90 protein-coding genes, 2 tRNA genes, 2 pseudogenes and 2 riboswitches (1 of these 96 cut by a window edge) are annotated in these 85,838 nt (G+C 61.4%); of the genes and pseudogenes, 54 read left to right on the forward strand and 40 right to left on the reverse strand.

From position 1 onward, the window contains the following. From ACODSN_RS01130 to ACODSN_RS01155, 6 genes are all read right to left on the reverse strand, one after another. Nucleotides 1-153: the start of an adenosylcobinamide-GDP ribazoletransferase gene (locus ACODSN_RS01130; RefSeq protein ID WP_489052451.1), read on the reverse strand. Its footprint begins 579 nt before the window's first position; only the first 153 of its 732 coding nucleotides appear in the window; the start codon lies at nucleotides 151-153; its stop codon lies beyond the left edge, outside the window. After that, nucleotides 150-719, reverse strand: coding sequence for a histidine phosphatase family protein (locus ACODSN_RS01135; protein ID WP_489052452.1), 570 nt, complete (start codon nucleotides 717-719; stop codon nucleotides 150-152). The genes ACODSN_RS01130 and ACODSN_RS01135 overlap by 4 nt, the downstream gene beginning before the upstream one ends. After that, entirely contained in the window at nucleotides 720-1,730 is a 1,011-nt protein-coding gene (cobT, locus tag ACODSN_RS01140; protein WP_489052454.1) for a nicotinate-nucleotide--dimethylbenzimidazole phosphoribosyltransferase, read from the reverse strand. Beyond that, entirely contained in the window at nucleotides 1,727-2,134 is a 408-nt protein-coding gene (locus tag ACODSN_RS01145; RefSeq protein ID WP_489052456.1) for a DUF1636 domain-containing protein, read from the reverse strand. Before ACODSN_RS01145 ends, cobT begins: the two co-directional genes overlap by 4 nt. A 184-nt stretch (nucleotides 2,135-2,318) precedes the next feature. Next, a riboswitch (cobalamin riboswitch) is annotated at nucleotides 2,319-2,511 on the reverse strand. 20 nt (nucleotides 2,512-2,531) lie between these two features. Then, nucleotides 2,532-3,320 (reverse strand): ABC transporter ATP-binding protein, encoded by a 789-nt coding sequence (locus ACODSN_RS01150; RefSeq protein ID WP_489052457.1) that lies wholly within the window; start codon nucleotides 3,318-3,320, stop codon nucleotides 2,532-2,534. After that, nucleotides 3,314-4,336: a FecCD family ABC transporter permease gene (locus ACODSN_RS01155; RefSeq protein ID WP_489052459.1), complete on the reverse strand. Its 1,023-nt coding sequence runs from the start codon at nucleotides 4,334-4,336 to the stop codon at nucleotides 3,314-3,316. The genes ACODSN_RS01150 and ACODSN_RS01155 overlap by 7 nt, the downstream gene beginning before the upstream one ends. Before the next feature lie 61 nt (nucleotides 4,337-4,397). Here ACODSN_RS01155 and ACODSN_RS01160 point away from each other — a divergent pair, with 61 nt between their 5' ends. Further along, nucleotides 4,398-5,246: an ABC transporter substrate-binding protein gene (locus ACODSN_RS01160; RefSeq protein ID WP_489052461.1), complete on the forward strand. Its 849-nt coding sequence runs from the start codon at nucleotides 4,398-4,400 to the stop codon at nucleotides 5,244-5,246. Nucleotides 5,247-5,258: 12 nt separating this feature from the next. Here the strand turns inward: ACODSN_RS01160 and ACODSN_RS01165 are convergent, their stop codons facing one another. From ACODSN_RS01165 to zwf, 5 genes are read right to left on the reverse strand one after another with little or no spacing between them, the layout of a single operon-like run. Beyond that, nucleotides 5,259-5,771 (reverse strand): hypothetical protein, encoded by a 513-nt coding sequence (locus ACODSN_RS01165; RefSeq protein ID WP_489052462.1) that lies wholly within the window; start codon nucleotides 5,769-5,771, stop codon nucleotides 5,259-5,261. 57 nt (nucleotides 5,772-5,828) lie between these two features. Further along, complete coding sequence (gene eda, locus ACODSN_RS01170; protein ID WP_489052464.1) at nucleotides 5,829-6,446, reverse strand: bifunctional 4-hydroxy-2-oxoglutarate aldolase/2-dehydro-3-deoxy-phosphogluconate aldolase; 618 nt, start codon at nucleotides 6,444-6,446, stop codon at nucleotides 5,829-5,831. After that, on the reverse strand, nucleotides 6,446-7,411 hold the full coding sequence (gene glk / locus ACODSN_RS01175) for a glucokinase (RefSeq protein WP_489052465.1): 966 nt from the start codon (nucleotides 7,409-7,411) through the stop codon (nucleotides 6,446-6,448). The genes eda and glk overlap by 1 nt, the downstream gene beginning before the upstream one ends. Nucleotides 7,412-7,415: 4 nt before the next feature. After that, nucleotides 7,416-9,248, reverse strand: a complete 1,833-nt coding sequence (gene edd, locus ACODSN_RS01180) for a phosphogluconate dehydratase (RefSeq protein ID WP_489052466.1) — start codon at nucleotides 9,246-9,248, stop codon at nucleotides 7,416-7,418. Further along, nucleotides 9,241-10,695, reverse strand: a complete 1,455-nt coding sequence (zwf, locus tag ACODSN_RS01185; RefSeq protein ID WP_489052467.1) for a glucose-6-phosphate dehydrogenase — start codon at nucleotides 10,693-10,695, stop codon at nucleotides 9,241-9,243. Before zwf ends, edd begins: the two co-directional genes overlap by 8 nt. A gap of 430 nt (nucleotides 10,696-11,125) precedes the next feature. On the opposite strand from zwf, the gene ACODSN_RS01190 reads away from it, so the two are divergent. The 5 genes from ACODSN_RS01190 to ACODSN_RS01210 all read left to right on the forward strand — a co-directional run bounded on the left by ACODSN_RS01190 (nucleotide 11,126) and on the right by ACODSN_RS01210 (nucleotide 15,699). Then, a complete protein-coding gene (locus ACODSN_RS01190; RefSeq protein WP_489052469.1) occupies nucleotides 11,126-12,301 on the forward strand; it encodes a site-specific integrase in 1,176 nt (391 codons plus the stop codon). A 177-nt stretch (nucleotides 12,302-12,478) separates the two neighbouring features. Beyond that, nucleotides 12,479-12,563, forward strand: a tRNA-Leu gene (locus ACODSN_RS01195). A 348-nt stretch (nucleotides 12,564-12,911) separates the two neighbouring features. Next, nucleotides 12,912-13,679 carry a hypothetical protein gene (locus tag ACODSN_RS01200; RefSeq protein ID WP_489052471.1) on the forward strand — a complete coding sequence of 256 codons (768 nt, stop codon included), beginning with the start codon at nucleotides 12,912-12,914 and terminating at the stop codon, nucleotides 13,677-13,679. A 635-nt stretch (nucleotides 13,680-14,314) separates the two neighbouring features. Beyond that, the gene (locus ACODSN_RS01205) at nucleotides 14,315-14,518 is read left to right on the forward strand and encodes a hypothetical protein (protein ID WP_489052473.1); all 204 of its coding nucleotides are present in this window, start codon (nucleotides 14,315-14,317) and stop codon (nucleotides 14,516-14,518) included. A 164-nt stretch (nucleotides 14,519-14,682) separates the two neighbouring features. After that, nucleotides 14,683-15,699: a hypothetical protein gene (locus ACODSN_RS01210; RefSeq protein WP_489052475.1), complete on the forward strand. Its 1,017-nt coding sequence runs from the start codon at nucleotides 14,683-14,685 to the stop codon at nucleotides 15,697-15,699. Here ACODSN_RS01210 and ACODSN_RS01215 read toward each other — a convergent pair. Together ACODSN_RS01215 and ACODSN_RS01220 are read right to left on the reverse strand one after the other, a co-directional pair. Continuing rightward, nucleotides 15,696-16,187 carry a hypothetical protein gene (locus tag ACODSN_RS01215; protein WP_489052477.1) on the reverse strand — a complete coding sequence of 164 codons (492 nt, stop codon included), beginning with the start codon at nucleotides 16,185-16,187 and terminating at the stop codon, nucleotides 15,696-15,698. The genes ACODSN_RS01210 and ACODSN_RS01215 overlap by 4 nt on opposite strands. Then, on the reverse strand, nucleotides 16,184-16,819 hold the full coding sequence (locus tag ACODSN_RS01220) for a hypothetical protein (protein WP_489052479.1): 636 nt from the start codon (nucleotides 16,817-16,819) through the stop codon (nucleotides 16,184-16,186). Before ACODSN_RS01220 ends, ACODSN_RS01215 begins: the two co-directional genes overlap by 4 nt. Nucleotides 16,820-17,059: 240 nt before the next feature. Between ACODSN_RS01220 and ACODSN_RS01225 the strand changes: the two genes are divergently transcribed. After that, nucleotides 17,060-17,644 (forward strand): tyrosine-type recombinase/integrase, encoded by a 585-nt coding sequence (locus ACODSN_RS01225; RefSeq protein WP_489052481.1) that lies wholly within the window; start codon nucleotides 17,060-17,062, stop codon nucleotides 17,642-17,644. A 254-nt stretch (nucleotides 17,645-17,898) separates the two neighbouring features. Here ACODSN_RS01225 and ACODSN_RS01230 read toward each other — a convergent pair whose 3' ends face one another. Next, nucleotides 17,899-18,396 (reverse strand): helix-turn-helix domain-containing protein, encoded by a 498-nt coding sequence (locus ACODSN_RS01230; protein ID WP_489052483.1) that lies wholly within the window; start codon nucleotides 18,394-18,396, stop codon nucleotides 17,899-17,901. Between the two features lie 122 nt (nucleotides 18,397-18,518). On the opposite strand from ACODSN_RS01230, the gene ACODSN_RS01235 reads away from it, so the two are divergent. The 4 genes from ACODSN_RS01235 to ACODSN_RS01250 all read left to right on the forward strand — a co-directional run bounded on the left by ACODSN_RS01235 (nucleotide 18,519) and on the right by ACODSN_RS01250 (nucleotide 22,591). Next, nucleotides 18,519-19,787 carry a hypothetical protein gene (locus ACODSN_RS01235; protein ID WP_489052485.1) on the forward strand — a complete coding sequence of 423 codons (1,269 nt, stop codon included), beginning with the start codon at nucleotides 18,519-18,521 and terminating at the stop codon, nucleotides 19,785-19,787. Between the two features lie 49 nt (nucleotides 19,788-19,836). Beyond that, nucleotides 19,837-20,970, forward strand: a complete 1,134-nt coding sequence (locus tag ACODSN_RS01240; RefSeq protein WP_489052486.1) for a hypothetical protein — start codon at nucleotides 19,837-19,839, stop codon at nucleotides 20,968-20,970. A 170-nt stretch (nucleotides 20,971-21,140) separates the two neighbouring features. Next, nucleotides 21,141-21,755, forward strand: coding sequence for a hypothetical protein (locus ACODSN_RS01245; RefSeq protein ID WP_489052487.1), 615 nt, complete (start codon nucleotides 21,141-21,143; stop codon nucleotides 21,753-21,755). 230 nt (nucleotides 21,756-21,985) lie between these two features. After that, on the forward strand, nucleotides 21,986-22,591 hold the full coding sequence (locus ACODSN_RS01250; RefSeq protein ID WP_489052489.1) for a hypothetical protein: 606 nt from the start codon (nucleotides 21,986-21,988) through the stop codon (nucleotides 22,589-22,591). Nucleotides 22,592-22,664: 73 nt separating this feature from the next. Here ACODSN_RS01250 and ACODSN_RS01255 read toward each other — a convergent pair whose 3' ends face one another. From ACODSN_RS01255 to ACODSN_RS01280, 6 genes are all read right to left on the reverse strand, one after another. Further along, nucleotides 22,665-23,102, reverse strand: a complete 438-nt coding sequence (locus ACODSN_RS01255) for a hypothetical protein (RefSeq protein WP_489052490.1) — start codon at nucleotides 23,100-23,102, stop codon at nucleotides 22,665-22,667. A gap of 68 nt (nucleotides 23,103-23,170) precedes the next feature. Continuing rightward, entirely contained in the window at nucleotides 23,171-24,145 is a 975-nt protein-coding gene (mobQ, locus tag ACODSN_RS01260) for a MobQ family relaxase (protein WP_489052492.1), read from the reverse strand. A gap of 351 nt (nucleotides 24,146-24,496) precedes the next feature. Next, nucleotides 24,497-25,030 carry a hypothetical protein gene (locus tag ACODSN_RS01265; protein WP_489052494.1) on the reverse strand — a complete coding sequence of 178 codons (534 nt, stop codon included), beginning with the start codon at nucleotides 25,028-25,030 and terminating at the stop codon, nucleotides 24,497-24,499. Then, a complete protein-coding gene (locus ACODSN_RS01270) occupies nucleotides 25,027-26,637 on the reverse strand; it encodes a TraM recognition domain-containing protein (RefSeq protein WP_489052495.1) in 1,611 nt (536 codons plus the stop codon). Before ACODSN_RS01270 ends, ACODSN_RS01265 begins: the two co-directional genes overlap by 4 nt. Nucleotides 26,638-26,671: 34 nt before the next feature. Next, nucleotides 26,672-26,887 (reverse strand): hypothetical protein, encoded by a 216-nt coding sequence (locus ACODSN_RS01275; protein WP_489052496.1) that lies wholly within the window; start codon nucleotides 26,885-26,887, stop codon nucleotides 26,672-26,674. Beyond that, entirely contained in the window at nucleotides 26,880-27,098 is a 219-nt protein-coding gene (locus ACODSN_RS01280; RefSeq protein ID WP_489052498.1) for a hypothetical protein, read from the reverse strand. Before ACODSN_RS01280 ends, ACODSN_RS01275 begins: the two co-directional genes overlap by 8 nt. A 38-nt stretch (nucleotides 27,099-27,136) precedes the next feature. On the opposite strand from ACODSN_RS01280, the gene ACODSN_RS01285 reads away from it, so the two are divergent. The 3 genes from ACODSN_RS01285 (at nucleotide 27,137) to ACODSN_RS01295 (ending at nucleotide 29,206) form a co-directional block, all read left to right on the forward strand. Further along, on the forward strand, nucleotides 27,137-27,409 hold the full coding sequence (locus tag ACODSN_RS01285) for a hypothetical protein (protein WP_489052500.1): 273 nt from the start codon (nucleotides 27,137-27,139) through the stop codon (nucleotides 27,407-27,409). 188 nt (nucleotides 27,410-27,597) lie between these two features. Next, entirely contained in the window at nucleotides 27,598-28,143 is a 546-nt protein-coding gene (locus ACODSN_RS01290; protein WP_489052502.1) for a toxin-antitoxin system YwqK family antitoxin, read from the forward strand. Between the two features lie 46 nt (nucleotides 28,144-28,189). Continuing rightward, the gene (locus tag ACODSN_RS01295; protein WP_489052503.1) at nucleotides 28,190-29,206 is read left to right on the forward strand and encodes a hypothetical protein; all 1,017 of its coding nucleotides are present in this window, start codon (nucleotides 28,190-28,192) and stop codon (nucleotides 29,204-29,206) included. Between the two features lie 15 nt (nucleotides 29,207-29,221). Here ACODSN_RS01295 and ACODSN_RS01300 read toward each other — a convergent pair whose 3' ends face one another. Both ACODSN_RS01300 and hyoA read right to left on the reverse strand, forming a co-directional pair. Continuing rightward, nucleotides 29,222-29,923 carry a hypothetical protein gene (locus tag ACODSN_RS01300; protein ID WP_489052505.1) on the reverse strand — a complete coding sequence of 234 codons (702 nt, stop codon included), beginning with the start codon at nucleotides 29,921-29,923 and terminating at the stop codon, nucleotides 29,222-29,224. Between the two features lie 78 nt (nucleotides 29,924-30,001). Then, nucleotides 30,002-34,270: an NACHT domain-containing antiphage protein HyoA gene (gene hyoA / locus ACODSN_RS01305; protein WP_489052506.1), complete on the reverse strand. Its 4,269-nt coding sequence runs from the start codon at nucleotides 34,268-34,270 to the stop codon at nucleotides 30,002-30,004. 44 nt (nucleotides 34,271-34,314) lie between these two features. Here hyoA and ACODSN_RS01310 point away from each other — a divergent pair, with 44 nt between their 5' ends. The 7 genes from ACODSN_RS01310 to ACODSN_RS01340 all read left to right on the forward strand — a co-directional run bounded on the left by ACODSN_RS01310 (nucleotide 34,315) and on the right by ACODSN_RS01340 (nucleotide 42,027). Further along, nucleotides 34,315-35,481, forward strand: coding sequence for a cell envelope integrity TolA family protein (locus ACODSN_RS01310; protein WP_489052508.1), 1,167 nt, complete (start codon nucleotides 34,315-34,317; stop codon nucleotides 35,479-35,481). Between the two features lie 365 nt (nucleotides 35,482-35,846). After that, nucleotides 35,847-36,386: an antirestriction protein ArdA gene (locus tag ACODSN_RS01315; protein ID WP_489052509.1), complete on the forward strand. Its 540-nt coding sequence runs from the start codon at nucleotides 35,847-35,849 to the stop codon at nucleotides 36,384-36,386. A gap of 1 nt (nucleotide 36,387) precedes the next feature. Continuing rightward, entirely contained in the window at nucleotides 36,388-36,678 is a 291-nt protein-coding gene (locus ACODSN_RS01320; RefSeq protein WP_489052511.1) for a hypothetical protein, read from the forward strand. 216 nt (nucleotides 36,679-36,894) lie between these two features. Next, nucleotides 36,895-37,692, forward strand: coding sequence for a type IV toxin-antitoxin system AbiEi family antitoxin domain-containing protein (locus ACODSN_RS01325; RefSeq protein ID WP_489052513.1), 798 nt, complete (start codon nucleotides 36,895-36,897; stop codon nucleotides 37,690-37,692). After that, on the forward strand, nucleotides 37,679-38,590 hold the full coding sequence (locus tag ACODSN_RS01330; RefSeq protein WP_489052515.1) for a nucleotidyl transferase AbiEii/AbiGii toxin family protein: 912 nt from the start codon (nucleotides 37,679-37,681) through the stop codon (nucleotides 38,588-38,590). The genes ACODSN_RS01325 and ACODSN_RS01330 overlap by 14 nt, the downstream gene beginning before the upstream one ends. Before the next feature lie 306 nt (nucleotides 38,591-38,896). Then, nucleotides 38,897-39,496 (forward strand): nuclear transport factor 2 family protein, encoded by a 600-nt coding sequence (locus tag ACODSN_RS01335; protein WP_489052516.1) that lies wholly within the window; start codon nucleotides 38,897-38,899, stop codon nucleotides 39,494-39,496. A gap of 78 nt (nucleotides 39,497-39,574) precedes the next feature. After that, nucleotides 39,575-39,817: riboswitch (cobalamin riboswitch) on the forward strand. Between the two features lie 176 nt (nucleotides 39,818-39,993). Then, nucleotides 39,994-42,027, forward strand: a complete 2,034-nt coding sequence (locus tag ACODSN_RS01340) for a TonB-dependent receptor (protein WP_489052518.1) — start codon at nucleotides 39,994-39,996, stop codon at nucleotides 42,025-42,027. 55 nt (nucleotides 42,028-42,082) lie between these two features. Here ACODSN_RS01340 and ACODSN_RS01345 read toward each other — a convergent pair. Next, nucleotides 42,083-42,157: transfer RNA gene (locus tag ACODSN_RS01345), tRNA-Gln, on the reverse strand. 131 nt (nucleotides 42,158-42,288) lie between these two features. On the opposite strand from ACODSN_RS01345, the gene ACODSN_RS01350 reads away from it, so the two are divergent. The 6 genes from ACODSN_RS01350 to ACODSN_RS01375 all read left to right on the forward strand — a co-directional run bounded on the left by ACODSN_RS01350 (nucleotide 42,289) and on the right by ACODSN_RS01375 (nucleotide 46,621). After that, nucleotides 42,289-42,804, forward strand: a complete 516-nt coding sequence (locus ACODSN_RS01350; RefSeq protein ID WP_489052519.1) for a MarR family winged helix-turn-helix transcriptional regulator — start codon at nucleotides 42,289-42,291, stop codon at nucleotides 42,802-42,804. A 61-nt stretch (nucleotides 42,805-42,865) separates the two neighbouring features. Further along, entirely contained in the window at nucleotides 42,866-43,180 is a 315-nt protein-coding gene (locus ACODSN_RS01355; RefSeq protein WP_489052521.1) for a hypothetical protein, read from the forward strand. Between the two features lie 92 nt (nucleotides 43,181-43,272). Next, nucleotides 43,273-44,178 carry a DMT family transporter gene (locus ACODSN_RS01360; protein WP_489052522.1) on the forward strand — a complete coding sequence of 302 codons (906 nt, stop codon included), beginning with the start codon at nucleotides 43,273-43,275 and terminating at the stop codon, nucleotides 44,176-44,178. Nucleotides 44,179-44,246: 68 nt separating this feature from the next. Further along, nucleotides 44,247-45,236: a bile acid:sodium symporter family protein gene (locus ACODSN_RS01365; RefSeq protein WP_489052523.1), complete on the forward strand. Its 990-nt coding sequence runs from the start codon at nucleotides 44,247-44,249 to the stop codon at nucleotides 45,234-45,236. Nucleotide 45,237: 1 nt separating this feature from the next. Beyond that, nucleotides 45,238-45,753 (forward strand): phosphoribosyltransferase, encoded by a 516-nt coding sequence (locus ACODSN_RS01370; RefSeq protein ID WP_489052524.1) that lies wholly within the window; start codon nucleotides 45,238-45,240, stop codon nucleotides 45,751-45,753. 187 nt (nucleotides 45,754-45,940) lie between these two features. Continuing rightward, nucleotides 45,941-46,621, forward strand: coding sequence for a response regulator transcription factor (locus tag ACODSN_RS01375; RefSeq protein ID WP_489052525.1), 681 nt, complete (start codon nucleotides 45,941-45,943; stop codon nucleotides 46,619-46,621). Nucleotides 46,622-46,824: 203 nt separating this feature from the next. On the opposite strand, the gene ACODSN_RS01380 is transcribed toward ACODSN_RS01375, so the two are convergent. From ACODSN_RS01380 to ACODSN_RS01395, 4 genes are all read right to left on the reverse strand, one after another. Continuing rightward, the gene (locus ACODSN_RS01380) at nucleotides 46,825-47,589 is read right to left on the reverse strand and encodes a TIGR02186 family protein (protein WP_489052526.1); all 765 of its coding nucleotides are present in this window, start codon (nucleotides 47,587-47,589) and stop codon (nucleotides 46,825-46,827) included. Further along, nucleotides 47,586-48,500: a sulfite exporter TauE/SafE family protein gene (locus ACODSN_RS01385; protein WP_489052619.1), complete on the reverse strand. Its 915-nt coding sequence runs from the start codon at nucleotides 48,498-48,500 to the stop codon at nucleotides 47,586-47,588. Before ACODSN_RS01385 ends, ACODSN_RS01380 begins: the two co-directional genes overlap by 4 nt. Nucleotides 48,501-48,558: 58 nt before the next feature. Further along, a complete protein-coding gene (locus tag ACODSN_RS01390) occupies nucleotides 48,559-49,416 on the reverse strand; it encodes a hypothetical protein (protein ID WP_489052527.1) in 858 nt (285 codons plus the stop codon). A 206-nt stretch (nucleotides 49,417-49,622) separates the two neighbouring features. Further along, on the reverse strand, nucleotides 49,623-51,020 hold the full coding sequence (locus ACODSN_RS01395) for a glycosyl transferase family protein (RefSeq protein WP_489052528.1): 1,398 nt from the start codon (nucleotides 51,018-51,020) through the stop codon (nucleotides 49,623-49,625). Nucleotides 51,021-51,287: 267 nt separating this feature from the next. Between ACODSN_RS01395 and ACODSN_RS01400 the strand changes: the two genes are divergently transcribed. Next, complete coding sequence (locus ACODSN_RS01400; RefSeq protein ID WP_489052530.1) at nucleotides 51,288-51,467, forward strand: hypothetical protein; 180 nt, start codon at nucleotides 51,288-51,290, stop codon at nucleotides 51,465-51,467. A 9-nt stretch (nucleotides 51,468-51,476) separates the two neighbouring features. Here ACODSN_RS01400 and ACODSN_RS01405 read toward each other — a convergent pair whose 3' ends face one another. Then, the gene (locus ACODSN_RS01405; protein WP_489052532.1) at nucleotides 51,477-51,875 is read right to left on the reverse strand and encodes a low affinity iron permease family protein; all 399 of its coding nucleotides are present in this window, start codon (nucleotides 51,873-51,875) and stop codon (nucleotides 51,477-51,479) included. 71 nt (nucleotides 51,876-51,946) lie between these two features. On the opposite strand from ACODSN_RS01405, the gene ACODSN_RS01410 reads away from it, so the two are divergent. The 4 genes from ACODSN_RS01410 to ACODSN_RS01425 all read left to right on the forward strand — a co-directional run bounded on the left by ACODSN_RS01410 (nucleotide 51,947) and on the right by ACODSN_RS01425 (nucleotide 55,403). Beyond that, entirely contained in the window at nucleotides 51,947-52,270 is a 324-nt protein-coding gene (locus tag ACODSN_RS01410; protein WP_489052533.1) for a hypothetical protein, read from the forward strand. Between the two features lie 145 nt (nucleotides 52,271-52,415). Beyond that, a complete protein-coding gene (gene sucC, locus ACODSN_RS01415; RefSeq protein WP_489052535.1) occupies nucleotides 52,416-53,615 on the forward strand; it encodes an ADP-forming succinate--CoA ligase subunit beta in 1,200 nt (399 codons plus the stop codon). 112 nt (nucleotides 53,616-53,727) lie between these two features. Continuing rightward, the gene (locus ACODSN_RS01420) at nucleotides 53,728-54,477 is read left to right on the forward strand and encodes an electron transfer flavoprotein subunit beta/FixA family protein (RefSeq protein ID WP_489052536.1); all 750 of its coding nucleotides are present in this window, start codon (nucleotides 53,728-53,730) and stop codon (nucleotides 54,475-54,477) included. Continuing rightward, nucleotides 54,474-55,403: an electron transfer flavoprotein subunit alpha/FixB family protein gene (locus tag ACODSN_RS01425; RefSeq protein ID WP_489052537.1), complete on the forward strand. Its 930-nt coding sequence runs from the start codon at nucleotides 54,474-54,476 to the stop codon at nucleotides 55,401-55,403. Before ACODSN_RS01420 ends, ACODSN_RS01425 begins: the two co-directional genes overlap by 4 nt. A gap of 80 nt (nucleotides 55,404-55,483) precedes the next feature. On the opposite strand, the gene ACODSN_RS01430 is transcribed toward ACODSN_RS01425, so the two are convergent. The 6 genes from ACODSN_RS01430 to relB form a co-directional block, all read right to left on the reverse strand. Beyond that, nucleotides 55,484-55,690 (reverse strand): hypothetical protein, encoded by a 207-nt coding sequence (locus ACODSN_RS01430; protein ID WP_489052538.1) that lies wholly within the window; start codon nucleotides 55,688-55,690, stop codon nucleotides 55,484-55,486. Nucleotides 55,691-55,771: 81 nt separating this feature from the next. After that, nucleotides 55,772-55,987 (reverse strand): hypothetical protein, encoded by a 216-nt coding sequence (locus ACODSN_RS01435; protein ID WP_489052540.1) that lies wholly within the window; start codon nucleotides 55,985-55,987, stop codon nucleotides 55,772-55,774. 81 nt (nucleotides 55,988-56,068) lie between these two features. Further along, complete coding sequence (locus ACODSN_RS01440) at nucleotides 56,069-56,281, reverse strand: cold-shock protein (protein ID WP_489052542.1); 213 nt, start codon at nucleotides 56,279-56,281, stop codon at nucleotides 56,069-56,071. Nucleotides 56,282-56,463: 182 nt separating this feature from the next. Beyond that, nucleotides 56,464-57,486, reverse strand: coding sequence for a hypothetical protein (locus ACODSN_RS01445; RefSeq protein ID WP_489052543.1), 1,023 nt, complete (start codon nucleotides 57,484-57,486; stop codon nucleotides 56,464-56,466). A 74-nt stretch (nucleotides 57,487-57,560) separates the two neighbouring features. Continuing rightward, a complete protein-coding gene (locus tag ACODSN_RS01450; RefSeq protein WP_489052544.1) occupies nucleotides 57,561-57,836 on the reverse strand; it encodes a type II toxin-antitoxin system RelE/ParE family toxin in 276 nt (91 codons plus the stop codon). Beyond that, nucleotides 57,836-58,012, reverse strand: coding sequence for a type II toxin-antitoxin system RelB family antitoxin (relB, locus tag ACODSN_RS01455; protein WP_489052546.1), 177 nt, complete (start codon nucleotides 58,010-58,012; stop codon nucleotides 57,836-57,838). Before relB ends, ACODSN_RS01450 begins: the two co-directional genes overlap by 1 nt. 45 nt (nucleotides 58,013-58,057) lie before the next feature. On the opposite strand from relB, the pseudogene ACODSN_RS01460 reads away from it, so the two are divergent. Then, nucleotides 58,058-58,402, forward strand: a pseudogene (locus ACODSN_RS01460) (type II toxin-antitoxin system PemK/MazF family toxin); the annotation flags it as partial. An 84-nt stretch (nucleotides 58,403-58,486) separates the two neighbouring features. Here the strand turns inward: ACODSN_RS01460 and ACODSN_RS01465 are convergent. Together ACODSN_RS01465 and uvrA are read right to left on the reverse strand one after the other, a co-directional pair. Continuing rightward, entirely contained in the window at nucleotides 58,487-59,758 is a 1,272-nt protein-coding gene (locus tag ACODSN_RS01465) for a hypothetical protein (RefSeq protein WP_489052548.1), read from the reverse strand. 80 nt (nucleotides 59,759-59,838) lie between these two features. Continuing rightward, entirely contained in the window at nucleotides 59,839-62,751 is a 2,913-nt protein-coding gene (uvrA, locus tag ACODSN_RS01470) for an excinuclease ABC subunit UvrA (protein ID WP_489052549.1), read from the reverse strand. A 279-nt stretch (nucleotides 62,752-63,030) separates the two neighbouring features. On the opposite strand from uvrA, the pseudogene ACODSN_RS01475 reads away from it, so the two are divergent. The 4 genes and pseudogenes from ACODSN_RS01475 to ACODSN_RS01490 form a co-directional block, all read left to right on the forward strand. Further along, nucleotides 63,031-63,438 (forward strand): annotated as a pseudogene (locus ACODSN_RS01475) (hypothetical protein); the annotation flags it as partial. A 402-nt stretch (nucleotides 63,439-63,840) separates the two neighbouring features. Continuing rightward, nucleotides 63,841-65,277 carry a hypothetical protein gene (locus ACODSN_RS01480; RefSeq protein WP_489052620.1) on the forward strand — a complete coding sequence of 479 codons (1,437 nt, stop codon included), beginning with the start codon at nucleotides 63,841-63,843 and terminating at the stop codon, nucleotides 65,275-65,277. 97 nt (nucleotides 65,278-65,374) lie between these two features. Beyond that, a complete protein-coding gene (locus tag ACODSN_RS01485) occupies nucleotides 65,375-66,214 on the forward strand; it encodes a phosphotransferase family protein (RefSeq protein WP_489052551.1) in 840 nt (279 codons plus the stop codon). Between the two features lie 492 nt (nucleotides 66,215-66,706). Beyond that, complete coding sequence (locus ACODSN_RS01490; protein WP_489052552.1) at nucleotides 66,707-67,060, forward strand: UrcA family protein; 354 nt, start codon at nucleotides 66,707-66,709, stop codon at nucleotides 67,058-67,060. 75 nt (nucleotides 67,061-67,135) lie between these two features. On the opposite strand, the gene ACODSN_RS01495 is transcribed toward ACODSN_RS01490, so the two are convergent. Together ACODSN_RS01495 and ACODSN_RS01500 are read right to left on the reverse strand one after the other, a co-directional pair. Further along, the gene (locus tag ACODSN_RS01495; protein ID WP_489052553.1) at nucleotides 67,136-67,870 is read right to left on the reverse strand and encodes a LytR/AlgR family response regulator transcription factor; all 735 of its coding nucleotides are present in this window, start codon (nucleotides 67,868-67,870) and stop codon (nucleotides 67,136-67,138) included. Between the two features lie 2 nt (nucleotides 67,871-67,872). Beyond that, complete coding sequence (locus ACODSN_RS01500; protein WP_489052621.1) at nucleotides 67,873-68,988, reverse strand: sensor histidine kinase; 1,116 nt, start codon at nucleotides 68,986-68,988, stop codon at nucleotides 67,873-67,875. 145 nt (nucleotides 68,989-69,133) lie between these two features. Between ACODSN_RS01500 and ACODSN_RS01505 the strand changes: the two genes are divergently transcribed. The 5 genes from ACODSN_RS01505 to ACODSN_RS01525 all read left to right on the forward strand — a co-directional run bounded on the left by ACODSN_RS01505 (nucleotide 69,134) and on the right by ACODSN_RS01525 (nucleotide 73,502). Next, nucleotides 69,134-69,346 (forward strand): hypothetical protein, encoded by a 213-nt coding sequence (locus ACODSN_RS01505; RefSeq protein ID WP_489052555.1) that lies wholly within the window; start codon nucleotides 69,134-69,136, stop codon nucleotides 69,344-69,346. 78 nt (nucleotides 69,347-69,424) lie between these two features. Continuing rightward, entirely contained in the window at nucleotides 69,425-69,676 is a 252-nt protein-coding gene (locus tag ACODSN_RS01510; RefSeq protein ID WP_489052556.1) for a hypothetical protein, read from the forward strand. Between the two features lie 60 nt (nucleotides 69,677-69,736). Next, nucleotides 69,737-70,126 carry a winged helix-turn-helix domain-containing protein gene (locus ACODSN_RS01515; RefSeq protein ID WP_489052557.1) on the forward strand — a complete coding sequence of 130 codons (390 nt, stop codon included), beginning with the start codon at nucleotides 69,737-69,739 and terminating at the stop codon, nucleotides 70,124-70,126. Between the two features lie 113 nt (nucleotides 70,127-70,239). Next, nucleotides 70,240-72,615 (forward strand): TonB-dependent receptor, encoded by a 2,376-nt coding sequence (locus ACODSN_RS01520; RefSeq protein ID WP_489052558.1) that lies wholly within the window; start codon nucleotides 70,240-70,242, stop codon nucleotides 72,613-72,615. A gap of 338 nt (nucleotides 72,616-72,953) precedes the next feature. Further along, the gene (locus ACODSN_RS01525) at nucleotides 72,954-73,502 is read left to right on the forward strand and encodes a hypothetical protein (protein WP_489052559.1); all 549 of its coding nucleotides are present in this window, start codon (nucleotides 72,954-72,956) and stop codon (nucleotides 73,500-73,502) included. Nucleotides 73,503-73,648: 146 nt separating this feature from the next. Here ACODSN_RS01525 and ACODSN_RS01530 read toward each other — a convergent pair whose 3' ends face one another. Then, complete coding sequence (locus ACODSN_RS01530) at nucleotides 73,649-74,503, reverse strand: glucose 1-dehydrogenase (RefSeq protein WP_489052560.1); 855 nt, start codon at nucleotides 74,501-74,503, stop codon at nucleotides 73,649-73,651. Nucleotides 74,504-74,702: 199 nt separating this feature from the next. Between ACODSN_RS01530 and ACODSN_RS01535 the strand changes: the two genes are divergently transcribed. The 10 genes from ACODSN_RS01535 (at nucleotide 74,703) to rnhB (ending at nucleotide 82,798) form a co-directional block, all read left to right on the forward strand. Further along, entirely contained in the window at nucleotides 74,703-76,217 is a 1,515-nt protein-coding gene (locus ACODSN_RS01535; RefSeq protein WP_489052561.1) for a right-handed parallel beta-helix repeat-containing protein, read from the forward strand. After that, on the forward strand, nucleotides 76,214-76,999 hold the full coding sequence (locus ACODSN_RS01540; RefSeq protein ID WP_489052563.1) for an NUDIX hydrolase: 786 nt from the start codon (nucleotides 76,214-76,216) through the stop codon (nucleotides 76,997-76,999). The genes ACODSN_RS01535 and ACODSN_RS01540 overlap by 4 nt, the downstream gene beginning before the upstream one ends. 74 nt (nucleotides 77,000-77,073) lie before the next feature. After that, complete coding sequence (locus ACODSN_RS01545; RefSeq protein ID WP_489052564.1) at nucleotides 77,074-78,120, forward strand: COX15/CtaA family protein; 1,047 nt, start codon at nucleotides 77,074-77,076, stop codon at nucleotides 78,118-78,120. 130 nt (nucleotides 78,121-78,250) lie between these two features. Beyond that, complete coding sequence (gene rplM / locus ACODSN_RS01550; RefSeq protein WP_489052566.1) at nucleotides 78,251-78,730, forward strand: 50S ribosomal protein L13; 480 nt, start codon at nucleotides 78,251-78,253, stop codon at nucleotides 78,728-78,730. Next, the gene (rpsI, locus tag ACODSN_RS01555) at nucleotides 78,730-79,275 is read left to right on the forward strand and encodes a 30S ribosomal protein S9 (protein WP_489052567.1); all 546 of its coding nucleotides are present in this window, start codon (nucleotides 78,730-78,732) and stop codon (nucleotides 79,273-79,275) included. Before rplM ends, rpsI begins: the two co-directional genes overlap by 1 nt. Nucleotides 79,276-79,437: 162 nt before the next feature. Beyond that, nucleotides 79,438-79,620, forward strand: coding sequence for a CsbD family protein (locus ACODSN_RS01560; protein WP_489052569.1), 183 nt, complete (start codon nucleotides 79,438-79,440; stop codon nucleotides 79,618-79,620). A 155-nt stretch (nucleotides 79,621-79,775) separates the two neighbouring features. Continuing rightward, nucleotides 79,776-81,116 carry a phosphoglucosamine mutase gene (gene glmM, locus ACODSN_RS01565; protein ID WP_489052571.1) on the forward strand — a complete coding sequence of 447 codons (1,341 nt, stop codon included), beginning with the start codon at nucleotides 79,776-79,778 and terminating at the stop codon, nucleotides 81,114-81,116. After that, nucleotides 81,116-81,340 carry a DUF1272 domain-containing protein gene (locus ACODSN_RS01570; protein WP_489052573.1) on the forward strand — a complete coding sequence of 75 codons (225 nt, stop codon included), beginning with the start codon at nucleotides 81,116-81,118 and terminating at the stop codon, nucleotides 81,338-81,340. Before glmM ends, ACODSN_RS01570 begins: the two co-directional genes overlap by 1 nt. Then, nucleotides 81,337-82,206: a bifunctional hydroxymethylpyrimidine kinase/phosphomethylpyrimidine kinase gene (thiD, locus tag ACODSN_RS01575; protein ID WP_489052575.1), complete on the forward strand. Its 870-nt coding sequence runs from the start codon at nucleotides 81,337-81,339 to the stop codon at nucleotides 82,204-82,206. The genes ACODSN_RS01570 and thiD overlap by 4 nt, the downstream gene beginning before the upstream one ends. Then, nucleotides 82,199-82,798 carry a ribonuclease HII gene (rnhB, locus tag ACODSN_RS01580; protein WP_489052577.1) on the forward strand — a complete coding sequence of 200 codons (600 nt, stop codon included), beginning with the start codon at nucleotides 82,199-82,201 and terminating at the stop codon, nucleotides 82,796-82,798. Before thiD ends, rnhB begins: the two co-directional genes overlap by 8 nt. A 43-nt stretch (nucleotides 82,799-82,841) precedes the next feature. Here the strand turns inward: rnhB and ACODSN_RS01585 are convergent, their stop codons facing one another. After that, nucleotides 82,842-83,186, reverse strand: coding sequence for an ArsR/SmtB family transcription factor (locus ACODSN_RS01585; protein ID WP_489052579.1), 345 nt, complete (start codon nucleotides 83,184-83,186; stop codon nucleotides 82,842-82,844). A gap of 286 nt (nucleotides 83,187-83,472) precedes the next feature. Here ACODSN_RS01585 and ACODSN_RS01590 point away from each other — a divergent pair, with 286 nt between their 5' ends. Further along, on the forward strand, nucleotides 83,473-84,606 hold the full coding sequence (locus ACODSN_RS01590; protein WP_489052580.1) for a site-specific DNA-methyltransferase: 1,134 nt from the start codon (nucleotides 83,473-83,475) through the stop codon (nucleotides 84,604-84,606). Nucleotides 84,607-84,644: 38 nt separating this feature from the next. Then, nucleotides 84,645-85,772, forward strand: a complete 1,128-nt coding sequence (folP, locus tag ACODSN_RS01595; protein ID WP_489052581.1) for a dihydropteroate synthase — start codon at nucleotides 84,645-84,647, stop codon at nucleotides 85,770-85,772. Nucleotides 85,773-85,838 lie beyond the last annotated feature (66 nt).

An 85,838-nucleotide genomic window follows, 5' to 3' on the forward strand; every position in this document is an offset into this window, starting at 1 on the left:
GCCTGCCGCCACCAATGCGCCGACGATCAGCCCGATGAAGGGGAACCAGCGCATCGAGGCTGCAAATTCAGCATCCGTGGCCGCGACGGAAGGTGCAGGCAGCCGGGTCAGGAATTGCAGTGCGAGGATAAAGCTCTTGCCGGATGATTTCATGAGACCAGCGCCACGATCTGCGCCGTCGATGGCGCACCGGGCCACACCCGGAGGCTCAGAAGGGCGGCATAGGGCAGGTCGAACGCCCAGCATTGGCGCTGGCTCAGGCCGCAAAGGATGGCAAGGGTGGCGCGCATCGCCCCGCCATGGGTGACGACGAGCGTATTTTGCGGTTCGAGGTCGCCTAAAGCCGCCGCTACCCGGTTCACCAAATCCGACCAGCGTTCGCCCTGGGGGGGCGGATTGGCGTCGGGATCGTCCCAGAATGCGCCGATCGCCGCCTCGTCCAGATTCTGCGAGGATTGCCCCTCCCAGTCGCCGAAATGTAGTTCGCGCCAGCGCGGATCGATGGTGGCGGCAAGCGCGCGATCTCGCGCGATCGCTGAAGCGGCGTGTTCGGCACGACTGAGATCGGAACTAACGATATGGTCGATAGCGAGAGGACCCGCCCGAACACGACAGGCCTCGATCCCCGCCGGAGTCGATGCGACATCGGTGTGGCCGATCATGCGGCCGGGAATCTCGGGCGCGCCGTGCCGCAGGAGATGGAGGAGGAACGCCGACATTCAAGCTGCCGAAACGGCGGCCTCCGCAAAGGTCGCCATCTGTGCGTGCGTCGCCAGCGCCGCATGGACGATGTTGGCGGCGACGGCCGCGCCGCTGCCTTCACCCAGCCGCATGTCGAGCCGCAGCAGGGGATTGAGGCCCAAGGCTTTGAGCAATCCTTCGTGGCCCGGCTCCGCCGAACAATGACCGGCCAGGCAATGCGCCGTGATTTGTGGGGCGGCCGTTGCGAGCGGCGCGATGGCCGCGCAACTGATGAACCCGTCGAGCAGCACCGGCACGCGCAACTGGCGCGCGCGCAAAATCGCGCCCGCCATCGCAGCGATCTCGCGCCCGCCGACCCGGCGGAGCGTTTCGAATGCGGTGGCCGGGGCGTCACTGTGAAAGGCGAGGGCGCTGTCGACCACGGCGATTTTGCGGTCGATGCCGGCATCATCGACGCCGGTGCCCGGCCCGGCCCATAAAGCGCCATCGCCGCCCAGACTGCGCGCGCATAACGCTGCTGCCGCCGTCGAATTGCCGATACCCATTTCGCCGAGCACGAGCAGGTCGAGCGAGCTATCTACACTGTCCGCGCCCGCCGACAGCGCCGTCAGGCACTCCGCTTCCGTCATCGCGGGGGCAATCGTGAAGTCGGCGGTCGGCCGGTCGAGATCGAGCGCGACGATTCTGAGGTCGAGTCCGGCCGCGCCGGCCAGCGCGTTGATGGCGGCGCCGCCCGCCCTGAAATTGCCCACCATCTGCGCGGTCACTTCGGCGGGAAAGGCACTGACGCCCCGCGCGGTCACGCCATGATTGCCCGCGAAGATCACGGCGCGCGCCCGATCGATGCGGGGGATAGCACGACCCTGCCATCCGGCGAAGAAGATCGCGATATCCTCCAGTCGGCCGAGCGATCCGGCGGGCTTGGTGAGTTGCGCCTGCCGCTCGCGCGCCTGATCGATTGCGGCTTCGTCTGGTGCGATGCTTTCGTGGAGTGCGGCCTCGAAATCCGCGATATGGGAAAAGATCATTCCGCGACAAACCCCGGCGGCGGCGTGCGGGTGATGAAATGGCCCTTCACCCCCGATGGCCAGTTGGCGAAGGGCACGCGGCCATGATCGCTCGCCGCATAATGGACGGCATAATCCAGAATCGCGCGGGCGGCCTCGCCATCGGGCGTGAACCGCCCCAGCACATAGCCGACCTTGCCCGGCGCGCGCAGATGCACCGTGCAGAAATCGCTACAGGCGAACAGGCAGGGCATTTCCTGCACGGCGATGTCGGCATAGCGCGGGTCAGACGCCTTGGCGTCGCGGAGCGCCGCGACGAGGCGGGCACCGCCACGCGAGCCGTCATCATCTTCTCTCGCCTCCGCCGAATGGCGGCAGGTGTTGCAGGCGACGATGGCGGGGCCGTCTTCGACTGGTTTCAGCATCCTCGCGCCTTCGCGACGATGAATGGACAGGAAATGAGGATCATCAAACAGGCACCCTACGACATCGGGGCCGTCGATGCGGGACGTGCCCGGCGCTTGGACGCGCCAGACAGACCCGCAAAGCGCGGCCGGCCATGTCGTCTCTCGGGTTCACCCCCGTCCGCCCGGAACACCCTGTCCGCACGAAGGACGACCGCGACCGGCAGGTCTCCTGGCTCGCGGGTCCATGCCGGTTCGCGCCGCCTTCTCAAGATCGATCGACCTCAATGGCATGATGCGCGATGGCTCGCCGCTTACAGTTGCAGGGGCAGCCGGGGATTATCACCCCGTTCCCATTTTCATCCCCGTAAAGGGGAACCTGTCGCGCCGTGGGCCATAAGTCGAGCATCGCGCCGCGTCAATCGGGACGCGGGGCGATCCTTTCGAGCGGCACGACCAGCGGCGCGGCATGAGCGAGGTCGATATGCGCCCTGATGCCATAAACCGCCGCCAGATTTTCGGGCGTCAGTACTTCTGCGGGCGCGCCATCCGCTATAAGGCGGCCTTCCCGCATCAACAGCAGGCGGTCGCAATAACGAGCCGCCATCATGAGGTCGTGCAGCACGGCGATCACCAGCCCCCCGGCCCGCGCCTCGCGCGCGAGCAATTCCATGACGTCGAGCTGATGCCCCGGATCGAGCGCGGCGAGTGGCTCGTCGGCGACCAGACCCGGCGCGCCGACGGCGAGCGCCCGCGCCAGCATGACCCGCGCCCGCTCGCCACCGGACAATTCGGTGGCGATCCGGTCGCGCAGATGGCCGACATCGGCACGGTCGAGCGCTTGCGCCACCTGCTCCCGGTCCGTGTCGGAGATATGCGACATCGGACCTAAATGCGGCAGACGGCCAAGTGCGACGAGCCGCTCGACCGAGAGCGGCCAGTGCAGCGTCTGGCCCTGCGGGAGATAGGCGATCGATCGTGCGACGACGCGGCGGCCGATGCTGGTCACGGGCTGGCCATCGATCAGGGCCGATCCTTCGCTTGGAGGGACGAGGCCCAGCATGGCCCGCACCAGCATCGATTTGCCCGCGCCGTTCGGGCCGATGATGCCGACCAGCGATCCGGGCGCGAGGGTCGCGCTGACTTGATCCACCACCGCCCGCTGCCCCAGCCGGACGGAGAGGCGGTCGAATGTCACGCTCACCATAGCCGCCGCTCCCGCAACAGATGGACGAGAAAGACCGGCACGCCGAGAAAAGCGGTCAGCACGCCGAGCTTTAGCTCATTCTGCGTGGAGATGAGCCGCACCGCTATGTCGGCGAGTGTCAGCAGCACCGCGCCCGCAAGCATCGAGGGAAGGAGAACGGCCGAGGGACTCCGGTCCGTCCACGGCCGCACCAGATGCGGCACGATCAGCCCGACGAACCCGATCGATCCCGACACCGCGACTGCGCCGCCCACGCCGATGCCGACGCCGAGCAGCAGGCGCAGCCGCGTCCGCCGCAGATCGACACCCAGCGCTTGCGCGCCATCCTCGCCTAGCGACAATGCATCGAGTGCGCGCCCGTCGAACAGCAGCAGCGCGGCGCCAATGACGATACAGGGCAGGGCGATCCAGACATGATCGACCGATCGATTTTCGATCGAGCCGAGCAGCCAGGTGGTGATTTCCATCGCCGCGAAGGGATTGGAGGAGAGGTTGAGCGCAAGGCTGATCCCGGCGCCCGCCATGGTCGATACCGCGATGCCCGCGAGGATCAGCGTCAGCGGGCTTTCCGAATGGCCCGACAGAGTGAATAGCAGGACGAGCGCGAGCAGGCCTGCGCCGATTGCGAGCGCGGGTAGCATCAGCGGATTCCATTGGGCAAGGCCGAAATAGATCGCGCCCACCGCACCCAGAGCCGCCGCGTTGGACGCGCCGATCACCGACGGTTCGGCCAGCGGATTGCGCAGATAGCCTTGCAGGGCCGCACCAGCGAGACCCAGCATCGCTCCGACCATCAGGCCCACCAGCACACGCGGCAGGCGCAGGTCGAGGAGGATCGCCGTCGCGAGCGGATCGCCATGACCGGCCAGCACCGCCATCAGGCGCGTGGGCGCAATCGTGGCCGCGCCGATCGAGAGCGAGGCGACGGCCGCGAGCAGAATCAGCAGGATCAGACCGGGGATCAGCGCGCGATGGCGAAGGACGGGATGTTGGGCGGTCGGCACGGCGTCTCGCATGTGGATCGATCGCCCCGGCTGCGCTTGTCTCGCGCTTGTGGGGCGTTATGGATGGCGCTCTATGCCATGGTTCAAATCCCCGCGCACGGCCTATCTGGCCCTGATCGCTGTCATGCTGCCGGTCGGAGCGGGGGTGATGGCGTCGGCGGCCCGGCCCGTGGCACGGCCCCAGCGCATCGTGTCGTTCAACATGTGCGCGGACCAGTATCTGCTTGCGCTTGCCGACCCTGCGCAGATTGCAGGGCTGACCCGGAACGCGACAAATCGGGAATTGTCGGCGGCGGCGGACAAGGTTGGCCGCATCCACATCTTGTCGAGCGCCGCCGAGGAAGTGATGGCGATCAGCCCCGATCTGGTGGTGGGCGCGCCCGCGCGGCGCGGCCTGATGATGGAGGCACTGGCGGGACAGAATTATCGCACCGTCCCGCTCGAAAGCGCCGAAAGCTATGCCGATATCGTCGCGCAGATCCGCACGGTCGCGGCGGCGGTCGGCCATGTCGCGCGAGGCGAGGCGCTGGTCGCGCGGATGGACAGGGCGCTGACGGCGCTGCCAAAGGCGGGGGAAGGCAAGGTCGCGGCCTATTACCAGCGGCGCGGATTCCTGACCGGGACGGGGACACTGATCGATGAATTGATGAGGCGTGTGGGCCTCGTCAATCTGGCGGGTAGGCTCGGCAAGCCGGTGCTGTCGCAGATGAGCCTGGAGGAATTGATGGTCGCGCGGCCCGATTATCTCATCGTGGAAAGCGCGACCGACCGGGTGACCGATCAGGGCACGGAAATGCTGCACCATCCGCTGCTGCGCCATATCCCGCGTCTGCGCATTCCGCAGGCGTGGACGGTATGCGGCGGCCCCGCCTATGTGCTGGCGGCGGAATCACTGGTACGCCAGTTACGGGCGCGCCGCTAAGTTTCGGAATCTTCAGGCAGGAGTCAGGCGGCCCTTGAGCGCGTCGATCCGGTCATTCTGCGCATCCACCGTCGCGAGCGCCCCGGCGCGGGCGGCGTCGATGGCGTCCGCTCCGCCCTGTGCCTTGCCGTCCGCAATGGCGTTGTTACGCTCGACATAGAGGACATCGAGGCTGGCAAGAGCGGATACGCTGTCGTTGCGCGCGGCTTCGAGGGCGCTGATTGCCGTCTGGGCTGCGACCCACGCATCGCTCGACACGGGTGCGCCGCTGGCCGTCCGCACCGCGCGTTCGGCGGCGGGATAGGCTTTGTCGAAGGCGTTGCGACCGGCATCGGCCTGCGTCGCGAGACGGGCGATGTCCGCCGCGAGCGAAGGGTCGGCGGGCGCAGGTGGCGGCGGCGGTGAAGGCTGCGCCACCGGGGCATCCTCGATCGGCCGTTTGGCGAGCGAGGGATAGGCCGTTTGCGCGCCGGCGCAACCGGACAGCAGCAGGATGAGGGAGGGGAGCAGCCGGCGCAGGATCATGGCAGAGCATCTAGGACGGCGCGGGCGCGGGCGCAATGGGCGGAACCCGCGCGTCGTTCAGCGCGGGAGAGCGGCGGCCTGCCGCGCCAGTGCCTCGATCGCGGCGGGATCGACCGGCCCCTTGGGCACCACCCAGCTACCGCCGATGCAGGTGATGAAGGATTCGGCCAGCCATGTGGGCGCGCTTTTCGCGGTGATCCCGCCGGTGGGGCAGAAGCGCGCGGATTGCAGCGGCGCGGCCAGCGCCTTGAGCGCGGGCAGACCTCCCGATGTCTCGGCCGGGAAGAATTTGAAGTGGGACAGGCCAAGGTCCATGCCGCGCATGATGTCGCCTGCGGTCGCGGTGCCCGGCAGGAAGGGAATATTGGCGCTGATCGCGGCCTTGCCCAAGGGTTCGGTAAGGCCGGGACTGACGATGAAGCGCGCGCCCGCCTCCAGCGCGGCATCGAGCTGCGCGTGATTGAGGACGGTGCCTGCGCCCACTACGGCGCCCTTAACCTGGGCCATTTCGCGCATCACCTCCAGCGCGGCAGGCGTGCGCATCGTCACTTCGAGTGCGGGCAGGCCGCCCCTCACCAGAGCCTGCGCAATGGGGATCGCATCCTCGACCCGGTCGATCACCAGCACCGGAATGACCGGAGCCAGCTCCATCACCTGCCGAACATCGAGCGACATTATTTCTTCTCCCGAAAGGCGGCGGCGGCGCCATAAAGGCCGATCTCATCATGCAGCGCGATGCGGATCGGCACGGATTTCATCAGGCTTTCGAATCGTCCCTTGGCCGAAAAGCGCGCGTGGAAGCCGCTGCCGGGCAAAAGGTCGCGCATCCGCTGGGTCAGGCCCCCGGCCAGCACGACGGTATGGGGACCATGGGCCAGCGCCAGATCGCCGACCACCGATCCGAAGCAGAGGCAGAAGCGCTCAAAGGCGGCGCGGGCGAAAGTATCGCTGCCATCCAGCGCCGTCTGCCACAGTTCGGCATCCTCCATCAGCGTCACACGGTCGTGGCCGATCGTCGCCATCGCTTTGTAGATATTGTTAAGGCCCGGACCCGATACGATCCGCTCGGTCGATACGCGCAGGAACTTGTCGCGCAAATAGGCGAGGATTTTCTCTTCCAACGGGTCGAGCGGCGCGAAGTCGAGATGCCCCCCTTCGGTCGCGACGACATGGGGGACCCCGTCGTCATAGGCGATCATCGCGACGCCAAGCCCGGTGCCCGGCCCGACGATGGTGACGCCACCGTCGCTGGGCAGCGGGCGATCTTCCCCGAACAGCAGCGGCAGATTTTCGAGCGGCAGGCGCGACACGGCATGGGCCACAGCCTCGAAGTCATTGACGAGCCGAAGGTGGTGAAGGCCCAGTTCCTCGTCCAGCGACTCCGGGCGGATGACCCATGCGCTATTGGTAAGCTTGATGACGTCGCGCCCGATCGCGGTGGCGAAGGCGATGGAAGCGGCCGTAGGTAGGTCGCCGCCTTCATCCCGCGCGAAAGCGGCCCAACAGGCTTGCAGGCTCGGATAGTCCGCGACCTTATATTTGCGCACGGTGCCCAGCGTCGGCACACCGGCCGCATCGAGCGACGCGCGGGCGAAGCGGGCGTTCGTCCCGCCGATATCGGCGGCGATGATATCGGTCATAGGGTCAAAGCTCGGCTTCCATCGCGGCGAGAATGGGGGAAGCGCCCGCTTCGGCCAGATCGCTATGATGGCGGAACAGGGCGAAGAGTTCGCGGCCTGTATCATAGGGCGGGGGCGGGGGCGGGGCGTCGGCGATGGTGCGCGCGTCCCACTCCGCCGCATCGACCAGCGCCTCGATCACGCCGGCGTCCGCGCAAACCCGCACCATATCGCCGTCGCGCAGCTTGCCGATCGGGCCGCCGCCCAGCGCTTCAGGCGAGAGATGGATGGCGGCTGGCACCTTGCCACTGGCGCCCGACATGCGGCCATCGGTGACGAGCGCGACGCGAAAGCCGCGATCTTGCAGGACACCGAGCGCGGGGGTGAGCTTGTGCAGTTCGGGCATGCCGTTGGCGCGCGGTCCCTGAAAGCGGACGACGACCACGACATCGCGTTCCAGTTCGCCCGCCTTGAACGCGCGCAGCACATCGTCCTGGGTATGAAAGACGCGCGCGGCGGCCTCGATCGTCCAGCGGTCGGGATCGACGGCGCTGACCTTCATGACGCAGCGGCCCAGATTGCCGGACAAAAGGCGCATGCCGCCATCGGGACTGAAGGGATCGGTGACCGGACGCAGGATCGACAGATCGCGCGGGGCAGGGACATCGCGCCATTGCAGCGCCTCATCCTCCAGCACCGGCTCCTTGCCATAATCGGTCAGGTCGGCACGGGCGACCGTCATGATGTCGCGGTGGAGCAGGCCGTTGTCGAGCAATTCGCGGATGATCCATGCCATGCCGCCCGCCGCCTGAAAATTGTTCACGTCACCCGATCCGTTGGGATAGACGCGGGCGAGCAGCGGGATGACATCGGACAATTCGGCGAAATCGGTCCAGTCGACACTGATCCCCGCCGCGCGCGCAATGGCGGGAATATGGATCGCATGATTGGTCGAGCCGCCGGTCGCCATCAGGCCAATGATGGCGTTGACGATCGCTTTTTCATCGACGCAATGGCCAAGCGGCCGGTAATCGCTGCCCGCCCATCCGATAGACGCTACGCGATGCACCGCCGCGCGAGTCAGTTCACCACGCAGCTTCGTGCCCGGATTGATGAAGGCGGCATTGGGCATATGCAGGCCCATCACCTCCATCATCATCTGATTGCTGTTGGCCGTACCATAGAAGGTACAGGTGCCAGCACCATGATAGCTGGCGCTTTCGGCCTCCAGCAGTTCGGCGGTGCCGACCTTGCCCTCCGCATAAAGCTGGCGGATGCGGACCTTTTCCTTGTTGGCGAGGCCTGATGGCATCGGCCCGCCGGGCACGAGGATGGTCGGCAGATGGCCGAAACGCAGCGCGCCGATCAGCATGCCCGGCACGATCTTGTCGCAGATGCCGAGCAGCAGCGTGCCTTCAAACATCGCGTGAGACAGAGCGATGGCCGTCGAAAGCGCGATCGTATCGCGGCTGAACAGCGACAGGTCCATGCCCGCCTGTCCCTGGGTTACGCCGTCGCACATCGCGGGCACGCCGCCCGCGACCTGCGCCGTCGCCCCCACTTCGCGCGCAGCGATCTTGATCGCTTCGGGGTAGCGGCCATAGGGCTGATGCGCCGACAGCATGTCATTAAAGGATGTGACGATGCCGATATTCATGGCCTCGCCGGTGCGGATTGCCGGTTTGTCCTCGCCACTGGCGGCAAAGCCATGGGCAAGGTTGCCGCAGGATAGCTGGTCGCGATTCGTCCCCGCGTCCCGGCCACGCTCGATCAGGTCGAGATATTGGCGGCGACGCGGCGCGCTACGCTTGACGATGCGGTCCGTGACCTTGGCGATCACGGGGTTAAGGTCAGTCATTCCAGCTCGCTCCGTCCCGTTCGATCAGCGCAATGGCTGAGGACGGCCCCCAGTTCCCCGACGGATAGGTTGCGGGCTTCACATTGGCCTGTTGCCAGCTGTCGATGATCGAATCGATCCACGCCCATTGCGCTTCCACCTCGTCGCGGCGGACGAACAGGGTCGGGTCGCCTTCCAGCAGGTCGAGGATGAGCCGCTCATAGGCGATGCGCCGCCGCTGGCCGGCAAAGGCGGCGGTCAGTGAAACGTCCAGCGTCACCTCGTCCAGATGCACCTCCCGCTCCAGACCCGGCCGCTTGGTCATGATGAGCAGGCGGATATATTCTTCGGGTTGCAGCCGGATAATGAGCGTGTTGGGATCGAGATTGCCGTTGCGGCCGAATATGCTGTGGCGCACGGGTTTGAACTGGATCAGGATTTCGGACTGGCGGGTCGGCATGCGCTTGCCGGTACGCAGGTAGAAGGGCACGCCCTGCCAGCGCCAATTGTCGATATGCGCCTTGAGCGCGACGAATGTTTCAGTGTCCGAAGGCTGGCCCAGTTCGTCGGCATAGCCGGCGACGATCTGCCCTTGCACCGCGCCCGGCCCATATTGGCCGCGCACGCTGTTGGCCTTGACCATGTCCGCCGTCATCGGGCGGAGCGAACGCAGGACCTTGACCTTCTCGTCGCGAACCGCGGTCGAATCCATGCGGGCGGGCGGTTCCATCGCGATGATCGACAGGATCTGAAGCATGTGGTTCTGGACCATGTCGCGCAGCGCGCCCACGCCGTCATAATAGGATACGCGGCCTTCAAGGCCCACCGTCTCGCCCACCGTGATCTGGACATGATCGATAGCGCTGGCATTCCACAGCGGCTCGAACAGCAGATTGCCAAAGCGCAGCGCCAGCAGGTTCTGCACCGTTTCCTTGCCCAGATAATGGTCGACGCGGAAGATGCGGCTTTCATCGACCAGCGCATCGATGGAATCGTTGACCTCTCTCGACGAGGCCAGATCCTTGCCGATCGGCTTTTCCATCGCGATGCGGGTAAGGGGGGTGATGAGGCCGGCATCGGCCAGACCCTGCGCGGTTGGCGCGAACAGCGATGGCGGGGTGGATAGATAGACCGATACGCTGCGATCCAGCCGCCCGTCCAGCCGCTTGCCCAGATTGGCGAACTGTGCGGCATTGCCCGCCTCGACCGCCTCGTAACAGATCAAGGCACCCAGTCGCTGTGCCGTGGCCGCGTCATAGCGATCGGCGGGCAGGAACTTGCGCAGCGCTTCATCCACGTCGTCACGAAATTCCTCATCGCTAAAGGCGCTGCGGCCGGACGCGATGACAAGGAAATCGTCTGGCAGGAGGCCATCGGACAGAAGATTGTAGAGCGACGGAAAAATCATCCGGTGGGCAAGGTCGCCGGTGGCCCCAAACAGGACGAATGTCGCAGACGGATCGGTCAAAGGATGGTCCTTTTCCGGTAAAGGAGTTAGGTCTGCACGATGGCGACTTTATAGACGGCCGCGCCCGTTACGCAAGCCAGCTATCCGCGAAGTTTCGCGGTCGCAACATGGATGACGCGCGGACCTGATGAGGCACCCTGCGGTGCAGGTGCGCGTCGCGGCGGAATGCGCCGTCCTTTCCGTTCTTGCGACACAAGATGGGCCGAGCGACTGAAATAAGTCGTCCGACATAATCAAAGCGGTTGGCGAACGACGATTCGCCGACTAAGGAAGCCCCCGCGCCCCTGTGGTGAAACTGGTAGACGCGCCGCACTCAAAATCGGGTTAGTGCTGAAAAACAAAGCAAAAACAGCAATTAATTCAATGACTTTGACAAATTCAGCCGCGCCAGTTATCCTTACACATGTCTTACACACTTTGGAGGTGGGACATGCCTGTAGAAACGCACAGTTTGATGGATGGAAAGCTTCACGTTTATCGACGTGAAGGCAGCCGGTTTTGGCAATGTTCCACCTACATGGGCAGCCGCAATCATCGACAGACAACCAAAGAAGAAAGCTTGGTGCTGGCCAAGCAGTTTGCTCATGACTGGTATCTGGAACGCTATGTCGAAGAACGACGCCGTAGACGCGGCGGCGAATCCTTATTGCTGGACAGACCTGTCCAGCAACCTGTCGTCGGAACCGACGCGCCGCCGATAAGGCGGCGAACGCGAACGCCATCAACACCAACATTCAAGCAGGCGACCGAGGCCTTCCTTGCTGAATACGAAATCATCACCCAGGGCGAACGTAACGTCGATTACGTCGCGCAGAAGTCGGATCATATCCGGGTGCATCTGTTGCCATTCTTTGCCGACCGCCCGGTTTCCGAAATCACGGCGGGGCTGGTTCAGGAATACCGGGTCCATCGGCAGACCTCCCGCCTTGATCCGAAAACTGGCAAACCTAAACGGCCTGCACGCGCGACCCTTCACGGCGAGATCGTCACGCTGCGGCAGGTGCTAAAGACGGCGAACCGCAAGGGATGGATTACCGCGCTGCCTGATATGTCTGCCCCTTACAAAAGTTCGGGCAAGATCGAGCATCGCGCATGGTTCTCGCCGGAAGAATACAAGATGCTCTACGAGGCAACACGGGAGCGTGCCAAAAATCCTGCGAAGGAACGTTGGCGCGAAGTAGTTGAGACGTTTCATGACTACGTGCTTTTCATGGGTAATACCGGCCTCCGTCCGGACGAGTCTGCACGGCTTGAACATCGTGACGTGACGGTTGTGAAAGATGAATCCACCGGCGAGCGGATTCTTGAGATCGAGGTGCGCGGCAAGCGTGGTGTGGGCTATTGCAAATCCATGCCCGGTGCGGTGTTGCCGTTCGAACGACTTCGCAAGCGCAAACAGTTGAAGCCGACCGACCGAATTTTCGGTAAGACACCCCGTGAGTTGATGAACACCGTTCTTGAGGAACTAAACCTCAAATTCGACCGCGATGGCCATATCCGCACCTGCTACAGTCTGCGTCACACTTATATCTGTATGCGACTTTTGGAGGGGGGCAGATATTTATCAGGTAGCCAAGAACTGCCGAACAAGTGTCGAGATGATTGAAAAATACTATGGGCGGCACCTAAAAAACAACATCGACGCCTCAGCCGTCAACGTCCGGCGACCCAAGCTTAAGGCAGCCGGGCGTCGTAAGACAAAGTGATTGCTTCCCATTTTCATGGATTTTCGGTGTCATTCTTGTTGCACCTTGCGAAGCAACCGCTATAGGCTTCTCCCGTCGCGGGCGTGGTGAAACTGGTAGACGCGCTGGATTCAAAATCCAGTTCCGCAAGGAGTGTCGGTTCGATTCCGACCGCCCGCACCATCCATTTTGCATGACCCTTACGGCCTCTGAACAGAGGCGAGGGGCATGCTTTTTGGCGGAAGATTGGCAACCGTACGGTTTGCCCTTCCGCTACGCGAAATGCCGAAGAAACCGCAGGCATGGTGACCGCCAAAAGCGCTGAACGGCGCGCGGTCATCGCCAACAAAATATCCATATTGCAGATCAAATCAGACCGTGACATACGCAGTGAAGGCCAAAGACGGTGGCCTTCCGCCTGCTGTAGCAAAGTCGTAACCGACACCGTTATGTTGATCGACCATCCCGTACTTTGTCGGCATGGGCCAACGGTTGCAGGCGACGTTATCCCGATGCCGTAGGAGCACGGACATGGCATCGCATATCTATTCCATCGACAATATGAAACGACGCGCGCGGCAGATTGCGAGCGAACAAAACTGTAAGCTACATGTTGCTCTCGACTTAGTCGCTGTCGGGCGCGGATTCGCAAACTTCAAGGATGCAGTTCACAAGTCTGCGAATCAACCCGAGACTGCGTCGCTCACATTCCCTGTTTTGCTGCGGCAATGGTGGCGCAATTCTAAGACGCGTGAAAGCGGCACCGAGACGCTTACCGTGTCACTTTCCCAGATAGCAACGCAGTTGCTTAAGCCCCACTATCTGCGAGGTTATTTGGGGGGCTGCCACGTGGCCGACGAAGAAACGATCAGCCTACATATCGGCGGTTATCTGGACGATAACGCGGAATATGCCCAGCGTCGTCTTCGCCGGGTCGCGCGCGCTTTGGAATTCATGGAGATCACGGGTTTGCGCCCATCACGCTCCAATCGTTGCTACCCCAAAAGCGATTATCATAACCGCCCGCCAATCGCAGATCATGATGAACGCTGGTATCATCCTGCGACGAAGCAATTTGTCCTTTCCACGGAACCCTATCCCGGTCGTGCCGACCATCGGCGGGCTGAAATGTCTGAGTGGTGCGCTAAGCACGGTTTTGAATATACCCAGGTCGATAGTCCCAGCATTTACGGCCATGGAACGGAACTCTACCTAGCCTGCAAAACGGGTTCCTTAGTTGACATACACCAGATTGCGGCAGCCATAGCCGCCTCGCCGCTTACATTCGTGGATTCCTGACGAAGCAGCGATATTAACCCTACGCCGGAGTATCATGTTCTCCGGCGTAGTGCCGTCACCAATTGCGCTACGGCGGCAATCAGTTGAGCAAAGCTGTTGATGGTTAGCAGGATGATCGTGGTCGTCATGGGTTCCTCCCCGGTTGCGCCCCGCGCGGGATTGCGTGTGGACGCGGCGAGAACCGCCGACCGGACAAGCGCCACGGACAAGGCCGCAGAATGCGCCGTGCCAGCGGGCCGATGCTGCACGAAGGAAGCAAGGAGCCTTTTCCGTGGTGCGCGGTCGGCGATACCGCCCGCAAACCACCACCTATCCCTAGCGGGGCCAGACGGGAGGAATCCATGCCGATTATGAATAGCCCTCAGCACACTACACGTCAGAAAGATTGATAGCAGTGGCACGACTGCCCGGCGACAGCACCTTGGCCGTTCCACCGGCTTATCGGTGGGCTTCTAGTGGGTGAGCGTTGCGGCAGGCCCGCCGCCGGTCAAGGCTCTCCCTTCCGCGCCTGCGGCTTGTGCAGGTTCGTCCCTGGCGGGCGCTGGCGCGGCCTTGACCGGCGGCTCGACGGCCTACCGCGCGAGGCTCCCCACGAAGCCACCGGATAAGCCGGTGGCACAACCAAGGAGCCGACCATGACCAATCAATCGTCCACCCCCGCCAAACCAACCCACCGTATCTTTATCGTCACGGGCGAAGGCAAGGCCGCGATCTGGACCCCCATTGGAGCCGCTTGGCCCAACCGCGATGGCGAGGGTTTCTCGATCAAGTGCGAAGCCTTCCCAACGACAGGTCGCATGGTGATGCGCGCCATTACCGAGCATCCAACCGCCGAGTAGCGGCGATCACGGCCCAGGGCATCCGCCTTGGGCCGTTAGGCAATTATTAACCAATCTTTAGCGATTTCGGGTGTATCCTGAGAACAGGTTCACACGCGAACGACACCCGTCACAGGTAATCTATAGTCGCCCAGATCACAGTTTCCCCGACCGATCATCCGGCCATGCCGGATGATCCGCAAGCGAGCTTGCGCGCCGAATTGCTGGGGCAAGTCGTCGGTGCCCGCTTCGCGCTGGAGGAAGCGCTGGCGGAGTTGAGCCGAAGCGGCGGCAACACCGCCGCCGTGCAGAACCAGATGCAGGCGTTGACCCAGCTTCAACGCGGCATCGGCAGCGCCAGCCGCAGCGATCTGGCCACCATGCGCAGCGACATTGCCGCTGCCGTGACGCAGACCCATGCCGTGATCGAGCAAGGCCGCGCATCCGCCAACGTGGCCGATGCTGCCGATGGCGCGGCGCTGGCCAGCCGGGCACAGATGCAGGCCGCATCCTTCATGCGTGACCTGCATCAGTATGATGACCTGCTGCAATTCGACAACGACGCCGAGCGCGATGCCTACAGCCAGCGCGAGGACGAGCGCCGCAAGCGCTACGAAGCCGGTATCGCGGAGGGCGGCCCACAAGGTGCGCTCACCGCCAGCGGCGCGGCCTACGGCCAAGCCGTCGATCTTGCCGCCCATGGCGGCAGCGCCAACCCGGCGCTCATGCGCCGCGTGGATGACTTGGCCGCCAGCACCGCCGCGCTGCGCGCCAAGATCATTCAGGACGGTGGCGACGTGTCGAAGTTCGATGAAGACATGCGCGCCGATCTTCGAAGCATCATGCGGTCAAAGGGCATTCCTGACGACCGGATCGACGCCCTGCTGGCTGTACATAAGGACAACCCGATCAACGCCATGAAGGCATTTGTCGAGCAGGATCGTGCCTCCCTCACCGACAAGGAGTTAGATGCAATCAAGGCAAGTGTCGGGAAAAGCGCCAGTGTTGCGACAGTGCCCAAGGAAGACGTTGCCGAGGAGCGTTCGACTTCGCCAACATCATCGACCGCTATGGCCGATGTTATAGCGAAGCTGCGATCATCCGGCGTTACGGATGCGGCGAAGGTCGCAGACGCTACGCCTGTCCACGGCGTGACGGCGCAAGTCGCATTCGTGCCAGTGCAAGGGGTGAGCCACTCCTAATTAATGGGCACAAGTTCCCCGCGAGACGCGCGGGCACCTAACATGTGTCCCACTGCGCCACACAAGCCTTTATCCGCCTCTTTTTGGTCCAAACAACGATTAGCGATGGGTAACAATGTCGCCATTGCGGGAGCATCGGCGGGCAACGCCTCGTGCTTCAAATAGCCATCGACAAATCCTGCATCGAAGGCGACAGCGGGCGTTGCCCTCCCATCTCGCAACGCAACGTAGCGCAACGTCCCGTCGCGCCCCGCGCGCGTCAGAACCGTCACGCACCATTGCCCGGCTGTCAGGGCGTCCCATCCGACCGACTTGATCCGTGCTTGCATGGCGGGCGCTTTGCCCGTTGCACAGGCCATGCGAAACTGAGCGACTTCACTACGCGAGATGTCATGCAGCAAGATATTCCTGTCCATCTCCAGTTTTTGCGCGGTGGCAGGAAATGCCACAAAGGTGGCGCTCAGCGCGATCAACACTGCGCGGATCACATCGCATTCTCGGTTGGAGCGAGGCCCTTGAATTTTTCTTGAGCGTTGGAGGGCTGGTCAGCCGTGCGGAAATAGATGCCGTAGCCTGCCGCCACCTGTTCGTTGCCACCACGGGCGCTTGCTAACGCCGCCTTTGCAGCTTCGAACCGCGTCTTTATTTCGCCGTTAGCCCTGTTCCAAACATCGGATGGCCATTCCACGCATTGCCTGCCCGAAAGCACGCTGCAACCAAGGTTCCACCAATCGTTTTCATCAGCCGCAGTCTTGGTGTCCGAATGGGCGGTGAGTTCACGCGCAACGACTAAATAATCCTTCGCCGCGTTTCGCAACGCTACGTAGGATTGAATGAAATCAATGGGGCATTCTTTCAAATCCTGAGCGAACAAAGCTGCTTCCAGATCACTATCGCTTTGTTGCTTGTAGACGGTGTTGTTCAACGCGGCAGTCATGCAGCCGCGTTGCGTCTCCAATGCGATGGCCGCGTCGGCGGCATTCGCCGCCGCTTCGGCATTGACGGTACTCGTTGGAGTGGGAGCTTGGGTCGCGCCATCACAGCCTGCAAGTGCGAGGGTCAAAGCGAGGAAGGCAAGGGCTGCCCCACCATGGCTGCGCCAGTAAAGTGTCTCACCCATGGCAAAAATCCCTCACCCGCCCTCAATCGACAGCGCGAGGTTACGGAATTGGCTGTTTTGTCACCTGTGGACGGGAGAAGAAGCGTAACCTTCTCTATGACTTAGAACGCCATTCCTTATCCAGCGTTCCGCATGGCCTTGGGGCTGGCATGGCCAGACTGCAAGGATTTCTGCGGCTTTGGAACACAGGGGATTGCAACAGAACAGCCAATATTGTCACCCGATCATCAGGGGCCGCCCATGAATATGCACTTTGCCGCCGAAACCCGTCTCTTCACCGCGCAAGGGCATCGCAAATACGTAGATTCCCGCGAAGCATGCTTGCTACTGGCAGCCGCCGCCGAGGCCAATCGGCACACGCGGCTGTTCTGTGAACTGCTGCATTATTCGGGGTGCCGCATCAGCGAGGCGCTGGCCGTGACCGGCGCGCATGTGGATACCTGCAATAAGATGGTGGTCTTTCGGACGCTCAAGCGCAGGCGGGCCGTCTATAGGGCCGTGCCGATCCCAGATAGCTTGGCCTATGCCTTGGCTGGATGGGCCGAAAGGTGTGCGCCCGATGCCCGACTATTTCCTTGGTCGCGGATGCATGGCTGGCGGATCATTTCGCGCTTGATGGCGGAAGCGGGCATTAATGGCCCGCAGGCCAACCCCCGTGGCCTGCGCCATGCTTATGGCGTAAACGCCATCACGCATTCTGTCCCGGAATCCATGTTGCAACGCTGGATGGGTCATGCCAGCATCCGCTCGACCGCGACCTATACTTTCGCCATGGGAGCCGAAGAACGAGCGGTCGCGGCAAGGATGTGGCGGGGTGCGCCATGAGATCAACGCTACGCTTTATGTTCGCCGTCGGCGAACTATGGCTTTCGCCCGTGATACTAGTCATTGCTAACTTCCGGCGGAAATCTCTATGAGCGCCTGTGCAGAACAATATTGACCAACGACTTGAGTCATGACGATCGTAGCGTCCATTTTCTCAGCCTACCGAACGAACTTTGCTCCGGCTCTAATTTCGTTTTGCCGCAACATTATGGGCAATAGGGACTATTTAGCTTTTCAGGAAATGCGTGACGATGCTATTTTTTAAATTTGTTGTGAATGACTTCAAGCGCGACGCTAGCTAAGGCAAAGCTTAAAGGGCTTGCCATTGAAAGCAACGGTATCAAATTCGGGCGGGCATCGCTCGCAGAAAGACCGGCAACGTTCTTTTGCAGTTCGGCGGGCTTGGGCAGTCGGCCCAGCACACTGATATTTCGCTGGGATAGCGTGGCCCGAATCGAATCGGCCATTCCGATGAAATCGGAGGCACTGATTTCAAGCGACTGGCAAATCGCATAGAGTTGGGGAACCGTCACGTCGGCTTCCCCCATTTCAATGCGCGAGATCGTCGCTTGTGAAATCCCACAGCTTTCGGCGAGCGTGGTTTGGGTAAATCGTTTTTCTTTGCGGAGCACCTGAACCGCAAAACCCATAATAGCTGTTAACGTCGTCAGCCCCGCCTCGGAATTCATATCGTGGAGGCGCTCAGAGGGGTCGGATTCTTTTATAACCATACCGAAACCAAGTTTACTCAAATCCGAATATCGAGTTAAATTTGCGTATCGATTCGCATTGGCGAATGCAAGGTTGCTGGTTCAACCGCTTATCGCCTTGCGCTCAGCGTAATCCGATAGCGGCCCAACGGGAAGGGCAGATCGTGTTTGATCCATTGTCCATGGCTATCGGTGGAGCCACTCTCGCTTTTGTTAATTCCATTGGGCCGCGGATTGTGCAGCGGCTCATCCCCGTAAAGTTTGAGCAAGCACAGGTTGCCAATGTTGCACTCCAACGCGAGCGCATGGAGCGCGAAGAGGAACGCTTTGAATTTCAGGTGCAGGAAGGTCGCCAGCGATTACTAGTCGAGCATCGCCATCGCCTTGAACTCACGGAATGGCAGCATCAGCTAGCGCGGTGGCCGATGGAATTTATGCCTGCCGATTTTATCCGCAGGTCTGGCGACGCCAACGGTCGTGCCCTTAATGTGATCGTCCGGCAAACAGATCATCGTTCAGTGGTGACCAAAGGTGACACTTCTGATGCGACGCTTCGCCTCCTCAAAGAGGCGCTCCTAATCGCCGAAGACCAAATGCTCACATGGTATTCGCCGCAGCAAAATCCGACGGATCGCATCGATGCTAGAAACAATGGCGTCCTCTTTTACCCTGACTACCGCGTCCATAAAGACAAAAGCATACAGGGGATTTTAGCAGTCCTCTCAAATATGGTCGCCACCGAACCAAGTATCCTGTTTGACATATCAATTATCGACCATCATTTTTATCGGGTAACGGTCTCGCATTGGGGGGAGGCCTATGACGATGCGGCGCGCGCTATTTCGTTGCCGCCCTTCATCATCGACTTATCATCGGTTGCAGCCGATCCGCAAAAGTCGAAATTCTTGCTGTCGCTGGCATTGTCGAGCGCCATCGCATCTATGGCAGATACATTTCATGCATTGCGCGCCCCGCACGGTTTGCGGCAGCCAGCTTTGCCGAAATTGATGGCAATGGGGACGACTGCGAATGTTCCTGCCACTTATTGGAAACCTGTAACGCACGCATACCAGTCGGGGCTACGCCATGTCAGTGACCGCGCGCCATTGCTCGCGTCGGAGCTAGCCGCAGACGCCGCGCTTGCGGCGGAACATGCAAACCATCGCAGTTACGCCGAAACGCTTTTGAATGACGCGCTGTCGTATTATCGCCGTGCCAACCACTTTGAGGGCGACGACCTTGCCGTGATGACCCGTCTTTTGGGGTCGCGTGCGCGCAATGCCGAGCCGCTCCGGTTGGAACTGGCGCTGGAAGGTTTGCGTGGCCTTAGCCGTTCGTCATCAGATAAAGCGACGAGGCCCAACCGTTCCTTGGACGACCTGTTTCGCAGAATGGGTCCATCGTCGTCATCGGAGCAAGGGCATCAGTCATGAACGCCACCGATGCTCGGTCATTTCGCTTTTCTAACGATGGAATGTCATCATGAAAATTGCATTGCTTGGCGCTTCGCGCTCCGGGAAAACCGTTTACTTTTCCGGTCTCAGCTACAAATTTCGCCATAGTGTTGCCTTCATCCCGCTCTCTCCGAACGAGATTGAGGCATATTCCCGTCTGGGTGTGTCTCGCCGCGTGGGATTTCGCATGGGCATCACTAGTGCTAGTCTGGAGCAGACGCTTTCACGAAATGCAGAACTTTTCTCGCAGCGCCCGATTATCGAATGGCCGGACCCGACCGAAGATTTGGATCGCTCGAACGTCGATATTCACTTCAAGTTCTGTGACGTGGAATTTGAGGGTCTACGCGCTATCGAATCGCACAAACGAACAATCGAGCTGTATGATCCTGCCGGTGAGGCTTTGTCAGGCTCACATACAGATTCCGAGAAAATCGTAAAACAACTATCAACATGCGACATTGCCATCGCTTTCCTTCCCGCAAATGTAATCGCCGAATGCGTCGAAGACAATGACCTGACCGCGCTCCAGAACCGCATCTTGATGGGTAAGATCGTTGATATTGTCATGCAAACGCGCAAGCACATGAAGTCCAATGATATATTGCCATTTTGTTTCGTCATATCAAAGTCTGACATCCTCGAAAATCGTCACGAAAACTTCATAAACGATATGAATCGGATGCTATATGATCAACTGATTATCCCATTCTCAGATGAGAACCCCAACATTATGCTGTGCGTCTGCCCAACATCGGTCGTCGATCCTGAAACGGGTAATTTCCGTGCGTGTAACTTGGAATGGCCATTCCTGTTCGCAGCGGGTGGCACGATATTTCGCAACAGCATTGTGCGGCGCGACGAAGCCACGGCAGCACGCAAAGAGGCGCAACGCGAAGATGCTGCTGCCGAAGAACAGCGCCAGTCCGGTTGGTGGAACCGTTTTACCAAATATATACAAGGCGATGGCGTCAACGCTCGTCGTAGGCGTGCTGCATCATATTACGATGAATCAGGACGGTTGGTCGATGAAGCCGACGATGACCATGAGCTTGCCAAAAGCACATGGAGTTCGCTTGCTATTGAGGGGAAAGCCCGAGGGGTCCGCATTTTTATGGAGGGCAAAGAGATTGACCCTCGCATGGTGGCGGGTGCAATCTGATGTGGCACCAAACTGTATTCTCAAAGAAAAACCGAAACCTAAGCCCTGATAGCCAGCTTATGGATGGTTACCACATACTCACGTCTGGTGACCCGACAACGCGACCTTATGATATCCTCGCTGACCTACGGCCCCGGGCGAGGCACCATACGCAGTCAACGGTAGGTTTCATGCAAAAGACAGAAAGCGGCTTATTCGTAGGGCTAATGGGTAAAATCGGTGACGTTATTGGCGGTGAGCATGAGTTTGCTCGCGAAGCGCCAGATGGCCGCTACAGCGGGACAGGCCGTAAGATCACCTTCAATCATGCCTATCATTGCAATCCATCAGATGCGTCGAAAATCCCCGATTTGGGAGAGATGAGAGGGCGTCAAAGGGACGACTTACTGCACGTGCTGACCGAAGCCCACGCGGGCCGTGAACCGGTTGCGATGGGGTCTGTTACATTTGCCACTGCGCGCACTGTCGGAACGGATTGGGATAGCGTCGCCGCCGAGGTCGAAGCGGGCAAATGCCTAGGCGGATTTTTTACCCCCGAGGGCAAGCTCCTTGAACGCTTCGAGAACATCGCTGAAACCGTTACGAACACGGCTCAAAAAAAAACGGTGGAGAAGATGGCTCGGCCTATCGCCGAGGTTCAGGCCGAAGCTATGGCGAAAGGACCAGCGTTCATGACAATCGCGGCGGTGACGATCGGAGTAGCTATAACCGGTTGGGCCGCATGGAAGTTGATCGAGCGCGACCGCAAACACCGTCAACCGAGCGGCGATCTAAGCCGGACGTAAGCCCGCCATACAAGCCGAGCCGATACAATCCTCTCGATCTACCAGACCCCCTCGGAGTGGCTGACTTTTTTGACGAGATGGACAAAGCCAGTCGCTCTTTTGCGAAAGAACTCAGGAATTCGGTTTTTGGCAATCCAGACAGCTAAGGTTAATGCGAGTGCCGCATATTCTCGTGCCTAAACGTCCGTATTTCACTTGTTTTCTCTGTAGATTCGCTGAGGAGAACGGAAATGCCATCGATTGTTAAGGGCGACCTGCCTGATTTCAGAAGCACCTACGATATCCTTACCGGCGCGATTAACGACATGACCCATCCCGAACTGTCGCCCGACCCTATCGATTGCATCAACGATTATGGGCAGCATCAGGGTGAGATCGACGGTCGCGCAGCTATCGAAGCCCAATTTAGTGGTGGCAACGTCATCGCGGCTGACCCGATGAGTGATTACATGGCAGCCTATCAGACCTGCGCGCCCGATGGGTTCGGAACGCCAGACCCAATACACTTTCCCAGTTTAGAAAACCCAATCCTGACGGGCCTTGAGGTTGCACTAACCCCATCGACGTTGAATTCGGGTGAGGACGAAGCGTTGGCAGCCCCCGGCGTCTTTCAGCAAGGATACGCCAACGGCTACACGCAAGGCCAAATCGAAGGATTTGACGCGCATCTCGATCAACGTTTCGCACAGCCCGAACCGGAACCCATTGTGGCGTCGCCCCTCGATTCGATGGTACCCCCGCTTACGGCCGATCCCCACGATTACAGTACACCCGACTATAGCACCGATAATGCCAGCTCCTATGATTCTGGGTCCTCGGGATATTCCGATCCATAATTATCGCTCGACGCTAAGCTAAGACAGGCTTGCGAATCACTGCACGGTTGCTTCAACCGCGCAGTAGTGCCGATCAAATTTTAATCTGCACACGCCGGATCGTCATAATGATGGTTCCGGTCGTCGGGCCGGGCCAGAGTGCTGGGCAGTGTTCGATCATTCTCAGCACCGTGCCCTGCTGAATAAGCTGGGCAAGTTCATTAAGGCCGCGCCCCTCAATGACGAACTGCCGCGCGCCGAAGTCGAGCGAAAGCATCCTATCGCCCATATACTCGACCGCATACAGCCCATGGTAAGGCATGGCCCATCCCTGCCAAAAGCCCGACCGTGGTTCGTAGCGGCGCAATTCTAGCATAAGCGCGGGGCGTGAACGCACGCGCTGGACGATCCATGGCTTATATTCGATGAGGTTCAACGCGCCGTCCTCATCATCGGGCAGTTCGTCCCGCACCGCAGGCGGCGGGGCCGACGGACCGGGCGGCTGGCCGTCACGCTGGGGATCGCGGAACATATCTTGCCAGTTCTTGCCGACCTTGCGGGGATCGGGTTCCCAATTATTTGGAATGGAATCAGGCATCGTTAGCGCTCCATGTCAAAGGTGGTGTTTCGTGGCGGTTCGCGCTCCGGCCCGTTAGGGGCGGGAGCGAGGCGATCCAGTTGGCGGTCGAACCAGTCGTAGAAGCGCTGGAAATTGCGCGCGGTGTCGCCCGCCCGCGTCGGCGATTCCTCCATCCGGGCGAACGCGGCCTTCGCCCGGCTCTCGACCGCTTGGTAATGTTTGGCCATCTGGAACTGGCCGAACCGTTCTTTGAGGCTGCCGCGAAGATCGGAAAGATAATGCGCCAGCCGAAGTGCTGGCTCAGGAAGGCGCAGTATGCCTCTTTCTAGGAGGCTGCGCCTGTCGATACGCTGGTCAGACCCAACCCGCGCAAGGGCGGCGTTGGCCGTATTCTCCCAGTCCTCCCGGCAGCGTTCGTAATATTCCGCCGAGTTCCACGATTGGGAGTTGCTCTCGATCATAATTGGCCTGCCGTCGTCATGAGTGCGGCCCTGCGGACACGCGACCCAATCATGCCGAACCTTCTGACCCCAGCCACCTGGCTCGACCGCAGGGCGCATGGTGAGCATCACATGGGCATGGGGCTGCTCCAGCCCGTCGCTGGCAACCTTGTTGTGCCAGCAGACATCGGCGATCATGCCTTTGGACACGAAGTTGCGAAGGACGTAATCCCGCACCAGCGCGATGCGCTGGTCTGCCGGGATTTCTCTTGGGAGGGTCAGCCGCAATTCACGGGCGGTCTGACTGTCCTTGCGCTTCTCGCCTGCCTCCACGGCGTTCCATAAGGTCTGCCGGTCGATACCCTGCACCCATGCCGGGGCATTCTCCGGCAGGAGTATTTCGCTATGCTCGACTCCGCCCCGGTTGCGGTAGTCGTGCGTGATGTCCTGACGTTCGTCGTGCAGCTTCTCGCCCGAACGGTAGGCGGCAGCGGCGACCGATGACCTGCCGGCACTGCGCTTGATGACCTGCATCCGCATGCTAAAGATCGCCATGATGCGACCCCCAGCACAATGTATTCGCTCTCCTCAACCAACCTCCGTTAGTTATTACGAAACCGTAACGAAATAAGTCAAAAAAGCCTAAGTGTGCACAGATACGTTGCCCGCTAAAGTTGCGGACAACGTGCACCCCTGCGGGAGGCTTTTTTAAAGTCCAAGGTACGGGAGGTATGGTTAAGAATTCGCTAAAGCCATCAATCAGACAGTCGCTTGATCGAGTGTCGGGGGCGGTCATGGCGATGCGTTTTCGGTCGGGACCAGCCTCCCGCCCACCCGGAAAATCCCCGGCTGATCCACCGAAAACGCAACCACCAGTTGTGCGCTTGAGGGCGTGCGTTGCGGGGTTCACCGGCCCCGCTCCAACAACTGTCGGCAGTAGGCAGGAAGTCGGCGATAGGCCTCTTCCACACTGGGCACCGGCAACAGCGGACGCCGGATGACGACCGTCGCCAGATCGTTGCGGTTGCCTTTTGTACGACCGCGACGCAGGCGCTTGCCTAGCCACAGGATGGTGGCGAGGGACAAGCCAATGACCATCCAGCCCTGCGCAAACGCATAGCCGGGCTGATTGGCATGGGCGGTCACGTAGAAGAAGGTAGCGGCGATCATCGCAGCACCGGCCCATGGTCGCCATGCCGATGAATGGCGTGGGGCATGGGATGGGGCCATGCCATCCCATGCCCGCTTCCACGACTGGTAGCGGACCATGACCCCGTTGGCGTTTAACGACCAACCGGCTAGCACCATCAGGCAGATGGTGCCGGGCAGGACATCGGTGTTTTGCCAGCAGGCATAACCTGACCATGCCGCTGCGATGCTGAGCGGACCGGTGACAAGCGGATGACCGACGAGGCGGGTCTTGAGCGGGGGCCGGTTCATTGGGCGAACTCGACAAGAAGGGCATTGGAGCCGGAGGCGGCAAAGTTCCGCCCAGCCTGATACCAGACCGCCGACACGCGGTTGCCGTTGGAAGGTCCGCCCGTCTTGAGCATCCGGCTAAACTCGCCGGGTTCGATCACCCAATCCATCTGTTCGTTATGCGACCAGCTTTGACCGTTGTTGCTGCCGCCGCCACGGTTGCGGCCATGGCTTTCGTTCTCGCCCCAAGATGAACCACTGTTGGAGGTGTTGCCGCTGTTGTGGCTGGTGCCGCCCTGGCCGGTGCTGCTGCCAGCACTGTAACCCGAGCCGTGGCTTCCGCCCCAGTTGGAACCGGCCCCCATATTCATGCCATATTGGTAACTACTACCCTCTGACTGGCTGTAGCTTTGCCGGTGGTGGAGGGTGCGGCCCAACGTTTTTGCTGCCCATTCCGATGTCTCAGGGCAGCCTCCCAGGCTGTGGAAAATCTTGGTGCCGAAATTACCGAGAAGATGCTGGACCCGTTCGCGCGCCTGATCGCCGCCCATCTTGGCATAGAAGGTGGGCAAACTCTGCGTCATGTAGACAGTGCAGGCCAGCGATCCCCGACTGGTGGAGAGAAATTCCGCATCGAAGCTGTTTACGTAATATTGACATTCATCAACGTAGCAGAAGACCAGCCGGTCGCGTTGGTGAGCCTCCAGCCCATTGCGTGTCAGCACCACCCGCTGCCACCCCAGCTTAGCCACCTGACCCAAGATGATGCCATCCTCATTGCGGATCAGCGCCGGTGCGTTGATCAGAATGATCGCCCCGGAAAACGTCAGTTCGGGCACAAAATCCGTGCCTCGACACAATGCCTGTTCCAAAAAACCATGATTGAAACGGTCGAGGGCAGTGGTTAGCGATACCAGCACATTACCGCGCAGCTTGGCATCCATGGAGGCATAGTCGTGACGCCAATAGGCGGTGGCGCGTTCGCCTATGCTGTCGTCGAAGCTTGGCACTGGGCCGTGGCGGAGATGCTCTGCCGCTGTGAGAAACGCATGACAGAAAAAGGAATCCCGCTGCCATTGAGCATTGGCCATCTGGTCCGGCGACGTAGGGGCCGCCCTTACAAAACTTAGGATGTCGGCAATACGCACCGTGCCGGTAGCGGCAAACAGCACAGGCACCGAATTACGGAGGATCTGTCGCACCGTGTCGTCCCAGAAGGCGTCACCCGTTCGACCGGGGGCTGGGCTAGCCATCTTAGCCATATCCAGCACGCGCATGATCAACTCGATCACCGCATTCACGCCGCCGCCGCCCTGGCGGGCCAATTCGGCGGCGATGAAGTTATAGCCCCCGTTGGTGCCATCCCATTCAATCAGCGACGCGCTACGGCCCGTCCGAGCGATGTCGTCCCGCCAAAGGTCCGCCTCTTCCGGTTTGGCGACCAGAACGATGCCACCCGCGCCGGAGCGCAACAATGCTTCGCGGATGGCTTTTCCCGCCCCGCTGGTCTTACCACTGCCTGTGCCGCCGATGACGACGACGCCACCTTGCACCGCATCGCGTAGGGTAAAATAATCCTGTTCGCCAAGCCTTATCAGCTTGGCGTCAAGGCTATCTGCGTAGCCCATGATGCTATCCTTTCAGGAAATCGAAGCGGGCGGCTCAGCGCCCGAAATCATGATCCGGCGCGTCGTGGTTGCGTCGCTGGATTTCGCGTTCGCCCCAGCCGAGGCGGTCAGCCATGGATAGCCCCGCCGCGTGCTGGTGATTGGTGGAGGAGCCTGGCGTGACCGTCCGGTCAAACCATGGTTCCTCCACCAACCGCTGGCGAACATCGGCGACGGTCGCGCCGAAGGCCGCAGAGAACCAATCAGCCATTGAAGCGATGGTCACAATAGTGACACCGCCAATCGGGCCGGATGCCGTTGGCGGCGGCAATGCCAGTCCAGACCAGCAATTGGCTTACCGTTTCGCTGAACCAATGCGACCGGCGCGCCACAATCGCGCCGCTGGCAATTTGCCCGATTGGCATAATCGGGAGTTTGTTGGATTCCACATCGGTCGAATGGCATTGGGGGCATGGGGTCATGTTAATTCTCCTTGATGTATGAAAGATCAGCGGAATTCATGGGCGCAGGCGGTGCAGCGCTTGAGGCCGCCGCCGGGAACGCGCTTGTAAATCTGGCGTCCAATGGAAACCGCCAACATTCCTGCCTGCAGGAAAGAATGGGGATGGCCCAATCTTGCCTGGGTCCGCAGGCCGTAGCTTGCGCCACGGATACCCTGATCGAGATCACCGGCTTCGGCGGATTCAGTTTTGCCGCCGCATTTGGGGCATTTTGGGAAAAGCATGTCATTCCTCCATTTCTCTCCGATGGCACCGCGCCGTCGGCCCTGTGAAACTCAACGTCGCTATTCGAGGGGTTCGAACGCCGTTGAGTTTCTGAGAGAAATGTCCCGCTTTCCGCTTGGCCGGACCAGTGGAGTAAAGGGGGAGTAAGGGTGGAGCACCGTGGAGGCTGGAATTGCTGGCCAGCGTGAGCGGCTTATGATTCTATACATGTCAGCCCCCAGCATCGCCGGAGTACATGCGAAAATATTCAGTAACAGTAGAAGAAAACCGCCTGACCTATGACCTTCCACCCCTGAAGGGCGACGAGTTTCTAGTGAAACGTCTCGCACCAGCATGGGATGATCGCCACCAATATCCCGAGGGAAGCCTGCGTGAAATCTGGCATCACCACGACGATGGCATCCATTGTGAACATCGTCCCGCTGTCACCATCACCTATCCTTCAGGCGTGGTCGCTCATGAACAATGGTATCGTAGAGGGCGGCTGCATCGGGACGACGCTCCCGCCGAAAAGCGGTTCTCCCCCGATGGAACGCTTTGTTCCGAGGTCTGGTATCGTAAAGGCAAGCTTCACCGCGAGGGCGGAGCGGCGCTGGTCGAATATGACCCGGCCACCGGCGAGGTCATGCGTGAAGAATGGCGGGTAATTGGCGTGCTGCATCGGCAATTTGGTCCGGCGCAGTCGCAGCGCAATGACGCTGGCGAGATGGAGCACCGTTTTTTCCGGCAAGGCGTCGAAATAGCTGACCCGCTGGCGCGCGGCGGCGCACGAGAGCGTTGATTATCTTGTCCTAGCCGGTAGCGTGAGAACGCATCGGGGGACTGCCATGGATCGTAATCTTCTCCATCGTATCGCAGATCATGTTCGTTTGCCGGTGCCAGGCGCAACCACCCGAGCAGCACGCCTCGTTGATGCAGTGCGTTTGCTCGCGAAGCGATACGTGAACAATGCGCAGCCCCGCATGTATGGGGTGATTGCCAAGGACATGCCCGCGATTGCTCAGCGGCTTGGTTTCAACGATTTCGATCAGTATTCCGACATCGGAGAAATCGCCGCCGCTATAGAGACGATATCCAAAGATATTCGACGCAGTCGGCATGTCCGCCTCGTTCCAGCTTTCGTATCGTGGATGTGGCAGCAAGATACGGACTACACGCGGCGATTTCTCCAGGAAATCGGTTTCGATCTTGAACATTCGCAAAAGGACGAAGCGCCAGCGGACGATGCTGGAGTGTCAGGCATCCAGCATAGCTCAGCTTACACGCTGGAGCGCGTTCTCGCCATGGCACGTTCGCGGGTTATCCTGGTCGCTCAGAACCATTGGCACATGGTCGCCGCACAAGATCGCGACGGATTCCGATATTGGCCGCTTATTGTCGATGCCCTCACGCGCGGCGTCGATATCGAAATTGTTGCCATGCATCATCTAGTCGGTCCCTTGGGCCGACAACGTGCTGGTCATGAGCCGGCCACTCACCCTGATGCGGTAACTCTATGGTCGCTCTACTGCACCGCGCCGCTGTTTTCACGTCAGTTGGATGATTTCTGGACCGCGATGGGCGAATGGGATCGCCTTTATCGAGCGCTTCAGCCAAAAGATGAAGCTCGGCTTGGCAATCTGACAATGCTGGGTGCATATTTTACTCCACTGACGATGACCGTCATCGATCCCGACGAAGCGGACGCTACGCTCGTCGTCTCCCCGCGCACGCCTGATCCGAAATCAACCATTCGTCCCCAGTTCGTTGCCCGAAAAATCGTCAACCCAGACACCTTTGCTTACTATTATGGCGATATAGCTCATGCTCTGTCAGACCATCATTGGGTGAAGATGTTCGGATAACGTTATGCGCCGTCATTAACGACGATCTGTAATCCGCAGGCCCGGCGACGACAGACGAACCGCAGATCGTTCACCCCCGTTGGCAACGTCGATGCGGGCAACAAGAACTAGAGTCTCGCCTGCGGTCACTCGTTTGTCGCAAAACAGCGTTTGATCTACGGGTGTTTTGAAATTCAGTGGAAGCTGATCCAGCATGGCGTCCGGTTCTTTCCACGCATTGTCTGCAAACGATTTGATTCCGTGCAACTCTCCGCGTCCTGCTGAGCAGTAAGCGCCGGTCTCAATAACTCGCGCGCTCCAGTCTTTTAAGTGGCCATTTTCGGGCACGAAGACAGGAAGCGCTTCCTTTTTTGCGGTAATATAAAATGTAACCGATAGCCGTTGTGCCCCTGAGGTAACGGGTGCCGCAATTATCGCTTCAAGCGGCGCATCGCTCGGCGTTATACGCATGGCAACACCATCGAGTGTCCTTGTCGGCGTCGTTTTAGAAGGATTGACGACCGGTCCTGGGGGCGCTGGCGCGGGACCGCTAGGACCGGGAGTTGAGTCGCCTGAGACAGTGGGTTTCGGTAGAAACTGCACAATCACGGTGGGCAGGATGTCCCTTGCCGTCGCTGCTAGTTTTGAATCAGGAGCTAGCCACGCCGTGAGAACCGGTGACACGACCGCAGCAATAATTACGCCAACTGTTGTGATCCATGCCCCTTTTGAATCCATGTCGCATCCCCTTTACATGGCATCCGTTCATAAGGAAAATGGTACGGGCTGACCAGCCCGCCAGTGATTTCTGTACTGCTATTTCGAACGCAATGTTAGATCGATCCCGATCACACGGATGTCATCGACGTTAGGGAATTTACTGGAAATGGTTTGCCAATGGGCTTGAAGGGCATTCACCAGTTCCTGGAAAGTCACGGCCACGTCGCTTTCGGGTAAATCCCAACGCTGCTTCTCTCCGCGATAGACCAGCACGAACACGCCGCGGTTTGAGCGATTGTCGCGAAGGTAATCACCGCAAAGCTGGTTTTTCAGCCGCTCAAACAGCTTTGGCCCGGTCCATTTGTCAGCAAGCTTGAGTTCGACCGGTACGGGCGCATCAAAGCCATTGCCATGGACACGCAGGTCGGGCTTTTTGGCGTCTGCCATTTCCTCTTCCTGCGGAATCGAATAGCGGCCCTGCGCGCGTTCGCGGCACCAATCGCCGATGTAATTGCGCATGGCCGTTTCCTGCGTCGCTCCCTTGATGAGGATGTCCGCGATGCTGCTATCGCCGTGTTCAAGATTGTCCTTGAGATCAAGAAGGCGCATTTCGGTAAGCTCGAACAGTTCGCGATGATTAGCGGGAATCCGCTCCAACGCTTTTTGGAAGTCGAGCACCTGCTCGATGGCCCATGGTGCCAGGTCGGCGTCGATTTCCGCTTTGGTTTTGGCATGATGCTGCATCCATGGCCGTGAAGATGGCTCCGGGTGCAGCAGCGCCAATTCCATGAACGCTAAATAGGATTCCTTACCGGCAATCTCCTTCAACAACGAGAAAAGCTGGCTTCGTGCCTCCTGCGCTTCGTCCCGCAGTCCGGGCGAATACACGCCCCGACCTGCGCGCTGAATGTCATCTTTCTCGCGAATATAGACATGCATCAGCATATACAGGCTTTTTAGATGTTGCGGGGTTCGGAAAGCGTTGCCGCTTTTCACCTCACCCCGACGTCCACCGAGCAGTTGGGTAATGAATTGCATCGCCAGATTGGTTTGTTTCCCCGCGTCTTTGATCCTCGCAAGGCGCGCTTCAATCGCCGGGATCGCCGCGTCCGGTTCGTAACTCGTCCAAGTCGCAAACCAGCGGGCCGCGTGATCGAGGCGTCGGTCTGCGCTGCGCAGCTTTGCCAGCGCGGCGATACCCTCCGCATCGACCGCCGCGTCGTGGATAATGTTTAGCATATAGCCAAGATTTTTTAGATTCTTGGGTTCTCGCGCTTTGAGGCGCTCAAAAATGCCGGGGCCGATGCCCTGCGAGGCCCATGAACCGCTCCAGCTTAAATCGGAAAGGACATAGTGGCTTTCATGCTTGGCTGTTTCAATGCGCAGGTCACGGTCAACTTCCTTTAGAAGTAGCTGACTAATCAGGTCTGGAAACTCAGAAAATAAGGATGGCATCCAATCGGGAAATCCATTGAGTTCATCCATGGCATATCGGAACGCAATATCTGCATCATTTGTGCTGAGCGTGGATGCCCAGTTTTCGGTTTCTCGTGCCTCAATGTTAAGGCCTGTCAGGCCAAAAATAACGCTGAAAGGCGTACTATTGCTCGCCTTTCCTTCCGAGCGCAGCCTTGGCGTATATCGACGCCAATAAGCGACGACGCCGTCGCGGAACGCGCGGGCAACTTCTGGTCCAAATTCGCCTGTCAGCGACTCCCAATTGCCAAATGTCCAATGCGCTCCCTGCGGATCATTCTCCCGGACTTTTTCGTGCAAGTGCAACTGCATGTCGAGAATCGCTCTCTTATCTGGCAATCCCGGATCGCGCAGCCGCTTGATATTCGCTGCGATAAAATCCTTCCAATCCCGCTCGCGCTTGGCATCAGCGGCATCGCTTGCCTTTCGCTGCCGCGCATATGCAGCCTCCTGTTTTTTCCATTGCCGCTGCTCTTCGGTGGGTGGCGGCGGATGCAAGTGTGTATGCAGCGCGGCCCGCAACGCAGGCGTTTTTGCCGCCCTGGCTTTCATTGCGTCGCGCCATTTTCTGGGGCGCTTCGCGTCCAGATAGAGGCGATAGGCCTGCGACAAGGCGATGAGGCGATCATCGCGCAAAGGGCAAGCGTCGATGAACGACAATACACGGTCGAAATCCTCAGCGCCGAACCGCCAGTACGAACCAAAGATCGATACCTGCCAGACTTCCGTGAGCCGTTCGCTCTTCTTTTTCTTCCTAACACGGCGTGCTTCGCGCACATCATGCCAAAATAGCGCATCGTTCAATTCCGGCCAGGCCGGGACCAGGGATGGAATATCCGAACGGATATCGCGCAAATCCCAATCACGGTCATGCTGAGCGGCTGGCAGCTTCTGCAGAATAGAAAGTGTAGGCAGTTCCAAGGCTGCCTGGTCTCGCGCGACAATCAGCCGCTCAGCAGCTTGCGCCGCACTCTTGATAAGCCAGCCGTGTCGCTTGGAAATTTCACAAAAGCGCCGCTCGACGACTGGTCGCTTGTCAATCAGGCGGTTCAGCCCAATGAGCAATGGTGCCAAATGGGTGAGGGGAAGGGATTTGATAAACGTATCCAGCGCCCGTGGCAGGCCCTCGACGCTATTGCGATCTTTCGGTTTTAGCTTTGCAACGCAGGCAAGGACCCAATCAACCGATTGCTCGGTTGGTGGCAGACCTTCGATCAGTTCACTGAGCCATTCCCGGTTTAACGCTTTCGCCTCGCTCAGGAAGCTGTCGCGAATCTCGCGCTTATCATCGTCTGATCCTACGGCCTGCACGGCGCGGATGGCAGCGATGCGGGCGAAGCGTTCGGCCTTGGGGTTCAGCGCAAGCTGTTTGGATTCAGGCAGGAGTTCTGCAATCTCTCCCTGCCATACCATGCGCAGAAGAAACCACTTCACCTGGTTATTGCAGGCATATTTCACCAACAACGCCTTCACATCGCTTGCGATGTCTTTGTCGGCAAACCGCTGCACAGCGCGGTAGTCACTGGTCGAACTGCGTATGACCCCGGTGTGCATCTTCTCGCACACGTCATATAGAATTCGCTGCCTCACGGGCAGAGGCAGGGCTTTCGGCTCCCCACCCTCGAAGATCAGTTCGGGACAGATCGCAAGGGCGCGTTCGCGGATTTTATCATCCAGCAGAATAAGCCATACCAGCACGGGCCGCATAACCGGCACGATCACTTCCCGGCCATATTGTTCGCGGAACAGCACCGATTCGATTTTGCGCCGCGATGTCTCACGATCCAGAAGCTCTTTGAACCATTCGGCTGTCAGATATTCGCGGACGGTCCGGTGGTGGAAGCGCACTGTCTGATAGATGGCTTCATCAAAGATCGGTCGGGCAAGCAGTGCTGCACATTTCTTATCGTCCCATCCGGGCAAGACGGAGGCAACAGCAATGCCTTTGGTATTCTCTGAGCCGTCCGGCACGCGGATGGTCGATTCCTGAGCCAATGTTGCGGCGGCAGCTACGCTGCGCGCGCCACTGACCGCATCTGCTAACGAAAACGGAAATGACTCAGCACGATCTTGGTCACGTTCGGTAAGGCGGCGTGCGGTGCTGGATTGCATCAATTCTAGCCGGTTGCCGATCCGCTTTTTGCTGTTCCAGAAATCGATTAGTTCGTTGAGATCGTCGGGCCGCGCCGCCATCGACCAGGCATCGGCCCGCTCAATGGCATCCATAAATGGCTTCGTATCCGCGATGCCTCTGGCCGTCGCGAATGCCTTGATCTGCTTTTGCCCAAGATCATCTAACGCCACGATTTTGAAGGGGTTGCCGTCATTATCCGCGCCAGAGCCTGATGCGTCATCTTCCGGCGGTGCAGGCGGCACGTATTTGAGGTGCTGCTGGCAAAGCTTGAGGTCTGTTACCGGACGCCATGCCGTACCCCGGCTGGTAAGAATGATGTGGGTGCGTTGAAGCGCTCCGGAAAGTCGGAGGCCAATCTTACGAATAGCCCGTTCAAAATCTTTCGGTTCGCGCAGTCTTGCCTCATCGACGGAATCCAGAAACAGCCAGCCTTCATCGCAGGAGGCCAGCCATTGATCGAACTCAGCAAGATTACCTTCTTCAAAGGCGATCTCGAAATCATCCGAAACATGCTCAAGCCGCAGGAAAAATGCTGATTTCTTGTCTTTGCGGAGCATCTGCGCCGCATGGCGGATTTCTTCGGTCTTGCCTGAACCCGCTTCCGAAAGGATTACCGTGCGATAGCCGGTGAGCACGTCCTTCCAACCCAGCCCTTGGCCGTAGCGAAGGCGATGATGGTCGAACTCGTCGCTATCCTCCCCTTTCAGCGATAGCGCGTGAAACGTGCGTTCCAGTTCAATATAATTTTCGGACAACGGCGGCTCACGTTCATGGGTTTAATCTGGATTGAACCTACCCCATGCCCGCTGCGATGGTAAACCAGAACAAGAACAAACGACAAAAACGGCACCGCCTGCCGCCTGGGGTTCGCCACCGGGTCACTCTCGGATTCGTCATCGATTTCTGTGCATGTTTGGCGAACTTGGCAACATACAAAATAGCAACGATGGGTAGGTGTATCGACACATCGCTTCATTACTGCCATGTAACGACTTGTCTGGCAGTCAATCAAATGATTCGTGGGGATAACGTCATGCGGCTTATTTTAGCTTTGATGGGTGCAAGTGCGAGTCTAGCTGGTTGTGCTACAACGAGTTTTGCGCCACCCAGCGTCAATCTTGAAAACGAGATGGAAGTCGTAGGCAGCAACTACAGCTTTGGCCAGCGTTGTATGCCGAACCAGCGATATATAGACGTTCAGAAAGATGGAAAAAATGTCAGCGAGGTTTTGAAAATAAAACATGACGCGACAGGAGCACAACGACTGATCGACAATTTCGTTTATATGTATCGCTGCCGCGCTCATAGCGCGGCCAATGGACGGCAAGCTTTTGAAGTCCCGGCGCTACTTACGGGTGTTGGAACTGCTGCCGCCGCCGCTTTTGGTGCAAGCCCCGATGTTGCCATTGCCGGAGGAACGGCAACTGCGTTATTCGGAGCAGGCAAATCTTATTATGCGCCACAGCAAAAGGCGGAGGTTTTTGATAGCGCGCTAGATGCAGTACTTTGCATTAAAGCCGAAGCAGTTGGTGTTGATCCCATCACAATCGAGAAAATGGGCAATCTTGAAGCCGCTAAAGCACAAGCTTTACAGGCGGCGAACGGGAATGTTGTCCTCACCACTGACGAGCAATTCTACGAGATGATCACAACCGCTTTGCTATCTGTCGAGCGTGTGCTGGCGCAACGACTGAGCACCATTGGCAGTTTTGATCCGGCGGGCGTCGTGGCAGAGATAAAGGCGTTGAGCAAAGAAGCAGAAGACAAAATTGAGGCAGCAAAACCCAAAGCGGATGCTGAAGCAGCCGCCCTTTTGTCGACCAATCAATCCACTAAAGCAGCGGTCGATGCCGTTGTTCCTCCCGCTGATGTAACAGCAGCTAAGGCCACTATTGCTGCGACGATTGTGAGGCTTTCTTCTCTACAGCCTAAGCTCCAACAGTGCGTCGTTCGAGCCAAAATATGAATACCTGAGAACCAAGCGCGCGCTTTTTAGGTTTTCAAGTTTAGCCAACGCTAAAATGACAGAGCCGAAGCGATGGGGCGATGAATAGTGATGGTCATCGGCAAATCATAGCGTTGCCTCCGGCCCGTGCTCTAGGCGCTCGTGCGCCCGGAACCGCTATGCGTTTCCGCCTTCGGTTGCGATCACTTACGCAAAGGCTGGGGCGCTGCCCCCAGCGCGCTTCGGATCACCTTCCGCCCAGCTTCCTCCACTGCGTTCCGTGCAGCCGGTTCCCCGCGAAGGTGTCCGCTCCGCTTGCCCCCCGATGCTCGCCGCATGGGCAAGGTTTCAGATCGCACCTGAAACCAAGCCAAACGGAGGAAACCATGGGAGCCACTATCACCGCCAACCAGACCGAACAGCCGAAAATCTATGTCGCGTGCCTCGCCGCCTATAACAACGGCATCCTGCATGGGGCGTGGATCGACGCCGCGCAGGACACATGGGCGTTATGGGATGGGGTGGCAACAATGCTGGCCGCTTCGCCCATAGCCGGGGCCGAGGAATGGGCGATCCATGATTATGAAGGGTTCGGTGGCGTTCGTATCAGCGAACATGCGGGCATCGACGCCGTGGCCGAATTGGCCCGTTTCATTGCCGAACATGGCGCATTGGGCGCGGCGCTGTTAGATCATTGCGACGGCGATCTTGAGGAAGCCCGCGAGGCGTTGGAAGATCGCCACCTTGGCACCTATGCCAGCCTTGCCGATTATGTGCAGGAGTTGACGGAGGAAACCACCGTAATCCCGCAAACGCTGAGCTACTACATCGACTATCAGGCCATGGCCCGCGATGCCGAAATCAACGGCGACCTTTTCACGGTGCAGACCGCTTGGGATGCCGTGCATGTGTTCGCTGGGTGCTGATATGGAACCGCAAACCTATCGCTTCGTATGGCAGGGCATCGGGATCGAAGCGACCTATGCGCCGTTGCGCTGGGGCGTGATCGACCATCTGGAAATCCGCACGACAGAGCCGCAAGGCGTACAGTTGCCCTTCACCAGCACCGGCTACTTGTCGCACTTTATGCAGCCCGGAACCATTGAAGCCCACGGCGGCTATGTGGTGGCCCAAATCGTTTCATGGTTGGATGACGAGGCGGCCAAGCCTGACTGGCTGAAGCATCTGGAGGTTAGCAGGCAAGGTAAGCTGTTTTGATGCACTGCCACCCGTTCCCCATGCTGCGGCGAATATCGTTCTTAATCTCCGCACATGATGCGAGGATAGGGTGATTAGAGGATAGTGTCAGTTTGAAAATACATTTAAATGCGCAGTGTGGCTTTGCATTTTGACTGAATGATAAACTGGACGTCGGTTTGAAAATATGCCATATTCCACAATATGGCTACGTATTCAGCACGGAAGTTAAACCAATTGCAGCAGGCTTTGCCCGAAGGCATGCTGGTTGACGCCGCCTGGCTGGAGGAGCGGGGCTATTCATCCTCGTTGCGCAGCCATTATGTCAGAGCAGGATGGTTGAACCAGCCCGCGCCGCGAGTTTATCGCCGGTCACATGGGCCGCTGCAATGGGAACAGGTTATCATATCCCTGCAAGCGGCGCTCGATTCGCCGCTTACCGTAGGCGGGCGCACTGCGCTGGAACATCAAGGCTATGCCCACTACCTTAGCGCCACCACCAATGAGGTGCATCTCTACGGCCATCACCGTCCGCCGAGTTGGTTGAGCGCGCTCCCGTTGGATGTGACGTTCCACTATCATAACAGCCAACGGCTTTTTCCCGACGAGGCAACCACAAAGCCAGATCTGTTACCCGAAGGGGAGGGCAAAGAAATGCGTATGCCCGGAGGCTTCATGGTGCAGCCGGGCGGGGCTATCAGTTGGCCACTCCGCCTTGCCACGCCGGAGCGCGCGGTTTTGGAACTGCTGGATGAACTGCCGGACAGGGAGAGTTTCCATCAGGTCGATATGCTGATGGAGGGCATGGCCAACCTCAGCCCGCGCCGCCTACAATCGTTGTTGAGCGATTGCCGCAGCGTCAAAGTGAAACGGCTCTTTCTGTTCTTTGCTGACCGGCACCATCACCGCTGGTTCGATCAGCTTGACCTGTCCAGCATCGCTTTGGGATCAGGCAAGCGCATGTTGGCCAAGGGCGGGGTATTGAACCAACGCTACCAAATCACCGTACCGGAGGATTTGAATGGCGCTGCGTGATAGCTATCGTCGGCAAGTTGCCTTGCTGGTGCGGGTGTTGCCGCTGGTCGGGGAAGAGCCGGACTTTGCCTTGAAAGGCGGCACCGCGATCAACCTGTTCGTCCGGGATATGCCGCGCCTGTCGGTGGATATCGACCTGACCTATCTACCCGTGCAGGATCGGGCCGCATCCCTTGCGGCGATTGATGCGGCCATGCAACGCATCAGCACGCGCATCCAGCGTGCCGTTCCCGATGCCCGGATCACCCCGACGTTTCACGAGAGTGCGACGACGAAACTGCTCATTCGCACTTCCGACGCCCAAATCAAAATCGAAGTCACGCCCGTCCTGCGCGGGTGCGTCTATGATCCGGTTTTGATGAACGTGTCACCCGCCGTCGAAGAATCGTTCGGCTTCGCGCAGATGCAGGTCATTTCGTTTGCCGATCTCTATGCCGGTAAGATCGTCGCAGCGCTCGACCGGCAGCATCCCCGCGACCTCTACGATGTCCGCGAATTGCTTGCGCATGAGGGCATTGACGATGCGTTGCGCAATGCGTTTCTCGTCTACATTATCAGCCATGGCCGCCCCATCGGCGATGTGCTGGCCCCGACCCGCAAACCCCTGGAACATGAGTTTCGACGTGGATTTGAAGGAATGACCGCCGAACCGGTCATACTGACCGATTTGGAAGCAGCGCGCGAAGCGATCATCGAGGCGATGGTGGGCGGCATGTCGGCAGATCACCGGCGCTTCTTGGTGTCATTCAAACGAGGCACGCCCGATTGGTCGCTGCTTGATATCCCTGCCGCACAGCATCTGCCTGCCGTGCAATGGAAGCAGCGCAATCTCGATCAACTGCCCGAAGCCAAGCATGCGATGCTGGCAGACAAATTGGAGAAGCTTCTGTCCGGATAATGCCATGTGGAGAAAATGGCGAAGCCGCTCGACACGGGATTCATCATCTGCGACACCTTAAAATAGACGCGCCAGATTTTGCACGAAATGCCTTACACAAGTCTTACACACTTACACAAAACCTTACACAAAATAGACGCTCTCTAGAAAATATTATTATTAATCAATGACATGTCCAGGATATAGGCGACTCAAAATGCGGTATCTTTGGATGTGTCGGTTCGAGTCCGACCGGGGGCACCATTCATCTGACACGCGGTCCGACGCGATCGCGCCAATGCGCGGCCGGGCTGATACGACCTAGGCTTGCCGCCCTTCAGTTACGCCACTAATCTCGTGCTTTCAAAAAGAAGTGTGGAGAGGCTGGCTGAAATGAACGATCCGTTCTGGCAGAATAAGGCCGACAAAATGGCGCTGAAAGAGCTGGGTATGCTCTATGCGCGTGCGGTGGACCGGCGCGACTTTGCGTTGATGCGCAGGCTCTACACCGAAGACGGAACGGACGATCACGGTATTTTCTTCAAGGGAACGGCTGCGCAGTTCGCCGAGGCAGCGCCGGGCAATCTGGAAGAATTTGAGGCTACGGCGCATTATATCCTCAACACTCTGTACGAGGTTGATGGGGATGTGGCTGACGGGGAATTGTATTTCCTCGCTTACCACCGCCGCGTTCCGGCTCCTGCGACCGAACTGATTGTCGGTGGCCGCTATATCGATCGCTATGTTCGCGAGGCTGACGGCTGGAAAATCCAGTCTCGCCGCCTGATCTGGGACCTTGCATTCGATAGTGAGGCGTCGGCGGAGGCCATGGCAAAATTGCGAAGCATCGGCTTCAACGGAGCGGGCGCGGACGACAAGAGCTTCGAATGGTTGCCGCTGTTCCAGTCCCGCATTCATGGACGCTAGGCGTCGCTGATCTTGGGACGCTTGCGATCCATGCGCATGCACTGTAACGGGCGGATCGTTCGGGGTCGTTTCGCGATCCTGAATGTTGATCGCGCCGGTGTCCCGACAGGGACTTAAAAGGGAACGCGGTGCGGGGGGAAACCCCCAATTCCGTGGCTGTCCCTGCAACTGTAAGCGGTGAGCGCGATGCATATGCGCGGCGGACCCGATGGTTTCGCCGCCAGCCACTGGGCCGGACGCTAAATCCTGCGAGACCTGGGAAGGCCGTGCATCGAGCGATGACCCGCGAGCCAGGAGACCTGCCGGCGTCTGGTCGCTCTTGCCCTGGCCCAGGGGATGGCCGTGGCACGGTGTCTTTCCGTCTGAGCGACGAACGAGCGGTGGAGACCGCATCGGTTCGTGTCGCGGTCGCCAGTGCGTCCGGTCGCTGGCACGCGCCGCCCGTCGCGTGCGGCAGGTCCTCCATCGGTAGTCGCCAGACGCCGGGGGAAATCAGAATGCATCATAAGAAACTGGGTCTTGGTGTGGCGTCCGGCCTCGCCATCATGAGTGCGACGCCTGCTTTGGCAGGGCAGGGTAGTGCCCCGCCCGCCGATGCGGACGCACCGCAGGCCGATATCGTCGTCTTTGGGCGCGGCGAGGCCAAGATCGGCGTCGCACAGGCGGCGAGCGAGGGCAGTATAGGCGGTGCCGATCTGCTCGTTCGTCCGCTGTTGCGCGTGGCGGAATTGCTGGAGGCCGTGCCGGGCATGATTGCTGCCCAGCATTCGGGCAGCGGCAAGGCCAACCAATATTTCCTGCGCGGCTTCAACCTCGACCACGGGTCCGATTTCACCACCTATATTGACGGGGTTCAGATGAACCTGCGGACCCACGGCCATGGACAGGGCTATCTCGACCTAAACGGCCTGATCCCTGAAATCGTGGCACGCGAGGATTTTCGCAAAGGTCCGTATCGCGCGGACGGGGGCGACTTCGCGCTGGCGGGCGCTGCTTATATGAAGACGATCGATGGCTATGACCGGCCGTGGATCGCGGTCGAGGGTGGATCTTATGGTTCGCGCCGGATCGCCGCTGGCGGCACGTTGCACGATCTTGGTTCGGGCGATCTGACGCTGGTCGCTCAGGCCAAGAGCTATGACGGACCCTGGCAGGAGCCGGAGCATCTGAGGCATTATGCGGGCTTCGCGAAATATCGGATGCCTGCCGGGGCCGGCACGCTGGAGGCGACGCTCCACGCCTATCGGGCCACATGGCGGCCGACCGAGCAAATCCCCGAACGCATCGTAGGATCCAGCATCTGTCCCGATATATTCTGTTCGCCCGACCCGTCCGCGCGCGGCCAGACCACGCGCTTTGTCGGCAACATCGCCATCACCCAGCCGACATGGCGCGCCAATGGCTATGTGCAATATTATGACTGGTCGATGTATTCCAATCCCACCTACACCGACCCGGACGGCACAAGCGCGCAAATCCGGCAGTTCGACCGAAGGTGGATCATGGGCTTTACGGGCGAGAAGCGCTGGGAGCCGCGCCCGGACCTTAGCGTCAGTGTGGGGACAGAGGGCCGCTACGATCAAATCGGCAATGTCGGCGTCTATCGCACCGCCGACCGGCAATTTCTCGCCTCGCTCGGTCGCTATCATGTCGAGGAACTGTCAGCGGCTCTTTATGGCGATGTGACATGGCGGCCTTTGCCGGGGCTGCGGCTAACGGGCGGGCTGCGCGGCGATCATTACCATTATTCGGTACAGGCACGCGATGGGGTAGCGGCCGCGCTGGGGACGGGCAAGGGATCGGACAGTCTGATCTCGCCCAAAGCGTCGCTCGCCTATCAGGTGTCGGCGCATCTGGAATTCTACGCAAATTGGGGACGTGGCTTCCACTCCAACGATGTGCGCGGCGCGGTTAATCCGGTCTCGCCGGTCCCGGTGCTGGTGCGCGGCACGGGCAAGGAAGTGGGCGCGCGGGTGCAGGCCGGCACCGCCAGCCTGACCGCGACCTACTGGTGGCTCGACGTCGGCAGCGAGTTGCGCTTTGTCGGCGATTCCAATGCTGTCGAGCCAAGCGGGGCCAGCAGGCGGCATGGCTATGAGATCGTCGCATTCTGGCGGCCGTTGCCCTGGCTCGCGATCGACGGCAATTATACCGCCAGCCATTCGCGCTATGACAATGGCGACCGGATACCCAATGCTTTCGAAAATGCGGCATCGGCGGGCGCGGCGATCCTGCTTCATCCCTGGGAGGCCAGCATCCGGCTCCGCCACCTTGGCCCTTATCCGCTGATCGAAGATAATAATGTGCGGGACAAGGGCAGCACGATCGTCAACGCGCGGGCGGCGTGGAAGGGCAAGCGCGTCGAACTTTACGGCGAACTGCTCAACATCTTCAACAGCCGGGACAAGGACATTGCCTATTATTACGAATCCTACGTCCCCGCTTTCGATGCGTCCGGCCCGCAGGAGGCGCGCCTGAGCCGTGTGGTCGAACCACGGACATTCCGATTGGGGATCAAATATACGCCTTAATGGTGGACACGGGTCGTCCAGCGATGCGACGGCCCGTGTCGATTTTCCGAAAATTTGGCTGGGGCGGCAGGATTCGAACCTGCGCATGGCGGCATCAAAAGCCGCTGCCTTACCGCTTGGCGACGCCCCAGCAGATGGCCGGTTTGACCGGCGCCGACGCCATATAACGCGTGGCGCGCGAAAGGAAAGCCTAGTCATGATGGTTTTGGCGCGTCAATATGCCTTCTCTTTTGATCCTCGTCGCCCGGACCCCTATAGGCCATGACCGCCTCTTCTTCGACCACCGCCACGCCCGCACAGATCGCGCCTGCCTCGCCGCTGTTCCTGCGCGAGGATGAGATTCGACGGGGCATCGAGATGCTCTATTTCGGCTATTCGGCGCTGACCCGATCGATCGACGAGGACCTTTCCGCGCAGGGGCTGGGCCGGGCGCATCATCGCGCGCTGTATTTCATTTCGCGCCAGCCCGATCTGACGGTCAAGGACTTGCTGCGCCTGCTGGCGATTACCAAGCAGTCGCTGGGCCGTGTACTCAACGACCTGATCGAACGCGGCTATATCGAAACGCGGCCAGGCCCGCAGGATCGTCGGCAAAAGCTTCTGCGCCTCAGCGCCGCCGGTGTGGCGATGGAGGCGGACCTGTTTCGTGCGCTGCGCGAGAAAATGGCGGCGGCTTATGCGCAGGCGGGGCAGGGGTCGGTGACCGGCTTCTGGCGCGTGCTCGAAGGACTGATCCCCGATCAAGACAGGTCGATGGTGATCGGGTTGCGCGGGTAACGCAACTTAATCGCTTGCCCGGCGGTTAACCCAATCCATGTCAAGAGATTGAGGACATCGCATGCGCACATCCATTTTGGCCGCCCTTTGTGTTTTCAGCGCGACGGGCCTGTCGGCCTGCTCCGAAAAAGCGTCGAACAATCTGGAAAACGCCGGACATGCCGTGGGCAGTGATGTGGACAATGCGATCGACCGGGCAGGCGACAAGATCGACGCGGGTCTCGATCATAGCGGTCGCGCGATCGATGAAGGTATGGACCGGATCGGCACGGCTACCGACAAGGCGGCACGTGATGCGAGCCGTGACGCCGGTGAGGCGAAGCGCGATCTTGGGGAAAAGCTGGAAAAGGCAGGAAGCGACCTCAGGAACGAATAAGCCGGGTCGACCGCCGTTAAAGGCCTGCGCGGCAATGACACAGGCATGTTCGGCTTGACGGTGCGTGATTTGCGCATAGTCAATCAGCCTCTATGTCGTTCGAAGCCCCGTCCCGGTTCCTTTCCCGCACTCTGATCGGCCGCGCCGAACTGGCGCTGATGGCCGTAACCTTGCTGTGGGGCGGGACCTTCCTGATCGTGCATCTGGCCATGCGCGAAAGCGGTCCGCTGTTCTTTGTCGGGCTTAGGTTCGCTACAGCCGCCTTGTTCACCTTGCCGCTCGCCTGGCGCGTGCTGGCTGGCCTGACCCGGCAGGAGTTGTTGGCGGGTTTTGCGATCGGGGTAGGCATCTTTGGCGGCTATTCGCTCCAGAGCTGGGGTCTTGCGACCATTGCCAGCAGCACATCGGCCTTCATCACCGCCGCCTATGTGCCGCTCGTCCCGATCTTGCAGTGGATCATCCTGCGGCGGCGGCCGAGGCTGGCGAGCTGGGTGGGTGTGGTGCTTGCGGTGGGTGGCCTGTTACTGGTCGCGGCCCCGCGTGACGGACTGTCCATGGGACGCGGCGAAATGCTGACGCTGATCAGCACGTTGGCGATCGCGTTGGAAATCATCTTCATCAGCCTGTGGGCCGGGCGGGTGGACGTGCTGCGGGTCACGATCGTGCAACTCGCCGTGACCGCGCTTCTGGCGTTCGCGTTCATGGTTCCGATGGGGGAGGCCATTCCGCCCTTTTCATGGCGGGTGATCCTGTCCGCCTGCGGGCTTGGCCTGATGACCGCGATCATTCAGCTCGTCATGAATTGGGCGCAACGCACCGTGTCGCCGACCCGCGCTACTCTGATTTACGCGGGCGAGCCGGTATGGGCGGGCATCATCGGACGGATTGCCGGGGATCGATTGCCGCCGAGCGCCTTGCTGGGCGGCGTTCTGATCGTGGCGGCCGTGCTGGTGAGCGAATGGCGGTTCAAGCGGAAATCTGACCCTGGCTCCATCTGAACAGCGATTGGCGCTTTCCCAAAGATGCCGTACGAATGCTCCGACCATTTCCCTTGCCAAGCTGTTCGATGAACCGACTCCGCCTGATCCTCGATCCGTTTCTGTTGTTGCTGATAGCCACCGTCATTTTGGCGTCCCTTTTGCCTGCGCGCGGCGTGGGCGCGCATGTCGCTGATGTGGCGACCGATATAGGCATCGTCCTGCTTTTCTTCCTCCATGGCGCCAAGCTTCCACGCGAGGCGATCCTGCGCGGTGCAAAAGCCTGGCGTCTGCACCTTGCGACGCTGGCGACGACCTTTGTCGCTTTCCCGTTGATCGGCCTTGCGACGCAGCAAGTGACGGCTATTCCGGGCAGTATGCGCGCCGGTTTGCTGTTCCTAACGCTGCTACCCTCGACGGTCCAATCGTCGATCGCCTTTACCGCGATCGCGCGCGGCAATGTCGCGGCGGCGGTGGTCGGTGCGTCCTTCTCCAATGTGTTGGGCATATTCCTGACGCCACTGCTGGTTGCGCTGCTCATGCAGAGCGGGGGCACAGGCGGCATGGTTTCGCTTCATTCGATCGAGGGCATTGTCCTGCAATTGCTGCTGCCCTTCATCATCGGTCATCTGCTGCGCCCGTGGATCGGCGATGTTGTCGAGCGGCATCGCTCGGTGCTCGGGCGCGTCGATCGCACTACGATCCTGATGGTCGTCTATGCTGCGTTTAGCGCGGCCGTGGTGGAAGGTTTATGGCACAGGGTTTCGCGCGGCGAACTGCTGCTGCTGGCCGCGCTGTGCTGTGCGATATTGCTGATCATTCTGTTGTTCAGCTGGATGCTGGGCCGCATAATGGGCTTTTCGCGCGAGGACGCCATCGTCCTGCAATTTTGCGGGTCCAAGAAAAGTCTGGCGTCGGGCGTCCCGATAGCTGGCGTGCTGTTTCCCGCGGCCATCGTCGGGCCGATCATCCTGCCGCTGATGCTGTTTCACCAGATCCAGCTTATCGCCTGCGCCTTGCTCGCGCGACATTATGCCGCACAGGGGCAAGGCGCCCCGCATCCTGCTGCGGTCGCCTGACATGGCTCAACCCATATTGACCGATATTCCGATCGAGCGGTTTTTGATCCTTGTCGAAACGCTGGCCCGGAGCATCATCGGCGATGGTTCGCTGCCTGATTTCCTGGTTGGTGTGGGCAGGGGCGGGCTGGTTCCGGCGACTTGGCTCAGCCACAGGATCGGCGTGCCTTTATTGTCGGTCGATCTGTCGGCGGGGGCGGCCGCCTTTGGGGAAAAGCTGCTTGAGAGCCTTGCCGAACGTGCGATGTCCGGCGAACGCCTGCTGTTCGTCGATGACATTAATGACAGCGGACGCACCATGAAGGGGCTGCGTCAGGCACTGGCGGGGGCACCGGCGGACAATATTCGTTTTGCCGTGCTGATCGATAATATCCGGTCGGCAACGCCGGTTGATTATCGGGCGGCGTCGATCGATCGGGCCGTGACGAAGGACTGGTTCGTCTTTCCATGGGAGACCGGCGGGAGCCGGGCAGCGATCGTCGCCGACAGCCGCGAGGTGCCGGGCCGTATCGCTTGAGGGCGTAGCCAAGCGCTGCCGCCGGCACCGGATGAATATTTTGTCATATGGCGGTAAGTGCCGCAGGGCGCCCATTATGCGAGGACCCTTGTGAAGCTCGCTTCACGCGTCCTCCCGGTCGTTCCGCCATCGGCATCGATATGGGATCGCGGTGACGCACCCGATGCCGAACCGACGGGATGAACGGATGAGTGGCAAGATTTTGCTGATTGAAGATGACGGGACCACGGCGGAATATGTCTGCAAGGGCCTACATGGACATGGCCATGTCGTCGATCATTGCGGGGATGGCCGGGATGGCCTGTTCAGGGCGACCGGCGGTGGATATGACGTCATCATTCTCGACCGTATGCTGCCTGGGCTGGACGGACTGGGCGTTCTCAGCGCATTGCGCGCCGCCGCTATCGATACGCCGGTGCTTTTGCTGTCCGCGCTTGATTCCGTCGACGATCGGGTGACGGGGCTGACGGCCGGATCGGACGATTATCTGGTCAAGCCTTTCGCTTTTGCCGAACTGCTCGCCCGGATAGAGTTGCTGATGCGGCGGCGCTCTGGTGGCGCGAATGCCGAGACTATTCTCACTTGCGGGCCGTTGCGGATGGATTTGCTGAAGCGGGAAGTCCGGTCAGACGGGCGGCCGATCGACCTGCAACCGCGCGAATTCCGGCTGTTGGAATATCTGCTGCGTCATGCCGGTCAGGTGGTCACGCGAACGATGCTGCTCGAAGGGGTGTGGGATTATCATTTTGATCCCGGCACCAATGTCATCGACGTGCATGTCAGCCGCCTGAGGCGCAAAATCGATCTGGACGGAGACGTGTCGCTTATCCAGACGGTTCGGGGCGCGGGATACCGGCTGGGGCACTGAACGATCCTGTTGGGAAATGCGCGAAAAAGCGCATTTTTACTCAGACTTTCAGTAAAAAGGCTGCCGCAGACAATAGAGCCGGACCGACGGGAGGAGGCCGCCGGCCCGGCTTGCGGTCCGCGCGAAGACCGCGCCTCCTTTATGCCCACGCCATCCATACGCCGATCTGGCCGCAACATGAACTTTTGGACAGGCCGCCTGGGTCAAATGCGGCGCGCGATCGCCCCGGCGGCCCAGCCCATGCCGACCGCCATCGCGATCGCCGTCAACCCGTAGAGAAAAGACCAGCGTTCCGCGGCGACGGCCATGAATCGCTCGAACCCGGATTTGCGGATGGTGATGTCGCGTACCGCAGCCGCGACGACGCGCCCGTTCTGAACCAGAAAGGTCTCGGCCGTATAATTGCCGACGATTACGCGCGCAGATAAAGGCAGGCGGGCGCGATAGAGAACCCCGTCCGTAATCTCGGCGGTTCCCGGCCGCTCGACATATAGAGCGGTTTTCCGGCGCAGTTCGGCCAGCCCCGCCTGAAACCGTTCGAGTTCGGCGCTCTCGTTGAGCGAGGCGGGCGACAACTGAAGCTTGTCGACGCCCATTTCATAGATCGTCGCGGTGCGTTCATCCACGATATCGGCGATCGGGCGCGACGAGGCCATGGCGTAGAAACTGGGCGCTGAGCGAAACCGGGCTGACTCCGCGTTGACCCAGATGCCCGCGACCTTCTGCTTTTCGCGCATCATGATCGACTGGTCCGGGCCTTTGAGAACCACGACGATATCGGCGGCCTTGTCGGGGCGTCGGCCATCGGGGTAGACGATCGCACCGAACAGCAGAAGGTCAGCGCCGGTAAAGCTATACTGGATTTCGACGTCGCGCTGCGACACGTCGGGTACCAGCATCGGCTCATCGGCAGCGGTCAATATCAGCAGCACGGGCACGGCGGCGGCGATGAGGGCGCGGCGGATCATCGGACCTCGACCGAGTAGATTTCGTCGGGCCGAAAACCCAGCCCAAGCGCCATGCGCGCCGCCACCAGCAACACGATCAGCGCCAGCAGGATGCGCAGATATTCGGGCCTGATCTTCATCGACAGGCGCGTGCCGATCTGCGCGCCGGTGACGCTGCCGATCAACAGCAGCATTGCGAGCACCAGATCGACCGCCTTGGTGGTCATCGCATGCATCATCGTCGTCGCCATGGTGACGAACAGGATCTGGAACAACGACGTGCCGACGACCGACTGCGTCGTCATCCCCAGCAGATACAGCATCGCCGGGACGAGTATGAATCCGCCACCGACGCCCAGCAACATGGTCAGCACGCCGGTCGCCATGCCCAGCAGCAGCGGCGCGAGCGGCGAGATATAGAGACCCGAGCGATAGAAGCGCCAGCGCATGGGCAGGGCGGCGACGAGCGGATGGTGCCGCCGCTTGCGCGCCTGTGCGCGCTGCCCGGTCTTGAGCGCGATCACGGCCTGGATCGACTCCTTGGCCATCAGCGATCCGATCGATCCCAGCATCAATACATAGAGGATGCCGATAACCGTATCGATCTGGCCCAGCGTTTGCAGCAGCCGGAACAACAGGACGCCGATGCCCGCTCCCACGACGCCGCCGGCGATCAGGATGCCCCCCATGCGGAAATCGACCGTGCCACGCGCTATATGCGTGACGACACCCGAGACGCTTGCGCCAGTGACCTGCGATGCGGCGGAGGCGGCGGCGACTGTCGGGGGAATGCCGTAGAAGATCAGCAGCGGCGTTGTCAGAAAACCGCCGCCGACACCGAACATGCCTGACAAAAGCCCAACGATACCGCCCAGCCCAATGATGACCAGAGCGTTGACCGACAGGTTGGCGATGGGCAGGTAGAGATCCATGCTGTCACGGGCGTAGAGCCAAAGCGCCCCGATAGGAAGATGCGGCTCGCGCTTGTGCCTAAAAATCGGCGGCGAGCGTGATGGCCGGTCCCGATGGTGGCGCTGCATTGCCCATGATCCGTTCTCGCCATTCGATGCTGAGCCGCGCGCTGACGCTAGGCAAGGGCAGGCGCAGCTGAATTTCCGGGCCTATGTCGAGACGCGACACATCCGGCTGCGCGCCGCCGGAGACAGCCATGCCGGCGTGGAGACCTGTGCGCCGGAGGGGTGTGAGCAAGGAGAGTTTCCCATCGACAAAGGAGTCTTTTGCGTGAAAGCCGACAATGCCCGTCTGGACATAGGCTTCCGCGCTGACTGACGGCGTGAGGGGGGTGGGACCAAAACCACCGGCCGCGAATAGAGCATTGGCATTGCGTCCTCCCGGTCCCAGAGCGATGCGTCGTTCGAGGGCAAAGGTCAGCGGTATCCGTCGCGCCGGTTGCCAGAACAGACCTATTGCGGCTTCGGGTGAGGCCGGGCGATCCATGGCGGCGCTGACCCTTGTATAGCCTGCGATGCTGGACCCGGCATCGGGTGTCATGTCGAAATCGAGCCGCGCCCCGATCTGCGAGCCGCCAAGCCGGCCATTGGTCAGCGCGCGCGCCGGGCCGCTGCCGTTTCGCCATAAGACCCAACTGCCCAGATGCCAGCGACGAGAGGCATTTTCCCGACGGGATTGCCATGACGCGGGCTGCGGGACGAGCAACTCCTGCCGTTCGCCCGGCGCATCGCCGGGAGTTGGGGCGCTCGAAAAGGCTTCGGCGCTGCTGATGAAATCCGCAAGATCGATCGGCTGACCGGACGCTTGCGTCCGATCCGCAGGCGGCGTCGCGATGGTGAATATATGATGGGGCGAACCGATGACCGTCCGGGGCATAGGCGTTCCGGTATTCGGGTGCATATACGCCGCATTGATGGGGGGCGGAGCGCTGGCGGGCGAGAAGGTGCGGGACGGATGAGGCGCATCATCGCTCGCCTCCGAGACGCCGCTCGGCCAGCCTATCGTGCTAACTATTCGGATTATGGTCCAGCCTGTCATCAACAGAACGAAGAAACGGACGGGCCTGCCACTGCGGCTGTCGCTCACGGTCTGGTCTGCATGTCGGGGAAATGATGTTGCGTCTTGTCCCAGCGGAGGGGTTTTCCAAGTAACGACTGGCCATATTGGTAGACGGCACGTCGGGCGGCGAGGATGGCGACCAGGTTGGCAATGAAGGTTCGCGGGATCGCGCCAAGCCCGTAACGCCATCCATAGCTTCGCGTCGAAAACAGGGTCCGCATTGCCGTTCGCCAAATCATCAGCCCGAAATTGAGCCACAAAAGGGAAGCAATCATTAGTGGCAGGGGTGGCGCGGGAATGGTCAGGAACAGTGCGGCGATACCCAGCAGGCCCCATAGAACGAGGGCAAGATACGCGGCGAACAATATGAGTGCTGCAAGGGCTGCGCGACGATCGCGAATGCGCATCCACCATTCCGCCGGGCCGCCTTGCCATCCCATGCGGTCCCATCCGGCCAAAGAGATGCCGACCATCCAGCGCGCCTTCTGACGGACGGCGCTGTTCAGATTGTCGGGGAAATATTCCCGTGTCGCGACGAGTTGCCCGTGCTCATCTCGCATGCGGATGAATGCACCGCGCCCGCCCCGGTCGCGGATGCGCAGCCCTGCTTCATAATCTTCGGTCAGCGAGCTTGGGTCGAACGGGCCACCTTTTAACGGGTCGGACAGGTGGCTCAGCGCGCTGCGTTCGAACGCGCAGGCGACGCCCGCCGAAGGAACGGATGCGCCCAACGCCTCGCGAACCGTAAGTGCCTTGCCGTGATTTTCGGCAAATTCATCGCCATAGTGATTGGATATGGCGCGCGCCCACCATGATCCCTCACCAGGCAGAGGAAGGACGGGCAATTGCACCAGCGCAAAGCGATCGATCATATGGTCGAACAGCCGGATTTCGTCGGGATGCACGACATCCTCGGCATCGTGGAGGATGACGGCCTTGAATGACGTGCCGGTACGCTCCTCTTCGCGCAGCATCGCGCGCCATAGCATGTTGAGACAGTCGGCCTTCGTCGTCGGACCTTCGCGCTCGTTTACACCGGCGATGATCCGTTGCTGCCCCATCGCCACGGCGGCAATGGCGTCGAGAGTCTCTGGGTCATTGGGATAGGCGCCAACAAAAATCCGGTAATCGGCATCGCTCCAGCAGCGCAGCGCATGCGCCAGCATGGCCCCGATGACGGCGGATTCCTGCCAGGCGGGGATGAAAATCGCGAGTCGTCCAGGGCAGGGCGAAGGCGGCAGCGTTGCGGTCGTCATACGGGGATGGCGGGTGTAAACCGCGATATTACGCCAGCATCTACGAGAGAAATATAGAAGGTCGATTATCAGATCGTCAACGCCACCTATAGTGAGGCCAACTACTGCGAATATGAGTATTTCACGGTGCAATATCGCCAATATGGCGAGTAATTCAGTCCCCAAGGCTTCACCCCCGTTTCAAGCCGGGATGCAGGATGGCAGGGCGGAAGGACGCTTCCAAGTGATATCTCTCAATATGGACGATATTCACATGCTTCGGCTCTGGACAATGGTCGCCGCACTGCTCGATCTTTCGCCGGAATGCCGTGCGCGAACGGCAGGCCGATTAGCCATGAGCCGCGATCGATGTTAGAATAGTCCTGCTGCTATCGATTCATAGCGAAGCAGCCAGCCTTACAAAACTCTTCGAATGATCCGAAGGAGGGCCAGATGAGCATGGAGATGGACGTAAATTACCTGCTGCATAGCCAGCAGATGGCTTTGATCAGGGCGTGGACCACCCGTTCGGCGGAAGGCAGGGCGGCCTATGAGGGGCTGGCCCAGCGCTATAGTGAGCGTGTCGACGCTTATCGTCTGGAAAATCAGCGGCTCGTCGATCAGGCCCACTGAGGCTTCTTTTTAACGTCGCTCTATCATGCGCTCAAGCGCAAGGCGCCGCGTCTCGTCGTCACCACATTCCTGTTCTAGCACCGCCTTGATCTTGTCGAGTTGCACCTCTGTCAGATGCTCGATGCCGATAAAGTCGTTGCGCGCGGCATCCACGGCGCGGATCAGTTCGTCCAGCTTGGCTTGCATGGCGGATCCGTCGCGATTTTGCGCATTTTGAATCACAAAGACCATGAGAAATGTCACGATCGTCGTGCCGGTGTTGATGATGAGCTGCCATGTGTCGGAATAGTTGAACAGCGGGCCGGTTACGATCCAGGCGAGGATTACCGCGACCGCGAGGATGAAAGCGAGCGGCTGACCGGCCGCGCTCGACACGCGATGCGAAAATGCGGCGAAAATTCTGTCCATCACTCTTGAACTCCGGGGGCCTCGCTTCGCATCTAACGCGCGTTCAGCCATGTGTCGCCAGGAAAGCCATTATGCTCACTACCGTTCGTCGCTCTTTCCCCATCCTGGCTGTCATGCTGTTCCTTTCGAGCTGCGCCAGCCTTTCGCCCGAATCTCGGGTGCGTGCCGGCCTGGTCGATGCCGGCCTTTCACCGCGTATGGCAGACTGTATGGCAAAGCGGATGGTTGATCGGCTGAGTCTTGGTCAGCTGCGACAGTTGCAGTCGCTGGCCTCTCTCCGCAAAACCGATGCCGGAGAAATGAGCGTCGATCATTTCCTTCGCAAGGTGCGTGCACTGGACGATCCCGAGATATTTCTCGTCACCAGCAAGTCGGCACTTGTCTGCGCCTTCTAGGGCAGGATTTCGCAATATGCGCCGAACCGGGTGCTAAAATCTTTGCAATTTTGCAAAATGACTTTGCAAAATAGGCTGGTTTCAGCCGCGACCCTGTGCTTAAGCCGCCGCATCACCGAAGCATCGTAAAGGACGGGGCTGCCCCATGAACATTCACGAATATCAGGCCAAAGAGCTTCTCGCGAAATATGGCGCGCCGATCGCTGCCGGCCATGCCGCCTTTTCCGTCGATGAAGCGGTGGAAGCGGCCAAGAAGCTGCCCGGACCGCTCTATGTCGTGAAGTCGCAGATCCATGCAGGCGGTCGTGGCAAGGGCAAGTTCAAGGAACTGGCTGCTGACGCGAAGGGCGGCGTCCGCCTGGCGTTCAACCTCGATGAGGTCAAGGCGCACGCGACCGATATGCTGGGCAACACGCTGGTGACGATCCAGACCGGCGACGCGGGCAAGCAGGTCAACCGCCTGTACATCACCGACGGCGCGGACATCGCCAAGGAATTCTACCTCGCGCTGCTGGTTGATCGCGCCTCGAGCCAGGTCGCTTTCGTCGTGTCGACCGAAGGCGGCATGGACATTGAGGAAGTGGCGCATTCGACGCCGGAGAAGATCCACAGCTTCTCGGTCGATCCCGCCACCGGCTTCCAGCCGCATCATGGTCGCACCGTCGCTGCCGCGCTGGGCCTGACCGGCGATCTTTCCAAGCAGGCTGCCAAGGTTGCGGAATCGCTCTATAACGCCTTCGTGGCGACCGATGCCGAGCAGATCGAGATCAATCCGCTGGCGCTGACAGAGCAGGGCAATCTGCTGGTGCTCGACGCCAAGGTCGGCTTCGACGGCAACGCGCTGTTCCGCCACAAGGATCTGATGGCGCTGCGCGACGAGAGCGAGGAAGATCCCGCTGAACTCGAAGCGTCCAAATATGACCTCGCCTACATCAAGCTGGATGGCGACATCGGCTGCATGGTGAACGGCGCCGGCCTCGCCATGGCGACGATGGACATCATCAAGCTCAACGGCATGTTCCCCGCCAACTTCCTCGACGTCGGTGGCGGCGCGAGCAAGGAAAAGGTGACGGCTGCGTTCAAGATCATTCTGAGCGATCCGGCGGTCAAGGGCATCCTCGTCAACATCTTCGGTGGCATCATGAAGTGCGACATCATCGCCGATGGTATCGTGGCGGCCGCCAAGGAAGTGAACCTGTCGGTTCCCCTCGTCGTCCGTCTGGAAGGCACCAACGTCCAGCAGGGCAAGGACATCCTCGCCGGTTCGGGCCTGGCGATCGTTCCTGCCGACGATCTGGGTGATGCCGCTCGCAAGATCGTGGCTGAGGTGAAGAAGGTGGCCTGATCCACCCCAGTCATTGATGGAATTAGCCATGGGACGTGGCGACCCGATATGCGGGTCGTCGCGTCCCTGTCGGCATATCGGCCGACAAGATATTTAACCGGAGGATGTTGCAATGAAGATCCTTGTCCCCGTGAAGCGGGTGATCGACTATAATGTGAAACCGCGCGTCAAGGCGGATGGCACGGGCGTCGACCTGGCCAACGTCAAGATGAGCATGAATCCGTTCGACGAGATCGCCGTCGAGGAAGCCATTCGTCTGAAGGAAAAGGGCGTGGCGACTGAAGTGATCGCAGTGTCGATCGGCGTCGCCAAGGCGCAGGAAACGCTGCGCACCAGCCTAGCCATGGGCGCGGATCGCGCGATCCTCATCCAGACCGACGATGAAGTCGAGCCGCTGGGCGTCGCCAAGCTGCTCGCCAAGGTGCAGGAAGAAGAAGGCGCGAGCCTCATCATTCTGGGCAAGCAGGCGATCGACGACGACAGCAACCAGACCGGCCAGATGCTGGCCGCGCTGCTCAATCTGCCGCAGGGCACCTTCGCCAGCAAGGTCGAAGTCGAGGGCGACAAGGTCAATGTGACGCGCGAAGTCGACGGCGGCCTGGAGACGGTCAAGCTCAACACGCCCGCGATCATCACCACCGACCTGCGCCTCAACGAGCCGCGCTATGCGTCGCTGCCCAACATCATGAAGGCGAAGTCGAAGCCGCTCGCGACCAAGACGCCTGCCGATTATGGCGTGGATATTGCGCCGCGTCTGGAGACGCTCAAGGTCGTGGAGCCTGCCAAGCGCTCCGCTGGCGTCAAGGTCGCCGATGTCGATGAACTGGTTGCAAAGCTGAAAGCTCTGGGAGTTGCCGCATGAAGACGCTTGTCTGGGTTGAACATGAAGGCGGCGCCGTCAAGGACGCGACGCTTTCCGCTGTCACCGCCGCTGCGAAGCTGGGTGAAGTGCATCTGCTGGTCGCTGGATCGGGCGTCGATGGCGTCGCTGCCGCTGCCGCCAAGATCGCCGGTGTCGGCAAGGTCCATGTCGCCGACGACGCGGCTTTTGCGCACGCGCTGCCGGAAAATGTCGCGCCGCTGATCGTCGAACTGATGGGGCATCATGACGCCTTCGTCGCGCCCGCCACCAGCAACGGCAAGAATATCGCGCCGCGCGTCGCAGCTCTGCTCGACGTGATGCAGATCAGCGACATCCTGTCGGTCGAGAGCGAGGACACGTTCACGCGTCCAATCTACGCCGGCAACGCGATCGCCACGGTCAAGTCGAAGGATGCCAAGAAGGTGATCACCGTTCGCGGCACCGCGTTCGAGAAGGCGGCGAGCGAGGGTGGCTCCGGTGCCGTCGAGGCCGTTGCTTCGACGGGTGACAAGGGTCTGGCGAGCTTCGTCGGCGCGGAAATCGCCAAGCTGGAGCGTCCTGAACTGACGTCCGCCAAGATCATCGTGTCGGGTGGCCGGGCGCTCAAGGACGGTCCGACCTTTGAGGAAGTGATCTTCCCGCTGGCCGACAAGCTTGGCGCTGCTGTCGGTGCGAGCCGTGCTGCGGTCGATGCGGGCTATGTGCCCAATGACTATCAGGTTGGTCAGACCGGCAAGATCGTCGCGCCGGAAGTCTATGTCGCGGTCGGGATCTCCGGTGCGATCCAGCATCTGGCCGGTATGAAGGACAGCAAGACCATCATCGCCATCAACAAGGATGAGGATGCGCCGATCTTCCAGGTGGCGGATTACGGCCTGGTCGGTGATCTGTTCAAGCTGGTGCCGGAGCTGACATCGAAGCTTTGATGGCCCAATAGTGACAAATCAGGGCGCGATCCGGTGAGGATCGCGCCCTTTTTTGCGCCCGACGGGAAATTGCGTCGACTTTAGTTGAAGCTGGTCGCCGAGGGAGTCGTGACCGCGCTGCCCGATGCGGACGCGGGCGTAGCCGTGTCGCGCTTGGCAGCGAGATCGGCCTTGGCCTGGTCGTAGCGGGCGGTGATGTCGTTCTTGAATTCGGTCAGCTTGCCCTCGTCATAGAGCTTTTTGCCGACATAGCCTGCGATGGCGCCGAAAATCAGGGTGCGGATCATGAACTGGCTCCTTGTTGCGTTCATCTAAACTCGATGGACGTAACGGGCGGCCTTGGGATGGGTTCCGCGTCCTGAAAGCGCTTATGCGCCGGCGGGAGGCAGGGGCAGGGCGTCGCGGCGGGTTTCGGCTTCGGCCTCGCGGCGGGCGCGGGCGGTATCGACGCTGTCTTGGCGACTGGCCATGGCGAGCCAGGCGGATTCGGCGCGCAGGCAGCGGTCGCGGACATTGGCGAGGGTTGCGGCTTCGGCGTCCGCATGCGCCTGGGCGGCGAGGGTGCGATAATCGGTGGCGGCCATGAAGGTCTCCTTGAAAAGGAAGGATGTGGGCCGGGCGCGCAACCCCTTGAGACGATGCGCGCCCGATCCGGGCCGGGCCGATTATTCGGCGTGGGCGATGTTCACCGCAGCCATCTTGCCGCGCTTGTCCTGCTCCAGATCATAGGACACGCGGTCCTTTTCGCGCAGGGTCGCGAGACCCGAACGCTCGACGGCGCTGATGTGAACGAAGGCGTCATTGCCGCCCGTATCCGGCGCGATGAAGCCATAGCCCTTGTCGGCGTTGAAAAATTTGACGGTGCCGGTGATGCTCATGAGAGCGTCCTTTCTTTCTGATGCGGCGCGCCCCGTGTGGACGAACCGGGTTGCTATCGGGGCAGGGAAAGAAGGAAGTTGGTGCCGCAAAGCGCCGAAAACCGTCGATTTGCGACTGTAGCACCCCCTGTATAGGCCCCGGCCGGGCAAATAGCAAATCGGCGGCCGGGACGGCTGTCCCGTCAGGAGACCGGCTCATCAGGAGCGGGTGCTGCGGCGAGCGAGGCGAAAAACAGGTCGCGGGCGCGGGCGGCGGCGGCGAGATAGGGTGCGCGGTCCGCCGCCTGCCGCGCGTGCAGGGCGGCTTGCTCGTCCGGGCTGAGGGCGCGCTCATAGGCGTCGATATCATAATCCGGCCCGGTCTGTTCGCCGTCGAACCCGTACGGGGCGGGGAAATCGGTGCGCCACCCCTCCGCCTCCTCATCCCACCACAGGCTGCGCAAATGGTCCGCCGCTTCCTGTGGCGGCAGGGTCATGAGATCGATCGGGGGCGGAAGTTCACACCGTTGCTGGAGGGGGTGGGGCGCGGGCGATTCCGCCTTGCCCAGCGCCATGCGCGCGGCGACGAACAGAGCGGTGGACGCGCCCGGCGAGAGGGTGGCGGCGGCCTCCAGCGCGGGCGGCGGCAGATCGGGCATGGAGCCATCGAGCAGCCGCGCGTCCTCCATCGATCGCGCGGACGGCTCGGCGCCGGGGCGGGGGAGATCATCCTGTTCGGCTTGCGCGCGGGCGTCGTCTTCCGGGCAGAGCATGTCGCAATAGGCGGCGAAATCCTGCGCGACGATGCGGGCGAGCGCGGCGTCAGTGCCTTCGGCCGGGCTGTCGGCCATGCGATCGAGCCGCGCGAGCATCGACATGGCCAGGCGATTGTCGTGGCGGTGGCGGGTGACTTCGACATTATCCTCGTCACGGCGGATCGTGTCGGTGGTGCCGGTCAGCGCGCGGGCGAGCAGATCGTCGGCAAGTCGCGCGCGGGCGATGAGGATCGCCGCGTCCCAGCCGAGGCGGAAGGCCGCGCCATCGCGGCGGATGCGGAGCGTGTAGGCCGAGCGCGTCGAGATGCGGACGGCTTCGCAGGCGAGGCGGATGATGCCGGTGGCGGCGAGCGTCTCGACGAAGCGGCGCTGGCGCGCGGGCGACCAGCCATCGGCGCGGGTTTGGGCCGAGGGGGCGAGGACGTGCGGGGCGGGGGAGTGGAAGGACATGGCAAAGCTCCGTGGGAGGGGAGGGTTTGCCGAGGGTAGGCAGATCGGGGCGTGTAGGACAGCGAATAGGATTTTCAGGGATATTGTTGGCGAGTGTAGAGAATGGCTATGATTTCGATAGCGTCCGACCTGACGCGATAGACGAGAATGTAATTAGGCGTTATTATCGCCTCACGTGTGCCCGGCGCGCGGTCGCCGCGATATATGTAGGGATGTTCTGGCTGGCGCTCCGCTGTGTTGCGAGCGGCAGCGCCAAGCCGCGCGGCGGCCGCCGGATTTTGCGATTCTATGAAATCGATAATACCTTCGAGATCGTCCAGCGCTTCTTCAAGCCAGATCAGTGGCAGCATCAGCCGTTCTTGCGCCGGTCGATGATCCTTTGCATCCGGGCCATTGCCTCATCATGCGGGATGCCGGAGCTTTTGGACGCAAGCCTCGTCTCGACCTTCGCCCGGAACCAGGCGTCGTACGCCTCGGCTTCCTCGGTCGTCGCGAACTCGGACTCGATGGGGGTAAGCTTGGTCATGCGCGATTTATGCCATGACTTTCCGTCCAAGCCAACACGCCTGGGCGCGGCGAAGAGGATGGGCGGAAGGACCGGCCGGTCGTGGTCGTCATTTCCCGCAAGGTCGTGGGTGAGCGAATGGAATTGCTGGTCGTGCCAGTCACGACCCAGCCGCCGCTCCGGGCGGCGCGGGGCTTCGAGGTGCCGGCGCGGGTCAAGGCGCATCTGGGGCTGGATGCGGAGCGGTGCTGGATCATGGTGACGGAAATCAACCGCTTCATCTGGCCGGGGCCGGATGTGCGGCCGATCCGGCGGGATGGCGAAGTGACGCCTTATTGTGGGTTCTTGCCGGAGCGGTTGTTTCGGCCCGTGCTGGATGCGGTGATCGCGGGGGCTGAGCTGAGGTATTGAAGGGGACGAGGCGGAGCGAGTAAGGGGGATTTGGCAAACTCACCCTAATTTAGGCATTGTTGCCCCGGTCATCGCAATTTCCGTTCACGATTCCGCACCCAATCGCCTAAATGGTTGAGGAACCGATTTCTCAGGATCTGTCTTCGCCGCTCGCAGATAGGTCGCCAATGATTTCTGTAGTTTTACGCCCCATGCAGGATCACGAATATCATAAGTAACCACTCTAAGGTGACGTAGATCAAACGGGACATCCTCAAGGCTGCTAGTTGTAAACACAACAGGCTTGCATGCAGCGTGAGCAAGTCCAAGTTCATAAAACACGTTAGCGTTTTTTCCCGATAAATCAGCCAACAACACCTTTGCTCTCTGGACCTGATCCCATATTTGTTCAATTACAGAACCAGTGCTGAAAAGTTCATCACCTCTCACAGGTTCCATTCCAGCGTCCTTGATCGCTGGTACAAAGATCTCACGATAATACTGGTCTAGCCATTGTCCAAATGGCATCATTACAAAACAAGTATCTAGGAATGTGCGTGTGCCCTCCACCTGCTCATCGGCAGGAGGAACGTAGGGCTGTCGCTGCGCAAATGATGACTGATCTTCCTGACCGCGATCAATACCTATAGGAGAGCGGAAGGCATGCAAATAGTTAAGATTTTTTGTAAAAATATCAATAAACGATTTCACCCTTTCTCTTGGGATTTTGAAATCTCGGATTAGGGTGTTTTCAAAAAATTCGTCCTCGGGAAGTTTTTTCCCGCTATAAAACTGCTCGACTTTGGAAAATTGGTCAACATTATGAAAGGCGCTAACTAAAGCATTTTGGCGAGCCTTTGGAGAGCTTGGCGCCACTATATTTTGCCCAATTTCAGTTAGTTTAACAGTCGCATGGCGACCACTTCCTTCAACAATACCATACTGATTTGACGATCGTAATAATTCCAAATAGCGCCAATCATTTACCGTATTAAATCCCACAGCTTTAACAAGCATATCCGATTTCATCGGATTTCCGCCATTTTGCTCTTCGATCGCGCGGACAACTAATAACGTGTCTTCTAACGAGTTTTTTGGGAACGTCCAAGGTGCTGGAGCTGTTTTTGGTTGTGCCGTTTGCTTTGGATTGGATACGGCCGGCTGCATCGATTTTGACTTAGAAGTAACAGCGGCAGCTTTAGTTTTTTGCGCGATCTTTGGCGTTTTCTTAGCAGAGCTAGGTTTGCCTACTGCCTTAGGTTGAATGAATTCCTTGGTAGGGGACGCGGCGGAATCGTGGGGTGCTTCTGCACCTGCATCGGAATTCTCTTTTTCCAATACCTCAACGGCTTCGACTGCGCTTTGCTGATCTTCCAAGAAATTGCCCTCCCATTTACGCCTATTCGCATCGACTTGCCTATTACGAGTAAATCACAAGTGTTGGCAATTTCATAGCATCACTCCGCCGCCACACTCTCCAACCCCAACAGCGGCGCGAGATAATGCCCCGTAAATGACCGCGGCTCCTTCGCGACCTTCTCCGGCGTGCCTTCCGCCACAACCTCGCCGCCCTTGACGCCGCCCTCCGGCCCCATGTCGATGATCCAGTCGGCGGTCTTGATGACGTCGAGATTATGTTCGATCACTACCACGCTGTTGCCCTGTTCGACCAGCGCGTGGAGGACCTCCAATAACTTGCGGACGTCCTCGAAATGCAGGCCGGTGGTGGGTTCGTCGAGGATGTAGAGGGTCTGGCCGGTGGCGCGGCGGGCGAGTTCCTTGGCGAGTTTGACGCGCTGGGCTTCGCCGCCGGACAGGGTCGTCGCCTGCTGGCCGACCTTGACATAGCCGAGGCCGACTTCGGCGAGCATCGCCATCTTGTCGCGGATCGGGGGGACGGCCTTGAAGAATTCCACCGCGTCCTCGACCGTCATGTCGAGAATGTCGGCGATCGAGTGGCCCTTGAATTTCACCTCCAGCGTTTCGCGATTGTAGCGCGCGCCGTGGCACACGTCGCAGGTGACGTAGACGTCGGGGAGGAAGTGCATCTCGATCTTGAGCAGACCGTCGCCGGTGCAGGCTTCGCAGCGGCCGCCCTTGACGTTGAACGAAAAGCGGCCGGGCTTGTAGCCGCGCGCCTGCGCTTCGGGCAGGCCCGCGAACCAGTCGCGGATGTTGGTGAAGGCGCCGGTATAGGTCGCCGGGTTGGAGCGGGGGGTGCGGCCGATGGGCGACTGGTCGATGTCGATCACCTTGTCGCAATGTTCGAGGCCCGTCACCTTGTCATGCGCGCCGGCGAGGATGCGCGCGCCGTTGAGCGCGCGGGCGCTGGCGGCGTAGAGCGTGTCGATGGTGAAGCTGGACTTGCCCGAGCCGGAGACGCCGGTGATGCAGGTGAAGGTGCCGAGCGGGATGGAGGCCGTGACGCCGCGCAGATTGTTGGCGCGGGCGTTGTGGACGGTGATCTTCTTGCCATTGCCCTTGCGGCGCTTGGGCGGCACGTCGATGCGGCGGGTGCCGTTGAGATAGTCGGCGGTGAGGCTGTCCTTGGCCTTGAGGATTTGTTGCAGCGTGCCCTGCGCGACGATCTGGCCGCCATGGACGCCCGCGCCCGGACCCATATCCACGATATAGTCGGCGTGGCGGATCGCATCCTCGTCATGCTCCACGACGATGACGCTGTTGCCGAGGTCGCGCAGGCGTTTGAGCGTGACGAGCAGCCGGTCATTGTCGCGCTGATGCAGGCCGATGCTGGGTTCGTCGAGGACGTAGAGGACGCCGGACAGGCCGCTGCCGATCTGGGAGGCGAGGCGGATGCGCTGGGATTCGCCGCCCGACAGGGTGCCGCTGGTGCGGTCGAGGTTCAGATAGTCGAGGCCGACATTGTTGAGGAAGCCGAGGCGCTCGACGATTTCCTTGAGGATGGCGCGGGCGATCTGGTTCTGCTGCTCGGTCAGGTGATCGGGCATCGCGGTGAAGAAGGCGAGCGCATCCACCACGGAGCGGCGGGTGGAGAGGGAAATGTCTTCGCCTGCGATCTTGACGGCGAGCGCTTCGGGCTTGAGGCGTGCGCCGTGGCAGGTTTCGCAGGGCTGGGCGCGCTGATATTTGGAGAGTTCCTCGCGCATCCAGGCGGATTCGGTCTGGAGCAGGCGGCGGTTGAGGTTGCCGATGACGCCCTCGAACGCTTTCTTGACCTCGTAGCTTTTGCGGCCGTCCATGAATTTGAGCGTGACCGGCTTGCCGCCCGTTCCGTGGAGGATGATGTGATGGACGTCGGCGGGGAGGTCGGTCCAGGGGGTGTCGAGCGAGAAGCCGAACTCTTTGGCGAGGCTGCCGAGCACCTGCATATAATAGGGGCTTGGCGGGTTGGATTTGGCCCAGGGGACGACCGCGCCCTTTTTGAGCGACAGGGCCTCGTTGGGGACGACCAGCTCCGGGTCGAACAACTGTTTTTCGCCGAGGCCGTCGCAGGCGGGGCACGCGCCCATCGGGGCGTTGAAGGAGAAGAGGCGCGGCTCGATCTCCGCGATCGTGAAGCCGCTGACGGGGCAGGCGAATTTTTCGGAAAAGACGATGCGGTTGGCGGGGATGCCGGCGCCTTTCATCTTCTTGTCGGGCGCGGCCTCTTCTTCGCGGCCGGGGACGACGCCATCCGCCAGATCGATGAAGGCCAGGCCATCGGCGAGTTTCAGCGCCTGTTCGAAACTGTCGGCGAGGCGGGTGGCCATGTCGGCTTCGACCGCGAGCCGATCGACCACGACTTCGATGTCATGCTTATATTTCTTGTCGAGCGCGGGGGCGTCCTCGATATCGTAAAGTTCGCCGTCGATGCGGACGCGGGTGTAGCCGGCGCGCTGCCATTCGGCGAGTTCCTTGCGATATTCGCCCTTGCGGCCGCGCACGACGGGCGCGAGCAGGTAGAAGCGCGTGCCTTGCGGCAGGAGCATCACGCGATCGACCATCTGGCTGACCGTCTGCGCGCTGATCGGCAGGCCGGTGACGGGCGAATAGGGGATGCCGACGCGCGCCCACAGAAGCCGCATATAGTCGTAGATTTCGGTGACGGTCGCGACGGTCGAGCGCGGATTGCGGCTGGTGGTTTTCTGCTCGATGGAGATGGCGGGGGACAGGCCCTCGATATGTTCGACATCGGGCTTCTGCATCATCTCCAGAAACTGACGCGCATAGGCGGAGAGGCTCTCCACATAGCGGCGCTGCCCTTCGGCATAGATGGTGTCGAAGGCGAGGGAGGATTTGCCGGAGCCGGACAGGCCGGTGATGACGATGAGGGAGTCGCGCGGCAGATCGACGTCGACGCCCTTGAGATTGTGCTCGCGCGCGCCGCGGACGCTGATGTGGGTCAGCATTCGGTAAACCTCTGCTTTGGGATGTGGGTAAGGCTCATATGTCCGTTCTTTATTTGTTCGGCGAGGCGTGAGCAAGGGTTTTAGCCGCGCCGAATATTCGGAGATAAGAGGCCGGGCCGGAAAGAGAAGGGTGCCGGGCGCGAAGAATAACTCCGTTGGAAACAGGCTTTTCGATTCATCAAGCGCCGCTTAACGATGATGTGGGGGAGAAGGTTGGATCGATTCGGGTGCGTCGTACTCGGTCGTCCATTCCCCGCATTTCATAGGGGGGATTTTTGCATGACAAAGAAGTTCAATGCGCTGCACGCTTTCGCGGCGGGGATCAGTGTGCTTGCTCTGGGCGCGGCGAATGCGGCGTGGGCGGACGATACGGTGGAGTGCAATGAGGGGGCTGGCGCCCAATCCACTGAATGCGGTAAAGGGGCAATAGCATCGGCAGCAAATACAACGGCGCTCGGTAATGGAGCGAGCGCAATTGAAGATGGTTCTATAGCTATCGGCAAAGGCGCCAATACGGGAAGTTTAATTGACTCAGGCGGTGGGCAAACCGCAATCGGTACAAATAGCAGAGCGAATCTGTTCGGAGCTACTGCCATAGGGAATTCGGCATCTGCTGTCTGGAACAATACCGTTGCAGTGGGAAATAACGCTTGGGCCAACGGAGAACAGAGTGTTGCCTTGGGCAGCTATGCATATACCGATGGTCGTGACAGTATAGCGATAGGACATGGTGCCCATACAATTTATGAGAATAATGTTGCAATAGGTGCAGGATCTTTCGCAGATAGAGCTAATTCGGTGTCATTTGGTACGCCGGGAGTGGGCATGTTCGATCCCGGATTTCAGCGCCAGCTTACGAATGTAGCTGCGGGCACCGAGGCTTATGACGCTGTTAATGTTTCTCAATTGGGCATAGTAGCTACAAATGCACTAGCTGCAAAAAATAGTGCGGGAGTAGCGCAGGATACCGCTAATCAAGCTTGGATCAATGCCAATGACGCAAAAGCATTAGCTGGCAGTGCGATCGCTGAGGCAGCTTTGGCGAATAAGAGCGCTGACGACGCTATGGCCAGCGCAAATGCGGGGCAATTGACCGCCAATACGGCACTTGCCAATGCTGCGACGGCGCAAGCAACTGCTGACAATGCCTTCGCGAAGGCTGGCGCTGCTCAATTGACGGCTGATGGTGCTGTGAGTGCTGCCGCCAATGCGCAGAATACCGCGAACACCGCTGTAACCGCCGCCGCCAATGCGCAGGGCACGGCCGATACCGCCAATGGCAAGGCGGACGCCGCGCTGGCGGGGCTGGCGACTGTGACCGGATCAGCGCAGGCTGCCAATGCGAACGCTACGGCAGCGCAGGCGACTGCGGATACGGCGCTCGCCAACGCCGCAACCGCACAGGGGACCGCCCATACGGCCATCGCCAATGCGGCAACGGCGCAGGGCACCGCGAATACGGCGCTGGCTAATGCCGCGACTGCGCAGACGACGGCGACCAATGCGGCGAGCGCTGCCGCCACTGCTCAATCGACCGCCGATACCGCCAATGGCAAGGCCGACACCGCGATCACGACCAGCATTGAGGCCAAGGATGCGGCCAATCTGGCGCTGTCACGGGTGGCCAATGCCAGCACCGACGCCACGCAGGCGCTGACCGTCGCCAACGGTATTGTCGACACCGCCAACACCGCTAAGGCGACGGCGGACGCAACCGCTGCCCGCACCGCCAATTTCGCGGTGAACGGGGGCACGGGCGGCGCTGCTCCAGTAGCGAGCGGCGTCAATTCCGTCGCCATCGGCTCCGGCGCGCAGGCGACCAATGGCGCATCGGTTTCGGTCGGCTATGCCAACCGGGCGAGCGGCAACGGCGCGGTGGCGATCGGCGATCCTAATGTTGCAACCGGGACCGGCGCGGTGGCGATCGGCGCGGATAATACGGCCACCGGCAACGGTGCTGTGGCGCTGGGCAACGGCAGTTCGGCGATCGGCAACGGCAGTCTGGCGATCGGCAACGGCGCAGTGGCCGGATATGCCAATTCGGTCGCGATCGGCGACAATGTGACGACCGTGCGCGATGGCCAGATCGTGATGGGTTCCGGTACATCAACCTATCGGACCGCAGGCATCGCTTCGTCCGCCAGCCGGGCGGCGCAATCGGGTGCGATCGGTTTGGTCACCACGGATGCCGCAGGAAACCTGGCAACGGCAGCGCTCGATGTGGGCGAGCTTTCCGGTCTTGGCGGCCGGGTCAGCGGAGTCGAGCGACAGATCGTTGGCATCAAGAAGGAGTTGAAGGGGGCCAATGGCGGTATCGCCGCCGCCATGGCGCTGGGCGGAACGATGATGCCGCCTGACACCACGATCGCGGTGTCGTTCAACCTTGCGACCTATCGAGGCGAGCAGGGCTTTTCCGGTGCGGCTGTTGCGCGGATGAGCGACCATGTCTGGGTCAGCGGCGGCTTTGCCGGATCGACTGTCAAGGGCTCGACGGGTGGCAGGGTCGGGATGACCTTCGGCTGGTGACGATATGCCGTCCAGCCGTCACGGCTGGACGGCGCCCACCGGCATCAACCCGTAAAAGCGCTGGCCAAGCCTGTGCCGGTGCGGCAGAGGCGGGGGGATGAGCTTGCCCGATCCATCCACCTTCATCGCGCGGGGCGCGAGCGCGGAGGTGTTTCGGCTGGCAGGCGGGCTGGTGCTCAAGTTGTTTCATGACGGTGTCGGCGTGCAGATCGTCGAGCGGGAATATGCAATCGCGCAGGCCGTGCAGGAGACCGGGCTGCCGGTTGCGCGGGCAGTCGAACGGCGTGAGCAGGCGGGGCGGCAGGGGATCGTCTATACCGAGATCGCGGGTCCCAACCTGTTGCAATATATGCGGCGGCGGCCCGACCGGCTGGCCTGGGGTTTGCGGGAAATGGCGCGGCTGCATGCGCGTATTCACCGGCAGACGGCATCTTTGCTGCGGAGCCGCAAGGAGATATTGGCGGGGGATATCGAGATGGCGCCGGTCGGCGAGCGGCTGCGCGCGGCGGCGCTGGACCGGCTGGACCAGCTGATCGAGCCGAACCTTCTGTCGCATGGCGATTTGCATCCGGCCAATCTGATCGTGACGCCGGATGGCCTGGCCGTGATCGACTGGTCGCGGGCGGCGCGCGCCGCGCCCGCCGCCGATGTGGTTCGCACCGAAATGCTGATGCGTTTCGGGGCGGTGGGCGCGCCTGGCGGGTGGAAGGCGGTCGCCCTTGACCGGGCTGCCGCTTATTATGCGCGCCGCTACCGGGCCGACACGCGGATGGAGCGGGAGTCGCTGGCGGCCTGGCGCGGGCTGGTCGGGCTGGCGTGGAAGCGGCATCGCCCCGCATCGGGAGACGAGGCGTTCGACGCCTATCTGGACAAGGCGCTGGCGCAGGCGGGGTTGCCGCCCTTGGCGCAGGACATGTCGTTGGCCGACACGATTTGACGGTTGGTCGTCGCGGCGGGGCGTTCGACGCCGGGCGCGGGCGGATTGTCGAACGGAGGATGAGCGGGGACGGCGGCGCTGCTAGTACGGCGCCATGGAGATGAAGGCCGTTCCGATCCGTCGGACACACCATCGTCCCGACCCCGGTCCGGTGCCCCCGACAGCATCCGGATTCGCCCCCGGCAGCCCCCTTGCGCCGGGGGCGTTTTTGCGTTCGGGCGCTTGCTGCTCGACACGGTTTCCCTTACGGCGCGGCGGCTTGAAGAGGGGATATCGACCTTAGTTTATGCCGTTCGTCGGCGGTGGTGGACCTTTCATCGGCCGCCGCGTCGTTGGCCGACCAATGCCGCCGCCGATCGAAGCGCGCGGGCGCGTCACCACACCGTCACCTAAAAAGGCCAGGCAGAGGGCGCAGCCCGCCCGGCATCACCCGTCAGACCGCTCCGATTGTCCGGGCGATCCGATCAAGAATATCATTTGAGGAGACCCGTCATGTTCCGCCCCCTATATGCCTTCATCACCCCGATCGCCCTGCTGAGCGCGGGCGCGCTGTTGCCGCTGTCGGCAGCCAGCGCCGAACGCTTCATTTCCAATGGCCAGAATTTCGAGGTGCGCTATGGCGACCTCAACCTCGCCAGCAAGGCGGACCAGCGCGAACTGCGCGGTCGGCTTTTCCAGGCGGCGCGCAAAGTGTGTGCGGCCGAGCCGGCGAATGCGATCCAGAAGTGCCGTTCCGGCGCGCTCGCGCATGTGCGGGCGCCGGTGGCGGCGGCGGTCGCGGCGGCTGAGCGCGGCGAGCGTCTGGCCGTGAAGGACACGGACGCCAAGGTCGCGATGGCGCACTGATCCGCGCGAGTTGGAGAAAGGGGGGGCGGTGATGAGCCGTCCCCTTTTTTGCGTGTAAGCCGGCCCGCGATCCGCCTAACGCCCGGTCATCGCCCGCGCGTTGGCGAGGAAGGTGCGGCCGATGCGGATTTCGCCGCCGCTGGTGAGGCAGGCGAACCACACGCCGCTGCCATCGTGCCTCAGCCGGTCGATATGATCGCGCCGGACGATGTGCGAGCGGTGCAGGCGGACGAAATTCTGCGGGTTCAGGCGGTTTTCGAGCGCGCTGATCGTCTGGTGCAGCAAATAGCTGTGGCGACCGAGATGCAGGCGCATATAGTCGCGCTCCGCCTCGATCCGGTCGATCTGGTCGGCGGCGATGCGGACCAGTTCCGATCGGTGCGGCACCCAGAATTCTTCGGCCCATGGCGTTTCACCGGCGGAGCCGTCTGCGGATTCGACGCTGCGCAGGGCGGCTTCGGCGCGGTCGATGGCGCGGGACAGCCGGTCGTGCGAGACGGGCTTGAGCAGATAGTCGACGGCGGCGAGATCGAACGCCTCCACCGCGAATCCTTCGAACGCGGTGACGAAAATGATGGCGGGCCGCAGCCCCATGTGCCCGACCGCACGCGCGACGCCGATGCCGTCGAGCAGCGGCATCGCGATATCGAGCAGCAGCAGATCGGGCCGCAACCCTTCGACCAGCCGCAGCGCCGCCTCGCCATCGCTCGCCGTGCCGACCAGGGCGATGCGCGGTTCGCGGGCGCACAGCATTTGCAGCCGCTCGACCGCCAGCGGCTCATCATCGACGATCATGGTGCGGATGGTCATGGTCAGCAGCTCCGGCGCAGGATCGGCAGGGTCAGCCGCACGGCGAAGCCGCCGCCTGCCCGTGGCCCATAGTCCATCGCGCCCGCCTCGCCGAAGCGCGCGTGCAGCCGGTCGCGGACATTGGTGAGGCCGATGCCGCTGCCGCCATCGGCGAGGCCGGGCGGCTGATCGCCATCGTCGCTGACTTCGAGATGCAGCATGTCATCCTCCTCGCGCGCGGCGATGGTGATGCACACCGGGCTGGAGGTACGCGAGACGCCATATTTGATCGCGTTTTCGACCAGCGGTTGCAGGATCAGGCCCGGCACGCAGGCGTCGAGCAAGGCGTCGGGAATGGCGATGCGGGTGCTCAGCCGATCGGGGAAACGCACCGCCTCAATCTCCAGATACAGCGTCTGGAGATGCACTTCCTCCTCCAGCGGCACATCGTCGAGCGGGTCGCCGGTCAGGCTGGTGCGGTAGAAATTGGAGAGGGAGAGGATCATCCGCTCGGCCTCGTCGCGGCGGTCCTTCATCACCAGCGAGGACAGGCTGTTGAGCGTGTTGAACAGGAAATGCGGGTTCACCTGATAGCGCAGCGATCGCAGCTCCGCTTGCTGGGCGGCGCGCTCCAGCCGGGCGGCGCGGCGTTCCGTGCGATGCGCTTCATGGGCGTAGGAGAGGGCGAGATAGAGACCGGCCCAGGCGGCGAGGAAGAAATAGCGGCCGATCGCGTCCTCGGCGATCTGCATCATCGCGAAACCTTCTGCGCTCGCATATTTGCGGTAATCGGCGTCGGGGAACAGGCCCGCCGGGTCGTAGAGGTTGAAGACACTGAAGTTCGCCGCCGCCGTCGCGAGCGCGAAGGGCGCGGCGAGCGAGAAGGCCGCGACGATCCGCACGATCAGCGGCCGATGATCGAAGCGGCGCAGCCCGAGGTAGAAGATCCAGGTGACGACCACACCGATGGCGGTGACGATCGCGCGGCGGAGCGCCATCTCGCCCTGCGCCTCGAACCCCATGACGGCGGCGCGCAGGGTGATGAGGACGGCGTAGAAGAACCAGAAGCCGAGGATCGAATAGAGCGCGACGGCGGGCGGGACGCCGCGTTCGCCATCGGGCGAGGGGGTGAGGCTCATCATAGGCTGCGTTTTAGGCGAGAGCGCGGGCGATGTCGCCCCTGCATGGCGTCGCCGGTCGAACCGCGTCGCCCGTCGGTCGATAGGGCGCGGGAACCGGGACGACGGGGAAGTCGTTGAATTACCGTAATCGAGGAGAAACGATATGACGGACAAGACCGATGTCAGGCCCAACAGCCGCGAGGAAGCGGGCGATGAGCGGCCCACCGATGCGCAGGACCATGCGGTGACGACCGAGGAAAAGCTGGAGGAAGGGCTGATGGATTCGATGGATGCGTCCGACCCGCCCTCCGCCACCAAGCCCGGTGACCATGGCGAGCCGGTGCCCTCGTCCGGTTTCAAGGAAGAGGATGAATAGCGCGGGCTGGTAAATCGTGATAATTTGCTGACGGCGCAGGCAAGACGCTCATGATGCGCCGAGAGAGGAGCCTTGAACATGCCGACTTCCGCCACGCCCGCGATCGAGCGTATCGCCCGCGTCCTGGCCGGCCGCCAGTTGAGCCTGAATGGTGGCGGTAACGATCCGCACGCGGCTGGCGCTGTCGATGCCGCCTGGCCCGACCATGTGGACGATGCCTATGCGATATTGCACACGCTGCGCGAGCCGGATGCGGAGATGGCGCAGGCGGGCGATGTAGCGGTGTGGCGCAACATGATCGGCGCGGTGCTGGAGCGGCGCGCGGTTTAGGGGATACGACCCGCGCGCGGCACGGTTGGCGCGCGCGGGTGGTCGTGGCATAGGGCGGGAATGAGCGGCGCGACCATCCGAACCCCGGCTGTCCGGATCAAGATTCAGATTTATTGCGGCGAGGATATCGCCATGGGACCGGGCAAGGCGGACCTGCTCGACGCGATCGCGCGCGAGGGGTCGATCTCCGCCGCTGGACGCGCGTTGCGGATGAGCTATCGCCGGTGCTGGATGCTGGTGGATGTCATGAACCGCTGCTGGGCATCGCCGCTGGTCGCGACCCATAGCGGCGGGGCGCGGCTGACCGATGCGGGGACGCGAATCTTGCAGCTTTACCGCGCTTTGCAGGCCGCGATCGGCGAGGCGGCGGGGGGGCATGAAGGCGCATTGCTGGCGCTGCTGCGCGACGAGCCGCTGCCGGTTCAGGCGGAACCGGACCAGAGACACTGACGGATTGTCCGGCTTCGGACCGGGCGGTCGGATAAATATAGCTATATACGATTGTATATAGCGAATCCTTTCCCGTCACGCTATCGCGCCCTCGATCAAGGTTCGGGGGCAATATGATGAAGCGCGCTGCGGTGAAAACCGGCGTATTTCTGGGCTTTGTGGCGCTGTTCGTTCCCGCTTGCGCTGCGCCGGATGATGGCGCGCCGGACGGCGGGGCGGGGCCGATTATCGTGACGGCGCGGCTGCGGGCGGAGGATGCGCAGAAGGCGCCGGTGGCGCTGACCGTCGTCGGCGAGGATATGTTGGCGCGGACTTATACCGTCAACACCGGCCAACTCAGCCAGTTGGTGCCCGCGCTCAATTATTCGTCCGCCAATCCCCGCAACACGGCCTTCACCATCCGGGGGTTGGGGCCGAGCGTCGTCGCGGTGAGCCAGGCCAATGACGGGCTGGAGCCGGGCGTGGGCTTTTATGTGGACGGGGTCTATCACGCTCGGCCCGCGACGGCGGCGTTCGACTTTACCGATATAGAGCGGGTCGAGGTGCTGCGCGGGCCTCAGGGGACACTGTTCGGCAAGAATACGATTGCGGGCGCCATCGCCATCATTAGCAAGGCGCCGCGCTTCGAGTTCGCGGCAGAGGGCGAGCTTTCCTACGGCAACCGCGATTTCGTGCAGGCGAAGGCAGCGGTGACGGGACCGATCAGCGATACGCTGGCGTTACGGCTCTCGGGATCGGTGACGCGGCAGGATGGAACTATCGACAATATCCGCCGGGACGAGCGCCAGAATAATATCCATAACGACGCGATCCGGGGGCAGTTGCTCTATCAGCCGACCAGCGATTTTTCGCTGCGGCTGATCGGTGACTGGTCGAACTTGAGGAATGGTTGCTGCGCGCAGGTGTTCGTCCGGGTCGCGCCGACGCTCAAGCCCGCCGCGCAGCGCTATGCGGCGCTGGCCGCCAATGCGCCGGGGGGAGCCTATGCGCCGCCGACCCGCAATCCCTATGACCGGGTGACGGATAATGACGCGCCGCTGGGGGTCGACACGCAGGAGGGCGGGGCATCGGCAAAGGCGGAATGGAAAACCGGTGGGGTGGTGCTGACGTCGATTTCGGCTTTGCGCTTCTGGACATGGGATGCGGCGAACGACCGCGACTATACCGGGCTGCATATCCAGACGACGCAGCATATTCCTTCGCGCCAGGACCAGTATAGCCAGGAATTCCGCATCGGATCGGCCAATCCGGGCCGGATCGATTATGTCGCGGGCCTTTATTATTTCCATCAGAAGATCGTCGGCCATCCGATCAGCATTTATGGGCCGCTTGGCGCCTACTGGCTGTTGCCCGCCGGTCGCCCGGCCAATCTGCTGGACGGGTATCAGACCGACGGCACGACCGATTTTCGTACGAGCAGCTATGGCGTGTTTGGCGAGGTGACTTGGCGGCCGGTCTACGGACTCGCGATCACCGGGGGCGTGCGCTATACCTATGAGGAGAAGGACGGGCGGTATGACGTCACAGCCTTTGGCGGGCCGACCACGGGGCTGACGCCCGCGTTGATCGCCGACAGGAACAGCATTTTGCGCAGCCAGTCCTACGCCGCGCATCTGGGCGATGGCAGCGCTTCGGGCCGGGTCAATATCGCCTATGATGTGACGGATGATGTCATGGCCTATGCCAGCGCGGCGAAGGGCGAGAAATCGGGCGGCATCAACATGTCGGGCCTGCCGGTCTATCCCGCCAATGTGCCGGACCACGCCAATGGCGACCCGATCCTGAGCACGGTGACGGTGCGGCCGGAAAAGAACATGACCTATGAGGTCGGCCTCAAGACGCGCTGGCTGGGCGGGACGCTGACCTTCAACATCGACGCTTATTATACGCGGGTGAAGGATTTTCAGGCGAATGTGGTCGATAGCGCGGCGGTCGTCGCGTTGCGCAGCTATCTCGCCAATATTCCCAAAGTGACGGTGAAGGGCATCGAGTTCGACGGCGCGGCGCGGGTCGGCGAGCATCTGACGCTGCGGGCGGCGGGGACCTATGCGCGCGGCACCTACACCGATTATCCCGCCGGGCCGTGCCCGATCGAGCGGACGGGCACGGGGACGGCGGCGTGCGACCTGACCGGGCAGCGCATGCCGGGGCTGCCGCGCTGGGCGGGATCGGCGGGGGGCGAACTGCATGCGCCGCTGGGCTTTGCCGGAGGGGGCGAGGCGTTCCTGCGCGCCGATGCGGTGACGCGGACGAGGACCGGCGATGCGTCCGGCTCCGCCTATATGATTATCAAGGGCTATACGCTGGTCAATGGCAGCATCGGCTATCGCTCGCCGCGATGGGAGGTGGCGCTGTTCACGCGGAACCTGTTCAACAAGGATTATATGCAGAATCTGACGGTGCAGGCGGGCAATAGCGGCCTGATCGTCGGCACGCCGAGCGAACCGCGCACCATCGGGGTGACATTGCGGGCGAGGCTGGGCGCATGAGTGGGCGCAGGTCGGCCATTTTTTCTCGTGCCTCAGAGTCTGTTTGGAAATGCGCCTTAGGCGCATCCGCACCGGCCCTCACCCCCACCCGGCCGCCCATCAGAATACCATGTCTGGGCGGTCGGGTGGGGGTGAGGGCCGGTGCGGCTTCGAAATGCGCATTTTCGCGCATTTCCAAACAGACTCTCAACGGCTTATCGCATTTCATGAAATTATCATGTTGCACTGCACAAGGAAATCTGTTCCTTGTGAATGGCGGTGGAACAGGCGCTTAAGCTTTCCGTAACCATGTTGGGCGCATGTTCTGTCGATCGACTTATAGTCGGAGGAACAGAGCAATGGGCACGAGTGCAAAACCAGCGGACGGGCAAGTGACCCTGGCTGAGTTACGAGAGTTCGCCAGTTTTCCCGCTGCCACGCAGCGCTATATCCGGCGATCGCTGGACATCGGCCTGCATCGGCGCGACGCGATGAAACTATGGTCCCGCGACATGGTCGAGGAAGCCAGCATCCGGGCGCAGGCGCGCATTTACGGGCGGCTCGATGACATCAAATTGCATGTGCCCGACGATAGCGGGCTGGAACAGGTGGAGCCGTTCATGGTGCCGCTGGTGACAATTTCCGCCTTCGATCTGGGGCAGGACCGGCTGGGCAGCTTCTCCGCCTATCGCTTTCTCTATGAGCGGCTGATCGGCGCGGGCGCGCGGCCATGGTTGCCGGGCGCCTTCTGTGCGGCGGCGAGCCTGCCGCATCTGCATCCCGACAAGCGGCGGCTGTTACTGCAATCGATCAGCGAGGCGGCGGCGACGGCGGCGGGCTGGTCCAATCGCGAACCGACCTTCTACCCCGAATGGGTGGAGAAGGTGGATTTGAGCAAAGCGAACTGAGCGTTTGAAGGGCGCTGCCGATCGGGGGAGATCGGCGCGGCTTTCGATGTGAAGGGGCGTGGCGTCCCGCAAGACGCGCCACGCCCCTTTTTGCACGCTTTCAGGGCGACCTTGGAAATGCGCTCATCCGTGCATTGTCACACCCCCTATCCGTTGACGATCGTGCCGCCATTGGGGTGGAGTACCTGGCCCGACATATAGCTGGCGTCGTCGCAGGCGAGGAACAGGAAGGCGGGGGCGACCTCATTGGGCTGGCCGGGGCGGCCCATGGGAGTCGATTCGCCGAAATGCTCCAGCTTTTCAGGGCTTGCGCCACCGGACGGGTTGAGCGGGGTCCAGATCGGACCGGGGGCGACGGCGTTCACGCGGATGCCGTCCTTCACCAGATTTTCCGACAGACTGCGGGTGAAGGCGGTGATCGCGCCCTTCGTGCTCGAATAGTCGAGCAGTTCCGATGACCCCTGATACATGGTGACGCTGGTGCAATTGACGATCGCCGCGCCTTTTTTAAGATGAGGCCGCGCCGCCTGCGTCAGGAAGAACATGCCGAAGATGTTGGTCTGGAAGGTGCGGCGAAGCTGGTCTTCGGTGATGTCGGTAATATCCTTGTCGGGATGCTGTTCGCCCGCATTGTTGACGAGAATGTCGAGCCGGCCGAAGCGCTGAATGACCTGGGCCACGGCATCGTCGCAAAAGCTCTTGTCGCCGATATCGCCGGCGATGGTGAGCGCCTGCCGCCCCTCCGCCTCGACGATCCGCGCTGTTTTCTTCGCATCATCATGTTCGCAGAGGTAGAGGATCGCGACGTCAGCGCCTTCGCGGGCGTAGAGCGCGGCGACGGCGCGGCCGATGCCGCTGTCCGCGCCGGTGATAAGCGCGACCTTGCCGTCGAGACGCCCGGAACCGGGGTAGCGCGGTTCCCATTCGGGCTTGGGGTCGAGCCGGGATTCATGGCCGGGCAGGGCGTCCTCGTGGATCATATCCTGATGATTGTCTGGCATTGCCGATCTCCTCTGCCACCCCTAACGCGTGGGGACGGGAGGGGTTCAGGGGTGAGCGCGCTTGATCTTCAGCCAGGGTTAACCGACATATAGGCAGGATAGTTCAGGTTAAATTGGCAATGCGCCATATTGGAAAGGCTATAGCGACTATTTCATGCCGATTACGCGACAAAATATACAGAAAATATCATTCCTGTTCTTGACGGTCGGCATGTTCGGCGGTGGTTTTTCATCTGTCGCCCGAGCCGAGACTTATTATGTCGATGCGAACAAGGGGGATGACGCCGCGCCGGGCACGGCGCTCGACCGGCCGTGGCGGTCGCTGGCGCGGGTGCGGGACTATCCGTTGAAGCCGGGCGACCGGGTGCTGCTGAACGCCGGGTCGGCGTGGAAGGAGCCGCTGACGCTGACCCGGTCGGGGCGCGCCAATGCACCGATCATCGTGGGGGCGACGGGCACGGGACCCCGGCCGCGCATCGATGCGGGCGGCGTGTCGCCGCATGCGGTCGCCTTGCTGAACGTCGAATATGTCGCTGTCAGCGGGCTGGAAGTGACCAATGACGGCCCGCCCGCCGGGCCGCGCTATGGCGTGCTGGTGTCGGCGGACAATCGGGGCGTGACGCGCGGCATCCGGGTCAGCGATTTTTATGTGCATGATGTGCGCGGGACCAACGAGCGCAAAGATAATGGCGGGATCGTGTTCCGCGCCACGGGGTCGCTGTTGCGGACGCGCTTCCATGACCTCGTCATCGAACGCAATATCATCTGGCGGGTCGACCGCTCGGGCATTGCCGGGATCAGCGACCGGGTGTCCGCCGCCGACTGGTTTCCGAGCGAGAAGCTGGTGATCCGCGACAATTTTCTGGAGGATATCGGCGGCGACGGCATCGTGCCGCGCGGCACGGACGGCGCGCTGGTCGAACATAATATCGTGCGGCAGGCGGGCGGACGCGCGCCGGGCTATAGCGCGGGCATCTGGCAATGGAGCACGGACAACAGTCTGATCCAGCTCAATGAATCGGCCTTTACCCGGACGCGCTATGACGGGCAGGGGTTCGATTCCGACTTCAACAGCCGCCGCACCACGATCCAGTATAATTATAGCCACGACAATGCGGGCGGCTTCCTGCTGATCTGTTCGCCGCGATATAATGAGAAGGATAATCTGGGGAATCGCGGCACGGTCGCCCGGTTCAACGTCAGCCGGAATGACGGAAGCCGCATCTTCCAGCTTTCGGGCAATGTCTCGGACGCGCTGGTCGAGAAGAATATCGTCTATGTCGGCGCGGGCAAGGATGTGCAGATGGTGGTGGCGACGCAATGGGACGGATGGGCGCGCGACGTGCGGTTCCGCAACAATGCGCTCAAGGTGGCGGGGGCGGCGCGTTACGGGCATGAGGTCGGACGCAGCGGGCCGGACTATCTGATCGCCGCCGGTTTCGCCCCCGCCGCCTTCATCCGGTTCAAGGGGAACAGCTATCTTGGCCGTCATGTCGATCTGCCCGACGATGAGGACGGGCTGGTCATGCCGGACTATAAGGAGCCGGTAGCGGACTGGCAGGCGCCGACCTTTGACCCAGCGCGGCCAGATGGATTTGCGGACTTTCTGGGCCGCCACAGGGCATGGATGATGATGATGCTGGAGCGTGAACTGGGGCAGAAGGTGGCGCTGGCGCAGCCGCGCCGCGCATCCTTTGTGGAGGCGCGGCGATGACGGGCGCGAATCTGGAAACCGCCACGGATCAGGGGCGACCGGCGGCGACGATCGTGATCGTGCGGGATGTGCCGGTGGGACCGGCGCAATTGCTGATGATGGAGCGGGCGGCCACCATGGCGTTCGCAGCGGGGGCGATCGTCTTTCCCGGTGGCGGGGTCGATGACACCGACCGCGCATTGGCGGCGGCTTTTGCGGGCGAATATGAACTGGATGAGGCGGCGGCGCGGATCGCCGCCATTCGCGAGACGCTGGAGGAATGCGGGCTGGGTGTCGGGCTGACCGGGCCGGTCGATGGCGAGGTGCTGACGGCGATCCGCGCGGGTCTCGGGGCGGGGCAGGCGCTGGGCGATTTGCTGGCGGCGCGCGGGATCGGGCTGGCGCTCGACCAGCTCGTGCCGTTCGCGCGCTGGCACCCGGCGAAGGGGGAGAAGATGACGCGCGTGTATGATGCGCGCTTCTACCTCGCCCGCGCGCCCGAAGATCAGGTCGCGCGTGCGGACGCTTCGGAGAATGTCGCGCTGTTCTGGCGCAGCGCCGCCGAGATGCTCGCGGGCTATCGTGCGGGGGCGCACCACATCATTTTCCCGACCTTGCGCAATCTCGAACGGCTGGCGCAGTTCGAGCGGTTCGATCAGCTGGCCGCCCATGCGCTCGCCATTCCGGTGGAGAAGGTCCGCCCGTGGATCGAGGAGCGGGAGGGCGAGCGGTTCCTGTGCATCCCGTCGCATCTGGGCTATCCCGTCTGTGCCGAGCTGATGGCCGGGATCGTACGCTATTGATTGGGGGCTGCTGAGACTATTTGTCCACAGCGACGCTCTTGAATCGCCACGCCGGGCGGCGCATGAGCCGATCCATGATCGCTTCCCTCCGCCGCCCCGCCAGCCGCCAAACCCGGCCCGTCGCCATCGCCCGCTGGCTGCTTGTCGCCGCCGCCATGGTGTTTGCCATGGTGGTCGTCGGCGGCATCACCCGGCTGACCGAATCGGGCCTGTCGATTACGCAGTGGAAGCCGATTGCCGGGGCTATCCCGCCGTTGACGCATGATCAGTGGATGGACGCATTTCGCGACTATCAGAAGATCCCCGAATATCAGGAAATCAACAAGGGCATGAGCCTGTCCGATTTCCAGTTCATCTTTTTCTGGGAGTGGTTGCACCGGCTGATTGGGCGGCTGATCGGGGTCGTGTTTGCGCTGCCGCTCATCTGGTTCGCGTGGAAGCGGGCTATTCCGGCGGGCTATGGCCCGCGCCTCGTCGCGCTGCTCGCGCTGGGCGGATTGCAGGGGGCGATCGGCTGGTGGATGGTCAAATCGGGCCTTTCGGTGCGCACCGATGTCAGCCATTACCGGCTGGCCGTGCATCTGTTGACGGCGCTGTTCATCATGGGCGGGCTGATCTGGACCGCGCTCGACCTGTTCGCGCTGGTGCGGGACCGGGGCGCGAAGCCCGCGCGGATGACGGGCTTTGCGGCGGCGGCGCTGGTCGTGCTGCTGGTGCAGCTGATGTTCGGCGCGTTCACCGCCGGGCTGGATGCGGGCTATGTATCGAACACATGGCCGCTGATGAACGACCATCTTGTGCCGCAGGGGATCGCGTGGGCAGGGTCGCTGTGGGCGACGCTCTCGTCCGACCCCTATCTTGTGCACTTCATCCATCGCTGGTGGGCGTGGGTCGCGGCGGCGATGCTGATCCTGCTCGCGCGCCGGGCGAGGCGGGCGGGCGCGCGCGGACCCTCGATCGCGATTAATGCGGCGGTGGGGACGCAGATCGCGCTGGGCATCGCGACGGTGCTGAGCGGCATCGCCCTGCCGCTGGCGGCGCTGCATCAGGCGGTCGGCGCGCTGGTGGTGGCGAGCGCGGCGTGGGGCGCGCATGCGGTGGGAATGCGGCGCTTTCGCTGAGAGGTATTATTTTACCCGTCAGGAATCGCGCCGAATCTCTTGACTTGCGCGGCCTGCACCGTCATTAGCGCCCATCTTCCGGACGCCGTCAGGGTGTCTGGTTCATATTTCATTCTGGAGAATTGGCACCATGAAGGCGCTGATGAAGACCACGAAGTCGGCCACGCCGGCGACCGTGGAAAAGAAATGGGTGCTGATCGACGCGGAAGGTCTCGTCGTCGGCCGCCTGGCTTCGACCGTTGCGAACATTTTGCGCGGCAAGCACAAGACCAGCTTTACGCCCCATGTCGATTGCGGTGACAATGTCATCATCGTCAATGCGGGCAAGGTGAAGTTCACCGGCAAGAAGCTGAACGACAAGGTTTACTACAAGCACACCGGCTATGCCGGCGGCATCAAGGAAACCACGCCCGCCAAGATCCTGGAAGGCCGTTTCCCCGAGCGCGTTCTGGAAAAAGCCATTGAGCGCATGATTCCCCGTGGTCCGCTGGGCCGCCAGCAGATGCGCAACCTGCGCGTTTTCGCCGGCGCCGAGCATCCGCATGAAGCGCAGAACCCCGAAGTCATCGACTTCGCATCGCGCAACCGCAAGAACAAGGTGGGTGCATAATGTCCGATAACCGCCAGTCCCTGTCCGACCTCGCCAGCCTGACGACCGAAGCCGCTGTTGCGCCGGTCGCCGCGTCCGCCGTCGCCGACGAAGTCACCGCAGCGCCGATCGCGCCGCCGGTTTCGACCATGCCGCTGCGTCCGCAGGAAATCGACGGTCTCGGCCGCGCCTATGCCACCGGCCGCCGCAAGGATGCCGTCGCCCGCGTGTGGGTGAAGCCCGGCACCGGCAAGGTCACGGTCAATGGCCGCGATCAGGAAATCTATTTCGCCCGTCCGACGCTGCGTCTGGTGCTGAACCAGCCGTTCACCGTCACCGATCGGACCGGCCAGTATGACGTCATCGCCACCGTCAAGGGCGGCGGGCTTTCGGGTCAGGCCGGTGCGGTCAAGCATGGCATCGCCCAGGCGCTGACGAAGTATGAGCCGGCGCTGCGCAGCGCGGTGAAGGCCGAAGGCTTCCTGACCCGCGACAGCCGCACCGTAGAACGTAAGAAATACGGCAAGGCGAAGGCGCGCAAGAGCTTCCAGTTCTCGAAGCGCTGATTCGTTCTTCTATCCGATGTACGAGAGGGGCCGGTTTTCCGGCCCCTTTTTCGTTGCGCGGAGAAAAGTTGCGACAATTTAATCTGTTACGTTTCCGATCCGATAGAAACCGTCGCCCGCCTTGGTCGTTTAACCCATGATATCAACGCGAAGGAGATTATCATGGGTGAGTTTACCGACAAGGTGAAGGCCGCGGGCAACAAGGCCGCCGGCGCCGTCAAGGAAAGCATTGGCGAGCACACCAACAACCCGGATCTGGTCGCGGAAGGCGCTGCGCAGAAGGCCAAGGGCACGGCGCAGGACGTCAAAGGCTCGGTCAAGGGCGCGCTTGGCGACAAAATCTAAAACGATACGGCTCCCAGCCAAAACTGATCGCCCCGCCTTCATCGGCGGGGCTTTTTTATGGGCATGTGGAGGCGCTCTCCATGATGGCAAAGCCGCCTTATATTGCTATGTCCGGACGGCAGGGTAGTTTGGGTTCCCACCGTGGCGAGGCAAATGTGAGCAGACGATATTTCGGCACCGACGGCATTCGCGGACGCACCAACGCATGGCCGATGACCGCCGCGCTGGCGATGAAGGTCGGCATGGCGGCGGGCACGCATTTCCAGCGCGGCGCCCATCGCCACCGCGTCGTCATCGGCAAGGATACGCGCCTGTCGGGCTATATGGTGGAAAATGCGCTGGTGGCAGGCTTTACCGCCGTGGGCATGGACGTGGTGCAGTTCGGCCCGATCCCGACGCCTGCCGTCGCCCTGCTCGCCCATTCGATGCGCGCGGATCTGGGCGTGATGATTTCCGCCAGCCATAATCCCTATGAGGATAATGGCATCAAGCTGTTCGGGCCGGACGGTTACAAGCTGTCCGACGAGGATGAGCTGAAGATCGAGGCGCTGCTGGATCAGGATATCCCGCTCGCGGCATCGCCGGACATCGGGCGCGCGCGCCGGGTCGAGGATGCGCGCGGCCGCTATATCCACGCGGTCAAATCCAGCTTTCCCGCCGATCTGCGGCTCGACGGCCTCAAGATCGTGATCGATTGCGCCAATGGCGCCGCCTATCAGGTCGCGCCATCTGCGCTGTGGGAGCTGGGCGCGAGCGTGGTCGCGGTCGGGGTCAATCCCAATGGCACCAACATCAATGATGGCTGCGGTTCGACCGCGCCGATGCTGTGTCAGGAGACGGTGGTGTCGTCGGGCGCAGATATCGGCATCGCGCTCGATGGTGACGCGGATCGCCTGATCGTGGTGGATGAGAAGGGCCAGATCGTCGACGGCGACCAGATCATGGCGCTGATCGCTGCAAATTTCGCGCGCGACGGGGTGTTGCGCGGCGGCGGGCTGGTCGCGACGGTCATGTCCAATCTGGGGCTGGAGCGCTTTCTGGGCGGGCGGGGCATCGGGCTGGAGCGGACCAAGGTGGGCGATCGCTATGTGCTGGAGCGGATGCGCGAGGGCGGCTTCAATGTCGGCGGCGAGCAGTCGGGGCACATGATCCTGAGCGATTATGGCACGACCGGGGACGGGACGGTCGCCGCCTTGCAAGTGCTGGCCGCGCTGGTGCGATCGGGCAAGCCCGCGAGCGAGGTGCTGCATCAGTTCGATCCGGTGCCGCAATTGCTGAAGAATGTGCGTTTTGCAGGGGGCAAGCCGCTGGAGCATGACGAGGTGCAGCGCGTGATCGCGCAGGCGGAGGCGGAACTGGCGGGCGTGGGGCGGCTGGTCATCCGCCCGTCAGGCACCGAGCCGGTCATCCGCGTGATGGCGGAAGGCGACCGCGCGGATCAGGTGCGCGACGTGGTGGACCGTATCTGTGCGGCGGTCGAGAAGGCGGCGGCATAATGCTGGAGATGCGGCCCGATTGCGAGCGCTGTGGCGTCGATCTGCCCGCCGACGCGCCGGGGGCGTTCATCTGTTCGTTCGAATGCAGCTTTTGCGCGCCATGCGCCGAAGCGCTGGACGACCGTTGCCCCAATTGCGGTGGCGAGCTGATGGACCGGCCAACGCGCATGGGCAAGGCGCTGGCGGATCATCCGGCCGCGACGGCGCGGCGATACGGGGGATGAGGCCGGCGCGCATTCTCATCATCGCCGGGTCCGACAGCGGCGGGGGCGCGGGTATTCAGGCGGATATCAAGACCGTCACGATGCTGGGCGGCCATGCCATGACCGCGATCACCGCGATCACCGCGCAGAACACGCTGGGGGTGCAGGCGGTGCACCCCGTGCCGACCGAAATGGTGCTGACGCAGATGGACAGCGTGATCGGCGATATCGGCGTTGATGCGGTGAAGATCGGCATGATCGGCAGCGCGGCGACCGCGACGGCGGTGGCGGATCGGCTGGCGGCTTTAGCGGGCGTGCCGATCATCTTTGACCCGGTGATGGTGGCGACGAGCGGGTCGATGCTGGCAGACGCCGGGACGATCGCGGCGTTCGAGCGGTTGATGGCGATGGCGACGCTGGTGACGCCGAATAAGCCTGAAATGGAGGCGTTGGCGGGTCACGTTTTCGATGATGAAGTGGGACAAGCGCAGGCCGCTGAAACGATCATGATCCGCACCGGTTGTAAAGCTTTGCTAGCCAAGGGCGGACACTTCATCATGGCCGGGGAGACTCAAGGAACGGCTGTTGATGGCCAACCCTTCCACTATGTAAATGCGGACCGCGTGTTCGACATGCTCTACCAGTTGGATGCGGCAGGCTGGGGTGAACGATTTTGGGATTCCCCTCGTATCAACACGGTGCACACTCATGGCACAGGTTGCACTTTGGCGAGCGCGATTGCCACCGGCTTGGGAAAAGGCATTACGATAGAAAATGCCATAGAACGCGCCCGCGCGTATGTGCACGCTGCTATCCTCTGCGCACCCGGTCTTGGCGGTGGCCATGGACCGATGGGCGTGCCGTTGGGCTTTGCCGACGATGCCTGATTTCTCGCACGAAAAGCGCCATCATCCGGGGCTGGTCGCCGGGGTGGACGAGGCGGGCAGGGGACCGCTGGCAGGGCCGGTGGTGGCCGCGGCGGTCATCCTCAATCCGCGCACTGCGCCCAAGGGCCTGAATGACAGCAAGCAATTGACCGCCGCGCGGCGGGCGGAGCTGGAGCCGCTCATCAAGAAAAAGGCGGTGTGCTGGGGTATCGGCATGGCGAGCGTGGAGGAGATCGATACGATCAACATCCTGTGGGCGACGATGCTGGCGATGACGCGGGCGATGGAGGCGTTGAGCGCCGATTGCACGCATGTGCTGGTGGACGGAAACCGCTGCCCGCAATGGCGCTGGGCCTCGACGGCCGTCGTGGAGGGGGATGCGAAATGCCTGTCGATCGCCGCCGCGTCGATCCTGGCCAAGGAAGAACGCGACCGGATGATGATCGCGGCGGCGGCCGACCATCCCCATTATGGCTGGGATACGAACAAGGGCTATGGCAGTGCCCGACATCTGGCGGCGCTGCGCGAACATGGGCCGACGCCGCTGCACCGGCGCAGCTTCGGCCCGGTCGCGCAACTGGTGCTGTTGTAAGCGGCTTTTTGAAAAGGCGCGAAAGGGCGCATTTCCAAACAACTTAAGCCGGCTCGCCCAATTCCTCCAGCGCGACGAAGCGCTGGGACCAGAGCGCGCCATATTGCGCCATCCAGCGGACGACCGGGGCCATGCCCTTGGCCCGCGCGGTGTACCAGGTCTCGCGCCCGGCCCGGCGGACGGTGACGAGGTCGGCGCGGCGCAGCTTTGCCATATGGCGCGACACCATCGGTTGCGACACGCCAGAAATGGCGGTGAGCGCGTGGACGCTCTGTTCGCCCTCCCGCACCAGATATTCGAGCAGGCCGCGCCGCGTGCCGTCCGACAGCGCCTTGAAAATGGCGTCGCTGGCGGTCGCCTCGGCTCCTTCGGTTAACCCTGTTGTCATGCTGGTTTCATAATCACAGGGTTATGAGTTGGTCAAGCGGGGTCGTTAGTCGACCGCCATTTCGCCACCCCGTCAAAAAAATATCGTCCGAGCGCAGGCGTGAGTCTTTGGAGCAACACCACCTGATATTGAGTCTCGGGCCGACATGCGACTCAATATGTCGTGGGTGTGCCCGATCGTACGCGCTAAGCCGCGATGGTTAACGAAATTCGGAGCAAGTGGCTGATCTTGACGCCGGACTCCCGAGGACTCATCGCTAGGTCTCGGACGAAACGGGGGTTGGTTAATGGGTGTGATGGAGCGCGTCGGCACGCGGCGGAAAAAGGCGGTCGTGACGACCCCGGCGGTGGCGATCGAGGCGGACCGGCTGCTGCGGGGCGATTGCATCGCGGAGATGGCGAAGCTGCCCGATGGCTGTGTCGACATGATCTTCGCCGACCCGCCCTATAATCTGCAACTGGGCGGCGACCTGTTCCGGCCGGAAGGCGGGCGCGTCGATGCGGTCGATAATGACTGGGACAAGTTCGACACGCTGGCCGCCTATGACCGCTTCACCCAGGCGTGGTTGGCGGAGGCGCGGCGTATCCTGAAACCCGATGGCACGATCTGGGTAATCGGTAGTTATCACAACATCTTCCGCGTCGGGGCTGCTTTGCAGGATGAAGGGTTCTGGATCCTCAACGACATCATCTGGCGCAAGGCCAATCCCATGCCCAATTTCAAGGGCACGCGCTTTACCAACGCGCATGAAACGCTGATCTGGGCCAGTCAGGGCGAAGATGCGCGCTACACGTTCAACTATAAGGCAATGAAAACGCTGAACGATGAATTGCAGATGCGATCGGACTGGGTGCTGCCGATCTGCGGCGGGCAGGAGCGGTTGAAGCGCGGCGGCACAAAGGCGCATCCGACGCAAAAGCCCGAGGCGCTGCTTTATCGCGTGATGCTGGCCTGCACGAAGCCGGGCAATGTCGTGCTTGATCCGTTTTTCGGCACCGGCACGACCGGCGCGGTCGCCAAGCGGCTGGGGCGCAAATGGATCGGCATCGAGCGCGAGGATAGCTATATCGAGGTGGCGCTGGAGCGGATCGAGGCGGCGCTGCCCCTCGATGAATCCGCGCTCACCATCATGCAGAGCGCGCGGTCGCAGCCCAAGGTCGCGTTCGGCACGCTGGTCGAGACCGGCTATCTGACCCCCGGCGCGGTTCTGACCGATGTGAAGCGCCGCTGGAGCGCAACGGTACGGGCAGACGGATCGCTGAGCGTCGGCGCGGACAGCGGGTCGATCCATAAGATGGGAGCGACATTGCAGGGCGCGCCGAGCTGCAATGGCTGGACCTTCTGGCATCATGAGGTCGAGGGCGCGCTGAAGCCGATCGACACGCTGCGGCAGAATTATTTGCTGGCGAACGAGCCTTGATGCCGGTCCATTCTGTGTGGCGATGACGGAGCCATTATATGCCGATATCGCCCAACATTCCCGCCGACGCCCGGCTCTACCTGCGGCCGGTCTGGTTCGTGCCGTCACCCTTCGGCCTGCCCGATGGCGCGGCGGCGCGGACGGGCAGTGGGCTGATCTGGTTTCAGGGCTATGAGATTACGGCGCTGAAAGGCGGGCAGCGGCTGGCGCGGGTGACGGTGCCGGTCGCGGAGTTCGCGGCGGTGGTGGCGACCTTGCCCGATGCGCTCGGCGAGCGGGCATTGCGGCTGGCGGCGAATATTTCCGCGACGCGTGCGCCGCTGGCGCTGGGCGAGCGGATGATCCGCTTCGATGCGCCGCAGGTGATGGGCATCCTGAATGTCACGCCCGACAGTTTTTCCGATGGCGGCAAACATATCGGCGATCCGCAGGGTGCGGCGGATGCGGGCTTCGCGATGGCGGCGGCGGGCGCGGCGCTGGTCGATGTGGGTGGCGAATCCACACGTCCGCGCGCGGTGAAAGTGTGGGAAGGCGACGAGATCGCCCGCATCGTGCCGGTGATCGAGCGGCTGGCGGCGGCTGGGGTGCCGGTGTCGGTGGATACCCGCAAGGCGGCGGTGATGGAGGCGGCGGCCGCGGCCGGAGCGGCGGTCATCAACGATGTGAGCGCGCTGCGGCATGACCCGCGCAGCCTGGAGGTGGCGGCGGCGTCCGGCTGTCCGGTGATATTGATGCATGCGCCGTCGGCCGGAGACGATCCGCACGAGAACCCGCAAGGCTATGGCGATGTCGTGGCGGATGTGTTCGACTTTCTGGAGGCCCGGATCGCGGCGGCGGAGGCGGCAGGCATATCGCGCGCGCGGATCATGGTCGATCCGGGGCTGGGTTTCGGCAAGTCGCTGGCGGATAATCTGGCGCTGGTGAATTGGCTTGCGACCTTTCAGGGTCTTGGCGTGCCGCTATTGTTCGCGGGTAGCCGCAAGCGGTTGATCGGGGCGCTGTCAAACGAGGCGGTCTCCACCGACCGGCTGGGTGGATCGGTCGCGCTGGCGTTCCGGGCGGCGGAACAAGGCGCGCAGATGGTGCGGGTGCATGACGTCAGGGAAAGTGTGCAGGCGCTTCACCTGTGGCGCGGGCTGGCCGATGCGGGACTGAGCGCGGTTTAGGTGAGATCGCTAATGGCGGAGAAGGGTGGAAAGGGGACGGTCGGCTTCCGGCCGCTCCGAGCGTGT

This window comes from Sphingobium sp. FG11 (assembly GCF_057809915.1).

Bases quoted from the DNA above. Each gene is read 5' to 3' on its own strand.
- ACODSN_RS01545 (WP_489052564.1), top strand. From the start codon at position 77,074: ATGATCGCTTCCCTCCGCCGCCCCGCCAGCCGCCAAACCCGGCCCGTC.
- ACODSN_RS01390 (WP_489052527.1), bottom strand. From the start codon at position 49,416: ATGCCCCGGACGGTCATCGGTTCGCCCCATCATATATTCACCATCGCG.
- ACODSN_RS01245 (WP_489052487.1), top strand. From the start codon at position 21,141: ATGCAAAAGACAGAAAGCGGCTTATTCGTAGGGCTAATGGGTAAAATC.
- ACODSN_RS01515 (WP_489052557.1), top strand. From the start codon at position 69,737: ATGAGCGGCGCGACCATCCGAACCCCGGCTGTCCGGATCAAGATTCAG.
- ACODSN_RS01200 (WP_489052471.1), top strand. From the start codon at position 12,912: ATGGCATCGCATATCTATTCCATCGACAATATGAAACGACGCGCGCGG.
- ACODSN_RS01445 (WP_489052543.1), bottom strand. From the start codon at position 57,486: ATGTCCTTCCACTCCCCCGCCCCGCACGTCCTCGCCCCCTCGGCCCAA.
- ACODSN_RS01295 (WP_489052503.1), top strand. From the start codon at position 28,190: ATGGATCGTAATCTTCTCCATCGTATCGCAGATCATGTTCGTTTGCCG.
- ACODSN_RS01255 (WP_489052490.1), bottom strand. From the start codon at position 23,102: ATGTTCCGCGATCCCCAGCGTGACGGCCAGCCGCCCGGTCCGTCGGCC.
- eda (WP_489052464.1), bottom strand. From the start codon at position 6,446: ATGTCGCTCGATGTTCGGCAGGTGATGGAGCTGGCTCCGGTCATTCCG.
- ACODSN_RS01155 (WP_489052459.1), bottom strand. From the start codon at position 4,336: ATGCGAGACGCCGTGCCGACCGCCCAACATCCCGTCCTTCGCCATCGC.
- ACODSN_RS01410 (WP_489052533.1), top strand. From the start codon at position 51,947: ATGCTCACTACCGTTCGTCGCTCTTTCCCCATCCTGGCTGTCATGCTG.
- ACODSN_RS01505 (WP_489052555.1), top strand. From the start codon at position 69,134: ATGACGGACAAGACCGATGTCAGGCCCAACAGCCGCGAGGAAGCGGGC.
- ACODSN_RS01405 (WP_489052532.1), bottom strand. From the start codon at position 51,875: ATGGACAGAATTTTCGCCGCATTTTCGCATCGCGTGTCGAGCGCGGCC.
- ACODSN_RS01165 (WP_489052462.1), bottom strand. From the start codon at position 5,771: ATGATCCTGCGCCGGCTGCTCCCCTCCCTCATCCTGCTGCTGTCCGGT.
- ACODSN_RS01530 (WP_489052560.1), bottom strand. From the start codon at position 74,503: ATGCCAGACAATCATCAGGATATGATCCACGAGGACGCCCTGCCCGGC.
- ACODSN_RS01525 (WP_489052559.1), top strand. From the start codon at position 72,954: ATGGGCACGAGTGCAAAACCAGCGGACGGGCAAGTGACCCTGGCTGAG.
- ACODSN_RS01510 (WP_489052556.1), top strand. From the start codon at position 69,425: ATGCCGACTTCCGCCACGCCCGCGATCGAGCGTATCGCCCGCGTCCTG.
- ACODSN_RS01495 (WP_489052553.1), bottom strand. From the start codon at position 67,870: ATGACCATCCGCACCATGATCGTCGATGATGAGCCGCTGGCGGTCGAG.
- ACODSN_RS01425 (WP_489052537.1), top strand. From the start codon at position 54,474: ATGAAGACGCTTGTCTGGGTTGAACATGAAGGCGGCGCCGTCAAGGAC.
- ACODSN_RS01250 (WP_489052489.1), top strand. From the start codon at position 21,986: ATGCCATCGATTGTTAAGGGCGACCTGCCTGATTTCAGAAGCACCTAC.
- ACODSN_RS01240 (WP_489052486.1), top strand. From the start codon at position 19,837: ATGAAAATTGCATTGCTTGGCGCTTCGCGCTCCGGGAAAACCGTTTAC.
- ACODSN_RS01150 (WP_489052457.1), bottom strand. From the start codon at position 3,320: ATGGTGAGCGTGACATTCGACCGCCTCTCCGTCCGGCTGGGGCAGCGG.
- ACODSN_RS01310 (WP_489052508.1), top strand. From the start codon at position 34,315: ATGCCCGCTGCGATGGTAAACCAGAACAAGAACAAACGACAAAAACGG.
- ACODSN_RS01300 (WP_489052505.1), bottom strand. From the start codon at position 29,923: ATGGATTCAAAAGGGGCATGGATCACAACAGTTGGCGTAATTATTGCT.
- ACODSN_RS01285 (WP_489052500.1), top strand. From the start codon at position 27,137: ATGGGCGCAGGCGGTGCAGCGCTTGAGGCCGCCGCCGGGAACGCGCTT.
- ACODSN_RS01225 (WP_489052481.1), top strand. From the start codon at position 17,060: ATGAATATGCACTTTGCCGCCGAAACCCGTCTCTTCACCGCGCAAGGG.
- ACODSN_RS01280 (WP_489052498.1), bottom strand. From the start codon at position 27,098: ATGACCCCATGCCCCCAATGCCATTCGACCGATGTGGAATCCAACAAA.
- ACODSN_RS01490 (WP_489052552.1), top strand. From the start codon at position 66,707: ATGTTCCGCCCCCTATATGCCTTCATCACCCCGATCGCCCTGCTGAGC.
- ACODSN_RS01275 (WP_489052496.1), bottom strand. From the start codon at position 26,887: ATGGCTGATTGGTTCTCTGCGGCCTTCGGCGCGACCGTCGCCGATGTT.
- ACODSN_RS01560 (WP_489052569.1), top strand. From the start codon at position 79,438: ATGGGTGAGTTTACCGACAAGGTGAAGGCCGCGGGCAACAAGGCCGCC.
- ACODSN_RS01400 (WP_489052530.1), top strand. From the start codon at position 51,288: ATGAGCATGGAGATGGACGTAAATTACCTGCTGCATAGCCAGCAGATG.
- ACODSN_RS01370 (WP_489052524.1), top strand. From the start codon at position 45,238: ATGGCTCAACCCATATTGACCGATATTCCGATCGAGCGGTTTTTGATC.
- sucC (WP_489052535.1), top strand. From the start codon at position 52,416: ATGAACATTCACGAATATCAGGCCAAAGAGCTTCTCGCGAAATATGGC.
- uvrA (WP_489052549.1), bottom strand. From the start codon at position 62,751: ATGCTGACCCACATCAGCGTCCGCGGCGCGCGCGAGCACAATCTCAAG.
- glk (WP_489052465.1), bottom strand. From the start codon at position 7,411: ATGACCGATATCATCGCCGCCGATATCGGCGGGACGAACGCCCGCTTC.
- ACODSN_RS01420 (WP_489052536.1), top strand. From the start codon at position 53,728: ATGAAGATCCTTGTCCCCGTGAAGCGGGTGATCGACTATAATGTGAAA.
- ACODSN_RS01330 (WP_489052515.1), top strand. From the start codon at position 37,679: ATGGCGCTGCGTGATAGCTATCGTCGGCAAGTTGCCTTGCTGGTGCGG.
- ACODSN_RS01360 (WP_489052522.1), top strand. From the start codon at position 43,273: ATGTCGTTCGAAGCCCCGTCCCGGTTCCTTTCCCGCACTCTGATCGGC.
- ACODSN_RS01440 (WP_489052542.1), bottom strand. From the start codon at position 56,281: ATGAGCATCACCGGCACCGTCAAATTTTTCAACGCCGACAAGGGCTAT.
- thiD (WP_489052575.1), top strand. From the start codon at position 81,337: ATGAGGCCGGCGCGCATTCTCATCATCGCCGGGTCCGACAGCGGCGGG.
- ACODSN_RS01320 (WP_489052511.1), top strand. From the start codon at position 36,388: ATGGAACCGCAAACCTATCGCTTCGTATGGCAGGGCATCGGGATCGAA.
- rplM (WP_489052566.1), top strand. From the start codon at position 78,251: ATGAAGGCGCTGATGAAGACCACGAAGTCGGCCACGCCGGCGACCGTG.
- ACODSN_RS01290 (WP_489052502.1), top strand. From the start codon at position 27,598: ATGCGAAAATATTCAGTAACAGTAGAAGAAAACCGCCTGACCTATGAC.
- ACODSN_RS01365 (WP_489052523.1), top strand. From the start codon at position 44,247: ATGAACCGACTCCGCCTGATCCTCGATCCGTTTCTGTTGTTGCTGATA.
- ACODSN_RS01590 (WP_489052580.1), top strand. From the start codon at position 83,473: ATGGGTGTGATGGAGCGCGTCGGCACGCGGCGGAAAAAGGCGGTCGTG.
- ACODSN_RS01340 (WP_489052518.1), top strand. From the start codon at position 39,994: ATGCATCATAAGAAACTGGGTCTTGGTGTGGCGTCCGGCCTCGCCATC.
- cobT (WP_489052454.1), bottom strand. From the start codon at position 1,730: ATGATCTTTTCCCATATCGCGGATTTCGAGGCCGCACTCCACGAAAGC.
- rpsI (WP_489052567.1), top strand. From the start codon at position 78,730: ATGTCCGATAACCGCCAGTCCCTGTCCGACCTCGCCAGCCTGACGACC.
- folP (WP_489052581.1), top strand. From the start codon at position 84,645: ATGCCGATATCGCCCAACATTCCCGCCGACGCCCGGCTCTACCTGCGG.
- edd (WP_489052466.1), bottom strand. From the start codon at position 9,248: ATGACTGACCTTAACCCCGTGATCGCCAAGGTCACGGACCGCATCGTC.
- ACODSN_RS01135 (WP_489052452.1), bottom strand. From the start codon at position 719: ATGTCGGCGTTCCTCCTCCATCTCCTGCGGCACGGCGCGCCCGAGATT.
- ACODSN_RS01585 (WP_489052579.1), bottom strand. From the start codon at position 83,186: ATGACAACAGGGTTAACCGAAGGAGCCGAGGCGACCGCCAGCGACGCC.
- ACODSN_RS01500 (WP_489052621.1), bottom strand. From the start codon at position 68,988: ATGAGCCTCACCCCCTCGCCCGATGGCGAACGCGGCGTCCCGCCCGCC.
- ACODSN_RS01355 (WP_489052521.1), top strand. From the start codon at position 42,866: ATGCGCACATCCATTTTGGCCGCCCTTTGTGTTTTCAGCGCGACGGGC.
- ACODSN_RS01450 (WP_489052544.1), bottom strand. From the start codon at position 57,836: ATGCTGCCACTGATCTGGCTTGAAGAAGCGCTGGACGATCTCGAAGGT.
- relB (WP_489052546.1), bottom strand. From the start codon at position 58,012: ATGACCAAGCTTACCCCCATCGAGTCCGAGTTCGCGACGACCGAGGAA.
- ACODSN_RS01570 (WP_489052573.1), top strand. From the start codon at position 81,116: ATGCTGGAGATGCGGCCCGATTGCGAGCGCTGTGGCGTCGATCTGCCC.
- mobQ (WP_489052492.1), bottom strand. From the start codon at position 24,145: ATGGCGATCTTTAGCATGCGGATGCAGGTCATCAAGCGCAGTGCCGGC.
- ACODSN_RS01210 (WP_489052475.1), top strand. From the start codon at position 14,683: ATGCCGGATGATCCGCAAGCGAGCTTGCGCGCCGAATTGCTGGGGCAA.
- ACODSN_RS01485 (WP_489052551.1), top strand. From the start codon at position 65,375: ATGAGCTTGCCCGATCCATCCACCTTCATCGCGCGGGGCGCGAGCGCG.
- ACODSN_RS01430 (WP_489052538.1), bottom strand. From the start codon at position 55,690: ATGATCCGCACCCTGATTTTCGGCGCCATCGCAGGCTATGTCGGCAAA.
- ACODSN_RS01315 (WP_489052509.1), top strand. From the start codon at position 35,847: ATGGGAGCCACTATCACCGCCAACCAGACCGAACAGCCGAAAATCTAT.
- rnhB (WP_489052577.1), top strand. From the start codon at position 82,199: ATGCCTGATTTCTCGCACGAAAAGCGCCATCATCCGGGGCTGGTCGCC.
- ACODSN_RS01435 (WP_489052540.1), bottom strand. From the start codon at position 55,987: ATGGCCGCCACCGATTATCGCACCCTCGCCGCCCAGGCGCATGCGGAC.
- ACODSN_RS01350 (WP_489052519.1), top strand. From the start codon at position 42,289: ATGACCGCCTCTTCTTCGACCACCGCCACGCCCGCACAGATCGCGCCT.
- ACODSN_RS01540 (WP_489052563.1), top strand. From the start codon at position 76,214: ATGACGGGCGCGAATCTGGAAACCGCCACGGATCAGGGGCGACCGGCG.
- ACODSN_RS01520 (WP_489052558.1), top strand. From the start codon at position 70,240: ATGATGAAGCGCGCTGCGGTGAAAACCGGCGTATTTCTGGGCTTTGTG.
- ACODSN_RS01375 (WP_489052525.1), top strand. From the start codon at position 45,941: ATGAGTGGCAAGATTTTGCTGATTGAAGATGACGGGACCACGGCGGAA.
- ACODSN_RS01145 (WP_489052456.1), bottom strand. From the start codon at position 2,134: ATGCTGAAACCAGTCGAAGACGGCCCCGCCATCGTCGCCTGCAACACC.
- ACODSN_RS01270 (WP_489052495.1), bottom strand. From the start codon at position 26,637: ATGGGCTACGCAGATAGCCTTGACGCCAAGCTGATAAGGCTTGGCGAA.
- ACODSN_RS01385 (WP_489052619.1), bottom strand. From the start codon at position 48,500: ATGGATCTCTACCTGCCCATCGCCAACCTGTCGGTCAACGCTCTGGTC.
- ACODSN_RS01160 (WP_489052461.1), top strand. From the start codon at position 4,398: ATGCCATGGTTCAAATCCCCGCGCACGGCCTATCTGGCCCTGATCGCT.
- ACODSN_RS01380 (WP_489052526.1), bottom strand. From the start codon at position 47,589: ATGATCCGCCGCGCCCTCATCGCCGCCGCCGTGCCCGTGCTGCTGATA.
- ACODSN_RS01265 (WP_489052494.1), bottom strand. From the start codon at position 25,030: ATGAACCGGCCCCCGCTCAAGACCCGCCTCGTCGGTCATCCGCTTGTC.
- ACODSN_RS01190 (WP_489052469.1), top strand. From the start codon at position 11,126: ATGCCTGTAGAAACGCACAGTTTGATGGATGGAAAGCTTCACGTTTAT.
- ACODSN_RS01220 (WP_489052479.1), bottom strand. From the start codon at position 16,819: ATGGGTGAGACACTTTACTGGCGCAGCCATGGTGGGGCAGCCCTTGCC.
- ACODSN_RS01205 (WP_489052473.1), top strand. From the start codon at position 14,315: ATGACCAATCAATCGTCCACCCCCGCCAAACCAACCCACCGTATCTTT.